Annotated in this window: 111 protein-coding genes, 1 tRNA gene and 2 rRNA genes (1 of these 114 running past the window's edge); 34 read left to right on the top strand and 80 right to left on the bottom strand. The window is 68.9% G+C overall.

Features of this window, described 5'->3' with window-relative positions:
• The 4 genes from DC434_RS18880 to rpsA all read right to left on the bottom strand — a co-directional run.
• Positions 1–275, bottom strand: partial view of an ABC transporter permease gene (locus DC434_RS18880; RefSeq protein ID WP_243409016.1) — the beginning only. The gene continues 517 nt to the left of window position 1, outside the view; the window shows 275 of its 792 coding nt (coding positions 1–275); the start codon lies at positions 273–275; its stop codon lies off the left edge, out of view.
• A 65-nt stretch (positions 276–340) separates the two neighbouring features.
• The gene (locus DC434_RS18875) at positions 341–1,387 is read right to left on the bottom strand and encodes an aliphatic sulfonate ABC transporter substrate-binding protein (protein WP_116636855.1); all 1,047 of its coding nucleotides are present in this window, start codon (positions 1,385–1,387) and stop codon (positions 341–343) included.
• The gene (locus tag DC434_RS18870; RefSeq protein ID WP_116636873.1) at positions 1,384–2,235 is read right to left on the bottom strand and encodes an ABC transporter ATP-binding protein; all 852 of its coding nucleotides are present in this window, start codon (positions 2,233–2,235) and stop codon (positions 1,384–1,386) included. Before DC434_RS18870 ends, DC434_RS18875 begins: the two co-directional genes overlap by 4 nt.
• Positions 2,236–2,380: 145 nt before the next feature.
• Positions 2,381–3,835: a 30S ribosomal protein S1 gene (gene rpsA, locus DC434_RS18865; protein ID WP_116636854.1), complete on the bottom strand. Its 1,455-nt coding sequence runs from the start codon at positions 3,833–3,835 to the stop codon at positions 2,381–2,383.
• Positions 3,836–4,072: 237 nt separating this feature from the next.
• Here rpsA and DC434_RS18860 point away from each other — a divergent pair, with 237 nt between their 5' ends.
• The 3 genes from DC434_RS18860 to DC434_RS18850 all read left to right on the top strand — a co-directional run bounded on the left by DC434_RS18860 (position 4,073) and on the right by DC434_RS18850 (position 6,377).
• The gene (locus tag DC434_RS18860) at positions 4,073–4,603 is read left to right on the top strand and encodes a hypothetical protein (protein WP_133192839.1); all 531 of its coding nucleotides are present in this window, start codon (positions 4,073–4,075) and stop codon (positions 4,601–4,603) included.
• Between the two features lie 104 nt (positions 4,604–4,707).
• A complete protein-coding gene (locus tag DC434_RS18855) occupies positions 4,708–5,403 on the top strand; it encodes a hypothetical protein (protein ID WP_116636852.1) in 696 nt (231 codons plus the stop codon).
• 29 nt (positions 5,404–5,432) lie between these two features.
• Complete coding sequence (locus DC434_RS18850; protein ID WP_116636851.1) at positions 5,433–6,377, top strand: 5'-3' exonuclease; 945 nt, start codon at positions 5,433–5,435, stop codon at positions 6,375–6,377.
• Between the two features lie 13 nt (positions 6,378–6,390).
• On the opposite strand, the gene DC434_RS18845 is transcribed toward DC434_RS18850, so the two are convergent.
• Both DC434_RS18845 and trpD read right to left on the bottom strand, forming a co-directional pair.
• Positions 6,391–7,377: a PHP domain-containing protein gene (locus DC434_RS18845; protein WP_116636850.1), complete on the bottom strand. Its 987-nt coding sequence runs from the start codon at positions 7,375–7,377 to the stop codon at positions 6,391–6,393.
• A gap of 1 nt (position 7,378) precedes the next feature.
• Positions 7,379–8,449 (bottom strand): anthranilate phosphoribosyltransferase, encoded by a 1,071-nt coding sequence (trpD, locus tag DC434_RS18840; protein ID WP_116636849.1) that lies wholly within the window; start codon positions 8,447–8,449, stop codon positions 7,379–7,381.
• 288 nt (positions 8,450–8,737) lie between these two features.
• On the opposite strand from trpD, the gene DC434_RS18835 reads away from it, so the two are divergent.
• The 7 genes from DC434_RS18835 to DC434_RS18805 all read left to right on the top strand — a co-directional run bounded on the left by DC434_RS18835 (position 8,738) and on the right by DC434_RS18805 (position 14,548).
• Complete coding sequence (locus DC434_RS18835) at positions 8,738–9,295, top strand: heme-copper oxidase subunit III (RefSeq protein WP_243409015.1); 558 nt, start codon at positions 8,738–8,740, stop codon at positions 9,293–9,295.
• A 20-nt stretch (positions 9,296–9,315) separates the two neighbouring features.
• The gene (locus DC434_RS18830) at positions 9,316–10,116 is read left to right on the top strand and encodes a c-type cytochrome (RefSeq protein WP_116636847.1); all 801 of its coding nucleotides are present in this window, start codon (positions 9,316–9,318) and stop codon (positions 10,114–10,116) included.
• Between the two features lie 36 nt (positions 10,117–10,152).
• Positions 10,153–11,229 carry a Rieske (2Fe-2S) protein gene (locus DC434_RS18825; protein ID WP_116636846.1) on the top strand — a complete coding sequence of 359 codons (1,077 nt, stop codon included), beginning with the start codon at positions 10,153–10,155 and terminating at the stop codon, positions 11,227–11,229.
• The gene (locus DC434_RS18820) at positions 11,226–13,040 is read left to right on the top strand and encodes a cytochrome bc complex cytochrome b subunit (RefSeq protein ID WP_116636845.1); all 1,815 of its coding nucleotides are present in this window, start codon (positions 11,226–11,228) and stop codon (positions 13,038–13,040) included. Before DC434_RS18825 ends, DC434_RS18820 begins: the two co-directional genes overlap by 4 nt.
• An 81-nt stretch (positions 13,041–13,121) precedes the next feature.
• Positions 13,122–13,535, top strand: coding sequence for a RidA family protein (locus tag DC434_RS18815; protein ID WP_116636844.1), 414 nt, complete (start codon positions 13,122–13,124; stop codon positions 13,533–13,535).
• Entirely contained in the window at positions 13,532–14,044 is a 513-nt protein-coding gene (locus DC434_RS18810; RefSeq protein ID WP_116636843.1) for a GNAT family N-acetyltransferase, read from the top strand. The genes DC434_RS18815 and DC434_RS18810 overlap by 4 nt, the downstream gene beginning before the upstream one ends.
• Positions 14,045–14,128: 84 nt before the next feature.
• Positions 14,129–14,548 carry a rhodanese-like domain-containing protein gene (locus tag DC434_RS18805; RefSeq protein ID WP_116636842.1) on the top strand — a complete coding sequence of 140 codons (420 nt, stop codon included), beginning with the start codon at positions 14,129–14,131 and terminating at the stop codon, positions 14,546–14,548.
• A 64-nt stretch (positions 14,549–14,612) separates the two neighbouring features.
• Here DC434_RS18805 and DC434_RS18800 read toward each other — a convergent pair whose 3' ends face one another.
• The 5 genes from DC434_RS18800 to DC434_RS18780 form a co-directional block, all read right to left on the bottom strand.
• Positions 14,613–15,047, bottom strand: coding sequence for a cytochrome c oxidase subunit 4 (locus tag DC434_RS18800; protein ID WP_116636841.1), 435 nt, complete (start codon positions 15,045–15,047; stop codon positions 14,613–14,615).
• 3 nt (positions 15,048–15,050) lie between these two features.
• Entirely contained in the window at positions 15,051–16,703 is a 1,653-nt protein-coding gene (gene ctaD / locus DC434_RS18795) for a cytochrome c oxidase subunit I (RefSeq protein WP_116636840.1), read from the bottom strand.
• Between the two features lie 84 nt (positions 16,704–16,787).
• A complete protein-coding gene (gene coxB, locus DC434_RS18790) occupies positions 16,788–17,684 on the bottom strand; it encodes a cytochrome c oxidase subunit II (protein ID WP_116636839.1) in 897 nt (298 codons plus the stop codon).
• A 98-nt stretch (positions 17,685–17,782) separates the two neighbouring features.
• Positions 17,783–18,151, bottom strand: a complete 369-nt coding sequence (gene erpA / locus DC434_RS18785; protein WP_116636838.1) for an iron-sulfur cluster insertion protein ErpA — start codon at positions 18,149–18,151, stop codon at positions 17,783–17,785.
• Between the two features lie 71 nt (positions 18,152–18,222).
• Positions 18,223–19,644, bottom strand: a complete 1,422-nt coding sequence (locus DC434_RS18780; protein WP_116636837.1) for a dipeptidase — start codon at positions 19,642–19,644, stop codon at positions 18,223–18,225.
• A gap of 46 nt (positions 19,645–19,690) precedes the next feature.
• On the opposite strand from DC434_RS18780, the gene DC434_RS18775 reads away from it, so the two are divergent.
• The gene (locus DC434_RS18775) at positions 19,691–20,263 is read left to right on the top strand and encodes a DUF3043 domain-containing protein (RefSeq protein ID WP_116636836.1); all 573 of its coding nucleotides are present in this window, start codon (positions 19,691–19,693) and stop codon (positions 20,261–20,263) included.
• Here the strand turns inward: DC434_RS18775 and DC434_RS18770 are convergent.
• The 29 genes from DC434_RS18770 to DC434_RS18630 all read right to left on the bottom strand — a co-directional run bounded on the left by DC434_RS18770 (position 20,238) and on the right by DC434_RS18630 (position 50,492).
• A complete protein-coding gene (locus DC434_RS18770; protein WP_116636835.1) occupies positions 20,238–21,275 on the bottom strand; it encodes a quinone-dependent dihydroorotate dehydrogenase in 1,038 nt (345 codons plus the stop codon). The genes DC434_RS18775 and DC434_RS18770 overlap by 26 nt on opposite strands.
• A 10-nt stretch (positions 21,276–21,285) precedes the next feature.
• The gene (nrdR, locus tag DC434_RS18765) at positions 21,286–21,756 is read right to left on the bottom strand and encodes a transcriptional regulator NrdR (RefSeq protein WP_116636834.1); all 471 of its coding nucleotides are present in this window, start codon (positions 21,754–21,756) and stop codon (positions 21,286–21,288) included.
• A gap of 10 nt (positions 21,757–21,766) precedes the next feature.
• Entirely contained in the window at positions 21,767–23,071 is a 1,305-nt protein-coding gene (gene hisD, locus DC434_RS18760; RefSeq protein ID WP_116636833.1) for a histidinol dehydrogenase, read from the bottom strand.
• Position 23,072: 1 nt separating this feature from the next.
• Positions 23,073–24,293 (bottom strand): hypothetical protein, encoded by a 1,221-nt coding sequence (locus tag DC434_RS18755; protein ID WP_116636832.1) that lies wholly within the window; start codon positions 24,291–24,293, stop codon positions 23,073–23,075.
• Positions 24,294–24,363: 70 nt separating this feature from the next.
• Positions 24,364–27,882: a DNA polymerase III subunit alpha gene (dnaE, locus tag DC434_RS18750; RefSeq protein WP_116636831.1), complete on the bottom strand. Its 3,519-nt coding sequence runs from the start codon at positions 27,880–27,882 to the stop codon at positions 24,364–24,366.
• Between the two features lie 88 nt (positions 27,883–27,970).
• Positions 27,971–29,077 carry a hypothetical protein gene (locus DC434_RS18745; RefSeq protein WP_116636830.1) on the bottom strand — a complete coding sequence of 369 codons (1,107 nt, stop codon included), beginning with the start codon at positions 29,075–29,077 and terminating at the stop codon, positions 27,971–27,973.
• On the bottom strand, positions 29,052–29,657 hold the full coding sequence (locus DC434_RS18740; protein ID WP_207770002.1) for a sigma-70 family RNA polymerase sigma factor: 606 nt from the start codon (positions 29,655–29,657) through the stop codon (positions 29,052–29,054). Before DC434_RS18740 ends, DC434_RS18745 begins: the two co-directional genes overlap by 26 nt.
• Before the next feature lie 41 nt (positions 29,658–29,698).
• Entirely contained in the window at positions 29,699–30,811 is a 1,113-nt protein-coding gene (locus tag DC434_RS18735; RefSeq protein ID WP_116636828.1) for a hypothetical protein, read from the bottom strand.
• Positions 30,808–31,410: a sigma-70 family RNA polymerase sigma factor gene (locus tag DC434_RS18730; protein ID WP_116636827.1), complete on the bottom strand. Its 603-nt coding sequence runs from the start codon at positions 31,408–31,410 to the stop codon at positions 30,808–30,810. The genes DC434_RS18735 and DC434_RS18730 overlap by 4 nt, the downstream gene beginning before the upstream one ends.
• Positions 31,411–31,441: 31 nt before the next feature.
• On the bottom strand, positions 31,442–32,041 hold the full coding sequence (locus DC434_RS18725) for a GNAT family N-acetyltransferase (protein ID WP_116636826.1): 600 nt from the start codon (positions 32,039–32,041) through the stop codon (positions 31,442–31,444).
• 69 nt (positions 32,042–32,110) lie between these two features.
• A complete protein-coding gene (locus DC434_RS18720) occupies positions 32,111–33,031 on the bottom strand; it encodes an RluA family pseudouridine synthase (RefSeq protein WP_116636825.1) in 921 nt (306 codons plus the stop codon).
• A gap of 2 nt (positions 33,032–33,033) precedes the next feature.
• A complete protein-coding gene (gene lspA, locus DC434_RS18715) occupies positions 33,034–33,708 on the bottom strand; it encodes a signal peptidase II (protein WP_116636824.1) in 675 nt (224 codons plus the stop codon).
• A 9-nt stretch (positions 33,709–33,717) separates the two neighbouring features.
• On the bottom strand, positions 33,718–34,323 hold the full coding sequence (locus DC434_RS18710) for a DivIVA domain-containing protein (RefSeq protein ID WP_116636823.1): 606 nt from the start codon (positions 34,321–34,323) through the stop codon (positions 33,718–33,720).
• A 156-nt stretch (positions 34,324–34,479) separates the two neighbouring features.
• A complete protein-coding gene (locus DC434_RS18705; RefSeq protein WP_116636822.1) occupies positions 34,480–34,776 on the bottom strand; it encodes a YggT family protein in 297 nt (98 codons plus the stop codon).
• A gap of 3 nt (positions 34,777–34,779) precedes the next feature.
• Positions 34,780–35,259, bottom strand: a complete 480-nt coding sequence (gene sepF, locus DC434_RS18700; RefSeq protein ID WP_116636821.1) for a cell division protein SepF — start codon at positions 35,257–35,259, stop codon at positions 34,780–34,782.
• A gap of 42 nt (positions 35,260–35,301) precedes the next feature.
• Positions 35,302–36,012: a YggS family pyridoxal phosphate-dependent enzyme gene (locus DC434_RS18695; RefSeq protein ID WP_243409012.1), complete on the bottom strand. Its 711-nt coding sequence runs from the start codon at positions 36,010–36,012 to the stop codon at positions 35,302–35,304.
• Entirely contained in the window at positions 36,009–37,154 is a 1,146-nt protein-coding gene (ftsZ, locus tag DC434_RS18690) for a cell division protein FtsZ (RefSeq protein WP_116636819.1), read from the bottom strand. Before ftsZ ends, DC434_RS18695 begins: the two co-directional genes overlap by 4 nt.
• A gap of 183 nt (positions 37,155–37,337) precedes the next feature.
• Positions 37,338–38,258, bottom strand: a complete 921-nt coding sequence (locus DC434_RS18685) for an FtsQ-type POTRA domain-containing protein (protein WP_116636818.1) — start codon at positions 38,256–38,258, stop codon at positions 37,338–37,340.
• Positions 38,259–38,260: 2 nt separating this feature from the next.
• The gene (gene murC / locus DC434_RS18680; RefSeq protein WP_116636817.1) at positions 38,261–39,661 is read right to left on the bottom strand and encodes a UDP-N-acetylmuramate--L-alanine ligase; all 1,401 of its coding nucleotides are present in this window, start codon (positions 39,659–39,661) and stop codon (positions 38,261–38,263) included.
• 40 nt (positions 39,662–39,701) lie between these two features.
• Positions 39,702–40,778, bottom strand: coding sequence for a UDP-N-acetylglucosamine--N-acetylmuramyl-(pentapeptide) pyrophosphoryl-undecaprenol N-acetylglucosamine transferase (locus DC434_RS18675; protein WP_116636816.1), 1,077 nt, complete (start codon positions 40,776–40,778; stop codon positions 39,702–39,704).
• Complete coding sequence (gene ftsW / locus DC434_RS18670) at positions 40,775–41,980, bottom strand: putative lipid II flippase FtsW (protein ID WP_116636815.1); 1,206 nt, start codon at positions 41,978–41,980, stop codon at positions 40,775–40,777. The genes DC434_RS18675 and ftsW overlap by 4 nt, the downstream gene beginning before the upstream one ends.
• Positions 41,949–43,484: a UDP-N-acetylmuramoyl-L-alanine--D-glutamate ligase gene (gene murD / locus DC434_RS18665; RefSeq protein ID WP_116636814.1), complete on the bottom strand. Its 1,536-nt coding sequence runs from the start codon at positions 43,482–43,484 to the stop codon at positions 41,949–41,951. Before murD ends, ftsW begins: the two co-directional genes overlap by 32 nt.
• Positions 43,474–44,580: a phospho-N-acetylmuramoyl-pentapeptide-transferase gene (gene mraY, locus DC434_RS18660; protein WP_116636813.1), complete on the bottom strand. Its 1,107-nt coding sequence runs from the start codon at positions 44,578–44,580 to the stop codon at positions 43,474–43,476. The genes murD and mraY overlap by 11 nt, the downstream gene beginning before the upstream one ends.
• Positions 44,577–45,989, bottom strand: coding sequence for a UDP-N-acetylmuramoyl-tripeptide--D-alanyl-D-alanine ligase (gene murF / locus DC434_RS18655; RefSeq protein ID WP_116636812.1), 1,413 nt, complete (start codon positions 45,987–45,989; stop codon positions 44,577–44,579). The genes mraY and murF overlap by 4 nt, the downstream gene beginning before the upstream one ends.
• Before the next feature lie 27 nt (positions 45,990–46,016).
• Entirely contained in the window at positions 46,017–47,783 is a 1,767-nt protein-coding gene (locus DC434_RS18650) for a penicillin-binding protein 2 (protein ID WP_116636811.1), read from the bottom strand.
• Positions 47,784–47,820: 37 nt separating this feature from the next.
• The gene (locus DC434_RS18645) at positions 47,821–48,381 is read right to left on the bottom strand and encodes a hypothetical protein (RefSeq protein ID WP_116636810.1); all 561 of its coding nucleotides are present in this window, start codon (positions 48,379–48,381) and stop codon (positions 47,821–47,823) included.
• On the bottom strand, positions 48,378–49,316 hold the full coding sequence (gene rsmH / locus DC434_RS18640; RefSeq protein ID WP_116636809.1) for a 16S rRNA (cytosine(1402)-N(4))-methyltransferase RsmH: 939 nt from the start codon (positions 49,314–49,316) through the stop codon (positions 48,378–48,380). Before rsmH ends, DC434_RS18645 begins: the two co-directional genes overlap by 4 nt.
• A 102-nt stretch (positions 49,317–49,418) precedes the next feature.
• On the bottom strand, positions 49,419–49,850 hold the full coding sequence (gene mraZ / locus DC434_RS18635) for a division/cell wall cluster transcriptional repressor MraZ (protein WP_028501511.1): 432 nt from the start codon (positions 49,848–49,850) through the stop codon (positions 49,419–49,421).
• A gap of 267 nt (positions 49,851–50,117) precedes the next feature.
• Positions 50,118–50,492: a DUF3040 domain-containing protein gene (locus DC434_RS18630; RefSeq protein ID WP_116636808.1), complete on the bottom strand. Its 375-nt coding sequence runs from the start codon at positions 50,490–50,492 to the stop codon at positions 50,118–50,120.
• 85 nt (positions 50,493–50,577) lie between these two features.
• Here DC434_RS18630 and DC434_RS18625 point away from each other — a divergent pair, with 85 nt between their 5' ends.
• Positions 50,578–51,678, top strand: a complete 1,101-nt coding sequence (locus tag DC434_RS18625) for a polyprenyl synthetase family protein (RefSeq protein ID WP_116636807.1) — start codon at positions 50,578–50,580, stop codon at positions 51,676–51,678.
• Between the two features lie 13 nt (positions 51,679–51,691).
• Here DC434_RS18625 and DC434_RS18620 read toward each other — a convergent pair whose 3' ends face one another.
• On the bottom strand, positions 51,692–52,066 hold the full coding sequence (locus tag DC434_RS18620; RefSeq protein ID WP_116636872.1) for an Rv2175c family DNA-binding protein: 375 nt from the start codon (positions 52,064–52,066) through the stop codon (positions 51,692–51,694).
• A 104-nt stretch (positions 52,067–52,170) separates the two neighbouring features.
• On the opposite strand from DC434_RS18620, the gene DC434_RS18615 reads away from it, so the two are divergent.
• A complete protein-coding gene (locus tag DC434_RS18615) occupies positions 52,171–53,334 on the top strand; it encodes a LysM peptidoglycan-binding domain-containing protein (RefSeq protein WP_116636806.1) in 1,164 nt (387 codons plus the stop codon).
• 78 nt (positions 53,335–53,412) lie between these two features.
• Positions 53,413–55,344 (top strand): Stk1 family PASTA domain-containing Ser/Thr kinase, encoded by a 1,932-nt coding sequence (pknB, locus tag DC434_RS18610; RefSeq protein WP_116636805.1) that lies wholly within the window; start codon positions 53,413–53,415, stop codon positions 55,342–55,344.
• Between the two features lie 100 nt (positions 55,345–55,444).
• Here pknB and DC434_RS18605 read toward each other — a convergent pair whose 3' ends face one another.
• Both DC434_RS18605 and DC434_RS18600 read right to left on the bottom strand, forming a co-directional pair.
• Complete coding sequence (locus tag DC434_RS18605; RefSeq protein ID WP_116636804.1) at positions 55,445–56,785, bottom strand: 3-deoxy-7-phosphoheptulonate synthase class II; 1,341 nt, start codon at positions 56,783–56,785, stop codon at positions 55,445–55,447.
• Positions 56,786–56,825: 40 nt separating this feature from the next.
• Positions 56,826–57,521 (bottom strand): lysophospholipid acyltransferase family protein, encoded by a 696-nt coding sequence (locus tag DC434_RS18600; protein ID WP_116636871.1) that lies wholly within the window; start codon positions 57,519–57,521, stop codon positions 56,826–56,828.
• Positions 57,522–57,673: 152 nt separating this feature from the next.
• Between DC434_RS18600 and DC434_RS18595 the strand changes: the two genes are divergently transcribed.
• On the top strand, positions 57,674–59,506 hold the full coding sequence (locus DC434_RS18595) for an AMP-dependent synthetase/ligase (RefSeq protein ID WP_116636803.1): 1,833 nt from the start codon (positions 57,674–57,676) through the stop codon (positions 59,504–59,506).
• A gap of 92 nt (positions 59,507–59,598) precedes the next feature.
• On the opposite strand, the gene def is transcribed toward DC434_RS18595, so the two are convergent.
• The 3 genes from def to DC434_RS18580 all read right to left on the bottom strand — a co-directional run bounded on the left by def (position 59,599) and on the right by DC434_RS18580 (position 65,444).
• Positions 59,599–60,090, bottom strand: coding sequence for a peptide deformylase (gene def, locus DC434_RS18590; protein ID WP_116636802.1), 492 nt, complete (start codon positions 60,088–60,090; stop codon positions 59,599–59,601).
• Positions 60,090–61,970, bottom strand: a complete 1,881-nt coding sequence (locus DC434_RS18585) for a MinD/ParA family protein (RefSeq protein WP_243409011.1) — start codon at positions 61,968–61,970, stop codon at positions 60,090–60,092. Before DC434_RS18585 ends, def begins: the two co-directional genes overlap by 1 nt.
• A gap of 66 nt (positions 61,971–62,036) precedes the next feature.
• Positions 62,037–65,444: a pyruvate carboxylase gene (locus DC434_RS18580; RefSeq protein ID WP_116636801.1), complete on the bottom strand. Its 3,408-nt coding sequence runs from the start codon at positions 65,442–65,444 to the stop codon at positions 62,037–62,039.
• 92 nt (positions 65,445–65,536) lie between these two features.
• Between DC434_RS18580 and DC434_RS18575 the strand changes: the two genes are divergently transcribed.
• Positions 65,537–66,340, top strand: a complete 804-nt coding sequence (locus tag DC434_RS18575; protein WP_116636869.1) for a ParA family protein — start codon at positions 65,537–65,539, stop codon at positions 66,338–66,340.
• 99 nt (positions 66,341–66,439) lie between these two features.
• Here the strand turns inward: DC434_RS18575 and DC434_RS18570 are convergent, their stop codons facing one another.
• The 3 genes from DC434_RS18570 to DC434_RS18560 form a co-directional block, all read right to left on the bottom strand.
• Positions 66,440–66,985 (bottom strand): MerR family transcriptional regulator, encoded by a 546-nt coding sequence (locus DC434_RS18570; RefSeq protein WP_116636800.1) that lies wholly within the window; start codon positions 66,983–66,985, stop codon positions 66,440–66,442.
• 99 nt (positions 66,986–67,084) lie between these two features.
• The gene (locus tag DC434_RS18565) at positions 67,085–67,762 is read right to left on the bottom strand and encodes a MerR family transcriptional regulator (RefSeq protein ID WP_116636799.1); all 678 of its coding nucleotides are present in this window, start codon (positions 67,760–67,762) and stop codon (positions 67,085–67,087) included.
• Complete coding sequence (locus DC434_RS18560; protein WP_116636798.1) at positions 67,762–68,247, bottom strand: FHA domain-containing protein; 486 nt, start codon at positions 68,245–68,247, stop codon at positions 67,762–67,764. Before DC434_RS18560 ends, DC434_RS18565 begins: the two co-directional genes overlap by 1 nt.
• A gap of 101 nt (positions 68,248–68,348) precedes the next feature.
• On the opposite strand from DC434_RS18560, the gene DC434_RS18555 reads away from it, so the two are divergent.
• The gene (locus tag DC434_RS18555; protein WP_116636797.1) at positions 68,349–68,999 is read left to right on the top strand and encodes a copper resistance CopC family protein; all 651 of its coding nucleotides are present in this window, start codon (positions 68,349–68,351) and stop codon (positions 68,997–68,999) included.
• A gap of 9 nt (positions 69,000–69,008) precedes the next feature.
• Positions 69,009–70,406: a dihydrolipoyl dehydrogenase gene (gene lpdA, locus DC434_RS18550; protein WP_116636796.1), complete on the top strand. Its 1,398-nt coding sequence runs from the start codon at positions 69,009–69,011 to the stop codon at positions 70,404–70,406.
• Between the two features lie 99 nt (positions 70,407–70,505).
• Here lpdA and DC434_RS18545 read toward each other — a convergent pair whose 3' ends face one another.
• The 6 genes from DC434_RS18545 to DC434_RS18520 form a co-directional block, all read right to left on the bottom strand.
• Positions 70,506–71,627, bottom strand: coding sequence for an NAD(P)/FAD-dependent oxidoreductase (locus tag DC434_RS18545; protein WP_165808131.1), 1,122 nt, complete (start codon positions 71,625–71,627; stop codon positions 70,506–70,508).
• Positions 71,614–72,336, bottom strand: a complete 723-nt coding sequence (locus tag DC434_RS18540; RefSeq protein WP_116636794.1) for a methyltransferase domain-containing protein — start codon at positions 72,334–72,336, stop codon at positions 71,614–71,616. The genes DC434_RS18545 and DC434_RS18540 overlap by 14 nt, the downstream gene beginning before the upstream one ends.
• Entirely contained in the window at positions 72,333–73,493 is a 1,161-nt protein-coding gene (locus DC434_RS18535) for a type III polyketide synthase (protein WP_243409010.1), read from the bottom strand. Before DC434_RS18535 ends, DC434_RS18540 begins: the two co-directional genes overlap by 4 nt.
• 63 nt (positions 73,494–73,556) lie before the next feature.
• Entirely contained in the window at positions 73,557–74,174 is a 618-nt protein-coding gene (locus DC434_RS18530) for a CYTH domain-containing protein (protein WP_116636792.1), read from the bottom strand.
• A complete protein-coding gene (locus tag DC434_RS18525) occupies positions 74,164–74,379 on the bottom strand; it encodes a response regulator (RefSeq protein WP_116636791.1) in 216 nt (71 codons plus the stop codon). Before DC434_RS18525 ends, DC434_RS18530 begins: the two co-directional genes overlap by 11 nt.
• A gap of 18 nt (positions 74,380–74,397) precedes the next feature.
• The gene (locus DC434_RS18520) at positions 74,398–74,868 is read right to left on the bottom strand and encodes an A24 family peptidase (protein WP_116636790.1); all 471 of its coding nucleotides are present in this window, start codon (positions 74,866–74,868) and stop codon (positions 74,398–74,400) included.
• Positions 74,869–75,012: 144 nt separating this feature from the next.
• Between DC434_RS18520 and DC434_RS18515 the strand changes: the two genes are divergently transcribed.
• The 3 genes from DC434_RS18515 to DC434_RS18505 are packed head-to-tail and all read left to right on the top strand — an operon-like array spanning position 75,013 to position 80,803.
• A complete protein-coding gene (locus tag DC434_RS18515; RefSeq protein ID WP_116636789.1) occupies positions 75,013–75,810 on the top strand; it encodes a hypothetical protein in 798 nt (265 codons plus the stop codon).
• Entirely contained in the window at positions 75,807–77,345 is a 1,539-nt protein-coding gene (locus tag DC434_RS18510) for a DNA polymerase Y family protein (protein ID WP_116636788.1), read from the top strand. The genes DC434_RS18515 and DC434_RS18510 overlap by 4 nt, the downstream gene beginning before the upstream one ends.
• Positions 77,345–80,803 (top strand): error-prone DNA polymerase, encoded by a 3,459-nt coding sequence (locus DC434_RS18505; protein ID WP_116636787.1) that lies wholly within the window; start codon positions 77,345–77,347, stop codon positions 80,801–80,803. The genes DC434_RS18510 and DC434_RS18505 overlap by 1 nt, the downstream gene beginning before the upstream one ends.
• 18 nt (positions 80,804–80,821) lie before the next feature.
• Here DC434_RS18505 and DC434_RS18500 read toward each other — a convergent pair whose 3' ends face one another.
• Entirely contained in the window at positions 80,822–81,202 is a 381-nt protein-coding gene (locus DC434_RS18500) for a hypothetical protein (RefSeq protein ID WP_116636786.1), read from the bottom strand.
• A gap of 460 nt (positions 81,203–81,662) precedes the next feature.
• Here DC434_RS18500 and DC434_RS18495 point away from each other — a divergent pair, with 460 nt between their 5' ends.
• Complete coding sequence (locus tag DC434_RS18495; RefSeq protein WP_116636785.1) at positions 81,663–82,559, top strand: patatin-like phospholipase family protein; 897 nt, start codon at positions 81,663–81,665, stop codon at positions 82,557–82,559.
• Positions 82,560–82,562: 3 nt separating this feature from the next.
• On the opposite strand, the gene DC434_RS18490 is transcribed toward DC434_RS18495, so the two are convergent.
• A complete protein-coding gene (locus DC434_RS18490) occupies positions 82,563–83,582 on the bottom strand; it encodes a Gfo/Idh/MocA family oxidoreductase (protein WP_116636784.1) in 1,020 nt (339 codons plus the stop codon).
• Positions 83,583–83,722: 140 nt separating this feature from the next.
• Here DC434_RS18490 and DC434_RS18485 point away from each other — a divergent pair, with 140 nt between their 5' ends.
• Entirely contained in the window at positions 83,723–84,907 is a 1,185-nt protein-coding gene (locus DC434_RS18485; protein WP_116636783.1) for an adenosylhomocysteinase, read from the top strand.
• A 16-nt stretch (positions 84,908–84,923) separates the two neighbouring features.
• Positions 84,924–85,637, top strand: coding sequence for a helix-turn-helix domain-containing protein (locus DC434_RS18480; protein WP_165808130.1), 714 nt, complete (start codon positions 84,924–84,926; stop codon positions 85,635–85,637).
• A gap of 19 nt (positions 85,638–85,656) precedes the next feature.
• Here DC434_RS18480 and DC434_RS18475 read toward each other — a convergent pair whose 3' ends face one another.
• Positions 85,657–87,273, bottom strand: a complete 1,617-nt coding sequence (locus DC434_RS18475) for an amidohydrolase (RefSeq protein WP_116636781.1) — start codon at positions 87,271–87,273, stop codon at positions 85,657–85,659.
• Positions 87,270–88,700: a cytosine permease gene (locus tag DC434_RS18470; protein ID WP_116636780.1), complete on the bottom strand. Its 1,431-nt coding sequence runs from the start codon at positions 88,698–88,700 to the stop codon at positions 87,270–87,272. The genes DC434_RS18475 and DC434_RS18470 overlap by 4 nt, the downstream gene beginning before the upstream one ends.
• Before the next feature lie 76 nt (positions 88,701–88,776).
• On the opposite strand from DC434_RS18470, the gene DC434_RS18465 reads away from it, so the two are divergent.
• From DC434_RS18465 to DC434_RS18455, 3 genes are read left to right on the top strand one after another with little or no spacing between them, the layout of a single operon-like run.
• The gene (locus DC434_RS18465) at positions 88,777–89,436 is read left to right on the top strand and encodes a TetR/AcrR family transcriptional regulator (protein ID WP_116636779.1); all 660 of its coding nucleotides are present in this window, start codon (positions 88,777–88,779) and stop codon (positions 89,434–89,436) included.
• Positions 89,437–89,471: 35 nt separating this feature from the next.
• Positions 89,472–89,936, top strand: a complete 465-nt coding sequence (locus tag DC434_RS18460) for a VOC family protein (protein WP_116636868.1) — start codon at positions 89,472–89,474, stop codon at positions 89,934–89,936.
• Positions 89,917–90,501: a hypothetical protein gene (locus tag DC434_RS18455; RefSeq protein ID WP_116636778.1), complete on the top strand. Its 585-nt coding sequence runs from the start codon at positions 89,917–89,919 to the stop codon at positions 90,499–90,501. Before DC434_RS18460 ends, DC434_RS18455 begins: the two co-directional genes overlap by 20 nt.
• 42 nt (positions 90,502–90,543) lie before the next feature.
• Here DC434_RS18455 and DC434_RS18450 read toward each other — a convergent pair whose 3' ends face one another.
• The gene (locus tag DC434_RS18450) at positions 90,544–90,987 is read right to left on the bottom strand and encodes a DUF6389 family protein (protein WP_207770001.1); all 444 of its coding nucleotides are present in this window, start codon (positions 90,985–90,987) and stop codon (positions 90,544–90,546) included.
• A gap of 122 nt (positions 90,988–91,109) precedes the next feature.
• On the opposite strand from DC434_RS18450, the gene DC434_RS18445 reads away from it, so the two are divergent.
• Positions 91,110–91,625, top strand: a complete 516-nt coding sequence (locus DC434_RS18445) for a GNAT family N-acetyltransferase (RefSeq protein WP_116636777.1) — start codon at positions 91,110–91,112, stop codon at positions 91,623–91,625.
• 157 nt (positions 91,626–91,782) lie between these two features.
• Here DC434_RS18445 and DC434_RS18440 read toward each other — a convergent pair.
• Positions 91,783–91,859: transfer RNA gene (locus tag DC434_RS18440), tRNA-Pro, on the bottom strand.
• 107 nt (positions 91,860–91,966) lie between these two features.
• On the opposite strand from DC434_RS18440, the gene DC434_RS18435 reads away from it, so the two are divergent.
• From DC434_RS18435 to DC434_RS18410, 6 genes are read left to right on the top strand one after another with little or no spacing between them, the layout of a single operon-like run.
• Positions 91,967–92,551 carry a GNAT family N-acetyltransferase gene (locus DC434_RS18435; protein ID WP_116636776.1) on the top strand — a complete coding sequence of 195 codons (585 nt, stop codon included), beginning with the start codon at positions 91,967–91,969 and terminating at the stop codon, positions 92,549–92,551.
• Positions 92,548–92,745, top strand: a complete 198-nt coding sequence (locus tag DC434_RS18430; RefSeq protein WP_116636775.1) for a hypothetical protein — start codon at positions 92,548–92,550, stop codon at positions 92,743–92,745. Before DC434_RS18435 ends, DC434_RS18430 begins: the two co-directional genes overlap by 4 nt.
• A 20-nt stretch (positions 92,746–92,765) precedes the next feature.
• Positions 92,766–93,221 (top strand): hypothetical protein, encoded by a 456-nt coding sequence (locus DC434_RS18425; protein ID WP_116636774.1) that lies wholly within the window; start codon positions 92,766–92,768, stop codon positions 93,219–93,221.
• A gap of 40 nt (positions 93,222–93,261) precedes the next feature.
• Positions 93,262–93,930 (top strand): lysoplasmalogenase family protein, encoded by a 669-nt coding sequence (locus tag DC434_RS18420; protein WP_116636773.1) that lies wholly within the window; start codon positions 93,262–93,264, stop codon positions 93,928–93,930.
• Entirely contained in the window at positions 93,930–94,304 is a 375-nt protein-coding gene (locus DC434_RS18415) for an RNA-binding S4 domain-containing protein (protein ID WP_116636772.1), read from the top strand. The genes DC434_RS18420 and DC434_RS18415 overlap by 1 nt, the downstream gene beginning before the upstream one ends.
• 39 nt (positions 94,305–94,343) lie before the next feature.
• Positions 94,344–95,822: an HNH endonuclease signature motif containing protein gene (locus DC434_RS18410; RefSeq protein WP_116636866.1), complete on the top strand. Its 1,479-nt coding sequence runs from the start codon at positions 94,344–94,346 to the stop codon at positions 95,820–95,822.
• 40 nt (positions 95,823–95,862) lie between these two features.
• On the opposite strand, the gene DC434_RS18405 is transcribed toward DC434_RS18410, so the two are convergent.
• From DC434_RS18405 to DC434_RS18315, 19 genes are all read right to left on the bottom strand, one after another.
• Positions 95,863–96,786 (bottom strand): NUDIX hydrolase, encoded by a 924-nt coding sequence (locus DC434_RS18405; protein ID WP_116636771.1) that lies wholly within the window; start codon positions 96,784–96,786, stop codon positions 95,863–95,865.
• Positions 96,787–96,847: 61 nt separating this feature from the next.
• Positions 96,848–98,320: a ribosome biogenesis GTPase Der gene (der, locus tag DC434_RS18400; protein WP_243409014.1), complete on the bottom strand. Its 1,473-nt coding sequence runs from the start codon at positions 98,318–98,320 to the stop codon at positions 96,848–96,850.
• Positions 98,321–98,360: 40 nt separating this feature from the next.
• Complete coding sequence (gene cmk, locus DC434_RS18395) at positions 98,361–99,065, bottom strand: (d)CMP kinase (RefSeq protein ID WP_116636769.1); 705 nt, start codon at positions 99,063–99,065, stop codon at positions 98,361–98,363.
• Positions 99,058–100,194: a prephenate dehydrogenase gene (locus tag DC434_RS18390; protein ID WP_116636768.1), complete on the bottom strand. Its 1,137-nt coding sequence runs from the start codon at positions 100,192–100,194 to the stop codon at positions 99,058–99,060. The genes cmk and DC434_RS18390 overlap by 8 nt, the downstream gene beginning before the upstream one ends.
• Complete coding sequence (locus DC434_RS18385; protein WP_116636767.1) at positions 100,191–100,988, bottom strand: pseudouridine synthase; 798 nt, start codon at positions 100,986–100,988, stop codon at positions 100,191–100,193. The genes DC434_RS18390 and DC434_RS18385 overlap by 4 nt, the downstream gene beginning before the upstream one ends.
• Positions 100,985–101,593, bottom strand: a complete 609-nt coding sequence (gene scpB / locus DC434_RS18380) for an SMC-Scp complex subunit ScpB (RefSeq protein ID WP_116636766.1) — start codon at positions 101,591–101,593, stop codon at positions 100,985–100,987. The genes DC434_RS18385 and scpB overlap by 4 nt, the downstream gene beginning before the upstream one ends.
• Positions 101,583–102,419, bottom strand: coding sequence for a ScpA family protein (locus DC434_RS18375; RefSeq protein ID WP_116636765.1), 837 nt, complete (start codon positions 102,417–102,419; stop codon positions 101,583–101,585). Before DC434_RS18375 ends, scpB begins: the two co-directional genes overlap by 11 nt.
• Entirely contained in the window at positions 102,403–103,236 is an 834-nt protein-coding gene (locus tag DC434_RS18370; protein WP_116636764.1) for a ParA family protein, read from the bottom strand. Before DC434_RS18370 ends, DC434_RS18375 begins: the two co-directional genes overlap by 17 nt.
• 136 nt (positions 103,237–103,372) lie before the next feature.
• Positions 103,373–104,275 carry a site-specific tyrosine recombinase XerD gene (gene xerD, locus DC434_RS18365; protein ID WP_116636763.1) on the bottom strand — a complete coding sequence of 301 codons (903 nt, stop codon included), beginning with the start codon at positions 104,273–104,275 and terminating at the stop codon, positions 103,373–103,375.
• A gap of 2 nt (positions 104,276–104,277) precedes the next feature.
• The gene (locus DC434_RS18360; RefSeq protein ID WP_116636762.1) at positions 104,278–104,859 is read right to left on the bottom strand and encodes an NUDIX hydrolase; all 582 of its coding nucleotides are present in this window, start codon (positions 104,857–104,859) and stop codon (positions 104,278–104,280) included.
• Positions 104,852–106,549 carry a CTP synthase gene (locus DC434_RS18355; RefSeq protein ID WP_116636761.1) on the bottom strand — a complete coding sequence of 566 codons (1,698 nt, stop codon included), beginning with the start codon at positions 106,547–106,549 and terminating at the stop codon, positions 104,852–104,854. Before DC434_RS18355 ends, DC434_RS18360 begins: the two co-directional genes overlap by 8 nt.
• Before the next feature lie 17 nt (positions 106,550–106,566).
• Entirely contained in the window at positions 106,567–108,258 is a 1,692-nt protein-coding gene (recN, locus tag DC434_RS18350) for a DNA repair protein RecN (protein WP_116636760.1), read from the bottom strand.
• The gene (locus tag DC434_RS18345; RefSeq protein WP_116636759.1) at positions 108,255–109,175 is read right to left on the bottom strand and encodes an NAD kinase; all 921 of its coding nucleotides are present in this window, start codon (positions 109,173–109,175) and stop codon (positions 108,255–108,257) included. Before DC434_RS18345 ends, recN begins: the two co-directional genes overlap by 4 nt.
• Positions 109,172–109,969: a TlyA family RNA methyltransferase gene (locus tag DC434_RS18340; protein ID WP_116636758.1), complete on the bottom strand. Its 798-nt coding sequence runs from the start codon at positions 109,967–109,969 to the stop codon at positions 109,172–109,174. The genes DC434_RS18345 and DC434_RS18340 overlap by 4 nt, the downstream gene beginning before the upstream one ends.
• Positions 109,966–110,142, bottom strand: a complete 177-nt coding sequence (locus DC434_RS20205; protein WP_165808129.1) for a hypothetical protein — start codon at positions 110,140–110,142, stop codon at positions 109,966–109,968. Before DC434_RS20205 ends, DC434_RS18340 begins: the two co-directional genes overlap by 4 nt.
• A 54-nt stretch (positions 110,143–110,196) precedes the next feature.
• Entirely contained in the window at positions 110,197–111,237 is a 1,041-nt protein-coding gene (locus DC434_RS18335; protein ID WP_116636757.1) for an HAD-IIA family hydrolase, read from the bottom strand.
• On the bottom strand, positions 111,237–113,123 hold the full coding sequence (locus tag DC434_RS20395; RefSeq protein ID WP_243409009.1) for a primosomal protein: 1,887 nt from the start codon (positions 113,121–113,123) through the stop codon (positions 111,237–111,239). Before DC434_RS20395 ends, DC434_RS18335 begins: the two co-directional genes overlap by 1 nt.
• A gap of 69 nt (positions 113,124–113,192) precedes the next feature.
• Positions 113,193–113,309: ribosomal RNA gene (rrf, locus tag DC434_RS18320) — 5S ribosomal RNA — on the bottom strand.
• A 108-nt stretch (positions 113,310–113,417) separates the two neighbouring features.
• Positions 113,418–113,882 (bottom strand): 23S ribosomal RNA (locus DC434_RS18315); the annotation flags it as partial.

Genomic DNA, 113,882 nt, shown 5'->3' with positions numbered 1-113,882 from the left:
ACGGCGAGGCCGATCACGGATCCGATCGCGAAACCGAGCACGACGCGCTGCACCGAGATCGCGATGTGGGTCCAGAGCTGACCGGTCTCCGCGAGCTCGACCCCGGCGAGGAAGACGGATGCCGGTGCGGGAAGGCGGTACGGCTCGATGAGGCCTGCTGACGTGACGGCCTGCCAGGCGATCAGGATGACGGCGGGCAGGACGAGCCCCGCGAGAATCCGCACGACCGGTCGATCCCATGCGCGACGCGCACCGGCATCCGGGCGCCGCCGCACCCCCTTCGCGAAATCGAGAGCCTCTCTCGAATCCGCCGGGACGTTGACCTGCTGGTCGGGAACGGTCACTCGCCGCCGACCGCCTTCTCGGCGAAGGTCGCGTTCACAATGGACGAGAGCGCCTTGTCGACGGAGTCCTTGCCGCCCTGGACGTCGCCGGACTCGACGAGCACCGGGGCGATCTTCTCGAGCACCGCGATCTGGTCGTCACCGGGGATGCCGCTCACGTCGAGGTTCGAGCGCTCCTCGATGACGGTCGTCGCGACGGCGATGTCGATGCCGGCGACCTCGGCGAGCAGCGCCGCGGTCTCCTCCGGGTTCTCGAGAGCCCACTCGCGTGCCTTCTCGTAGGCGTCGACGACGGCCTGCGCCAGGTCGGGGTGGTTCGTGATGAAGTCCTCGGTGGCGTTGAGGAAGCCGTAGGTGTTGAAGTCGACGTTGCGGTAGATGAGCTTGTCGCCCGACTCCGACTCGGCTGCGGCCATGATCGGGTCGAGTCCCGCCCACGCGGCGACGGATCCGCCGTCGAGCGCGGCGCGGCCGTCGGCGTGCTGCAGGTTCTGCACCTCGACGTCGGAGAGGGAGAGACCGCCCTCCTCGAGCGCCTGGAGCAGGAAGAAGTACGGGTCGGTGCCCTTCGTCGCGGCGACCGACTTGCCCTTGAGGTCTTCGACGGAGGTGATGTCGCTGTCGGGTCCGACGACGATGGCCGACCACTCGGGCTGCGAGAAGATGTCGATCACCTGGATCGGCGAGCCGTTGGCCCGGGCGAGCAGCGCGGCTGAGCCGGCGGTGGAACCGACATCGACTGAGCCGGAGCGCAGCAGCTCGTTCGCCTTGTTGGAGCCGGCGGACTGGATCCACTCGACCGCGACGTCGTCGCCGAGGATCTCCTCGAGGATGCCCTGGTCCTTGATGACGAGGCTGAGCGGGTTGTAGGTGGCGAAGTCGATGGACAGCGTGTCCGCCGACCACTCGCCTGCTTCCGCGGTGCTCTCGCTCTCGGGAGCATCGGCCGTGGCGTTCTCACCGGCGACGCAGCCGGTCGCGACGAGCATCATCGTTCCGGCGATCGCGATCGCAGGGATGATTCGGCGGGTGATGGTGCTCATCGGTTCTCCTCGGTGATGCGGTGATGGGTGTCGACGCCGAGTCCTTCGAGGAGCTCGGCGCGCAGGTCGGCGAGGCCGCGATCCGCGCGGTCTCGGGGGCGGATCCCGGGCACGGCGACCGTTCGGGCGATCGACGGCTCGGCATCGCCGGTGTCTCCGGTCAGCGTGCGCAGCAGGAGCACGCGATCGGCGAGGTAGAGGGCCTCTTCGACGTCATGCGTGACGAGGAGGATGGTGGTGGGCTCCGCCGCGTGGATCTTCAGCAGGAGGTCGTGCATGCGCAGACGGGTGAGCGCGTCGAGAGCACCGAACGGCTCGTCGAGGAGGAGCACACCGGGGTTGCGCGCCAGGGCCCTGGCGAGGGAGGCGCGCTGCGCCATGCCGCCGGAGACCTCGCGCGGACGCTGATCGGCCGCGTGCTCGAGCCCGACGAGGTGCAGCAACTCACGCACACGCTCGCGCCCTGGGCGGCGAGCGGTGCCGCGGGGAAGACCGAGTTCGACGTTCTGCGCGAGCGTGCGCCACGGCAGCAGGCGCGGCTCCTGGAAGGCGATCGCGGTGCGCTCGTCGACGTCCGCGACGCCGGTGCCGTCGAGGCGGATGCTCCCGCGCGTGGGGGTGTCCAGTCCGCCGACCAGACGGAGGAGCGTCGACTTGCCGCATCCGGACGGGCCGACGACGGCGACGATCTCACCCGGGGCGACATCGAGGTCGACCCCGCGGAGGACCTCGCGCCGTCCCTGCGGAAGCGGGAACGCGCGCTCGATGCCATCGAGCCGCACGGCCTGTGCCAGCCCCGCCGATCGCGGGGCGTCGGCAGCGCGCGACGCAGGCAGGAGGGCAGTCATGATCCCCATGCTGGCGGAGCCCGGCGATTGTTACGAATGCCGTCGTAATGTTCCGTCACGCAGGGAATCCCGGGCCCCGGGCATGCGAAACGGGCCGCCACGCCCTCCCGAAGGAGAGGTGACGGCCCGTCTCAGAGCGTGATGCTTACGCGTTGCCGCCCGACAGCTTCTCGCGGAGAGCCGCGAGTGCCTCGTCGTCGGCGAGGGTGCCTGCGCCGGTCGCCTCGCTGGAGAAGACCTGGCCGCCGAAGTCGGCGCCGGCCTCTGCCTCGGCCTCGGCCGCCTTGGTGACCTGAGCCTTGTGAGCCTCCCAGCGAGCCTGAGCCGCTGCGTACTCCTGCTCCCATGCCTCGCGCTGCGTGTCGAAGCCTTCCTTCCACGCACCGGTCTCGGCGTCGAAGCCCTCCGGGTACTTGTACTCGCCGTTCTCGTCGTACTCGGCGAGCATGCCGTACAGGGCCGGGTCGAACTCGGTGCCGTTGGGGTCGACCGACTCGTTGGCCTGCTTCAGCGACAGCGAGATGCGGCGACGCTCGAGGTCGATGTCGATGACCTTGACGAAGACCTCTTCGCCGACCGACACGACCTGCTCGGCCAGCTCGACGTGCTTGCTGGAGAGCTCGGAGATGTGGACGAGGCCCTCGATGCCGTCTGCGACGCGCACGAACGCACCGAACGGAACGAGCTTGGTGACCTTACCCGGCGTGACCTGACCGATCGCGTGGGTGCGGGCGAAGACCTGCCACGGGTCCTCCTGCGTCGCCTTCAGCGACAGGGAGACGCGCTCGCGGTCGAGGTCGACCTCGAGGATCTCGACGGTGACCTCCTGGCCCACCTCGACGACCTCGGAGGCGTGCTCGATGTGCTTCCAGGACAGCTCGGAGACGTGCACGAGGCCGTCCACGCCACCCAGGTCGACGAACGCACCGAAGTTGACGATCGACGAGACGACACCCTTGCGGACCTGACCCTTGTGCAGGTTGTTCAGGAACGTGGTGCGCGACTCCGACTGCGTCTGCTCGAGCAGCGCACGGCGGCTGAGGACGACGTTGTTGCGGTTCTTGTCGAGCTCGAGGATCTTGGCCTCGATCTCCTGGCCGAGGTACGGCGTGAGGTCGCGGACGCGGCGCAGCTCGATGAGCGAAGCCGGCAGGAAGCCGCGGAGGCCGATGTCGACGATGAGCCCACCCTTGACGACCTCGATGACCGTACCGGTGACGACGCCGTCGTTCTCCTTGATCTTCTCGACGTCTCCCCAGGCACGCTCGTACTGAGCGCGCTTCTTGGAGAGGATCAGGCGGCCTTCCTTGTCCTCCTTCTGGAGAACGAGTGCCTCGACCTCGTCGCCGACCTTGACGACCTCGTTGGGGTCGACGTCGTGCTTGATGGAGAGCTCGCGCGAGGGGATGACGCCCTCGGTCTTGTATCCGACGTCGAGCAGAACCTCATCGCGGTCGATCTTGACGATCGTGCCTTCGATGATGTCGCCGTCGTTGAAGAACTTCAGGGTCTTCTCGACCGCGGCCAGGAAGTCCTCAGCAGATCCGATGTCGTTGATGGCGACCTGCTTGGTGGCCGGGGCGGTCGTTGCGGTAGTCATGTAGTGGGTTGTCCTTGTTGGATGGAGTCTCAGGCTGAGACGCAAAGGCCGCGCACGGCCGACTGCATGCTTCCCAGCGGTTGGATTTTGGTGTGCATGACACGAGGGCATGCGTAGGCACGCCACGAGTGACATCTCAGGTTATCAGAAGTCCGGATGCCGGTGGGATTCGGTTTCGCCCCCGTGGCCTGTGGAAAACTCGAGCGGCGTTCTGCCCCCTCGGGCTACCGTGTGCGGGTGAATCACCACCGCCATGTTCTCACCCCGGTCATCGCGCTCGCACTGCTGTCGACGCTGGTCGTGGGTTGCTCCCCCTCGCCTACGCCCACGCCGACCCCGACAGCTGCGTTCGCGACGGAGGAGGAGGCCTTCGCCGCGGCGGAGGAAACCTACCGGGCCTATGTGGACGCAACCAACTCCACGGATCTAGCCGTGCCCGCGACTTTTGAGCCGGTATTCGAGTGGCTCCAAGACGACGCAGCCGCCGCGGCTCGAGAGAACTACAGCGAGTTTCACGCGAAAGGGCTCACTCGCACTGGTCGATCGACCTTCGATACGTTCACCCCGGAGTCGTTCGCGGGTAGGACGGTCGTAGCTCGGCTATGTCTAGATGTCTCCGAAGTCGAGATCTTTGATTCGTCGGGTGAGTCGGTGGTGCCTGATGATCGCCCACCTCGTCAACCACTCGAAGCCGAGTTCACCGCTGCTGCCACTGAGACCGGGCTCGCTATCGTCTCCATGATCCCGGCCGAAGGATTCGAGTGTTAGTCGCAAAGCTGCTCGCTGCGCTTGTGATCCTGTCCTCGACAGGCGCCGGTGCTGCTGAAACCCCGGAGAACCCACCACCCCAGACCGGCATAGAGGGCGCGTGGGTGTCGAACAACACGGATTCGCTCACCGCAGTCGGCAGTCGAACGCGAGAACAGGACGGCGGCGACTCCCCGATCTACGACGACGCCGAGGGAGGCCCCTGGTACCCGCCCAAGGAGTTCAGCCTCGACTCGTGCATCACCGATTGGGACAGCTACAACCGCTGCTTCCGCGCGCGGGAAGATGCAGAAGAGGTCACTGAGGAGCCCGCGATCCCTGCGGTCACGCTCACGGATCTCGCACAGTTCGCACCGGAACCCGTCGTGACGGTGGGCGAGCCCGACAACCTCGGCGTCGCCGGAATGCCGACGAACTTCGTGGCCGCGGCATCCGTCCACACGCGGACCGGCGCGCTCTTCGGGCTCCCGCTGACCGTGCGCTTCACGCCGGTCGGCTTCGACTTCCGGTATGGAGACGGCGACGCCGCCTCCTCAGCCACCGGCGGTCAGACCTGGACGGCGCTGGGTCAGGCGTCGTTCACCCCGACGGCGACCAGTCACACCTACCGCGAGCGTGGCACCTACGAGGCCGGTGTCACGGTCCGCTACACGGCCGAGGTCGATCTGGGTGTCGGATGGTTCCCCGTCGCGGGCCAGCTCACCATAGACGGCCCGACGCAGCAGATCCGCATCTTCGAGGCGCACACCGCCCTCGTCGCCCGCACCTGCGCCGAGCAACCCGCAGCACCCGGGTGCTGAACGTCGACGGTCGTCGTTACTCTGAGTCCATGCCCCGCGCCGACCGCCTCATGCTGCTCGACACCGCCAGCCTTTACTTCCGCGCCTTCTACGGCGTCCCCGACAAGGTGAAGGCACCCGACGGCTCCCCCATCAACGCGGCCCGCGGTCTGCTCGACATCGTCGCGAAGCTCGTCACCCTGTACGAGCCCACGCACGTGATCGCCTGCTGGGACGACGACTGGCGTCCACAGTGGCGCGTCGACCTGATCCCGAGCTACAAGGCGCACCGCGTCGTCGAGGTCGTGCCGGCCGGCCCCGACGTCGAAGAGGTCCCCGATCCGCTCGAGGCGCAGATCCCGCTCATCCGCGAGACGCTCGGAGCCATCGGCATCCCGATCATCGGTGTCGCAGAACACGAAGCCGATGACGTCATCGGAACACTCGCCTCGAACTCCGCCATCCCGGTCGACATCGTCACCGGTGACCGCGACCTCTTCCAGTTGGTCGACGACGCGCGCGACGTGCGGGTCATCTATACGGCCAAGGGCATGAGCAATCTCGAGATCGTCACCGACGCGACCGTCGTCGCGAAGTACGGCGTGCTGCCCTCGCAGTACGCGGACTTCGCCACGATGCGCGGCGATGCCTCCGACGGACTGCCCGGCGTCGCCGGCGTCGGCGACAAGACCGCCGCCACCCTGCTGCAGACTCATGCCGACCTCGAAGGCATCCGAGCCGCCGCCGAAGCCGGCGAAGGGATGAGCGCCGGCGTGCGGGCGAAGATCCTCGCCTCGACCGCCTACCTCGACGTCGCGCCGACCGTCGTCGCCGTCGCCAGATCTCTGCCCATCAACGATCCGAGCATCCCGCTGCACGCGCTGGATCCCGCCGAGGCCGACGCTGCGACAGTCCTCGCCGACAAGTGGAACCTCGGCGGGTCGATGACTCGCGCCGTGGCAGCCGTCTCGAACGCGGCCCTCGCAGCCGGCTGATCACCGGCTCGCGTCACTCGGCCCAGGACAGCAGTCTCTCGAGGCCCCACGTCGTGACGATGCGCGACGCGGGGACCCCGGCGCGCTCGGCCCTCTCGGCACCGTGATCGAGAAGCGACAGCTGCCCCGGCGCATGGGCATCGGAGTCGATCGAGAACAGGCATCCGGCTTCCAGCGCGATCGCGATCAACTCGTCCGGCGGATCCTGCCGCTCGGGCCGGGAGTTGATCTCCACCGCGACGCCGTTCTCCGCGCAGGCGGCGAACACCGCGGCGGCGTCGAACTCCGACTGCGGACGCGTCCCCCGGTCGCCCTGCACCAGGCGTCCCGTGCAGTGCCCGAGCACGTTGACCCTCGGGTGCGACACCGCCGCGATCATCCGCGCTGTCATCGGCCGCCGATCCATGCGCAGTTTGGAATGCACCGAGGCCACGACGATGTCGAGCTCAGCGAGAAGCGAGTCCTCCTGGTCCAGCCCACCGTCGTCGAGGATGTCGACCTCGATCCCGGCGAGCAGCGTGAAGCCGTCTCCGGACTCCGCTCTCACCAACGGCATCTGCTCACGAAGTCGCTCGGCAGACAGCCCACGCGCCACGCGCAACCGCGGCGAATGATCGGTGATCGCCTGATACTCGTGCCCCTGCGCCCGCGCGGCCGCCGCCATCACCGGGATCGAGGTCGTGCCGTCGGACCAGTCGGTGTGGGCGTGCAGATCTCCTCGCAGCTTCGCGCGCAGCTCGGAGACGATCTCCGGCTCGACATCGCCGCGCAGCTCCACGAGATAGTCCGGCACCTGGCCCGACTGCGCCTGTCGGATGACCGCGAAGGTGGATTCGCCGATACCGCGAGCTGCTCGGAGCCGGGTCGGATCCGCCTGGACGTCGTCCGGCAGGTCCTGCAGGGTCTGCGCCGCCTGGCGGAACGCCTTGGCCCGATACCGCGACGCCCGCTCGCGCTCCAGCAGAGAGGCGATCTCGAGCAGTGCGTCGACGGGATCCATGTCAGCCCTCGGCAGCAGCCAGTTCGCGGCTCACGCCGATCCACTGATCGAGCTTCGCCAGGGCGCGGCCATCGTCCACGGCCGCGGTCGCCCGCTCGTACCCTTCGCGGAGCCGCTCGAGGATCGGGCGCTGCACCTGCGTCGCGTCCTGCGAGAGCTCGAACGCCACGATGCCGGCCGCCGCATTGAGCAGGACGATGTCCCGCACCGCCCCGGTCTCGCCCGCGAGCGTGCGGCGGAGCACCTCGGCGTTGTGCTGCGGCGACCCGCCGATCAGATCTGCGAGATCGGCCAGCGGGATGCCGAGATCACGGGGATCGAGGTCATGCTCGTGGATATCTCCGCGCGTGACCTCCCAGATCCGGCTGTGCCCGGTGGTGGTGAGCTCGTCGAGCCCGTCGTCGCCCCGGAACACGAGCGCGGTCGCGCCACGGGTACGGAAGACGCCGGTGATCAGGGGGACGCGTTCGATCTGCGCGACGCCGACCGCGTTCGCCTCGGCGCGCGCGGGGTTGCAGAGCGGGCCGAGCATGTTGAACACGGTCGGCACGCCGAGTTCGGCGCGCACCGGACCCGCGTGCTTGAAGCCGGGGTGGAACGCTCCCGCCCACGCGAACGTGATGCCGGTGCGGTCGAGGATGGATGCCACGGCCGCGGGGTCGAGCGAGAGCTCCAGCCCGAGCGCCCCGAGGACGTCGGAGGAACCGGATGCCGAGCTCGCGGCCCGGTTGCCGTGCTTGACGACGGGGACTCCCGTGGCGCCGATGACGATCGCTGCCGTCGTCGACACGTTCACGGTGCCGACGCGGTCGCCGCCCGTGCCGACGATGTCGAGCACGTTCGGTGAGACGGGGAGCGGAACCGCGGCCTCGAGGATCGCATCGCGGAAGCCGACGATCTCATCGATCGTCTCGCCCTTCGCGCGCAGCGCGATGAGGAACCCGGCGAGCTGAGCCTCCGTCACGCTCCCCTGCATGATCTGCCGCATCGCCCACGTGGACTCCCAGACCGTGAGGTCGCGGCGCTCCAGCAGAGAGGTGAGCACATCGGACCAGGTCAGGGAATCAGCCATGTGTGCGATCCTATCGGCGCCGAGAAAACGTGCAGACGGTTCCGGGCGCGCACCCATCGCGTGGGCATCCGCCGTTTCCCGCGTATTCACCGGGTATTCGCAGTGTTTTCTTAGGGTCCCCTAAGTCCCTGAAGGGCAAAACGAGGCCCTCCGGTGCGAGAATCACCCCCGAGGATCGGCCATAATGGAAGGGTGACGACCTCAGCGACGTATGCCCCGGCGGCGAGAACGATCAAGCGGCCCAACCCGGTAGCTGTCGGCACCATTGTGTGGCTCGGCAGCGAGGTGATGTTCTTCGCGGGACTCTTCGCGATCTACTTCACTCTCCGCAGCACCTCCCCCGAGCTCTGGGCCGAGCGCAGCGACCTGCTGAACGTCCCCTTCGCCGCAGTGAACACCGCGATCCTCGTGCTCTCCTCGTTCACCTGCCAGATGGGTGTGTTCGCGGCCGAGGACCTGCAGCCCTACAGGCTCGACAAGGGACAGAAGAACGGCGCCGGTCGTCGTCGACTGTTCGGCTGGGGCATGGTCGAGTGGTTCTTCCTCACCTTCGCTCTCGGCGCGATCTTCGTCTCGGGCCAGGTGTGGGAGTACGCGCAGCTCGTCGCTGAAGGCATGCCGATCAATGCCGACTCGTACGCTTCCGCGTTCTACCTGACGACCGGCTTCCACGCCCTGCACGTCACCGGCGGACTCGTCGCGTTCCTGCTCGTGATCGGCCGTGCGTACGCCGTCAAGAACTTCCGGCACAAGGAGGCGACCTCCTCGATCGTGGTGTCCTACTACTGGCACTTCGTCGACGTCGTCTGGATCGTGCTGTTCCTCGTTATCTACTTCCTGAAATAAGAGCGGAGCTGATCCCCGAGATGGCACGAGAGAAGAAGCGCCGTTCTGGCGGTCGTCGCAGCCCTTTGGCGGCGGCCGCGCTCATCGGAGCAGGCCTCATGATCACCGGCGCCGTGTACGCCGGCGCGTCAGCCGCGTTCGCGGCGACCGATACGCCGACAGCGGCGACGCAGCTGACCGTCGAGGACGGCGAGAAGCTGTTCACGGCGAACTGCGCCACCTGCCACGGACTCGACCTCCAGGGCACCGCGAACGGACCGAGCCTCTACGGCGTCGGCGAGCTCGCGGCAGAGTTCCAGCTCTCCACCGGCCGCATGCCGCTGCAGATGCAGGGACCGCAGGCGCCGCAGAAGGAGCCGCAGTTCACCGAGGACCAGATCCTCGCGATGGCGTCGTACATCCAGTCGGTCGCTCCCGGCCCCACCTACCCCAGCGAGCACACGCTCGACGGCAAGGGCGACGTCGCCAACGGCGCCGAGCTCTTCCGCGTGAACTGCGCGATGTGCCACAACGTCTCGGCTGCCGGCGGTGCCCTCACCGAGGGCAAGTACGCTCCGGCGCTGACCGAGACCAGCGCGCTGCACATGTACGCCGCGATGGTCACCGGACCGCAGAACATGCCGGTCTTCGGCGACATGAACCTGTCCGACGAGGACAAGCGCGACATCATCTCGGCGCTGCTCTTCCAGCAGCAGGCCGTGCCGGTGGGCGGCTTCTCGCTCGGCAACCTCGGACCGGTCTCCGAGGGTCTCTTCGTGTGGATCTTCGGTATCGGCGCGCTCGTCGCCGTCACCGTGTGGATCACGGCGAAGTCCAACTGACGCTTATTCATCGAAGAGGAACGTACGAGGAGCACCATGGCACACGACGACGACTCGCAGGCTCTTGACAGGGCCTACCAGCCCTCTCCGGGGCTGGGTGTCGCAGTCAGCGATCCCGTGCAGAACCCGGGACTGCCGCCGCACCGCGAGCGGATGACCGACAAGGACCCGCGCGCCGAGAAGAACGCGGCCCGCACGGTCTACACCCTGTTCTACCTCTCGCTCGCCGGCAGCATCTGGGCGGTCGCCGCCTACATGCTGTTCCCGATCGAGAGCGGCGCGCTCATCGACATCCGGCAGAACAACCTCTTCATCGGACTCGGCATCGCTCTCGCGCTGCTGGCCCTCGGCATCGGTGCGATCCACTGGTCCAAGGCGCTCATGTCCGACAAGGAGCACATCGAGTACCGCCACCCCACGCGGGGCAAGGACTCGACGCGCGAAGCGGCCATCAAGGCGTTCTCCGACGCGAACGAGGAGTCCGGTTTCGGGCGCCGCTCCATGATCCGCAACTCGCTGTTCGCCGCGGTCGTCGCCTCCATCATCCCCGGCGTCACGCTCTTCCGCGGACTGGCTCCGCACTCCACGCCGGACGACCCCACCGCGGGCGACCCGGTGGCCCTGCTCAAGCACACGATGTGGGAAGAGGGCTCGCGCCTCGTCCGTGACCCCGACGGCACGCCGATCCGGGCCGCCGACGTGACCCTCGGCTCCGCGTTCCACGTGATCCCCGAGGAGCTCGCAGAGCTCAGCCACCATGACGGCTACCTCGAGGAGAAGGCCAAGGCTATCGTCCTGATGATGCGCCTCCGCCCCGAGCAGCTCATCGAGGCCGAGGACCGCAAGGACTGGTCCTACGACGGCATCGTCGCCTATTCCAAGGTCTGCACGCACGTCGGATGCCCTGTGGCACTGTACGAGCAGCAGACGCACCACCTGCTGTGCCCGTGCCACCAGTCGCAGTTCGACGTCACGGACCACGCAAAGGTCATCTTCGGCCCGGCGGCCCGCCCGCTGCCGCAGCTGCCCATCACCGTCGATGACGAGGGCTACCTGGTCGCACGCAGCGACTTCACGGAACCCGTCGGCCCGAGCTTCTGGGAGCGCCATTGAGCACCGCAACGCTGTCCAAGGACGACAAGGACACGAAGGCGCCCCTCGGCGGCCGCTTCGTGGGAGCCGCGTCGAACTACATCGATGAGCGCACCAGCCTCTCGGGCTTCGTCAAGGAGCTCGGTCGCAAGATCTTCCCCGACCACTGGTCGTTCATGCTCGGCGAGATCGCGCTGTGGAGCTTCGTGGTCGTGTTCCTCTCCGGAACCTTCCTGACGTTCTTCTTCCAGGCCTCGATGGTCGAGACCCACTACACCGGCGCATACGCCCCGATGCGTGGCATCGAGATGTCTGCGGCCCTCGAGTCGTCGCTGCACATCTCGTTCGACCTGCGCGGTGGCCTCCTGGTCCGCCAGATCCACCACTGGGCTGCGCTCGTGTTCATCGCCGGCATCGGCGTGCACATGCTCCGCATCTTCTTCACGGGTGCGTTCCGCAAGCCGCGCGAGCTCAACTGGGTCATCGGCTTCGTGCTGTTCATCCTGGCGCTGGCCGAGGGCTTCACGGGCTACTCGCTCCCCGACGACCTGCTGTCGGGCAACGGCCTCCGCATCATCGACGGCATGGTCAAGGGCATCCCGCTGATCGGCACCTGGACGTCGTTCATCGTGTTCGGCGGCGAGTTCCCCGGCACCGACATCGTCGGCCGCCTGTACACGCTGCACATCCTGCTGCTGCCGCTGCTCGTGATCGGGCTGATCGTGGTGCACCTGATGCTCATGATCGTGAACAAGCACACGCAGTTCGCCGGCCCCGGTCGCACGAACGAGAACGTCGTCGGCTACCCGATGATGCCGGTCTACATGTCGAAGATGGGCGGATACCTGTTCATCGTGTTCGGCACGATCGTGCTGATCGCGACGTTCTTCCAGATCAACCCGATCTGGGCGTACGGTCCCTACGACCCGTCCCCCGTCTCGGCTGGAACGCAGCCGGACTGGTACATCGGTTTCGCCGACGGCGCCCTCCGACTCGCACCGTCGAACCTCGACCTCGTGCTCTTCGATCGGACCTGGTCGTTCGGCATCCTGCTCCCGGTCGCGGTCCTGGGTCTGTTCATCGTCGTCGTGGCGATCTACCCGTTCCTCGAGGCGTGGCTGACGGGCGACAAGCGCGAGCACCACATCGCTCAGCGTCCCCGCAACGCGGCGACCCGCACCGCCATCGGCGTCGCCGGCGTCATCTTCTACGCCGTGCTGTGGGCTGCAGCCTCCTCCGACCTCATCGCGACGCACTTCATGCTCACGATGGAAGGGGTCATCCACACCCTCCAGGCGCTGCTCTTCGTCGGCCCCGTCCTCGGCTACTTCGTCACCAAGCGCATCTGCATCGCGCTGCAGAAGAAGGACCGCGAGATCGTGCTGCACGGTTACGAGTCCGGACGCATCGTCCGCCTCCCCGGTGGCGAGTTCATCGAGGTGCACCAGCCGGTCGACGAGTACGACCGCTGGAAGCTCATCGACGTCGACGGCTATGAGCCGCTGGTCGTCCGTCCGAACGCCAAGGGCCGCATCCCCTGGACCGAGAACCTCCGTTCGTCGATCTCGCGGTGGTTCTTCGAAGACCGTCTCGCCCCGCTCACGCAGGCAGAGGTCGACGAGGCGGACTCGCACCAGCACCACGTCACGGCTCACAACGAGGAGACCGAGGCAGCCGAGATCCAGGGCGCTCATGAGCGTGCGGGAGCACCGGATGCACCGCTCGTCGCCAGCGAGACGCACGTCGAGGAGACGGCGAACACGCCCAGCACCGTGATCGCGACGGAGCCGGTGAAGAAGCCGCGCAAGAAGAAGTCGGAGGAGGGCGAGTAGTCGCCACTCCCCCATCGATGAAGGCCTCGTCCGATCCGGACGGGGCCTTCATCGTTCTCGCTGCTGTGAAAGGATCGACGAGTGTCCTCCGTCGTACAGCTGATCCGTGCCGCCTCTCTCGCGGACGCCCCCTATGCGTACGCGGCCACCGCGCCGGCCGGCTCTCGCTTCATCTTCCTCGCAGGCTCCTGCCCTCTGAACGAAGACGGTACGACCGCCGCGCCCGGCGACTACGCCGCGCAGGCTGCGAAGTGCGTGCAGACCCTGAACGAGGCGCTGAAAGCCGCCGGTGCTGGCCTCACGGATGTCATCAGCACACGCGTGCTCGTGGCGTCGTCTGATCAGGCCGATCTCGTCGACGCCTGGGATGTCGTGCACGCCGCATTCGGTGAGCACGATGTTCCGAGCACGCTGCTCGGAGTGACGGTGCTCGGCTACCGCGACCAGCTGGTGGAGATCGAGGCCGTCGCCGTTGTCCGGGGCGAGCAGCCGTGACGACGTCGGTGCGCCACAGTCGGCCGGCGGACGCCGCAACGATCTCGGAGATCGAAGCCGCCGCCGACAGTCTCCTCATCCAGCGCTTCGACGCGGCCGACTGGCCTCCTCCGGCTACGGACGCAGAGCGGTCGGCTCTTCCCGGCTTCCTCCTCGTCGCGGAGGTCGTGGAGGATGCCGCGCCTCCCGTCGCCGTCGGCTTCGTGCACGTCCTCGAGATCGACGGGCACGCGCACCTGGAGCAGCTCTCCGTGCACCCGGCACACGGACGACGCGGAATCGGCCGGCGACTCGTGCGCGCAGCGCTGGACGAAGCTCGGGAGCGCGGCCACGAGCGCGTGACTCTGCGGACCTATGCCGACGTCCCGTGGAACGCTCCGTTCTACGCCTCCTGCGGCTTCGTGGAGAGCGAGCCCGACTCCGCGTTCCACCGGCGGCTGATCGCCACGGAGGAAGCCCTGCAGCTCTCCGCGCATGGCCGACGCGTGCAGATGACCATCGCGTTCTGATCGCTCCGGAGCGTGGCGCGATTCCGGCGGCAGACGGCGGTAATGCGCTGCTGCGTGGCGACGCCGCCCGCCTAGGCTGAGGGCATGATCGATCGCGCCGACTTCTTCGCAGCCAAGCTCTCCTACGAGACCGACGCCAGTGATGTGCATGCCGCCCTCAAGGCCGGAGACGAACTCGTCGTGATCGACGTGCGCTCCGACGAGGCGTGGGCGCAGGGGCGCGTCGCGGGCGCAGTGCACATGCACTACAGCGAGATCGCCACGAGAGCTCCGAAGGAGATCCCCGAGGATGCCGAGGTCGTCGTGTACTGCTGGAGCCCGGGCTGCAACGCCGGCGCGAAAGGCGCCCTCGAGTTCGCGAAGCTCGGCTATCGCGTCCGCGAGATGATCGGCGGCTTCGAGTACTGGGTACGCGAGGGCTATCCCGTAGAGGATGCCGACGGCGTGCACCACCGCCCCGTCGATCCACTCACCGGTATCGCTCGCATCCGCACCCGCGCCTGACCGTCCACCGCTCGACGCACGAAGAAGGCCCCCGGAGCGATCCGGGGGCCTTCTTGGATGTGTGTCAGCGTGCGAAGTGCCCGCGATAGTACTCGTACACCCAGCCGACGATCGCGACCACGAAGATCGCGAGTCCGATCGGGAGCAGGAAATGTCCGACGGCGAGCCCGACGACGAAGACGCCGGCGGAAGCCGCGAGCACGATCGGCCACCACGACCACGGGCTGAACTCGCCGAGCTCAGGATCGCCGTCGTCGATGTCTGCCGTCAGGATGTCCTCCGGAAGCTCACCGCCCTGGGCGCTGTGCGTACGGTCGAGGTAGAACGCGATCATCGCGCCCATGAAGGCGGCGAAGAACAGCGCGACCGTGCCGACCCACTCGATCCGGAGCGCGAAGTTGTCGTTCGGTGTCGCCAGGATGTGCCAGCCGGTGTAGACGACGCCGACGAGGGCGAAGAAGGCGGTCAGGATCCACCAGAGAATGACGTTGTCGCGCATGACTTAGTGGGCCTCTCGCTCGCCGGGCGCGGTGGTCGCGAACTCGGCCGCCTCGGGGTGGTTCAGATCGAAGGCCGGACGCTCGCTGCGGATGCGCGGGATCGACGTGAAGTTGTGACGCGGCGGCGGGCAGGACGTCGCCCACTCGAGCGAAGCGCCATATCCCCACGGGTCGTTGACCGTGACCTTCGGCGCCTTGCGCGCCGTGATCCAGACGTTCAGGAAGAACGGCAGCATCGAAGCGCCGAGGATGATCGCACCGATCGTCGAGACCTGGTTCTGCCAGGTCCATCCGTCGGCCGCCGAGTAGTCCGCGTAGCGACGCACCATGCCGTCGACACCCAGCCAGTGCTGGATGAGGAAGGTCATGTGGAAGCCGATGAACAGCATCCAGAAGTGCACGTAGCCGAGACGCTCGTTCAGCATCCGCCCGGTCCACTTGGGCCACCAGAAGTAGAAGCCGGCGAACATGGCGAACACCACGGTGCCGAACACGACGTAGTGGAAGTGCGCGACGACGAAGTACGAGTCCGAGAGCGCGAAGTCCAGCGGCGGCGCCGCGAGGATGACACCGGTCAGTCCGCCGAAGACGAACGAGACCAGGAAGCCGAGCGCGAAGACCATCGGCGTCTCGAAGGTCACGGAGCCCCGCCACAGCGTGCCGATCCAGTTGAAGATCTTCACACCCGTCGGTACTGCGATGAGCATCGTCATCAGGGCGAAGAACGGCAGCAGCACGGATCCCGTGACGTACATGTGGTGCGCCCACACGGCGACGGAGAGGGCTGCGATGGCGATCGTCGCGTAGACGAGCGTCTTGTACCCGAAGATCGGCTTGCGGCTGAACACCGGGAAGATCTCCGACACGATGCCGAAGAACGGCAGCGCGATGATGTACACCTCAGGGTGCCCGAAGAACCAGAACAGGTGCTGCCAGAGCAGGACGCCGCCGTTGGCCGGGTCGTAGATGTGCGCGCCCAGGATGCGGTCCGCGGCTGCCGCGAAGATCGCCGCAGCGAGCACCGGGAAGGCCATCAGGACGAGGAGGCTCGTGATGAGCGTGTTCCACGAGAAGATCGGCATGCGCCACATCGTCATGCCGGGGGCGCGCATCGTGATGATCGTGGTGATGAAGTTCACGGCACCGAGGATCGTTCCGAAACCGGAGATCCCGAGTCCGACCATCCAGAGGTTTCCACCGGCGCCGGGCGTGAACGACGCTCCGGCGAGCGGCTGATATGCGAACCAGCCGAAGGATGCCGCGCCCTGCGGGGTGAGGAAGCCGGCGACAGCGATCGTGGAGCCGAACAGGAACAGCCAGAACGCGAAGGCGTTCAGACGCGGGAACGCGACGTCGGGGGCACCAAGCTGCAGCGGCAGGATCGCGTTCGCGAAGCCCGCGAACAGCGGGGTCGCGAACATGAGCAGCATGATCGTGCCGTGCATCGTGAAGAGCTGGTTGTACTGCTCCTTCGTCGGGATGATCTGCATTCCCGGAGCGAACAGCTCGGCGCGGATGACGAGGGCCATCACACCGCCGAGGAGGAAGAACAGCACCGACGCGATCAGGTACATGTACCCGATGGTCTTGTGGTCGGTGGAGGTGATCCACTTGACGACGATGTTGCCCTTCTGCTCCACGCGCGAGGAACTCATCAGAGCGGCCTGGCGGGCGGGCAGAGCGGTGGGTCGAGAGCGAGGGGCCTCATCGGTACGGGGGGCTTCAGTGGTCGACATGGCTTACTCCTCTCCTTCCTCGGAGTCGTTCTTCGGCGTGGTTCCGGGGAGGTTCGAGAGACGGTCGTACTCGTCCGTGATGTCTCCCGTGTTGCCCTTCTCCTTGAGCGACTCGAGGTAGGCGTCGTACTCGTCCTGCTCGACGACCTTCACGTTGAAGAGCATCATCGAGTGGTACTCGCCGCAGAGCTCGGCGCACTTGCCGGCGTACTCGCCGACACGCGTCGGGATGAAGGACCAGGAGTTGTCCGCCCCGATGAACATGTCCTTCTTGTAGAGGAAGTCGATGATCCAGAACGAGTGGATGACGTCGCGCGACCGCAGGTCGATCGTGACCTTCTTGTCGACCGGCAGCACCAGCGTGGGCAGCTGCGCCTGGTCGATGTTGCCCTCGGCGTCGGGCTGGGCCTGGATGCCCATCGTCCAGACGGTGTCGTCGTCGGACTCGGCGTCGTACTGGAAGTCCCACGCCCACTGCTTGGCGATCGCGGTGATCTCGACGTCGGGGTCGTCCCACTTCGCCTCGATCTCCGTCTGATCGCGCGCCGTGAAGAAGAACATTCCCAGCACCAGGATGAGCGGCACGATCGTGTAGAAGATCTCGATCGGCATGTTGTAGCGCATCTGCACCGGCAGGCCGGTCTGGCCCTTGCGGCGGCGGTACGCGATCGCGGCCCAGGCCATCAGGCCCCAGGTGATGATGCCGACGGCGAGCAGGACGATCCAGGAGTTCACCCAGAGGGAGGAGACCCGCTCGGTCTGGTTGGTGGCCGCAGCCTCACCCTCGATGAAGCCGGGGAGGTAGCCGTTCAACTCGGTGGTGGTACATCCCGCCAGGACCACGGCTGCCGCCACTCCCAAGGGGAGAGCGACCCAACGAAGGCGGTGTTTCGAGGGCACGATGCACCTTTCAGATTGCGGACAGGGCACACCCCAAGTCTAGGGCAACCTCACACCTGATTCATGCCAACCACGCAGGTTGGCGGGGGTCGTTCGGATCAGTGGAAGCTGTCGCCGCACGCGCAGCTGCCCGCCGCGTTGGGGTTGTCGATCGTGAATCCCTGCTCGGAGATCGTGTCCTTGAAATCGATGGATGCACCGTCGAGATACGGGACGCTCATGTTGTCCACGATGACCTCGACGCCGTCGAAGTCGACGGTCTCGTCGCCCTCGAGGTAGCGCTCGTCGAAGTAGAGCTGGTAGATCAGACCCGAGCATCCGCCGGGCTGCACGGCGACGCGCAGACGCAGGTCGTCGCGACCCTCCTGCTCGAGGAGGTTCTTGACCTTGACCGCGGCGGCGTCGGTGAGGCTGATGCCGTGCGCGCGGGTGGTGGTCTCAGCGGAAGTCAGTGTGGTGTCGCTCATGTCGCTCCTTGTCACGGGGCCGCAGGGGCACGGCGTTCCCGGTAATTCTACCGCCGGTCGGACCGGAAGGCTCAGAGGTCGCGCGCGTTCATCCGCGCGAGCAGCAGCGCCTCGGTCGCGACGGCGTGCCGGAACGTGTCGAGGTGCAGGGACTCGTTCGGGCTGTGCGCCCGCGAGTGGGGGTCCTCGACCCCCGTGACCAGGATCTGCGCGGTCGGGAACTCCCGCACCAGGTCGGCGATGAACGGGATCGATCCGCCGACGCCGAGGTCGACCGGAGGGACGCCGTAGCCGTCCCGCATCGCGTCGCGCGTGAGGGCGACGGCCCATCCGCTGGTGTCCACCAGGAACCCGTTGCCGAGATCGACGTCCGAGAACTCGAGCTCCGCTCCGAACGGCGCGTGGGCGCGCAGGTGACGCTCGAGCGCCGCGTAGGCCTCCTCCCCCGTCTGCCCGGGGGCGACGCGTGCGCTGATCACGACAGTGACCTCGGGGAGCAGCGTGTTGGACGCCTCCGCGACGCTCGTGGCATCGATGCCGATGATCGTGACCGACGGCTTGTTCCAGATGCGACTGAGGATCGTGCCGTTCCCGATCGGTGTCGTGCCGGGGAGCAGCCCCGCCTCGTCGCGGAGCGTCTCCTCGCTGTAGTCGGGCGTCGGCGCATCGCGCTCGGTCATCCCCTCGACGGCGACGGAGCCGTCGTCGTTCCACAGCGTCGACAGCATCCGGACGGTCGTCATCATCGCATCGGGCGCTGCGCCGCCGAACATCCCGGAGTGCGATGCGTGGTCGAGCGTGCGCACGCGCACCGTGAAGCGGGCGTTGCCGCGCAGCGAGACAGTGAGTCCCGGGGTGACGGAGTCCCAGTTCCCCGAGTCGGCGACGACGATGGCGTCGGCGCGCAGCGCGTCCTTGTTGTCGGAGAGGAACTGCGCGAAGGAGCGGGAGCCGTACTCCTCCTCCCCCTCGATGAACATCGCGATGCCCAGGTCGAGATCGTCGCCCAGCACCTCGCTGACCGCCCGGATCGACGCGATGTGCGCCATGATCCCCGCCTTGTCGTCCGCGGCGCCGCGTCCGTAGAGACGACCGTCGCGCACCGTCGGCTCGAACGGCGGGGTCTCCCACAGCGCATCGTCTCCCGGTGGCTGCACGTCGTGGTGCGCGTAGAGCAGGATCGTGGGCTTGCCGTTGCGCGCCGCGCGCGTGGCCAGCACGGCGGGCTGCCCGTGCTCGTCGGTGCCGGGTATCGCCGCCCGCAGCACGCGCACCTCGTCGAAGACGCCCGTGTCCTTCGCCAGGGCTGCCACGGCATCCGCACTCCGCTCCAGCTGCGTCTGGTCGAAGGCCGGCCAGGCCATCCCGGGGATGCGGACCAGGTGTCCCAGATCCGACAGGGCCGACGGGATGCCCGTCGCGACCGCTTCGAGGACGGCCGCCTCGGATTCGCTGGGCGGTGTCGACGGAGCGGGATGAGCAGAAGAGGTCATGCGAGTAATCTTAAGGTGATCTCTTTTCAGCGAACCGAGGAATCTCGTGGCCACTACCCCTGTCTCCCCTTCGACGAACGACGACGCCTCCGAGACGCCAGCCGTCGGCAAGGGTCGTGCGACGCCGACCCGCGCGGAGCAGGAGGCGGCCCGTCGCCGTCCCCTGGTCGCCAACACCAAGGAGGCCAAGGCCGCCGCCCGCGCCGAGCTCAACGAGCGTCGCGCACGCGCCCAGGCCGGCATGGCCGCGGGTGAGGAGAAGTTCCTCCCGGCGCGCGACAAGGGTCCGCAGCGCCGCTGGGTGCGGGACTACGTGGATGCCGGCTGGCACCCCGCCGAGTTCGTCATGGCGGTCATGGTGCTCGTCATCCTCGCGTCTCTCATCCCCGCCAACCTCGCGATCTCCTTCTACGCCTACATCGTGATGATGGGCTACCTGGTGATCGCGATCGGCGGCATGATCCTGCTCGGCTTCCGGGTGAAGCGCAAGGTCGCGGCGAAGTTCGGCGCCGAGCGGATGGAGCGCGGTCTCGGCTGGTACGCCGCGATGCGCGCCCTGCAGATGCGCTTCATGCGTCTGCCGAAGCCGCAGGTCAAGCGCGGACAGTACCCCGACTGACCAGTCCCCTGTTGAGCTCGCGGCCCCAGAACGGGCCGCGGTAGAGGAACGCCGTGTAGCCCTGCACCAGGGTCGCTCCGGCATCCAGTCGCTCCTGGACATCGGAGGGCGTCTCGACGCCGCCGACGGCGATGACGCAGAAGTCGGCGGGCACGGAGCCGCGCACGACGCGGAGCACCTCGAGCGAGCGCTGCTTGAGAGGTGCCCCCGAGAGACCACCCGCGCCCGCGGCCTCGACGGTCGCGTCATCCGTGAGCAGGCCGTCGCGGCTGATCGTGGTGTTGTGCGCGATGATGCCGGCGAGCCCCTCGTCGACGGCCATCCGCGAGATCGCGGCGATCTCCTCATCGGGGAGGTCGGGCGCGATCTTCACGAGCAGCGGCGTGGAGCCGGATGCCTCGCGCACCGCACGGAGCAGGGGCGCGAGGGTCTCGACGGCCTGCAGACCGCGCAGACCCGGGGTGTTCGGGGACGACACGTTGACGGCCAGGTAGTCGGCGAGCGGGGCCAGCCTCGTGGCGGAGGCGACGTAGTCGGCGGTCGCGTCCTCGACCTCGACGACCCGGCTCTTGCCGATGTTGACGCCGATCACCGTATCGGGCGCGCCGCGGCGGAGCTTCGCGAGACGGCGCGCAACGGCATCCGCGCCCTGGTTGTTGAAGCCCATCCGGTTGATCACGGCGCGATCCGCGATGAGGCGGAAGAGTCGCGGCTTGGGGTTCCCGTCCTGCGGGATCGCCGTCACGGTGCCCACCTCGACGTGCCCGAAGCCGAGCGCTGCGAGACCGCGCACGCCGACGGCGTTCTTGTCGAAGCCCGCCGCGATGCCGAAGGGCGACGGGAAGGTCAGCCCGAGAGCCTCGACGCGGAGCGACGGCTCGGGGCGGGTCATCGCGCGGGTCGCCGCGGAGAACGGCGGCGTCCCGAGGACGCGGATCACCGCCATGCCGGCGTGATGGGCGAACTCGGGATCGAAGCGCGAGAGGACAGCGCGGAAGAGCAGCGGATACATCCCTGCCAGATTACCGGTCCGCGCGCTCCTGCTCCGCGTGGTCGGCGCGCAGATCGGTGATCGCGGATTCGAAGTCCTCGAGGGAGTCGAACGCCTGGTAGACGCTGGCGAAGCGCAGGAAGGCGACCTCGTCGAGCTCGCGCAGGGGTCCGAGGATCGCGAGGCCGATCTCGTTCGTGTCGAGCTGCGACACACCGGTCTGCCGGACCGCCTCCTCCACGCGCTGCGCGAGGACCGCGAGGTCCGCCTCGGTGACGGGGCGGCCCTGGCAGGCCTTGCGCACGCCCGAGATGACCTTCTCGCGGCTGAACGGCTCCATGACTCCGGAGCGCTTGATCACGTTGAGACTCGCGGTCTCGGTGGTCGTGAAACGGCCTCCGCACTCCGGGCACTGACGGCGCCGTCGGATGGAGAGCCCGTCGTCGCTGGTACGCGAATCGATGACGCGCGAATCGGAGTGACGGCAGAAGGGGCAGTGCATCTGACCGATCCTACGCCGTGAAGCGCGCCTCGATCGCCTCGCCGTGCGCGGGCAGGACCTCGGCGTTCGCCAGGGCGACGACGCCCTCCCGCACGGAGGCGAGTGCCGCCCGGTCATAGGAGATGACCTGCTGCGGACGCAGGAACGTGTACGCGCCGAGGCCGGGAGTGTAGCGCGCCTGTCCCCCGGTGGGCAGCACGTGGTTGCTGCCGGCCATGTAGTCGCCCAGGCTGACCGGCGTCTGGTCTCCGACGAAGACCGCGCCCGCGCTGGTGAAGGCGGATGCCGCGTCCTCGGCGTCGGCGAGGTGGAGCTCGAGGTGCTCGGGGGCGTACGCGTTGCTGAACGCGGTCGCCATGGCCCGGTCGTCGACGAGCACGATCGCGGACTGGGGACCGTCGAGCGCGACACGCACCCGTTCGCTGTGGCGCGTCGCGGCGGCCTGCCGGTCGATCTCGACCGCGACCTGCTCGGCGAGCTCGACCGCGTCGGTGACCAGCACAGCGGATGCCTGCTCGTCGTGCTCGGCCTGGCTGATCAGGTCGGCGGCGACGAGCCGCGGGTCGGCGCTCTCGTCGGCGACGATGAGGATCTCGGTGGCACCGGCCTCGGAATCCGTGCCGACCACGCCCGCGACCGCCCGCTTGGCGGAAGCCACGAAGTTGTTGCCCGGACCGGAGACCACGTCGACCGGGTCGAGCCCGATCGTCTGGACTCCCCATGCGAGCGCGCCGATCGCTCCGGCGCCGCCCATCGCGTAGACCTCGCTGACGCCGAGCAGTGCGGCCGCGGCGAGGATCGTCGGGTGGATGCGACCGTCGTGGTCGGCCTGCGGCGGTGAGGCGAGGGCGATCTGCGAGACTCCGGCGACCTGCGCGGGAACGACGTTCATGATCACACTCGACGGGTACACCGCCTTGCCACCCGGGATGTAGACGCCGGCGCGCGCGACCGGCTGCCAGCGCTGCAGGATCCGGGCGCCGGGGCCGATCTCGGTGACCTGCGGGGCGGGCACCTGCGCTGCGGAGCCCTGGCGCACCCGGATGATCGCCTCCTCAAGCGCCGCACGCACGGTCGGATCGACCGATGCGAGCGCCGCGGTGATCTGGTCGGCGGGAACCCGGATGGCGTGACCCGTCACCCGGTCGAACTGCTCCGCCTGCTCCCGCAGGGCGGCCTCGCCACGGTCGCGCACGTCGTCGACGATGCGCGTGGCCGTGTCGAGCGCTTCCGCGCGCGCCTGCGTGGCACGCGGGACGGCGGCGAGCATGTCAGCCGGCGAGAGCTCGCGCCCTCGCAGATCGATCGTTCGCATGTCAGCCCTTCGTGATGTCGGAGATCTCGTGGAGGTAGCCGATCCGGCCGTCGTCATGGCGGATGACGTACGCGCCTCCACGATCTTCGATCACCAGGGCCCAGGCGGTCGGCCCGATGCGGAACAGCGGTTCGCCGCGCTCGTCGTGCACATCGCGCTCCGAGGGCGCGAGGATCCAGAACGGCTGCGCGACGGGAGCGGACTCACGCGGGTTGGTCGCGTCGAGGTCGGCGTCGACGATGTCGTCGCTCTCGACGTAGGGTTCCTCGCCCTCCACGCGCGCCGCGGTCTCGAGCAGCGATTCGATGCTGCCGGTGTCCGACACGATCTCCTGCTCCTGTCCGCGGGACCGTCGGGAGTACGTGGGGACGTACTCGTCATCCGAGGTGACCTGCTCGGTACCGGTGTCACCGCCCGAGGCGTGGGCCACGAGCGGCACCTGCGCCGCGAGGTCGAGGCGCGCGACCTCGTCGGTCGCCTGCTGCCCGGAGAGCTCCCGGTCGAAGTCGGCCGGGAACGCGGTGGTCTCGGTGAAGTCTGCGTTGTTCTCGGGCGCCGGGGCATCCGCTTCCGGACCAGCCACGGCCTCCGGAGCGTCAACCGTCTCGCGAGCGGCCACCGTCTCGGGAGCGGCGACGACCTCGGGGCGCGGACGCGCGATGACCGGGCGGGCCGGGTTGGCGTTGCGGTGCGCCAGGGTCACGAGGCGACCGTGGAAGTCCTCCTTCAGCCCGGGGATGATCGGGGCGAAGACCGTGAGGACGACGAGGGCGAGCGAGGTCACCAGCAGCAGGATCCCGTTCCACGGGAGGCTCCAGAAGCCTCCCTCGATCAGCGTGGAGACCGCGAGCCACAGCGTCCCGACCCACACGGTCGCCGACACCGAGAACGCGACGGAGGCGAACTGATCGATGCCCAGCGAGCCGACGCGACGGATGCCGTCCGGCGAGAAGCGCCGGAGCACGAGGAGGAACACGGCGGCGGTGGGCACGCCGATCGGTAGGATCCACTGGACGCCGACGCCCCAGAGCGACAGCCCGCCGCCCAGAGGGAAGAAGGAGACGACGAAGGACACCAGCCACACGCCCACGATCAGGAGCTCGCGCAGCGTGAAGCCGAGGATGCCGAACTCCGGCGTGACGTCCTCGTCGTAGAGGACGCCGTCGTCGTCGGTGAAGGTCTCGTCCTCGATGTCCGACTGCTCGGGCAGATCCGTGCTCATGGTCGTCCTTTCGTCACGGTGCTCGTCCGGGGCGCGTTGATCGCCCCCGACGGCTCACGATCCTACCCGCTCACCCCAGACAGGCGGGGCCGAGCAGCGACTTGAGGTCACCGAAGAGGTCGGCGGAGACCTTGACCGGCATCGGCACCTCGAAGACCTTCGCGCTTCCGCCGCGGTGCACCCGCAGCAGGACCTCGGTGTCGCCGTTGTGCCGGCGCAGGATCTCGGCGAGCTCGTTCATGACGCGTTCGGTCGCGCGCTGCTCGGCCAGCACGAGCGACAGCGGACCGGCCGCATCGAACGAGCCGACGTCGGGCGCGAACGCGGACTGGGCATGGAGGTTCAACCCGTCGTCGCGACGCGACACGCGCCCGCGCACGGCCAGGATGGAGTCCTGCTGCAGGATGTGCTGGAACTCGATGTACGTCTTGCCCATGAACATCACGGTGACCTCGCCGTTGAAGTCCTCGACGGTGATCATGCCGTAGGGGTTGCCGCTGGCCTTGGCGACACGATGCTGCACGCTGGTCACCAGCCCCGCGACGGTGACCTGGTCTCCGTCCTGCATGTCCTCGGAGTTGTTCAGGTCATGGATCGAGATCGACGCATGCTTGGCGAGCGGCACCTCGAGACCGGCGAGCGGATGATCGGACACATAGAGACCGAGCATCTCGCGCTCGAACGCGAGCTTGTCCTTCTTGATCCACTCCGGCCGCGCGGGGACCTTGGCCGGCGCCACCTCTTCGGTGCCGTCGTAGAGGCTGTCGAAGTCGAATCCGATCGCCCCCTGCGCCTCGTTCCGCTTGCGATCGACGGCGGCCTCGACCGCGTCTTCGTGCACCTCCATGAGGGCGCGTCGCGAGTCGCCCATCGAGTCGAAGGCCCCGGCCTTGATCAGGGACTCGACGGTGCGCTTGTTCGAGACGTGCAGCGGGACCTTGTCGAGGAAGTGATGGAACGAGTCGAAGCGCTCGTCCTTGCGGGACTGCACGATGCCGTCGACGACGTTGCTGCCGACGTTGCGGACGGCGCCGAGACCGAAGCGGATGTCGTCTCCGATGGCCGCGAAGAAGTTGATGGACTCCGAGACGTCGGGCGGGAGCACCTTGATCCCCATGCGGCGGCACTCGTTCAGGTAGAGCGCCATCTTGTCCTTGGAGTCACCGACGCTGGTGAGGAGTGCGGCCATGTACTCGGCGGGATAGTGCGCCTTGAGGTACGCGGTCCAGTACGAGACGACGCCGTAGGCCGCCGAGTGCGCTTTGTTGAACGCGTAGTCGGAGAACGGCAGCAGGATCTCCCAGAGCGCGTTGACGGCCCCGTCGGAGTAGCCGTTCGCGTGCATTCCGGCTTGGAAGCCCTCGAACTGCTTGTCCAGCTCGGATTTCTTCTTCTTGCCCATCGCGCGACGGAGGATGTCGGCCTGACCGAGCGAGAACCCGGCCACGCGCTGCGCGATGGCCATGACCTGCTCCTGATAGATGATCAGACCGTAGGACTCCTCGAGGATGTCGGCGAGCGACTCGGTGAACTCGGGGTGGATCGGCGTGATCGGCTGGGCGCCGTTCTTGCGGAGCGCGTAGTTCGTGTGGGAGTTCGCGCCCATGGGGCCCGGACGGTACAGCGCGATGAGGGCCGAGATGTCGCCGAAGTTGTCGGGCTTCATCAGGCGCATCAGCGAGCGCATCGGCCCGCCGTCGAGCTGGAAGACGCCGAGCGATTCACCGCGGCCCAGAAGGTCGTAGGCGCCGCGGTCGTCGAGGGGAAGATGCTCGAGATCGAGTTCCTCGCCGCGGTTCATGCGGATGTTGTCGAGCGCGTCGGAGATGATCGTGAGGTTGCGCAGCCCCAGGAAGTCCATCTTGATCAGGCCGAGGGACTCGCAGGACGGGTAGTCGAACTGCGTGACGATCTGGCCGTCCTGCTCGCGGCGCATGATGGGGATGATGTCGAGCAGCGGCTCGGACGACATGATGACGCCGGCCGCGTGCACGCCCCACTGGCGCTTCAGTCCCTCCAGCCCGAGCGCGCGGTCGAACACCGTCTTCGCCTCGGGGTCGGTCTCGATGAGGACCCGGAACTCGCTGGCTTCCTTGTAGCGCGGGTGCGCCGAGTCGAACATGCCGTCAAGGGGCATGTCCTTTCCCATGACGGGCGGCGGCATCGCCTTCGTGAGACGCTCTCCCATGCTGAACGGGAAGCCGAGCACGCGCCCGGCATCCTTCAGCGCCTGCTTGGACTTGATGGTGCCGTACGTGACGATCTGCGCGACGCGCTCGGAACCGTACTTCTGGGTCACGTACTCGATGACCTCGCCACGGCGCCGGTCATCGAAGTCGACGTCGAAGTCGGGCATCGAGACGCGGTCGGGGTTGAGGAAGCGCTCGAAGATGAGGCCGTGCTCGAGCGGGTCGAGGTCGGTGATCCGCATGGCGTAGGCGACCATCGAGCCGGCACCGGAACCACGACCGGGACCGACGCGGATGCCGTTGTCCTTGGCCCAGTTGATGAAGTCGGCGACGACGAGGAAGTAGCCGGGGAACCCCATCTGCAGGATGATGCCGGTCTCGTACTCGGCCTGCTTGCGCACCTTGTCGGGGATGCCGTTGGGGTACCGGTAGTGGAGGCCGACCTCGACCTCTTTGATGAGCCAGCTGTCTTCGGTCTCGCCGTCGGGGACGGGGAAACGCGGCATGTAGTTCGCCGCGGTGTTGAACTCGACCTCGCAGCGCTCGGCGATCAGCAGCGTGTTGTCGCACGCCTCGGGGTGGTCGCGGAACAGCTGGCGCATCTCGGCGGCGGTCTTGATGTAGTAGCCGTCGCCGTCGAACTTGAAGCGGTTCGGGTCGTCGAGCGTCGAGCCGGACTGGACGCAGAGCAGCGCCTCGTGCGCGTCGGCCTCGTGCTGGTGGGTGTAGTGCGAGTCGTTGGTGCCGACCAGCGGGATGTTCAGGTCCTTCGCCAGACGCAGGAGATCGGTCATCACGCGCCGCTCGATGGAGAGGCCGTGGTCCATGATCTCGGCGAAGTAGTTCTCCTTGCCGAAGAGGTCCTGGAACTCCGCGGCTGCCGCGCGCGCGGCGTCGTACTGACCGAGACGCAGGCGCGTCTGGATCTCGCCGGAGGGGCAGCCGGTCGTCGCGATCAGGCCCTTGGAATAGGTCTGGAGAAGCTCACGGTCCATGCGCGGCTTGAAGTAGTAGCCCTCCATGCTCGAGCGGGAGCTGAGCCGGAAGAGGTTGTGCATGCCCTCGGTCGTCTCGCTCCACATCGTCATGTGGGTGTACGCACCGGAACCGGAGACGTCGTCGCTCTTCTGATCGGGCGAGCCCCACTGCACGCGCGACTTGTCGCTGCGATGCGTTCCCGGGGTCACATAGGCCTCGAGCCCGATGATCGGCTTGACGCCTGCGGCGTTCGCCGCCTTGTAGAACTCGAACGCGGCGAAGGTGTTGCCGTGATCGGTCACCGCGATGGCCGGCATGCCGTAATCGGCGGCCGCCTGGGTCATCGCCGCGATCTTCGCCGCACCGTCGAGCATCGAGTATTCGCTGTGCACATGGAGGTGGGCGAAGGAGTCGGATGCCATGCCTTCGAGTCTACTTTCGGCATCCGACGTCGGATGCCGAAGAGCCCCGGCACCGCAGAGAGGTGCCGGGGCTCTTCGTGTCGCTCGTCTACGGGATCGCGTCCACGATCGAGACCGTGAAGGTGCGCCGGATGTCGGGCACGTCGCTCGGCGCCATGTCGCCCTCGGCTCCATCCGCGCGATCGAAGCGCACCGTGGACTCGGTCACCCATCCCGTGCTCGTGTCGATCGACACGGTCGTGGTGCTCGGCCCCTGCCAGCCGTCCACGTGCATCCGGTAGGTGACGATGCCGTTGTCAGCGGACACCACCTCGGCGCGCGGACTCAGCTCCAGCGCCTCGAGGAAGATGGCCCGCGTCGCAGCCGGCGCATAGTTCGAGATCAGCACTCCCGCGACGTTGAGCACCGCGCTCCCCTCGACATCCGGCATCTGCGGATCGCCCTGCGCGAGGTCGCGGAAGTACTGCAACAGTGCCGCGGGATCCTGCGGATACTGCGCGTACGACTCGAGAGAGCCGGTGAGGGGAAGCGTCTCTCCGCCGATCCCCCCGGTGTACGTCCACTGATCGATGTCCGGCCGAACCGGCAGCAGGGTGTCCCAGGCCGCTTCACCCCCTGGTCCCTGATCCTCCGGGTAGAAGCGGATGCGCTCGTTCGACGGCCCGTAGCTGCCGACCCACTCCCCGGACCGATCCGCGGGCACCGTCAGCGACGAGAAGGATCGCAGGAGAGCTGCGGAGATGGGTGGATACTGAGTCGGCCGATAGAACCACTGGTAGGTCGACACCTCCGGCCCCCGGTACAGCAGTGACTCGAAGACCGTATCGATTCTCAGGTACTGCCCCGCCTGCGGTGTGGTGCCGGGGAAGGGCTCCGTGATCCCGGTCCCTCCGGTCGGCGCGGGATGCGGGAGCACCTCCCCCGGCTGTCGAGGATCCGCGGTCGGCGCCGGGACGGCCTCCACCTGCGGAGAGGGGGCCGTGAGCTGGGTGATCACGACGACGCCTGCCGTCGCCGCGGCCACTCCCGCCACTGCTCCGGCGATCAGGAACATCGGGCGCCGGGTGAGCTGCTTCCGCTCGGCCGCCCGGCCTGCGTCGATTCCTTCCAGCAGCCGGGCACGAGCACCGATGATCCGGTCCTCCGTCAGGCTCATTCCTGCGTTCACATCACGCACGCGCTCGAAAACGTCCATCGACCGCTCCTTCCTTGTCATTGACGACTCGTTCTCGGGTGATCGCCCTGGCCGGATCCAACCGCGTCCGAACGCGGTTCATGCGGGACCGGACAGTCCCGACGGGGACGCCCAGGGCGACGGCGACCTCTTCATAGGTCAGGTCTCCCCAGGCGTAGAGCAGGAGGGTCTCCCGGTCCTTGGCCGAGAGGGCCGCGATCCGCGGCGCCAGCTCGCGGGTGGATATCTCGGCGTCGAGACGCGCGATCGTCGTCTCGAGGTCTCCGTGGGAGATGTGCTCCTCGCGCTGCGCGGACTCGACGCTCGACCGGAAGTGCTTGGCCTCTCGTGCCCGATGCTTCCTGATCAGTCGCGAAGCTATCCCGTACAACCAGGGAAGCGCCGAGTCCCAGGATGTGTCGAACGACTTCCGTCGTGCGAACGCGACCAGGAACGTCTCACTGAGGATGTCCTCGCCCGCATCGGCGCCGAGACGGCGGGCGGCGTAGCCGCCCACCGTCCTGGCGTGCCGATCGAACAGTTCGGCGAAGGCTCGGGGCTGCCCGAGCGACCGCTGAATGATCTCGCTGTCTGTGCTCACACTATGTATTGCCCCGGAGAGCGCAGACGGTTCGAAAGTCATCACGGCAGCGCGTCGACGACGCTCACGGTGTACGTGTACCGCTCGTCCGGGAGGTCCGCGGGGACCAGGGGCGACGCGACATCGAGCGTCACCGTCTTCTCGAGGACGAGCCCCGACGAGATGTCGATGGTCACTGTCCGACGTCGGATGCCGTCAGCACCGGACAGCGCCTGCTCAGCAGCGGAGAAGCTCAGCGTGACGATGTTCCCCTGGGTCTCGACGATCTCCGAGCCGCTGAGCATGCTCAGCGCACCGTACATCGCCGATCGGACGTCGGGTGACCCGACGTTCTTCGCGAGCAGGTCCACCAGCACCCAACCCACCTTGTAGTCCTGGTCACCCGTCACGGGACCCTGATTCTGCCTGATCCACGCGATCAGCTGGGCCGGATCGCGAGGCATGTCCTGCCAGAAGGATTGCATCGAGAAACCGCTCGAGGTCTCCCAGGGCGGAATCCCGCCGGCGAACGTGTTCGGCCCACTCGGCCCGCCGATCTCCTGCACATGTTGTTCCGCGAGCGCGGCGGCATCGGGACCGAACTCCTGCAGGATCTCGACCTGGCCCCCCACGGAGTACCAGTCGGACGATGTGTCCGCGGGGACGTAGTTGTCCCAGGAGACGGCATCCATCCAGGCGTTCGCCGCGGTCGATCGATCAGTCTGGAATTCTCCCACCCCGGTGTCCGGGTGCTGGTAGACCATCTGTTCGGAGTCGGTGTGCACCCTCAGATACTGCCCCGGTGCGACCGTCAATCCGGTGAACGTGCTCGCGGATGCTCCTGCCGCGCTGAACGCTCCGGCGGCCGTCAACGGCTCCACCGTCGGCTCCGGTGTGGGCTCCACCGACGGCTTCGGCACGATGGTCGGAATGGCCTCGACCCCTCCGGTCGTCGGCGTCGTGAGGTTGCCGACCACGAGAACACCGGCGGTCACCGCCGCGGCGGCGCCGACCAGGCCGGCCGTGATGATCCACGGGCGTCGTGCCGCGCGCGACCGCGCAGGCCGCTGTTCGGCGTGGATCTCGCTCAGGAGTCGCACCCGCGCCGCCGAGATGTTCTCCTCGGCCCCGTCGATCTCCGGTCGGGTCTCCTGCACCTTCTCGAAAACGTTCATCGGATGCTCCCTGCTGCTCGGTCTGTCTGCGTCTGTGTCTCTGTCTGTCGCCTCGCATGCGCCCTGCGAACGGGGTCCAGGCGCTTCCGCACGCGGTTCAACCGCGAACGGACTGTCCCGACCGGGACGCCGAGCGCCGTCGCCACCTCGTCGTAGGACAGCCCCTGCCATGCGTAGAGCAGGAGCGTCTCCCGATCCCTCGGCGCGAGGGCGGCGATACGTGCTCTGAGCCCTGCAACCTCGCGCTCCGCGTCGATCCGCGTCATCGCGTCGTCGACTCCTCCCTCGGAGGAATGCTCCTCACCCGAGACGGACGCCGCGAACGAACGCCAGTGCTTGGCCTCCACTGCGCGGTGTCGGCGGATGAGGCGGGAGGCGATGCCGAGCAGCCAGGGGACGGCCGACTCGACGTCACGATCGAAGTCCGCGCGACGTCGGAACGCCACGAGGAACGTCTCGCTCAGGACGTCCTCCGCCGCATGCCGGCCGATCCGGTACGTCGCGAAGGCGTTGACCACGCGCGCATGTCGATCGAACAGCTGGGCGAAGGCTGATGGTTGGTCCAGAGACCGTTGGATGATCTCGCTGTCTGTGCTCACGCTGTGTATTGTCCGTGCGCCCCTGATGGGTTCACGTTTTCTTCGACGACTTCTTCGATGCCGTCAGATCGAGGCGCATGAGCACGCGCGGGAAGCCGTCGAGGACCGAGTCCGTGTCGGCCGCCTTCGTGAATCCGGCGTCTTCGAACAGGCTCCTCGTGCCGACGTACGCCATCGTGAGGTTCACCTTCTCGCCGCGGTTGTCGACGGGATATCCCTCGATCGCAGGGGCCCCGCGCTGCTTCGCGTAGGCGACGGCGCCCTCGATCAGCGCGTGCGAGATGCCCTGTCTGCGGTGCCCAGGCCGAACTCGGAAGCACCACAGCGACCACACGTCGAGGTCGTCGACGTGCGGGATGAGCCGATTGCGCGCGAAGCTCGTCTCACTCCGCGGATGCAGGGCCGCCCAGCCGACCGGCTCGTCGTCGAGGTAGGCGATCACGCCCGGCGGCGGATCCTGATGGCACAGCTCCCGCACCCGGTCGGCGCGCGCATTTCCTTTCAGCGCGACGTTCTCCTTGCTGCCGATGCGATAGCTCAGACAGAAGCAGACGTTCGACGTCGGCTTCTTCGGCCCCACCAGCGTCGCGACGTCGTCGAACACGGTCGCCGGACGCACCTCGATGCTCATGCGCCCAGTGTGGCGCACCCCGGCGACATCGCACGCTTCGACGGGCTCAGCGGCCCAGATCGGCGCGGACTACTCTCCGCGGAGCACATCGAGCGCGTGCTGGAAGTCCGCGGGATACGGCGACGCGAACTGCACCCACTCCCCCGTCGCCGGGTGGGTGAAGGCCAGCTGGTGCGCGTGCAGCCACTGCCGCGTCAGGCCGAGCCTGGCGGACAGCGTCGGGTCGGCGCCGTAGAGCGGGTCGCCGACGCACGGATGCCGGTGCGCCGCCATGTGCACGCGGATCTGATGGGTGCGCCCGGTCTCCAGATGGATCTCGAGGAGCGAGGCCCCCGGGAACGCCTCCAGGGTCTCGTAGTGCGTCACGGAGGGCTTCCCGTCCGGGACGACGGCGAACTTCCACGAGTGGTTCGGATGGCGACCGATCGGAGCGTCGATCGTGCCGGCGAGCGGATCCGGATGCCCCTGCACGACGGCGTGGTAGATCTTCTCGACGGTGCGCTCCTTGAACGCGTGCTTGAGAGCCGTGTACGCGGCCTCGGTCTTGGCGACCACCATCAGGCCGCTGGTTCCCACGTCGAGACGGTGCACGACCCCCTGACGCTCGGCCGCACCGCTGGTCGCGATGCGGAATCCCGCCGCGGCGAGGGCGCCGATGACCGTGGGGCCCTCCCACCCGACCGACGGGTGAGCTGCGACGCCCGAGGGCTTGTCGACCACGACGATGTCGTCATCGTCGTAGACGATGCCCAACTCGGGGACGGCGATCGGGATGATCCGCGGCGCCTCCTTGGGCTGCCACTCGACCTCGAGCCAGGCGCCGCCTCGCAGACGATCCGACTTGTCCAGGACGACGCCGTCGAGCTGCACTCCCCCCGCGGACGCTACATCGGCGGCGAAGGTGCGGGAGAAGCCGAGCATGCGTGCGAGCGCCGCGTCGACGCGCTCGCCGTCCATGCCGTCGGGGACGGGAAGGGACCGCGACTCCACGGTCAGCGACCGTCCGACGGCGACGAATCCTCGGCGGACGCGACCTCGCCGGCGACCGATGCGGAATCCGCGTCGGCGACGGCATCCGCGTCGTCGAGCATCTCCTGGTCCTCGGCGGCGACAGCGGCGGCCTCGGCCTCCTCTTCTGTCTCGACCGGCGCGTGGTCCCGTTCCCGGGTGCCGTCGAAACGCAGACCGAGCACGACGAGCAGCGCGACCGAGATCATCCCGGTCACGATGAAGATGTCCGCGACGTTGAAGATCGCGGGCATCATCCACGGCATCGAGATCATGTCGACCACGTGACCGTTGCCGAATCCCGGCTCGCGGAAGAGACGGTCGGTGAGGTTGCCGAGCACGCCGCCGAGCAGCGCGCCGAGGACGACTGCCCACCAACGGGAGCGGACGTCGAACGCCTTCCAGATGATGACCACGGCGACCACGCTCAGAGCGATGGTGAAGATCCAGGTCACTCCGCTGCCGAGCGAGAAGGCCGCGCCCGAATTGCGGATGTAATACAGCTGAAGGAACTCCGCGAGCACGGGCACGACCTCATGGAGAGGGAGGTGCTCGATGGTGAGGTACTTCACAAACTGATCGGCGGCCAGCACGACCGCTGCGAGAATCGCAACGATCGCACCGGCCGCCGACCGACGAAGGGGACGACGTCCTGACAAGAGGGCGCCTTACAGGCCGATCGCGGAGACCGGCGTGGAGTCCGTGGAGGCCGACTTCTCGTCGAGGTCGCGGAGCTGACCCTCGATGTAGCCGCGCAGCTGCGACCGGTAGTCGCGCTCGAAGTTGCGGAGCTCGGTGATCCGGGCCTCGAGCGTGTTGCGCTCGCGCTCCAGACGTGCGGCCTCTTCGCGCTGCTTGGCCTCGGCCTCGCTGCGGATGCGGCCGACCTCGGCCTCGGCGTCGGCGATCAGCTGGTTGCGCTTCGCCTCACCCTCGGCGACGTGCTCGTCGTGCAGGCGCTGGGCCAGCTCGATGATGCCGGCCGTCGCGGTGGCGGAACCCGACGGAGCAGGCTCGGCCGGGACCTCGGCGACGGGAGCGGCAGGCGCCTCGGCGACCACGGGGGCGGCAGCGGCGGGCTCAGCGGCCGCGGGGGCTGCGCCCGACTCGTAGGCGGCCAGCTTGGCCTTCAGCTCGACGTTCTCCTCGAGAGCCTTGCGCCACTCGATGACGATCTCGTCGAGGAAGTCGTCCACCTCGTCCGGGTCGAAGCCGTCCTTGAAGCGGACGTGCTGGAACTGCTTGGTGACGACGTCATCCGGGGTAAGTGCCATGATGGCTCCTCTTTCGATGAGTTCGGTTGCCAGTAACGATTATGGCGCGGTCTTTATGTGGCGCGAACCCGGGGCGCGCACCTGGGTGCCAGCATAGTCCCCGAGCCTCGGCGTCGCGATGTCACGACACCCAGGGCGCGAGAACTCGCCGGTCGATCAGATGAACAATCCCACGATGTTCATGAGCACCAGGACGATGAGCATCGTCAGTGCGAACCCGAAGTCCAGCGACAGCGAGCCGATCCGCAACGGGGGGATGATCCGCCGGAAGAACCGGATGGGCGGATCGGTCACCGTGTAGGCGGCCTCTGCGACGACGAGCCCGAATCCCTTCGGACGCCACTCCCGATTGAACATCGGGATGTAGTCCAGGATCAGCCTCGCGAAGAGCACGAAGATGTAGAGCAGCAGCACCAGATGGACGATCCTGGCGACGACGGAGACCAGCTCCACGGGCTACGACTGGTCGAAGCCCGCGGACTCGGCGTCCGCGTGCGCGATTCCCCCTTGGCCCGAGACCGCGATGTTCTCCGGCGAGAGCAGGAAGACCTTCGAGGTCACGCGCTCGATGCGGCCGTAGAGCCCGAGCGAGAGGCCGCTGGCGAAATCGATCAGACGACGCGCGTCGGCGTCGCTCATCTGCGAGAGGTTGATGATGACCGGGACGCCCTCACGGAAGCTCTCCGCGATCAGCTGAGCGTCGCGGTACTGCTTCGGGTGCACCGTGAGGATCTCGTTCACCGTGCCGGCAGCAGGCTGACGGACGGCGACCGGGCGGCGCAGCGGCGTGACGGGAGCCGGAGCCGACTCCTCGCGGTCACGATCGCGGTCGCGGTCACGGTGGGCGCGGGCCGGAGCCTGCGTCTCCTCCTCGTAGACCTCTTCCTCGTCGGCGAGGCCGAGATACACCATGGTCTTCTTCAGCGGGTTACCCATCGTGTCCTCCGGTTCGAACGTTTGGGGTGGTCTGTTCACAGGTTAACCCCGGTCGGGGCGGGGTCCGGTGATTGCGGAGCCGATCCGCAGGTGTGTCGCGCCCGCGTCGATCGCTTCGACGAAGTCACCCGTCATTCCGGCGGAGATCCAGGTGGCCGAGGGCTCGACCTCGCGGATCGCATCGGCGATGCCGCGAAGACGGGTGAACGCCGAGGCAGGCTCCTCGTCGAGGGGCGCCACCGCCATCACCCCGCGCAGACGCAGGGACGGCAGAGTCAGCACGTGCTCGGCCAGAGCGCGGGACTCGGCCGGGGCGACACCGCCTCGCCCAGCGTCGTCCGTCAGGTTGACCTGCACGAGGACGTCGAGCACATCGTCGTCCTCCGCGGCGCGGTGCAGCGCATCGGCGAGTCGACCGCGGTCGACCGAGTGCACGACATCCGCGCTCCGTCGGATCGCCGCCGCCTTGTTCGTCTGCCCCTGGCCGATGAAGTGCCAGCGCAGATCCAGTGCCGAGAGCTCGGCCTGCTTGGCGGAGAGCTCCTGCTGCCGGTTCTCACCGACCTCGCGCACGCCCAGCGCCTGCAGATCCGTCACTAGCGAGGCGGGGTGGAACTTCGTGACGACGATCCGAGTGATCTCCGCGGGATCGCGGTCGGCCCGGCGCGCGGCGTCGGCGATGCGCTCGTCGATCGCCGACAGCCGCGCGGCCAGGTCCGGCTGCTGACTGTCCTCGGCCGTCACTCCTGTCACTTCAGGAATTCGGGGATGTCGATGTCGTCATCCGCGAACGCCGGCTCGATGCTCGTGGCCGGCACACGCTGCTGCACGGGAGCAGGCTCAGCGGTCTCGGCCTTCGCCGGCTCCTCGGTCTCGGTGAGCGCGACCTCGGGCAGCGTCGTGGTGGCGGGACGGGACACGACCATCGGGTCGAGCCGCAGCGACGGCTCTCCTCCGTCGAACCCGGCGGCGATCACCGTCACGCGCACCTCGTCGCCGAGCGTGTCGTCGATGACCGTACCGAAGATGATGTTGGCCTCGGGGTGCGCGGCCTCCTTGACGAGGTCCGCGGCGTCATGGATCTCGAAGATGCCCAGGTTCGATCCACCCTGGATCGAGAGGAGCACGCCGTGCGCGCCCTCGATGCTCGCCTCGAGCAGCGGCGACTCGACCGCCAGCTCGGCGGCCTTGATCGCCCGGTCGGCGCCGCGCGCGGATCCGATGCCCATGAGGGCGGATCCCGCACCCTGCATGACCGACTTCACGTCGGCGAAGTCGAGGTTGATGAGTCCGGGGGTCGTGATCAGGTCGGTGATCCCCTGCACACCGGCGAGGAGCACCTGGTCGGCGGTCGCGAAGGCCTCGATCATCGAGATGCCGCGGTCGCTGATCTCGAGAAGACGGTCGTTCGGCACCACGATGAGGGTGTCGACCTCTTCCTTGAGCTTCGCGACGCCGGCCTCGGCCTGGCTCTGCCGACGGCGGCCCTCGAACGAGAACGGCTTGGTGACGACACCGATCGTGAGGGCGCCGATCGACTTCGCGATGCGCGCGACGACGGGAGCGCCACCGGTTCCGGTGCCACCGCCCTCGCCGGCGGTGACGAAGACCATGTCGGCCCCGGTCAGCGCCTGCTCGATCTCCTCGGCGTGGTCCTCGGCGGCACGACGACCCACCTCGGGGTCTGCTCCGGCCCCGAGTCCGCGGGTGAGCTCGCGGCCCACGTCGAGCTTGACGTCGGCGTCGCTCATCAGCAGCGCCTGGGCGTCGGTGTTCACGGCGATGAACTCGACTCCGCGAAGGCCGAGGTCGATCATGCGGTTCACGGCGTTGACGCCGCCACCGCCGACGCCGACGACCTTGATCACGGCGAGGTAGTTCTGGTTCTGGCTCATGGCCGGCCTCCGATTAGTCGAGCCTTGCGTTCGTTGTCGAGAGAGTGCGGGGCTGAACCTTAAACCTCAACTAGAGGTGTAAAGTATTTCCCGGTATTGCGTTCCCTGAGATCGAAGGTAAGCGCCGCGTGCCCGCGGAAGCGCAGCGACACGGGCGTGTCGCGCCATTCCCGTCGAAAGCCGTCAGCCGACGACCGCGACCTTCGGCGAAGTGACGTCGATCGACGTCGCGCCGGGGTTCGCGTTCAGCGCGGCAGAGAGCGTGAGCGCCTTCAGCCCGGACTCCTCCGCGCTCCCCCACACGACAGTCAGGCCGGTGCTGAGGGTCAGCGTCACGTCGTCGGCCGTCGAGGCGCTCACGCCGGTGAGCGCGCCCCTGATGCCTGCCGGAAGCGATCGGACGACCAGCCCGGCGCTCTCGAACGCCGTCGAGTCGACACCGCCCTCGACCTCGATGATCGGCTGCCCCGCGGGCTGATCCGACGTGGTGGCGAGTGCGACGCCGGCGGCATCCACGAGCGTGTATCCCGCATCCGAGCGGATGACGCCCACCGGTGTGCGCTCCACGATGCGCACGGTCAGATCATGCGGCGGCTTCGCCTCGAGTGCGTAGGTCTCGATGAGCGGGAACGCGAGCAGCGCCGCCTTCACCTCGCTCGTGTCGACCAGCGCCAGCGGGGTGCCGATCTGGTCGGCGAGGGCCGCCTCGATCACCGCGGGGTCGAGCGTCGTGGCCCCGGCCACCGTGATCTTCTCGACGGCGAAGAGCGGACTGTACGCCGCGGCGACGCTCCCCCCGATCAGCAGGAGGACGGCGCCGATGCTGCTGAGCCAGATGATCCTCCGCCGGCGAGAGCGCTGGGTGAACCGGCGGATCTCCGCGCGGAGCGCCTTGCGCCGCGCCCGCGCGGCACGCCACACGTCCCCGGTCGAGGTCGGCTGCGGCGCCTCGTCGGCGGGCGCCGCCGGCTGTCCCGACTCGATGTCGACGACGGATGCCGCCTCGGCACGCTCACGGCGGCGCGGGCGGGTCTCCACTTCCGACGCGGCATCCTTCTGCCCCTTGCCCTCCGGGGCGGTCGGAAGCGGTGCGGGCCGGCGCATGGCTACGCCTCGTCGGTCCGGCGGAGCGACTCCAGCACCTGCGGGATGATCTGGTAGACGTTCCCGCACCCGAGCGTGATGACGAAATCCCCGTCCCGAGCGACGGTGGCCGTGTAGTCCGCGGCCTGCTGCCAGTCGGCGACGTAGTGCACGTGCCCCTGGTCGCGGAACGCGTCGCTGACCAGCGCACCGGTGACCCCGGGAACCGGATCCTCACGGGCTCCGTAGACGTCGAGCATCACGGTGTGGTCCGCGAACTCCTCGAGGACGTCGGCGAACTCCTGATACATGTGCTGCGTGCGCGAATAGGTGTGCGGCTGCTGGATCGCGATGATCCGGCCGGAGCCCGAGATGCTCCGCATGGCCTCGAGCGCCGCGCGGACCTCGGTCGGATGGTGCGAGTAGTCGTCGTACACGGTGACCCCGCGCTCGACGCCGTGCTGCTCGAGTCGGCGCACGGTGCCGGCGAAGCCCTCGACGGCGCGCACCGCGTCGGCCAGCGGGTGGCCCAGCGCACGCAGCACCGCGACGGCTCCTGCCGCGTTGATCGCGTTGTGCACGCCGGGGACCGCGAGCTGCATGCGCGCGCTCTCCCCCTCGTGCGTCAGCGTCGCGGCGACGGGACCTGCGGCGACGATGTCGGTGACGCGGAGATCGGCTCCCTCGGCCTGGCCGAAGGTGATGACGTTGTCGTGCGAGAGCCCCGCGCTGACGCGCAGCGCCCCCGGGTCGTCGCTCGAGATCACGACTGCCTCGGAGGCGGCATCCGCGAATCGCACGAACGCGTCGTGGAACGCCTCGTCCGAGCCGTAGTGGTCCAGGTGGTCGGGATCGACGTTGGTGATCAGCGCGACCGCCGTGTCGTACAGCAGGAAGGTGCCGTCCGACTCGTCGGCCTCGATCACGAACAGGTCGCCCGTGCCGGTCGCGCTCGATGCGCCGAGCTGCTCGATCACGCCGCCGTTCACGAAGTGCGGGTCGGCGCCGAGCTCGCGCAGAGCCGTGACGATCATGCCGGTCGACGTGGTCTTGCCGTGGGCTCCGGCGACCGAGACGAGGCGGCGGGATCCGATCAGCCAGTGCAGCGCCTGCGAGCGGTGGATGACGTGCAGCCCGCGCTCCTTGGCCGTGACGAACTCGGGGTTCTCGGGCCAGATCGCACCGGTGTGCACGACCGTGTCGGCGTCGCCGAGGTACGCCGCGTCGTGGCCGACGTGCACGGTGGCGCCGGCAGCCGCGAGGGCGCGCAGGTTGTCGCTGTCGGCGCGGTCGGTGCCGGAGACGCGGATGCCGGCGTCGAGGAACATCCTCGCGAGGCCGCTCATGCCGGAGCCGCCGATGCCGATGAAGTGCGCGGAGGTGATCGTCTCGGGGATCGGGAGGGAGAGGTCGGGTCTGATCATGTCGTGTTCAGTCTACTTTTCCTCGGTCGTCTCGACCGTCTCAGGCGGCGCCGAGCGCACGATCGACCAGGGCGATCACGTTCTCGGTCCCGTTGCGGGTGCCGACCTTCTCCGCGGCCGCGGCCATCCGGCCGATACGCTCGCGGTCGCCGAGCAGCGGGACGACGATGCGACGCACCGCGTCGCCGTCGAAGGTCGCGTCATCGAGCAGCTGCGCGGCGCCGGCGGCCACGGCCGATGCGGCATTGAGGCGCTGCTCGCCGTTGCCGACCGAGTAGGGCACGTACAGCGCGGGGATGCCGAGGGCACTCACCTCGCTCACGGTCGCCGATCCGGACCGCGACACGATCAGGTCGGCGAGGGCGAAGGCGAGGTCCATGCGATCGACGTAGCGCCGCAGGGCGTAGCCGGGCACCTCAGGATCGACCATCTCGCTGCGCTCACCGGTGACGTGGAGCAGCTGCCATCCCGCCGCGAGCACGTCGCCCCAGGAGTCGGCCATCGCCTCGTTCAGTCGCTGGGCGCCGAGTGAGCCTCCGAAGACGAGGAGGACGGGACGTTCGGCATCGAGTCCGAAGTGCGCCGCAGCCTCGCCGCGAGTCGCCGTGCGGTCGAGGGCGATGACCTCACGACGCAGCGGCATCCCGACGACCTCGCTGCCGCGGAGCGGAGTCCCGGCGAAGGCCACGCCGACGCCGGCCGCTCGACGGGCCCCGAGGACGTTCGCGAGCCCCGGCTTCGCGTTGGCCTCGTGCACGACGAAGGGCACCCCCTCCCTCCGCGCGGCGACGTAGGCGGGAGCCGACGCGTACCCGCCGAAGCCGACGACGACATCGATACCGTGCGTGCGGATGTGGGAGCGCACCTGGGCGATCGCGCGGCGGAACCGGGAGGGGAACGCCGCCGCCTGGCGGTTCGGTCGACGCGGGAAGGGGACCTTGTCGACGATGAGCAGCTCGTAGCCGCGCTCGGGGACGAGCCGTGACTCCAGCCCCTCGGATGTTCCGAGGACGAGGACCGATGCGTCGGCGTCCCGTTCCCGCAGCGCATCGGCGACGGCGAGCAGGGGGTTCACATGGCCGGCGGTGCCACCGCCGGCGAGGAGGTACGAAGTCACCTCGTGACCCTACCCGCTGCGGCTGAGGGCTTCTCCTCCGCGGGGAGGGTGCGCGCGAACGCGAGCAGCACGCCGCACGCGATCAGCACGGCGAGCAGGGCCGTGCCGCCCTGCGACATGAACGGGAGCGGGACTCCCATGACGGGGAAGACGCCGATGACGACGCCGATGTTCAGCACGGCCTGTCCGACGATCCACACCGTGATGCCGCCCGCCGCGACGCGGATGAACGGATCGTCGGTCTTGCGGATGATGTGGAACGCGCCGACCGTGAAGAACGTGAAGAGGGCCAGCACGACGATGCATCCGATGAGGCCCAGCTCCTCGCCGACGATCGCGAAGATGAAGTCGTTGCCGGCCGCCGGAAGCCAGCCGTACTTCTCCTGCGAGTTGCCGAGCCCGAGCCCGAAGATGCCGCCGGACGCCATTCCCCAGATTCCGTGGATGGACTGGTAGCAGTCGGTGTAGTACAGCGACATGTCGTCGCACGTGGCCGTGATGCGACGCATCCGGTCCTCGCTGGAGAGGGCGTACGCCAGCACGGCGACCACGCCGAGGACCACCGGGATGATGAACAGCCGGAGCTTCACCCCGGAGAAGAACAGGCAGCCGAGCAGGATGAGCACGAGCACCATCGCGGTCCCGAGGTCCTTGCCGGCGAGGACGGTGCCGATCGCGAGAGCGCCGACCGGGATGACCGGGATGAACACGTGGTGCCAGGTGCCGAGCATCGTGCGCTTGCGCAGCAGCACGGCGGCGATCCACAGCGCGAGAGCGAGCTTGAGGAACTCCGACGGCTGGAGCGTGAAGCCGGCGATCATGATCCAGTTCCGGTTTCCGCCGTCGGCGATGCCGAGGGGCGTGAACACGAGCATCTGGAGGGCGACGGCGCCGAAGAGCGCGGGCCAGGCCATCTTCTTCAGGAAGGCGATCGGCAGGCGGCTGATCAGGAACATCAACGGGATGCCGAGCAGGGCGAACACGCCCTGGCGCAGCGCGCCGTCCATCGGGTTCGCACCGTCCGCGACCGCGGTCGCACTGGTGGCGGACAGCACCATCACCAGTCCGAAGAGGGTCAGCAGCAGCGCGGTCGAGGCGATGAGCAGGAACTCGGTCGACACCGGTGTGAACCGGCGCCCGAGGGAGACCCGGGCCGCGAGTCCGCCGGACTCAGAACGCGGAGGGCGGGATACCTGCGTCATCGGCGCTCCCCCGGTCGATCCAGTCCCGCACCGCCTCGGCGAAGCGGTGGCCACGGTCCGCGTAGCTGGAGAACTGGTCGAAGGACGCCGCCGCCGGGGCCAGCAGAACCGTGCCCTCGTCGCCGACGATCCCCGCCGCGATCTCCACGACACGGTTCATGACCTGACCAGTCTCGCGAGCATCGACCTCGAACACCGGGACCACGGGCGCGTGTCGTCGGAATGCCGCGACGACGTCGGTGCGCTCGACCCCGATCACGACCGCCGCGCGAGCCGTGGAACCCACGTCCGCGACGAGTTCGGCGATGTCGACGCCCTTCAGATCTCCGCCGACGATCCAGACCGCACCGGGGTACGCCCGCAGGGAGGATGCCGCCGCATGCGGGTTCGTGGCCTTCGAGTCGTCGACCCACACCACGCCCCTGTGCCGGGCGACGACCTGGATCCGATGCGCGTCGAGCTCGAAGCGCTGCAGGGCCGCGTGGATCGCCTCGGGCTCCGTTCCCAGGGACCGCGCGAGGGCGCTCGCGGCGAGGATGTTCTGCACGATGTGCGGGGCGGCGAGGCCCGCGTTGTCGAGGGCGGCGATCGTCGTCAGCTCGAGCGCGCTGCGGGCACGGTCGTCGAGGAACGCACGATCGACGATCAGTCCCTCCACCACGCCCAGGTCGCTCGGACCGGGGATGCCGAGGTCGAAGCCGATCGCACGGGCGCCCTCGACCACCTCCGCCTCCTCGACCATGCGGCGGGTGGCGGCATCCGCCTTGTTGTAGACGCAGGCCACGCGGGTGTTGCGGTAGACGACGGCCTTCGCATCCCGGTACGCCGCCGCGCTCCCGTGCCAGACGAGATGGTCGTCGGCGAGGTTGAGGCAGACCGCGGCGTAGGGATACAGCTCGCCCTCGGGCTGCGACTGGCCGAGGTACCAGAGCTGGTGGCTGGACAGCTCGACGACCAGCACGTCGAAGCCACCGGGGTCGCGCACGGCGTCGAGCACGGGGACACCGATGTTGCCGCACGGCGCGGCACGGAGTCCTCCCTCGACGAGCAGCGACGCGGTGAGCTGCGTCGTCGTCGTCTTGCCGTTCGTCCCCGTGATCAGCACCCAGTCGGCCGGAGTGCCGTCGTCGCGGAGGACCTTGTCGCGCACCCGCCAGGCGAGCTCCACGTCGCCCCAGATCGCGATGCCGGCATCCTGGGCCCACCGGATCACCGGGTGCGACGGCGCGAACCCCGGCGAGGCGATCACGACGTCAGGGCGGAAGTCGACGAGCGCGGCCGGCACCTGGGCGAGGGAACCCAGCTCGAGTCCCGCGCCGATCACAGGGAGCAGCCGCTCGTACTCCTCCTCGGCGGACTCGCTGAGCACGAGAACCTCGGCACCGAGCTCGGCGAGCGTGTCCGCCACCGAGAACCCGGTCATGGACAGGCCGAGGACCGCCGCACGGAGCCCGGTCCACTCGGCGTTCCAGCTCGTGAGGGCGCTGAGCCGATCAGCCGACACGCGTCAGCCATTCGACGTAGAACAGGCCGACAGCAGACACGGCGAGCAGACCCGCGATGATCCACATGCGCACGACGATCGTGATCTCCGACCAGCCGCGCATCTCGAGGTGGTGATGGAAGGGACTCATCAGGAACAGCCGCTTGCCGCGCGTGATCTTGAAGTAGGTCCGCTGCAGGATGACGGAGCCGGAGGCGAGGACGAACACGCCCGCGATCACGAGGAGCAGGAGCTCCGTGCGGGTCAGGATCGCCATCGCCGTGATCACGCCGCCGATCGCCATCGACCCGACGTCGCCCATGAAGACCTTGGCCTTCGGGGCGTTCCACCACAGGAAGCCGATCAGTCCGGCAGCGAACGACGCGGAGATGATCGCGAGGTTGAACGGATCGCGCACCTCGTAGCACCCGCCCAGGGCGTCGGGGTCCCCGCCGATGCAGGGCTGCTTGAACTGCCAGAATGCGATCAGGCTGTAGGCGCCGACCACGATCACGCCCGCACCCGCGGCCAGACCGTCGAGGCCGTCCGTCAGGTTGACGCTGTTCGACGTCGCGACGCCGATGATCGAGATCCAGGCGAGGTACAGGATCCAGCCGAGGATGACCCCGAAGGCGAAGAGATCCAGCCACGTGAAGTCGCGGAACAGCGAGATCGCTCCGCTGGCCGGCGTCTGCCCGAACCGGTTCGGGAAGTTCAGGGCCACGATGCCGAACGGGATGATGACCAGCAGCTGGCCGATGATCTTGCGCCATCCGGACAGGCCGAGGCTGCGCTGACTGCGCACCTTCATGTAGTCGTCGATGAAGCCGACGACGCCGAAGCCGACCATGAGCCAGATCACCAGGAGCGCGGAGAGCGCCGGGACCTCTCCGCTGACGAAGACACCGGTGAAGTATCCGACGATCGAGCCGGCGATGAAGATGACGCCGCCCATCGTCGGGGTACCGCGCTTCGCCTCGTGGCTCGGGTTCTCGGCCTCTTCGGGGGTGCGGATGACCTGCCCCCACCCCCACTTCCGGAAGAGCCGGAGGAACACGGGAGTCAGGAACAGGGTGAAGGCGAGCGAGATCGCCGCCGCCATGATGAGAGACCTCACGAGAACAATTCTCCCAGACGATCGCCGAGATGCCGGAGGCCCACGGAATTGGATGACTTCACGAGCACGCGGTCTCCGTCACGGAGTTCGGTGCGCAGATATTCGAACGCCGCGTCCTGGTCGGGCAGATGCACGGCCTCGCTGTTCCAGGAGCCCTCGCCGACGGCGGCGAGATAGAGCCTCCTGGCCTCGGGTCCGACGACGACGATCCGCTGGATGTTCAGCCGCACGGCGAGGAGCCCGATCCGATCGTGCTCCTCCCCCGCGCTCTCGCCGAGTTCGCTCATGGCGCCGAGCACCGCGACGGTGCGTTCGTCGGGTCCGGTGATCTGCGCGAGAGTGCGCAGCGCGGCGGACATCGAGTCGGGGCTGGCGTTGTAGGCGTCGTTGATGATGCGCACGCGGTCCCCGCCCAGGGGCTGCATCCGCCAGCGCTCCGCGATCTCCACCGTCTCGAGGCGCGCGACGGCGTCGGCGAGGGGGACGCCGAGCACGCCCGCCGCGGCGATCGCGGCCAGCGCGTTCGTGATGTGGTGCGCTCCGAGGACCTGCAGGCGCAGCGGCATCCGCTCGCCGGCCGACTCGATCTCGCACGAGGTGCCGGATGCCGTCACCTGGATGCCGTGCGCACGCACGTCGGCCGCCGCGCCCTGTCCGAATCCGACCACGCGCATGCCGCGCGATCGCGCGAGCTCCTGCATGGCCGCGACGCGGGAATCGTCGACGTTCAGCACGGCGGTGCCGGAGGCCCTGGCCGCAGCCACCAGTTCGGACTTCGCCTTCGCGGTCGCCTCGATGCCGCCGAATCCGCCGGCGTGCGCCATGCCCACCATCAGGACGACGGCGATGTCCGGCTCGACCAGCCCTGCGAGGTGGGCGATGCTGCCCGGGGCGGCGGCTCCGAACTCGCTCACCAGGAAACGGGTGCCGTGCGTCACGCGCAGCATCGTCACGGGGGCGCCGACCTCGTTGTTGAACGACTTGACGGGCGCGACGGTCTCGCCCTCGTCCTCGAGGATGCGCGCGAGGAAGTTCTTGGTCGTCGTCTTGCCGTTGGAGCCGGTGATGCCCACGATGCGGAGATCGCCGCCGGCGCGCACGCGGGCGACCACCTCCCTCGCGAGGTCGCCGAGTGCGGCGACGGCGTCGGGGACCACGATCTGGGACACCGGAGCGTCGACCACGTGCTCGACGATCGCCAGCGCGGCTCCGGCCGCCACGGCGGCGCCCACGAAGCGATGGCCGTCGGTCTCGGCGCCGGGCTTGGCCACGAAGATCGAGCCGGGTTCCATCGTGCGCGAGTCGGTGTCGACGATGCCGTCGACGACCGTCTCCGCCGTGTCGTCTCCGGCGACGCGCAGATCACCGCCGACAGCGGCAGCGATCTCAGCGAGCGTCAGGGCGATCATGTCATCTCCAGGCGCGGCTCTCGCCGGCTATCCGAATTTGGGAAGCAGCTCGTCCATGGGAACAGTGGACGGCATCACGCGATAGGTCTTCATCACCTGGGTCATCGCCTTCTGGAAGGCGGATGCGGTGGCCGCGGACGATACAACCTTAGTCGGCTCGTCGAGGGTCACCACGACGACGTACTGCGGGTCATCGACGGGCGCGAACCCCACCATGCTGGTGTAGTACACGCCCTCCTTGTAGCCGCCGCTGCCGTCGGAGACCTGCGCCGTACCGGTCTTGCTGGTCACCCGGTAGCCGGGAACCTGGATCCGATCGGCGTTGCCGCCCTGCACGGCGACGTTCTCGAGCATCTGGGTCAGCTGCGCCGCCGTCTGCTCGGTCACGACCTGCTCATGCCCCGGTGCGTCGGGCGTGACGACGCTGCCGTCCACCGCGGTGCACGACTCGATCAGCGAGAGGTCGATCTTCTCGCCGCCATTCGCGATCGCCTGGTAGGCCCCGGCGAGCTGCGGCGCGGTGACGGAGAAGTACTGGCCGAAGGTGGTCGTGTACAGCGACTGGTTGTCCCACTCGCTGACCGGGTGCAGCAGACCGGCGACCTCGGAGGGGAATCCGAGCGTCTTCTCGCCGACGCCGAAGCGCTGCAGGTAGTCGTAGCGCACCTCGGGGCTGACCGTGGTGCCGAACTTCGACAGCGCCACGTTCGAGGAGTCGATGAGGGCACCCGCGAGCGTGTAGTTGAACTCCGGGTGCGTGAACGAGTCGTTGATCACGGCGCCGTTGGGGAACGTCTCGCGTGACGAGGCGGGCGCCGTGCTGAACGGGGTGAGACCCGCTCCCTCGATCGCGGCCGCCGCGGTGATGGCCTTGAACGTGGAGCCGGGCTCGAAGTCCTTGTGGAAGATCTGGCTGTACCGGGTCTCCGGGGTCGAGGAGTCCAGATCGTTGGGGTCCATCGCCGGCCATTCGGCCGCGGCGCGGATCTTGCCGGTCTTCACCTCGACGACGGTCACCGTGCCGCCCTTGGCGCCCTGGTCCTGCGCCTCCTCGGCGATCATCTGCTGCAGGTACCAGTTGAGGTCGCTGTTGATGGTCAGCTGCACGGTCCCGCCGTTCACCGCATCCACGGTGCGCTCGCTGCCCGGGATGACGATGCCGTCCTTGCCGGTGCGGTAGGACTCCTCGCCGTCGACGGGCGCGAGGCAGCTCTCCTCCATCTCCTCGATCCCGGCCTGTGCGGTGCCGGTGTTGTCGAGGAAGCCGAGGATGTTCCCCGCCACGGCCCCGTTCGGGTAGACCCTGGTCTCCCTGGCCTCGAAGTGCAGATACTTGAGCTTCAGGTCGCGGAGCTCGATGTACTGCTCGGTCGTCAGCGACTTCTTGAGCGGTGCGTACTGGCTCTCGGCGTCGACGGCGAGGGCGTCGGAGACGATCGTCCGGACCTCGTCGCCGGTCTGCCCCGTCACCGCGGCGATCTTCTCGGATGCCTCGGCCCACGGCAGCTCCGGATCGTCGTCCTCGAGGAGCATGATCACCTGGGGGCTGAGCTGCGCGTCGTAGACCAGAACGCTGGAGGCCAGCACCGTTCCCCCCGCGTCGACGATCGAGCCGCGCTGGCCCGGGATCGTCGAGCCGGCGCCGATGTGCGTGAGCGAGTCGGCGACGTGCTCGTCGGCGCTCACGACCTGGATGTCGACGAGGCGCACGACGAAGGTCGCCAGCACCGTCAGGATGACGGCGAGGGCGACGACCGTGCGTCGCCGCGGTCCGCGCGTGGCTCTGGTCGTCATGCGATCTCTCCGTCGGATCAGGGGCGGTCGGGGGAAGTCAATGCGTGGTGGGGCTCGGGAGCCCGTCGGTGATCGCGGGAGGGAGCTCCTGCGTCGTCTGATCGGCTGTCGTGTCCTCCGTGACCGGGGTGTCGACGGGAGGCGAGGTGACCAGCACGTTGCCGACGGCGCCGGCCCCCTGCGGGTCGACGGTCGAGTTCCAATCGGCGCCGGTGCCCGTGCCGAAGACGGCGCCGTCGCTCAGACGGAGATACGACGGCGATCCGGCGACCACCATCCCCAGACCGGCGGCACCGCTCGCGAGCACCTGCGGGGAGCTCAGACCGGTCAGCTCCTCCTGCAGAGCATGGGTCCGCAGATTCAGCTCGTTCTGCTGCGAGGAGAGTGCGGCCAGCGAGAAGGAGTCCTGCGTGATCGCCAGGGACAGAGCGATCTGCGCGGCGCCGATGGCCAGAGCGCCGCCGAGGGCGATCAGTGCGTAGGCGAGCTTGGGCTTGCGGCGGGTGGCCGGACGGGTGACGGGCTGCAGGCGCCGCTGCGGTGCGCGTGTCGGCTCGATCGGCAGCGCCGGCTGGCGGACCGTGGCATTCAGGCTCATGCGCTCTCCCGCAGCTTCTCGGCGGCGCGGAGCCGCACCGGGATCGCGCGCGGATTGCGCGCGCGCTCGTCGTCGTCGGCGAGTTCTGCGCCCTTGGTGAGGATGCGGAACCGCGGGGCGTGCTCGGGGAGCTCCACCGGGAGCCCGGCGGGTGCGGTCGAGGCGGATGCTGCCGCGAACGCCTGCTTCACAAGGCGGTCCTCCAGGGACTGGTAGGACATCACCACGATGCGGCCGCCGACGCTCAGCGCGTCCATGGCGGACGGGATCGCGTCGGCGAGCACGTTCAGCTCGGTGTTGACCTCGATCCGCAGCGCCTGGAAGACGCGCTTCGCCGGGTGCCCGGCGCGCTGAGCGGCCGCCGGGGTCGCGGCGATGAGGATCTCGACGAGCTCCGCCGAACGCGTGATCGGCTGCTTCTGCCGCGCCTCGATGATGAAGCGCGCGTAACGACCGGCGAGCTTCTCCTCGCCGTAGCGCTCGAAGATGCGGCGGAGGTTGCCTTCGCTGTACGTCGCGATGACATCGGCGGCGGTGATGCCGCTGGTCTGGTCCATCCGCATGTCGAGCGGCGCATCCTTGGAGTAGGCGAAGCCGCGCTCGGCCTCGTCGAGCTGGAGCGAGGAGACGCCGAGGTCGAAGAGGATGCCGGCGGCGCCCTGAGCGTGGAGCCCGATCTCGTCGTACACCGTGTGCACGAGGGTCACGCGATCGCGGAAGCGGGCCAGCCGCTCCCCCGCGATGCGGAGCGCATCCGTGTCGCGATCGAGTCCGACGAGCCGGATGCGGGGGAAGCGCTCGAGCAGGGCCTCGGAATGCCCGCCCATCCCGAGCGTGGCGTCGACGAGGACGGCTCCGTCGGCCTGGAGGGCGGGAGCCAGCAGCTCGACGCAGCGGTCGAGGAGCACGGGGGTGTGTATGTCGCGGAGGTTCATGATCTTTCTCGGGGTGACCTTCGGCTCTGATCCCCCTCCGCTTCGCGACCCGGCACCGGGGAAGTGTGTCGGGGCGGGAGCGGCGGGGCATCACAGCCGTGGTCAGAAGAGTCCCGGAATCACCTCCTGCTCGAGATCGGAGTAGGTCTCCTCACCGGCGGCGAGGTAGGCGTTCCAGCTCTCGGCATCCCAGATCTCGGCGTGGGCGCCGACTCCGGTGACGATGAGTTCCTTCTGCAGGCCTGCGTACTGGCGCAGGTGGACGGGGATGGTGATGCGGTTCTGACTGTCGGGCATCTCCGCACTCGCACCGGAGAGGAACAGACGCATGAAGTCACGCGCCTGCTTGTTGGCGAGCGGCGCCTGACGGATCCGCTCGTGCATCGCCTCGAACTCGGCCGTGCTGAAGACGTAGAGGCAGCGTTCCTGGCCACGCGTGACGACGATGCCGCCGCCAAGATCTTCGCGGAACTTCGCAGGAAGGATGACCCGTCCCTTGTCGTCCAGCTTCGGAGAATGCGTTCCCAGCAACATCGGCCATCACCCCCTCTGCGTCCGGCCAACTCGAGGTGCGCCCCACTTTACTCCACTTTCCTCCACAAACCTACGGCGAATACGCCGATGCGCCGGTTCGATACGAGCGGGGTCGCCCTAGAACCGCGGAATTACGCGGTGAAGGACGGTGGAGGGCAGGTGGAGGGCCAGTGGAGGGCAGGCCTACCCCTGATACCCCGCGGGCGGCTCCGGACGCAGAAAAGCCCGGATGCTCAGCATCCGGGCTTTCGAGAGAGGGAGGAGAGGTCAGCGTCCGTCTTGGCGGCGATCCCAACGATCGTTCATGCGATCCATGAAGGAGGCCGAACTCGGCTGCTTCGAGGCCGATCGCTCACGAGGGGCGGCTGGGGTCGTCCGGCGCACGGGCGTCACGGCGATCATGACTCCGGCCAGCATCGCTGCGAAGCCGATGACACCCACGACGATGCCCCAGACGTCACCGATGATGACTCCGGCGACGAGGCCGCCGACGCCTGCCAGCAGCAGAAGGGCGCCGTACACGAGGTTGCGATAGCTCAGTGTGCGATCGCCTGATGGCGCGCTCACGACGTCGGCGTCGTTGTGAAGGAGATGGCGTTCCATCTCATCGAGCAGACGCTGCTCCTGTTCGGAGAGTGGCATTTCGTCCCCCTCGGGTATCGTGCCTTCCATTCTACGCGCGAGGAGGCGTCCGAGGCTAGCCGATCGCCCCCTCCTTGCTTTACGTATGCTGGGAGTCGTGCCGTCCCCCTCCTCCGTACCCGACGCCGTCGCCGCTCGCCTGGACCGCTTCCTCGCGCTGATGCGCACCGAATCCCTCGAGTACGGCTCGGAGGCGGCGGGGTTCCTCGACGCAGCCGCCGCGACCCTCGTCGGAGGCAAGCGGCTCCGCGCCCGTTTCTGCCATGCCGGCTGGCGAGCCGTCGCCCGATTCCGGGACCGCGACGCCACGGAGTCCGACGTGCTCTGGGACACGTGCGCCGCCCTGGAGATCTTCCAGTCGGCCGCGCTCGTCCACGACGACCTGATCGACAACTCCGACACGCGCCGTGGCCGGCCGGCCGCGCACAGGGCCCTGGAGGCGTCGCACCGTGACGCGGGATGGTCGGGTGACGCGGAGGCCTTCGGCCATGCCTCCGCCGTGCTGCTCGGGGACCTCCTCGTGGCGTGGAGCGACGACCTGCTGGAGTCCGCTCTGGACGGTCACGCCCACGCTCGCGCCGTGCGGGGCGAGTACGCGCGCATGCGCCGCGATGTGACGACCGGGCAGTTCCTCGACATCGCGGAGGAATCGGCCTGGAGCGTCAACGACGGCGGGCTGCACGCCGAGCGCGCGCTGCGCGTGGTCTCGCTCAAGTCCGCCCGCTACAGCATCGAGCAGCCCCTCGTGCTCGGCGGAGCCCTCGCCGGCGCGGAGGACGATCAGATGGCGGCGCTGCGGAGCTTCGGACACCCGATCGGCATGGCCTTCCAGCTGCGCGACGACATCCTCGGCGTCTTCGGCGATTCCTCCGTGACAGGCAAGCCCGCCGGCGACGATCTGCGCGAGGGCAAGCGGACGGTCCTCGTCGCGCTCACGAGGCAGGCGCTGGACGCCTCGGCGAGGAACCTCCTCGACGAGATGCTCGGCGACCCGGAGCTCACCGCGCAGCAGGTGTCGTTCCTGCAGGCGACGATCGCGGAATCCGGAGCGCTCGAACGCGTCGAGACGATGATCTCCGACTACGCCCGTGAAGCCGACCGCGCCCTCTCGGGTGCGCGCCTGGACAACGCGGCGGTCGGCGAGCTGCGCGATCTCGCCCGCGCGGCGACCGTGCGGTCGGCCTGAAGCCGATCGTCCGTCAGGCGAGCGTGCGAGCGAGTCGACGGACCGCGCTCTTGTGACCCGCGAGGAGGGCGGCGATCGGCGACCGGCCGAGGCTCTCCTCGTCCTCGAGCAGCCAGTCGATCAGCTCGTCGTCGGTGAAGCCCGCGTCCTGCAGCACGATGATGGTCCCGCGCAGGGAGCTCAGCGGATGCCCGTCGACGATGAAGATCGAGGGCACCGCGAACACGCCGCCGCGTCGCGAGCCGACGAGGTAGTGCTCGTCGATCAGGCGACGGACGCGGCCGAGCGGCTCATCCAGCACCTCGACGAGGTCGGGCATGGTCAGCCACTCGACAGCAGGGTTCTCCACAACGTTCTCAGACACGTTGCCCACTATCTCACCTCCCATCGGATGCCGCATGTCGGCACTCCAGTCACATCTTTCACTTGCGTCACTTCTGTTGACTTCTGTTTACATCCGTGTCAGCGTGAAGTGCTCGAAAAGGGGGACCCTTGAGACAGAACACCGCCACGCGTCGCACGCGATATCTTCAGCTCGGCATGCCGGCCGCCGTCATCGGCGCCCTGGCCGGAACCCTCGTCGCGGCGCCGGCGGAGTCCGCCCCGTCGCCCAGTGTCGAGCGACAGCGCTCCGCACCGCTCGGGTTGGTCCCCGCCGAGGCCCCTCCGGCCGCCTACGTCGTGCAGCCCGGTGACACCGTCTCCGCGGTCGCGGGCCGATTCGGGCTCGCGACGGTCGACGTCCTGACCTGGAACGGCCTCTCCTGGCGTTCGGTGATCTACCCCGGGCAGACGCTGACACTGCAGGCTCCGGCCGTGGTGGTCGCCGCCCCGGCGGTCGTGGAGGCCGTCGGACCCGCATCGACCGCCCACACCGTCGTCTCCGGCGACACCGTGTACGCGATCGCGGCGCAGTACGGCACCACCGTCGACGCCGTGCTGGGTGCGAACGGCCTGACCCGCGACTCCGTCATCTATCCGGGTCAGGCTCTCGTCGTGTCCGGTGCCGCTGCACCTGCTGCGGCGCCCGCAGCAGCACCCGCGACCTCGGTCGCACCGGCCGCGACGCACGTCGTCGTCGCCGGCGACACCGTCTTCGGCATCGCACAGGCCTACGGCACGACCACCCAGACGCTGTTCGCGCTGAACGGGCTCGATTCATCCTCGATCATCTACCCGGGGCAGACGCTCGCCGTGCAGGGTGCACCGGCCCCCGCGGCGGCGGCTGCCGTCACTCCGGAAGCGACGGCCCTCACGGCCGAGCAGGCCGCGAACGCGGCGCTCATCATCCGTATCGGACGAGAGCTCGGCGTCTCGGACCGGGCGGTCGCGATCGCCCTCGCGACCGGGATGGTCGAGTCGGGGCTGCGCAATCTCGACTGGGGCGACCGCGACTCTCTCGGCATCTTCCAGCAGCGCCCGAGCACGGGGTGGGGTTCGCCCGAGCAGATCATGGACGCGGATCGCAGCACCCGGGTGTTCTACGGAGGCCCGAGCGACCCCAACGGCCTCACGACCCGCGGCCTGCTCGACATCCCCGGATGGGAGGGCATGGCCTTCACGGATGCGGCCCAGGCCGTGCAGATCTCGGCCTATCCGGACAAGTACGGCCAGTGGGAAGCGCAGGCATACACCTGGCTCGCCCTGCATGGCTGAGCGCCGTTCGGAAAACCCACAGCCCTCAGGGGTGAGCCGCTCCCCTGTCTTTCAGGCAGTTCTCCATAGAATTCTGACGTGACGACCAATCATCAGGCCGACCCCCTCATCGGGCGGCTTGTCGACGGCCGCTACCGTGTACGGGCGCGCATCGCCCGCGGTGGGATGGCCACGGTCTACGTCGCGACGGACCTCCGCCTCGAGCGCCGCATCGCCCTCAAGGTCATGCACGCGCACCTCAGCGATGACTCCGCCTTCCAGAGCCGGTTCATCCAGGAGGCGCGAGCCGCCGCCCGGCTCGCCGATCCGCACGTGGTCAACGTGTTCGACCAGGGCCAGGACGGCGAGCTCGCCTACCTCGTGATGGAGTACCTTCCCGGTATCACCCTCCGCGAGCTGCTGCGCGAGCAGAAGCGCCTCACGATCCCCCAGACGATCACGATCATGGACGCGATCCTCGCCGGTCTCTCCGCCGCGCACCGTGCCGGGATCGTGCATCGCGACGTGAAGCCGGAGAACGTGCTCCTCGCGGAGGACGGCCGTATCAAGATCGGTGACTTCGGCCTCGCCAGGGCCACGACGGCGAACACGGCGACCGGGCAGCAGCTGCTCGGCACGATCGCCTACCTGGCCCCCGAGCTCGTGACCCGCGGCACCGCCGACGCGCGGAGCGACATCTACGCGCTCGGAATCATGCTCTACGAGATGCTGGTCGGCGAGCAGCCCTACAAGGGCGAGCAGCCGATGCAGATCGCGTTCCAGCACGCCACCGAGTCGGTCCCCCGTCCGAGCGTGCGCAATCCGGCCGTACCCGAGCCCCTCGACGAGCTCGTCCTCTGGGCGACCGAGAAGTCCCCGGACGAACGACCGGATGACGCCCAGCAGATGCTCGACCGTCTGCGGGAGATCGAGCGCGAGCTGGGCATCGCTCCGGCGGTCGCCGCCGCGACGATGTCGCAGCGCAGCCAGGGCGACTCGGGCGACCTCACCAAGGTGCTGCCCGGCACGATGGTGATCGCCGACCCGACGGCACCGGCGCCCGCGCCGATCGACAACGCGACGGTCCTTCGCCGTCGCGCGTCGCGTCGACGCGCACGTGGCGCGTTCCTGCTCACGCTCGTCCTGCTCCTCGCCGTTCTCGCCGGTGGAGTCGGCTGGTGGTTCGGCTCGGGGCCCGGGTCGCTGATCGCCGTGCCGGATGTCGCCGGCTCGACCTACGAGCAGGCCGCCGAGGCGCTCACCGCGGAAGGGCTCACCCCCTTGCGGGGCGAGGAGTACTCGGTCGACGTCGAGAAGGATCTGGCGATCCGCACCGATCCGCAGGCCGGCGACCGACTGGAGAAGAACGGCGAGGTGACCGTGCTGATCTCGCTCGGGCCTGAGCCGCACTCGATCGAGACCCTCAACGGCAAGACCGAGGACGAGGCGCGCGCCTATCTGGACGCGCTGAACGTCACGGTCCCCGACGAGACCCTGGAACTGTTCTCGGATGCCGACGAGGGGATCGTCATCAACGCGTACGTGACGCCGCGTGCCGGCGGCGACGCCTACGAGTGCGGCGAGGGATGCGACCTCTTCGAAGCCGACACCGTCGACCTCTTCGTCTCGCTGGGATCGCTGCCCGACGTCTCCGACACCTCCGTGCAGCAGGCGACCCAGGCGCTCACCGACAAGGGTTTGAACGTGCTCGACGAACGCGTCGAGCAGTACAGCGACACGATCGCCGAGGGCCGGGTCATCGGCTACGCCGACCGCTCCGAGTCGGGCAACTGGCGTCCCGGTGACGACATGCGGCTGATCGTCTCCCTGGGGCCCGAGCCCATCGAGATCCCCGACGTGTCCGGCATCTCGATCCGCGATGCCGTCAAGCAGCTGCAGGACGCCGGATTCAAGCCGGTCACTGCGGCGCCGGAACTCGTCTGGGACATCTTCACCGCGACGCGCACCGACCCGAAGGCCGGAGAGTCCCGCGTACGCGGGACGGAGGTGCGCGTCTTCGCCGCGGGGTGATGTCGCCGACGCCCCTCGCCCGAAAGACGACAGACGCAGAGAACCCGCCCTCCCGATCATCCGGGGGGCGGGTTCTCTGCGTTCGACGAAAGCCGTCGACTCAGCGCTTCTCGAGCTCCTCCGCGACGAGGAACGCCAGCTCGAGCGACTGCATGTGGTTCAGGCGCGGGTCGCACAGGCTCTCGTAGCGCGTGGCGAGTGCTGCCTCGTCGATCTGCTCGGATCCGCCGAGGCACTCGGTGACATCGTCTCCCGTGAGCTCGACGTGGATGCCGCCGGGGAACGTGCCCACCGCGCGATGCGCCTCGAAGAAGCCGCGCACCTCGTCGACGACGTCGTCGAAGCGACGGGTCTTGTAGCCGGTCGGGGTCGTGATGCCGTTGCCGTGCATCGGATCCGTCACCCACAGCGGCTGCGCGCCGGAGTCGCGCACGGCCTCCAGCAGCGGGGGCAGGGCGTCGCGGATCTTCCCCGCACCCATGCGCGTGATGAAGGTCAGTCGGCCGGGCTCGCGCTCGGGGTCGAGCTTGTCGATCAGCGCGAGCGCGGTCTCCGGCGTGGTCGTCGGGCCGAGCTTCACACCGATGGGGTTGCGGATCTTCGAGAAGTAGTCGACGTGCGCGCCGTCGAGCTCGCGGGTGCGCTCACCGATCCACAGGAAGTGCGCCGAGGTGTTGTACGGCGTGTCCGTGCGCGAGTCGATGCGCGTCATCGGGCGCTCGTAGTCCATCAGCAGACCCTCGTGGCCGGTGAAGAACTCGACGCGCTTCAGCTCGTCGAAGTCGGCGCCCGCGGCCTCCATGAACTTGATGGCGCGGTCGATCTCGGCGGCCATGCGCTCGTAGCGCTGGTTGGCGGGGTTCTGCGCGAAGCCCTTGTTCCACGAGTGCACCTCGCGGAGGTCGGCGAAGCCGCCCTGGGTGAAGGCGCGGATGAGGTTCAGGGTGGAGACAGCCGTGTGGTACCCCTGCAGCAGGCGACCGGGATCGGCCTGACGGGAGCCCTCGGTGAAGTCGTAGCCGTTGACGATGTCGCCGCGGTACGCCGGAAGCGTGACGTCACCGCGGGTCTCGCTGTCGCTCGAGCGGGGCTTGGCGAACTGTCCGGCCATGCGCCCCATCTTGACGATGGGCATCGAGGCGCCGTAGGTGAGCACGACGGCCATCTGCAGCACCGTCTTGATGCGGTTGCGGATCTGCTCGGCGGTCGCGCCGGCGAAGGTCTCGGCGCAGTCGCCGCCCTGGAGCAGGAAGGCCTTTCCGGATGCTGCGCGCGCGAGGCGATCACGGAGGTTGTCGACCTCACCCGCGAAGACCAGCGGCGGGAGAGCGGCGATCTGGCGGGAGACGTCGGCGACGCGGTCCGCGTCGGGCCACTGCGGCTGCTGCTTGATGGGAAGCGAGCGCCATGCATCAAGGGCGTCGATGTGGTGCGGGAGCATGCCTCAAGCCTAGTGGTCGGCGTGCACCCTGGACGCTCCGCTAGCGCCGTGTGACACGGGAGGGAAGACGGTCCTTCACGGTCGAGGCGTAGACGTCCTCGTACTCCTGCTGACCGAGACGATGCAGGGCCACCATGATCTCGTCGGTGACGGAGCGCAGGATGTACCTGTCGTTCTCCATCCCGGCGTAGCGGGAGAAGTCGAGCGGCTCTCCGATGACGATCCCGACGCGCATGATGCGGGGAAGCCGCTGGCCGATCGGCATGGCCGTGTCGGTGTCGACCATGATCACGGGGACGACGGGGACCTTGGCCTCGAGCGCCATCCGTGCGATGCCGGTGCGTCCGCGGTACAGCTTGCCGTCGGGGCTTCGCGTGCCCTCCGGGTAGATGCCGAGCAGGTCGCCGCCGCCGAGCACCTGCAGACCGGTGTTCAGAGAAGCCTCCGAGGCCTTGCCTCCGGATCGGTCGATCGGGATCTGCCCCGTGGCCTTCATGAAGAACTTGGTCGCGAAGCCCTTCAGGCCGCGGCCCGTGAAGTAGTCGCTCTTGGCGAGGAAGGACATCGGGCGATCGATCACCAGCGGCAGGAAGATGGAGTCCGCGAATGAGAGATGGTTGCTGGCGAGGATCGCCGCCCCGTTCGCGGGCACGTTCTTGCGGCCCACGATCCAGGGACGGAAGATCGCCTTGACCACGGGGCCGATCACGACGTACTTCATCAGCCAGTAGAACATCGAGGTGAAGTCTAGCGCCGCGTCCGGCATCCGCTTCGGCGATCTTCGATCGGGATGCACGATCGCGACTCAGTTCCACACGAGGTGCGACGGGGTGTCATGCCCTAGACTCAAGACCACACACGTGCCCGACCGGTACCGAAGGAGCTGCCGTGGTCCAGTTTGAAGTCCCCGCGATCGTCCCCGCCGACCCCGACGCAAACGTCTCGGACCTCTTGTTCCAGCGCGTCAAGGCCACCCCCGACCGCGCGCTGTTCTCGGTGCCCGAGGGCGAAGGCTGGCGCGACATCTCCGCCGCCGACTTCCAGACGGCCGTGATCGCCCTGGCGAAGGGATTCGCCGCCGCAGGCATCCAGCCGGGCGAGAAGGTCGGCTTCCTCGCGCGCACGACGTACGAGTGGACGCTGGTCGATTTCGCGCTCTTCTACGCCGGCGCCGTGATGGTCCCGATCTACGAGACCAGCTCCCCCTCTCAGATCCAGTGGATCCTCGAGGACTCCGGGGCGATCGCCCTCGTGGTCGAATCTCCGGAGCACTTCGCCCGCGTCGACGAGGTGCGCGGCGACCTTCCCCTGATCCGCGAGGTCTGGCAGCTGCACCTCGGCGCCATCGACACGCTCACGGCGCAGGGCGCAGCGGTCACCGACGAGGAGATCGAGCGTCGCCGCAACCTCGCCGTCGGCTCCGACATCGCCACCCTCATCTACACCTCGGGCTCCACCGGTCGCCCGAAGGGCTGCGTGCTCACGCACAGCAACTTCGTCGAGCTCACCCGCAACTCCGCGAAGGCCCTCGACGCGGTCGTGCAGACGCCAGGCGCCTCGACCCTCCTGTTCATCACGACGGCTCACGTCTTCGCGCGCTTCATCTCGATCCTCGACATCCACGCGGGCGTCCGCACCGGTCACCAGCCCGACACGCGACAGCTCCTGCCCGCCCTGGGCTCGTTCAAGCCGACCTTCCTCCTCGCCGTCCCTCGCGTGTTCGAGAAGGTGTACAACTCCGCCGAGCAGAAGGCGGAGGCCGGTGGGAAGGGCAAGATCTTCCGCGCCGCGGCGGATGTCGCCATCGAGCACTCGAAGCTGCTCGAAGAAGGCAAGAAGATCCCCTTCGGGATGAAGCTGAAGTTCGCCCTCTTCAACAAGCTCGTCTACAGCAAGCTCCGCGCCGCGATGGGCGGGAACGTGGTCTACGCCGTGTCCGGCTCCGCTCCCCTGGGCCCGCGACTCGGTCACTTCTTCCACAGCCTCGGCGTCGTGATCCTCGAGGGCTACGGATTGACCGAGACGACGGCTCCCGCCACGGTGAACCTGGCCGACAAGTCGAAGATCGGCACGGTCGGTCCCGCGCTCCCAGGCGTCGGCGTGCGCCTCGGCGAGGATGGCGAGATCGAGGTGCGCGGCATCAACGTCTTCAAGGAGTACTGGAACAACCCCGAGGCCACGGCCGAGGCGTTCAGCGACGGCGGCTGGTTCCGCACCGGCGACATCGGCAGCTTCGACTCCGAGGGCTTCCTCACGATCACCGGTCGCAAGAAGGAGATCATCGTCACAGCCGGAGGCAAGAACGTCGCCCCCGCAGCGCTCGAGGACCCGATCCGGGCGAACCCGATCATCGGCCAGGTCGTCGTGGTCGGCGATCAGCGCCCGTTCATCTCGGCCCTGGTGACGCTCGACCCCGAGATGCTGCCGACGTGGCTCGCGAACAACGGCCTCGACGCCAAGATGACGCTGGTGGAGGCTTCCCGCAACGACGCCGTCCGGGCCGAGGTCCAGCGCGCCGTCGACGGCGCGAACGCCCGCGTGTCGCGCGCCGAGTCGATCCGCAAGTTCACGATCCTCGATTCGGAGTGGACCGAGGCATCGGGCCACCTGACGCCGAAGCTCTCCATCAAGCGCAACGTCATCATGAACGACTTCGCCGACGAGATCTCCGCGATCTACGACGAGCCGGTCTCGACGACCAACGTCGCGATCGGCGGCTGACCCGGCAGGTCGACCCACCCCCTTCCCGACGAACGGCCCCCTCGCGCACACGCGCAAGGGGGCCGTTCGGTGAGAAAGGGAACGCTCGGCGGCTAGAACCAGGCGCTCTCGCGCACCTCGCGCATCGCCTGCTTGCGGGTCTCCGGATCGAGACGCGACAGGAACAGCTTCCCGTCGAGGTGATCCGTCTCGTGCTGAAGCGCCTGGGCGAGGAGACCGTCGCCCTCGAGCACCACAGGATTCCCGTCGAGGTCGATCCCCTCGACGCGCGCCCACGGGTGCCGCTGCGCGTCGTGCCAGAGCCCGGGAACGGACAGGCAGCCCTCTCCGGTCGGCTCGGGTTCGCCCCGCACCTCCACGAGCACCGGGTTGAGCACGTAGCCGATGTCACCGTCGATGTTGTAGCTGAAGGCGCGCAACGCCACGCCGATCTGCGGGGCGGCCACTCCGGCTCGGCCAGGCAGCTCGACCGTCTCGACGAGGTCGGCCACCAGTGCGCGGACGCCGTCGTCGATGTCATCGATCGGGGCGCACACGGTACGCAGGACGGGGTCGCCGAAGATGCGGATCTCGCGGACGGCCATCAGGCGCCCTTCGCCCGCAGGCCCTCGACCAGGAGCGCGGCGAGTCGACGCGCGGCGACACGTGTCTCTGGCAGCAGGTTCGCGAACACGATGGTCCCTCCCCCGGCGATCTGCGGATCGTACGGCATCCGGATCACGCTCTTCGCGCGCGTGGCGAAGTGACTCTGCAGCTCGTTCAGGCGCACGAGGGGCGCGCCCGGTGTCGACTGGTTCAGCACGACGATCGCCTCTCGAGCCTGCTCGGCGTACCCGTTCGTCTCGAGCCAGGTGAGAGTCTCCGAGGCCAGTCGCGCTTCGTCGACGCTCAGCCCCGACACGATGATGATCTGGTCGGCCAGGTCGAGGGTCGCCGACATCACGGAGTGCACGATGCCCGTCCCCGTGTCCGTCAGCACGAGCGAGTAGTAGTGCGCGGCGACACCGGCGACGTCCCTGTAGTCGCTGTCGCTGAAGGCCTCGGCGATGCGGGGATCGGAATCGGAGGCGAGAACGTCGAGGCGGGTGGCATCGCGCGCCACGATGGCGGAGATGTCGTGATAACCCCGGACGTCGTCGTGGATGCGGACCAGATCGCGCACCGACTTGTTGTGAGCCGGACGGACGATGCGTTCCGCGAGGGTTCCTCGATCCGGATTGGCATCGACGGCGATCACGCGGTCGTCACGCGCGTCGGCCAGCGCCATGCCGAGCAGGGCGGTGATCGTCGTCTTGCCGACGCCGCCCTTGCGGGAGAGCACGGGCACGAACCGCGCCCCTCCGGGGAGAGGTGCGGCGATGCGAGCGCTGAGCGCCTTCCGCTCCCGGGCCCGCCGACCGTCGCCGATGTTGATTCGGCGTCCCGACACGGTGTAGAGGAAATGACTCCACGCGCCTTCGGGCTCGGGCTTCGTGAGGCGATGCGGGTCGAGCAGGCGATCGGCGGTGAGCAGATCGGCCGACTCCCGCGAGGAATCGCCCAGATCGTCCAGGCGCTTCGAGGTGAGCGTCACGTCGGCGCGGGCGGCCGCGCGCGTTGGCTGCGGAACGACGGACTTCTCGTCGGGAGTGGACACGGCGGCGGTCTCCTTCACGGCGGGCACTCCCGCGGCGGTGGCTGCGACGGGAGCCGCAGCCGAATCGACGGTCGCCCTCGCCAGGAATCGGGCTGCGACGGCCGCCTCTTCGGCGTGCGTCGCCGCGGCGGCCGGCTCGTTCGCGACGGGGACCGGCTCGGGGTCGGGTTCCGGCTCGGGTACGGGCTCAGGCTCCGGCTCCGGCTCCGGCTCCGGCTCCGGCTCAGGCTCCGGCTCCGGCTCCGGCTCCGGCTCCAGCTCAGGCTCAGGCTCAGGCTCAGGCTCAGGCTCAGGCTCAGGCTCAGGCTCCTCGACGATCGTCGCCGATTTTGGCTCCTCGACATCCGGCTCCTGGTCGATCGGCTCCTCGACGTCCGGCTCCAGTTCCGCTTCGTGGATGGTCTCCTCGGGCGCGGCCTCTTCCGCCGAGGGGGCGGCGGCCACCGGTTCGTCGATCACGATGGGCCCGATGATGATGCCCGGAACCTCCTTCGGCGACGGGTCGGCCTTGGCGGCCTCGGCAACCTTGTCGTCTCCCGGAGACCGGGACTTCAGCACCGCCGGAGTCACGGCGGCGGGCACGGCCTTCGCCGCGGATGCCACCTGCGAAGCCGTGACGATGGGCAGTTCGTCGACGATGAGGTCGCCGACGACTTCTCCCTCGACGACGCCCTCGTCATCGAGGTCGTCGTCATCGTCCTTCGGCAGCGACACGCTCACCTGCGCCGTTCCGCCGAGGATGCCGATGACGGCCGTGTCCACGGACGCGGCGTCATCGAGCACCCCCAGCGGGTTCTCCTCGGGTTCTGCGGTGTTCTTCGGGGTCACGATGTCACTCCAAGCCTGCGCGGGCCTCGGGTGCGCACACGGTGCGCGGCCCTCGCCCGCACAAGATTAGTGCGCGGGACGGATGACGACCAAAAGATCTCCGGCATCCACCTGCTGCGTCTCGGCGATCGCGTGACGCTCGATCACGCCGTCGACGGGCGCGGTGATGGCCGCTTCCATCTTCATCGCCTCGATCGAGGCGATCGGCTCGCCGGCCCGGACGGCAGCGCCGACCTCGGCCTTGAGCGTGACGACACCGGAGAACGGAGCGGCGACCTGGCCGGGGACGTTGGTGTCCGCCCGCTCGGCCTCGTGCGCGTCCACCGCGACGGACCTGTCTCGCACGAAGACAGGTCGGAGCTGCCCGTTCAGAGTCGTCATCACGGTCCGCATGCCCTTGTCGTCGGCGTCGCCGATGGCCTCCAGACCGATGAACAGCTGCACGCCGCGGTCGATCTCGATGCGATGCTCCTGTCCCTGCACGAGTCCGAAGAGGTAGTCGCTCGTGTCGAGGACGGAGAGGTCGCCGAAGAGCTCGCGCCGCTCGGTGTACTCCGCGGTGGGCGCAGGGAACAGCAGGGAGTTGAGCCGCGCACGCCGCTCGGCGCTGGAACCGGCGAGAGCGGCCTCGTCCTCCGCGCTGATCTGCGTGAGCCCGGTGCGCACCGAGCGTCCGGCGAGGACCTTGGTGCGGAACGGCTCCGGCCATCCTCCGGGGAGGTCGCCCAGCTCGCCCGCCATGAATCCGACGACCGAGTCCGGCACGTCGTACTTCTCCGGGTTCGCCTCGAAGTCCGCAGGATCCGCCTTCACGGCGGCGAGATGCAGCGCGAGGTCGCCGACGACCTTCGATGACGGCGTCACCTTCGGAACGCGCCCGAGGATGCGGTCGGCCGCGGCGTACATGTCCTCGATGAGCTCGAAGTCATCCGCGAGACCGAGGGCCTTCGCCTGCTGGCGGAGGTTCGACAGCTGCCCGCCGGGGATCTCGTGGTGGTACACGCGGCCCGTGGGTCCGGGAAGCCCCGACTCGAACGGCGCGTACTGCCGGCGCACCGCCTCCCAGTACGGCTCGAGATCGGACACCGCGTCGAGGGAGATGCCGCTGTCCCGATCGGTGTGCGCGAGCGCCGCGACGAGCGAGGACAGCGACGGCTGGCTGGTGGTTCCGGAGAGCGGTGCCGACGCGGCATCCACGGCATCCACTCCGACCGCGCTGGCTGCGAGGAGCGTAGCCAGCTGGCCGCCCGGCGTGTCGTGCGTGTGCAGGTGGACAGGGAGGTCGAAGCGCTCGCGCAGCGCTGCGACGAGCTTCGCTGCAGCCGCGGGCCTCAGGAGCCCCGCCATGTCCTTGATCGCGATGATGTGCGCCCCGGCCGCGACGATCTGGTCGGCGAGACCGAGGTAGTAGTCGAGCGTGTAGAGGTTCTCGGCCGGGTCGAGGAGGTCGCCGGTGTAGCAGAGGGCCACCTCGGCGACCGCGGTGCCGGTGTTGCGCACGGCCTCGATGGCGGGGCGCATCTGCTCCACGTCGTTGAGGGCGTCGAAGATCCGGAAGATGTCGACCCCGCTCGCGGCTGCCTCGGCGACGAACGCCTCGGTGACCCCCGTCGGGTACGGCGTGTAGCCGACTGTGTTGCGTCCGCGCAGCAGCATCTGGATCGCGACGTTCGGCAGCGCGGCGCGCAGCTTGTCGAGTCGCTCCCAGGGGTCCTCGCCGAGGAAGCGCAGCGCGACGTCGTACGTCGCACCGCCCCAGGCCTCGACGGACAGCAGGCCCGGCGTGAGCCGCGCCAGGTACGGAGCAGCCGCGACGAGGTCCTTGGTGCGCACGCGCGTGGCCAGCAGCGACTGGTGCGCGTCGCGGAAGGTGGTGTCGGTGATCGCGAGTGCCGTCTGCTCGCGGAGGCTCCGGGCGAAGCCCTCCGGACCGAGCTCGAGCAGCCGCTGACGCGACCCGGCGATCGGCTCGGTCGAGAGATCGACGACGGGGAGCTTCGCGACCGGGTCGATGACACCGGGGTGCGCGCCGTGGGGCTTGTTGACGGTGACGTCGACCAGCCAGTTCAGGAGCTTCGTGCCGCGGTCCTTCGAGACCCGACCGCGCAGGAGCTCCGGCCGCTCGTCGATGAAGGAGGTGCTCACGTCGCCCGCGATGAAGGCGTCGTCGTCGAGCAGGGCCTGGAGGAAGGGGATGTTCGTCGAGACGCCGCGGATGCGGAACTCCGCCAGCGCGCGCCGGGCACGCGCGACGGCCGCGGGGAAGTCGCGACCGCGGCAGGTCAGCTTCGCCAGCATCGAGTCGAAGTGCGGGCTGATCTGCGCCCCCTGATGCACCGTGCCTCCGTCGAGGCGGATGCCGGCGCCGCCGGGTGAGCGGTAGGTCGTGATCTTGCCGGTGTCGGGGCGGAAGCCCTGCGTCGGGTCCTCGGTGGTGATGCGGCACTGCAGCGCAGCCCCCCGCAGGTGCAGGTTCTGCTGCTGCAGTCCCAGCTCCGCGAGAGTCTGGCCCGCGGCGATCCGCATCTGACTCTGCACGAGGTCGACGTCGGTGACCTCCTCGGTCACGGTGTGCTCGACCTGGATGCGCGGGTTCATCTCGATGAAGACGACCTCGCCCGTGCGCTCGCCCGCCGTCTCCAGCAGGAACTCGACGGTACCGGCGTTCTCGTAGCCGATCGAGCGGGCGAAGGCGACCGCGTAGCCGTGGAGTGCGGTGCGGATGCTGTCGTCCAGATTCGGCGCCGGAGCGATCTCGACGACCTTCTGGTGGCGCCGCTGCACCGAGCAGTCGCGCTCGAACAGGTGCACGGTCTCGCCGGTCTTGTCGGCGAGGATCTGCACCTCGATGTGCCGGGGGCGCACCACGGCCTGCTCCAGGAACATCCGGGCGTCGCCGAAGGCGCTCGCAGCCTCCCGCATCGCCTCGGCCAGAGCGGGTGCGAGATCACCCGCGGTCTCGACGCGACGCATGCCGCGGCCGCCGCCGCCCGCCACCGCCTTGGCGAAGAGCGGGAAGCCGATGTCCTCCGCCTGGGCGACGAGCGCCTCGACGTCGTCGGATGCCTCGGTCGAACGCAGCACCGGCACTCCGGCCTCGATCGCGTGCCGCTTCGCCTCGACCTTGTTGCCCGCCATCTCGAGCACCTTCGCCGGCGGGCCGATGAAGACGATGCCGTTGGCCGCCGCCTTCTCCGCGAGCTCCGGGTTCTCCGACAGGAAGCCGTATCCGGGGTAGATCGCATCCGCTCCCGCCTCCAGCGCGACGCGGATGATCTCGTCGACGTTCAGGTACGCGCGGACGGGGTGACCGCGTTCGCCGATCTCGTAGGCCTCATCGGCCTTGAGTCGATGGACGGACCCGCGGTCCTCATGGGGGAAGACCGCGACGGTGCGCGCCCCCACCTCGTACGCCGCTCGGAAGGCCCGGATCGCGATCTCGCCGCGGTTGGCCACAAGGATCTTCTGGAACATGCACACCTCTGAGAGCTCGATGCACGGCGTTTTCGGCGTGCAGGGGCGGGGCTGAGTGTTCCCTCAGCCTAGGGGAAGGTAACGTGGTGTTCGTGCACGTACTCAGCGTCAGCTCTCTCAAGGGGGGCGTCGGCAAGACGACCGTGACACTCGGGCTGGCCTCAGCGGCTTTCGCCCGAGGAGTCCGGACTCTCGTCGTCGACCTCGACCCGCAGTCCGACGTCTCCACCGGGATGGACATCCAGGTGGCCGGACGACTCAACATCGCCGATGTCCTGGCGAACCCGAAGGAGAAGGTCGTCCGTCAGGCGATCACCTCCAGCGGATGGGCGAAAGTGCACCCCGGCACGATCGACGTGCTCATCGGGAGCCCCTCCGCCATCAACTTCGACGGGCCGCACCCGAGCGTCCGCGACGTCTGGAAGCTCGAAGAGGCACTCGCGGCCGTCGAAGCCGACTACGACCTCGTGCTCATCGACTGCGCGCCGTCGCTGAACGCGCTCACCCGCACGGCCTGGGCCGCCAGCGACCGCGTCATGGTGGTCACCGAGCCCGGCCTGTTCTCGGTCGCCGCCGCGGACCGCGCCCTCCGCGCGATCGAGGAGATCCGCCGCGGCCTCTCCCCTCGTCTTCAGCCGCTCGGCATCGTCGTGAACCGCGTGCGCCCGCAGTCGATCGAGCACCAGTTCCGCATCAAGGAGCTCCGCGACATGTTCGGGCCCCTCGTGCTCGCTCCGCAGCTGCCCGAGCGCACCTCGCTGCAGCAGGCGCAGGGCGCGGCGAAGCCGCTGCACATCTGGCCGGGAGACTCCGCGCAGGAGCTCGCCGCCGACTTCGATCAGCTGCTCGACCGGATCATCCGCACCGGGCGCATCGCGCTTCCCGAGAACGCCTGACGCTTCGGCAAGCTCTGCGACCCGACAAGGAGCGCAGAGCTCCCCCTCAGGCCCCTGAGCCTGTCGAAGGGTGGGTCCCTGAGCCTGTCGAAGGGTGGATCAGGCGGAGCGCTTCGAGCGGCGCGCGGAGAGCTCGTCGACCGGGTCCGGTGCGGTCGGGTCGAAGGCGACGAGCGTCGACTCGACCTCGCGGAGCACCTTGCCCACGGCGATGCCGAACACGCCCTGGCCGCGGCTGACGAGGTCGATGACCTCGTCGTTCGACGTGCACAGGTAGACGGAGGCGCCATCGCTCATCAGCGTGGTGCCGGCGAGATCGCGGATGCCGGCACGGCGCAGCTCTTCGACAGCGGTACGGATCTGCTGCAGCGAGATGCCGGTGTCGAGGAGGCTCTTGACGAGCTTCAGGACCAGGATGTCGCGGAAGCCGTAGAGACGCTGCGAGCCGGAGCCGCTCGCGCCGCGGACGGTGGGCTCGACCAGCTCGGTGCGGGCCCAGTAATCCAGCTGACGGTAGGTGATGCCGGCGGCACGAGCGGCGACGGCACCGCGGTAGCCGACCTCGTCGTCCATGGCGGGGAGACCGTCCGTGAAGAGGAGTTCGGGTACGAACCGCGGGTCGCCTGTGAGCTCATCCGCATTCATCTGAAATCCTCCCTGGAACGGTTATCTCCACGGTAGAGCAGTGCTCGGGCACCGGCAATGACATCCGTGGGACGTCGAAGGTGTGTCGCAATCAGTTCGTTACGAAAGCACACGCGACAGCGCGTCCTTGACGAAGAGCGAGCGCACTTCGTCGATCTTCGTCGCCAGCTCGGGAGCGAGTTCGCTGGCCTTCGCGCGGGAGGCGGCATCCGTCCGTCGCAACAGCGACGACATCGCCGACTCGATGAGAGCGACCTCGCGCTCGGCCCCCTGACGGAGGGAGCGCAGGTGCCGGGGCTCGATCCCGTGGCGATCCAGCGCGACGAGTCCGCGCAGGAGCGTCACCGTCGCCTCGGGGTAGTTCTCCTGGGCGGTGATGACACCGGTGCTGATCGCGTCGTTCAGCAGCTGGGGTCCTGCTCCTGCCGCCGCGAGGAGCTCTGCCCGACGATAGCGACGCGGCGCCGGCGTGATCGACGGAGGCGGCGCGAGCGAGGCCTCCCCCGCAGAGCTGTCCAGCTGCTCGCGGATCACGCTCAGCGGCAGGTAGTGATCCCGCTGGAGGGTGAGTCCGAGACGGAGCCGCTCGATGTCGGCCGTCGAGAACTTGCGGTAGCCGGACTCGGTGCGCGAGGGGCTGACGATGCCCTGCACCTCGAGGAAACGCAGCTTGCTGGAGGTCAGATCGGGGAACTCCGGAGTGAGACGCGCGAGCACCTGACCGATACTCAGCAGGCCCGCGGACGCAGAGCGTTCGCGGGCGGGAGTGGCCGCCATCAGGCGTTCGCCGCCTGGCGGTCGTGCGGAGAGGCGAAGAAGTTCAGTCGGAACTTGCCGACGCGCAGCTCGGAGCCGTCGACCAGCGCACTGCGGTCGACCCGCTCGCCGTTGACGTACGTCCCGTTGAGCGAGCGCTGGTCGATGATCTCGAACGTCGTGCCGGTGCGCGTGATCTCCGCGTGACGGCGAGAGACGGTCACGTCATCGAAGAAGATGTCGGCCTCGGGGTGGCGTCCGACCGTCGTCACATCGGTGTCGAGGAGGTAGCGGGCACCGGCGAGGGCGCCCGAGCGCACCAGCAACAGGGCCGATCCCGACGGCAACGCCGCGATGGCGGTCTGCTCGACGTCGGTGAGCTCCACGCCGAACGGCACGAAGGACAGGTCCGAATCGTGTCCGAACGTCTGCGTCACGTCATGCTTCTGTTCACCAGAGCGGTGGATCGCGGCTTCTCCGGCCGGTCGGCTGTCGCTGTCAGTCACTGTGCCCTCCTAGGCTGTCCAGACTAACGGATGCCGAGGGGCTCGCGGGAGGCCGCATGCATACTCAGCCGTCACATACCGGCTCTTCATAGGGTGGACCTGTGAAGACCAAAGCCCTGCGCCTCTCCGCCGCCCCCGTCGCTCTCGCCGCGACGCTCCTCGCCGCCTTCCTCGTGCTCGCGTCCCCGCTCTCGGCATCCGCGCACGACGCGCTCACGTCGTCGAACCCGGCAGCCGACAGCGAAGTCGAGACGCTCCCCGCCGAGCTGACGCTCACCTTCAGCGCCAAGCTGATCGACGGCGAGGGCGCCACCGAGGTCGTCGTCACGGACTCCGCGGGCAACGCGGTCACGGATGGACCCGCGACGGTCGACGGCGCCGTGGTGACGCAGCCGCTGGTGTCCTCCGCCCCGGCAGGCGAATACCACGTGATCTGGAAGGTCGTCTCGAGCGACGGGCACCCGACCTCCGACGAGTTCTTCTTCACCGTGACGACCGGTTCCTCCCCGACGCCGACCGAGCAGCCCAGCGCCGCGCCGACGACCGCGGCCCCGAGCGAAGCGGCATCCGCAACGCCGGAGGCGACGCTCACTCCGGCACCCGACGCAGACGACGGTTCGGGTTCGACCGTGTGGATCTGGGTGATCTCGATCGTCGGCATCCTGGTCGCCGTCGGAGTCGCCGTCTGGCTGTCCGTGCGCGGCCGCCGAGGAGGCGCCGAGCCCGGTTCCGAGCCCTCTTCGGAGCGATAGGCTTAACGCATGCCCCATTACGATGTCGTCATCCTCGGTGCCGGTCCTGGTGGATACGTCGCCGCCGTCCGCAGCGCACAGCTCGGCCTCTCCACGGCCATCATCGAAGAGAAGTACTGGGGCGGTGTCTGCCTCAACGTGGGCTGCATCCCCTCCAAGGCACTGCTCAAGAACGCGGAGCTCGCGCACACCCTGAACCACAAGGCCGACTTCTTCGGCATCTCGGGTGAGTTCACGATCGACTACGGCAAGGCGTTCGACCGCAGCCGCGTGGTCGCCGACGGCCGCGTCAAGGGCATCCACTTCCTGATGAAGAAGAACAAGGTGACCGAGTACGACGGTCGCGGCACCTTCACCGGCCCGAAGGCGATCTCGGTCGCCAAGGCCGACGGCTCCACCGAAGAGGTGACCTTCGACAACGCGATCATCGCCACCGGCTCGAAGGTGCGCCTGCTCCCCGGCGTCCAGCTGAGCGACAACGTCGTGACCTACGAGGAGCAGATCCTCAGCCGCGAGCTGCCGAAGTCGATCGTCATCGTAGGCGCCGGCGCCATCGGCATGGAGTTCGCCTACGTCATGACGAACTACGGCGTGAAGGTCACCATCATCGAGTTCCTCGACCGCGCCCTCCCCAACGAGGACGCCGACGTGTCGAAGGAGATCACGAAGCAGTACAAGAACTACGGCGTCGACATCCTCACCTCGACCAAGGTCGAGACGGTCGTCGACAACGGCTCCTCCGTCACCGTGACCTACACGGCCAAGGACGGCCAGCAGTCGTCGATCGAGGCCGACAAGGTGCTCATGTCGGTCGGCTTCGCCCCGAACACCGAGGGCTTCGGCCTCGAGGCGACCGGTGTGAAGCTCACCGAGCGCGGTGCGATCGACATCGACGACCACATGCGCACGAACGTCGAGGGCATCTACGCGATCGGCGACGTGACCGCCAAGCTGCAGCTCGCCCACGTGGCCGAGGCGCAGGGCGTCGTCGCGGCCGAGACCATCGGCAAGGCCGAGACCATGACGCTCGGCGACTACCGCATGATGCCGCGTGCGACGTTCTGCTCCCCCCAGGTCGCCTCGTTCGGCCTCACCGAGCAGCAGGCGAAGGACGAGGGGCGCGACATCAAGGTCGTCAGCTTCCCGTTCATGGCCAACGGCAAGGCGCACGGCCTCGGCGAGCCCGTCGGCTTCGTCAAGCTCATCGCCGACGCCGAGCACCTCGAGCTCATCGGCGCGCACATGATCGGCCCGGACGTCGCCGAGCTCCTGCCCGAGCTGACCCTCGCGCAGAAGTGGGACCTCACCGCGCTCGAGCTGGCCCGCAACGTGCACACCCACCCGACGCTGTCGGAGGCGCTGCAGGAGGGCTTCCACGGCCTCGCAGGGCACATGATCAACTTCTGACGCGACGCGTCAAGGTTGAGTGAGCGAAGCGAGTCGAAACCCCGCACGCGAAGCGCGAAGGCCCCGGTCCCCTCTCGAGGGAACCGGGGCCTTCGTGCGTCAGAGCCCCTGCATCGTGATGAGCCCGGCGGACCAGCGGCGCAGCGGCCGCGTCCCCAGCGTGCGGATGACGAGTTCCCGCGGAACCGCCACGCCGATCGGCGCCGGAGCACCCATCGCCATGTAGAACGCCGACCGGCTCTGGACGATGCGCGTCCTGCGTCGCAGGTCGCGCTCGTAGCCGGCGAGGTCCGGCATCCGCTCGGGGAGCGCGCGCACGAGCACCCGCGCCAGTCGCACGGCGTCCGTCCAGCCCAGATTCATCCCCTGGCCGCCGATCGGGCTGATCTCGTGCGCCGCGTCGCCGAGCAGGACCACGCGGCCGCGCACGATACGCCGGGCGATGTGCTGCGCGGCCTCGAAGACGGTCGGCTGCACGTCATCCGCGAGATCCAGACGGATGCCGGTCCGCGCCTCGACCGCGCCCCGGAAGGCGTCCGCGGCGCCCAGCTGCTCGCCTGCCCCCTGGCGCGCCACCCACCGGCGCCGTCCGCCGGGCAGCGGGAACGACTCGACGAGGCCGGACGGCTCGCAGTGCAGCACGGCGCGGGCGTCTGCCTCCGCGTCGGCGACATCGACCATCGCGTAGGTCGCGCGCCCGCTCCGGCGGCTCCACCCGAGTCCGAGATCCGCGCGCAGACTGCTCCGCACCCCGTCGGCCACCACGACGCAACGGGCGGTCAGCTCGCGGGCGATGTCCGGAGTATCGACCGAGACGCGCACGACGTCGTCCGCCGGATCGACCGAGCGCACGGTCCATCCGTCGCGCAGGGCATCGGGAGCGAGCGACCGCAGTCGCGCTCTGAGCAGCGCATCGGTGCGCGGCTGCGGAAGGATCAGGACGGGGCGCTCGGGCGGGAACGCGAGCGACGCCAGAGTCCTCCGGCGGCTGCGCACCTCTCCCCCGTCGAGGCGCAGCGCCTCGGCCAGGACCTCGTCTCCGAGACCGGCAGCCTCCAGCGCCTCGAGCCCCGGCCGGTGGATGCCGATCGCGCGGGTGCGCGTGTCGGCATCCGTCCGACGTTCGCAGACAGCCACCCGCAGTCCGTCCTGCGTCAGCAGGCACGCCAGCAGCAGCCCCACCAGGCCCGCCCCGACGACGAGCACGTCATGGTCGGGCACGATCGTCCTCCCACCGCACCTCCAGCCGGGACGGCACGCCTCCGCGGACCCGCCAGCCGTGCGGGACCATCGCCCGGAGCTCCGCCACCGTGTGGGAGCGGCGGATGCTGAGGAGTCCGTCCTCGCGGATGAACGAATCGGCGAGGAGGTTCCCGGAGAGCGGCCAGGTGGCCGTCGCGAAGAGCGCATAGGCGGCGCGGCCGCGGGCGATGTCGTGGTGCGCGGCCAGCCCGCCGGGCGCGAGGAGCCGCCGGGAGTCCTCGAGCACGGTCTGCAGCTCTGCATCGTCGAGGTGATGCAGCACGTGGTTGGAGAGCACGACGTCGAATGCCTCCCCCTCGTCGACCAGCTCGGTCGACAGCGCACGGCGGTAGCGCACCCCGGCTCCGCGATCGTGCGCGGAAGCCCATCGGATCGCGCGCTCATCGGTGTCGAGGGCGGTGATCTCCGCGGCGAGCCCGTCGTGGCGCAGCCGTCCGGCGAGGAACCGGCACAGATCGCCGCCGCCGGCCCCGATGTCGAGGATCCGCAGCGGCGCACCGCCGGCTCTCGGGCGGATGTCGCGCCGATAGAGCAGACCGGGCCGGGAGACGACCGCGTTCACGAAGCCGAATCGCCCGTACGTGCGCGCCAGCATCCGCTCGTCCGCCTGCGGATCGTCCATCAGCTCCCGGATGCCGACGTCCCTGGTCGAGAGACCCGCGCTCATGCGTCCGCGGCGGCGGTCACGGTCATCAGGGCGCTCTCGGCCGTGAGGCCCGGCCCGAACGCCATCGCCGAGACGCGATCGCCGACCCGTGCGCCCTCCTGCTCGAGGATGCGCTTGAGCACGAACAGCACGGTCGCGCTCGACATGTTGCCGTTCTCGCGCAGGACCTCCCTGGCCGGGTGCAGCTGCTCGTCGCTGAGGTGCAGCTTCTCCTGGATGCGATCCAGGATGCTGCGCCCGCCGGGATGGATCGCCCAGTGCGCGACCTCTCCGCCGACGGCATCCCCGTCGAAGGCGGCGACCAGGTCGTCCTCCGGCGCGTACAGCGGCCGCAGGGCGCCGATGATCGTCTCGCCGATGATCTGCGGCACGGTCGTGGCCAGGATCATCTCGAACCCGGTGTCGCCGATCGTCCAGGCCATCGCCTTCTCGCCCTCGGGCGCGATCGCGGTGTGGAAGCGGTCGAGACGGAGGCCGGTGACCCCCGACGGGAGAGCCCGTGCCGTCACGATCCCGGCCGCCGCACCGTCGGCGAACAGCGAGGACGCCACGATCGTGTCGGGATCCTCGGAGGACCGCAGGTGCAGGGTGCACAGCTCGACGCTGACCACCAGGACCACGGCGTTCTCGTCCGCGGCGCAGAACTGACTCGCCGCGCGGAGCGCCGGCATCGACGCATAGCAGCCCATGAACCCGAGGTGATAGCGCTGCACGCTGTCGGACAGGCCGAGTGCCCGCACGATCTCGTACTCCGGTCCGGGCGCATGGAAGCCCGTGCACGAGACGGTGATGACGTGCGTCACATCGGCCGGCTCGATGTCGGGGTCGGCATCGAGCGCCCGCCGCGCCACATCGACGAAGAGTCTGGCCGCTTCACGCGTGTAGACCTCGTTGCGTGTCTTCGTGCCCGGCGCGAGCAGCGCTCCCGAGCGGCGGTCGAAGAAGATCGGGTCCACCGCGTCGGAGTCGAGGGACAGCTCGTCGATCACGGTGTGACGGGTGTCGATGCCCGACACTGTGAACGACGTCGACACGATCCGCTGCGCCAGTCGTCCGAGGTCGGGCTGCGCGGCGAACACGTCGCGCACCTCATCCTGGTGGAGGACGGTGTCGGGGACGATCGTCTGCAGCGATCGAAGCACAGGCGGTCGGCTCATGCTGTCACTCAAGCACGCGCCGGGCGCTCCCGGGAAGGGGTTGCGGGCGCCGCCGTCATCGGGCTAGAACCCCAGCGCGCGGGCGAGCTTGGACCCGGATGCGGAATCACGCCCTCCGGCGGCACGGACGGCACGCTCGACCGCGGCGAAGAAAGCCGCTCTCCCGGCCTCGTCGGCGGGTGCCGCCGGTCCGAGCTCCATCTCCCACTCCCGCCATTCGCGCTGCACGCCTCCGCGGAGATCGGTGGCGCGGACCCGGTCGTCGACGAACTCCGCCACGACCCCGTCGGGTCCGGTGAGCAGGTACGCGGTGCGGTCGTTCTCGATCCGGGCGAGCGGCGCGAGCGGCGCGGTGGTCCAGGTGGAGACGGTCGCGGCGACGTCGTAGGGCAGCGCGTCGCCCTCGCCGAGCGGCCAGCCGAGCTCGAGCCGTCCGTCGCCCTGCCTCGGCCCCTTCACGTGCCAGCCCTCGTCCGGACCGCCGGTGCGCCGCCGGAGCGCGACTCCGGAGCGCGCGAGGGTTCCGTCTGCGGTGTCGAAGTAGCGGGCGTCCAGCGCCCGCGCCTCTCCCGCTGTGACGGCGTCGACGCCGGGGATGTCACTCCAGCGGGGCAGCGGTGTGTCGATGTCGACGTCGTACTTGCGCTCGACCTCGACCGTGCGGGACGGCTCAGTCGTCATCGTTGAGAGTGAGATCCTCGAGGGCTTCGTCGAACCAGTAGTCGATCTCGGTGGGACCGTCTTCGGGTCCGGTGTTCTGCGGCTCGCCACGGCGGTTGTAGACCACCTGCGTCTCGCTGTAGGGGACGATCAGCTTGTCGTCCGCGTCGCCGAGGGGGATGATCTGCCCGTCGAGCGGGCCGCCGTGAAGTCGTGCGAGTGCCATGACCTCAGAGTAGACCCTTCATCCGACGAGGACGCCGAGGAGCGCGCCCGCGATCATCCACGGGCCGAACGCGATGCGGGTGGTGCCGTCCGCCCGACGCAGGAGGATCAGCGCGAGGGCGAAGAGCGCGCCCAGCACGAAGGCGGATGCCGCGCCGATCGCGAGCTGCTGCCAGCCGTGCCATCCCAGGACGAGTCCGATGACCGCGGCGAGCTTGACATCGCCTCCGCCCATCCCTGACCGGCTGATCAGTCGCAGCAGGGCGTAGAACCCGCCGAGGACGAGCATGCCGAGGAGAGCGCGGATCGTCGGAGCGCTCTGCCCCGCGACCGCGGCATCGATCACGACGAGGAGGATCAGCGACGCGAGGGTCGGCAGCACGATCCGATCCGGCAGCCGATGCGTGCGCACGTCGATCATGATCAGCCACCCGCCGATGCCCAGCAGGGCGCCGTGCACGAGGGCGACGAGTGCGAGCCGGGGGTCCATCCCGGCAGGTTAGGAGATCGGGCGGATGTCGCGCTCCGTCGGTGTGGATAACCGATTCCCGGCGTCGATTCCGGATGTCCGATGTACGAACTAGCGTCGTCAGTGCCACTTGCTTTATTCGTACATATCTTCGAGGATGGATGCATGGGGATCGGGCTCGATGCGGTGACCGCGCTCTCTCCGACCAGCGATTCTCGCGCCGGAGAGGTGCTGCGTCTGCGCCGCGAGATCAGCAGGATGCAGCGGCGGCGCAGCGAGCACGCGCTGCTCCCGCTCGACCCCTCGCTCGCCGCTCTGCTGCCGGAGGAGGGGCTGCAGACCGGCACCGCCTACAGCGTCTCCCCGTCGCCGAGCCTCGTGCTCGCCCTGCTCAGCGCGGCGTCGCGGAAGGGGCATTGGTGCGCGGTGGTCGGCATGCCGACGCTCGGCGTCGAGGCTGCTGCCGCGTTCGGCATCGACCTCACGCGGTTGATCCTCGTCCCCGAACCCGGCGAGCGCTGGCTCGCGGCGACGTCGGCGCTGGCCGAAGTCGTCCCCCTCATCGTGGTGAATCCGCAGTCGCGGGCACGGGACGCCGACGTGTCCCGTCTCAGCGCGCGGCTCCGTGATCGCGGATGCACGCTCCTGGTCACGGAGTCCCCCGCCGTGGAGCGATGGCCGCAGAGCGAGGGGACGATCCGCCTGCACGACCCGCACTGGCACGGTCTCGGCGCGGGCTGGGGGCTGCTCTCCGACCGCACCGTGACGGTGACGGCCCTGACCCGGCACAGCCCCCGGCCCTCGAGCGTGCGCGTGCAGCTGCCCGGCGGACACGGCGCCGTCGAGGCGGCCGCGGCAGAGCTCACCGCGCTGCCGTCGCTCGCCGCCGAGACGGCGTCCGGCAGGAGCTCGGTCGACGACGCGGCTCCGACCGAGCTCCTGCACTGGGCGGAGGCCGGATGAACGCCCCGCTCCGCGTCCTCGTGCTGTGGTTCCCGGACTGGCCGCTGCGCGCCGCTCTGGGCGGTCCGCCTCCCCATCCGCCCACCGCGCTGGTGCAGGCGAACACGATCGTCGCCTGCACGGCCTCGGCCAGGGAGCACGGCGTGCGCACCGGTCAGCGCCGCCGCGTCGCGCAGGGGCATCTCTCCTCGCTGCGGGTGCTTCCGCACGACCCGGCACGAGACGAGCGCGCCTTCCTCCCCGTGCTGCACCTCATCGAGAAGCACGCCCCCGGTGTGACCCTGCTGCGTCCGGGGCTCGCGATCCTGCGCGCCAGGGGCATCTCCCGCTATCACGGCGGCGAGGCCGAGGCGGCCGGGGCTCTCACGTCCGTGCTCGCGGAAGCGGGGCTGCCCGAGGTGCGCATCGGCGTGGCCGACGGCCCCTTCACCGCCGAGATCGCCGCCCGGGGCCGCGACGCCTGCACCGTCGTCCCGCCGGGGCGCTCGCAGGAGTTCCTCGCGCCCTACCCCGTGCAGGTGCTGCGGGACGAGCAGATCGCCGGCCTCCTCGTCCGTCTCGGTGTGCGCACTCTCGGCGAGTTCACCGCCCTCGCCCCGCTCGACGTGCGCGACCGCTTCGGAGAGCACGGCGCCCGCCTGCATGCCCTCGCCGCCGGCGCCGATTCCCGACCGCTGACCCCTCGCCCTCCCGACCCCGAGCTGGTGCGGGGCATCGAGTTCGAATCCCCGCTGGGCGGAACCGATCAGGTGGCCTTCGCCGTGCGGCAGACGGCGGATGCCGTGCTGCTCGCGCTCGGAGACGCCTCTGTCGTCTGCACGGAGGTGCGGATCGACATGACGGACGACAACGGGACGGTCTTCTCCCGCACCTGGCTGCATCCGACCTGCTTCGACGCCTCCGACCTCGTCGACCGCGTGCGGTGGCAGCTGGAGGCGCTGGCCGCGCAGTCGGCGAAGGAGCCCGTCGACGAGGCACGGGGGTTCGGCGGCATCGTGGCGGTGCGGATCGTCCCGGTCGCCGTGGACGACGCCGCCCACCACCAGCCCGGGCTCTTCGGCTCCGGCACCGATGAGCGGCTGCACCACGCGGTCTCCCGTGTGCAGACCATGCTGGGCCATCAGGGCGTGGTCACGGCCGCCCTCGCGGGAGGCCGCTGGCTCGCCGATCGTCAGGTCCTCACACCCTGGGGCGAGCGGCCGGTCCCGCCGCGCGATCCCGGCTCCCCCTGGCCGGGAAGCCTGCCCGACCCTCTCCCCGCCGAGGTCTTCCTGCCGCCGCGTCCCATCGGCGTGCTCGCCGCCGACGGCGCCGCGATCAGCATCGACGACCGGGGAGCCCTCTCCCAGGACCCCGCGCGCATCGACGGCGTCGCCGTGCAGGCCTGGGCCGGCCCCTGGCCCGTGCACGAGCGCCGCTGGGCATCCGACGGAGGCAGGCGAGGACACCGGCTCCAGATCGTCGACGACCACGACCACGCCTGGCTCGTCTTCCGCACCGGTGAACGCTGGTGGGTCGAGGGGAGGTATCGCTGATGGGCTGGCACAATCCCCCGCAGACCTGGAGCGAGCTCGAGCGCACCCTCAGCGGCGAGGAGCCGCCCCCGCGGCAGAGTGTCGAGCCGCCCGCCTCGCGACCCGACCCCGGGCCGGTGAGCAGACGGCGGCAGCGCACGCCGGTCACCGGCATATCGCGGCCGGCCGATGCGGTGCCCTACGCCGAGCTGCATGCGCACTCCTCGTACTCGTTCCTCGACGGCGCCTCCGCCCCGGAAGACCTCCTCGCCGAGGCCGAGCGCCTCGGTCTCACCGCATTCGCCCTCACCGACCACGACGGCTTCTACGGCGCCGCGCGCTTCGCCGATCAGGCCGAGCTCATGAAGACGCCGCTGCAGACGGTGTACGGCGCGGAGCTGTCACTCGACCTTCCCGCCCCGCAGCGGGGCAGCCCCGATCCGGCGGGCGAGCATCTGCTGGTCCTCGCCCGGGGGATGGAGGGCTATCACCGTCTCTCGGGCGCGATCACCGCCGCCCAGCTGCGCGGGGGCGAGAAGGGGCGCCCGGTGTACGACATCGACGAGCTCGCGGCGAGCGCGGGCGGGCACTGGACGATCCTGACCGGATGCCGCAAGGGCGCGGTGCGCCGAGGACTCGAGGCAGGCGATGCCGCGACCCCGCTCCGGAGCCTCGTCGACCTGTTCGGCGCCGAGCACGTCGCCGTCGAGCTCTTCGACCATGGAGACCCGCAGGACACCCGCCGCAACGACGCTCTCGCCGACCTCGCCCGGCGGATGCGCCTGCCCGTGGTGGCGACGAACAACGTGCACTACGCCAGCCCCGCACAGGCGCCGCTCGCCGAGGCCGTGGCCGCCGTCCGCGCCGTTCGCAGCATGGACGAGCTCGACGGATGGCTGCCCGCACACGGTGGCGCGCATCTGCGCAGCGGTGCGGAGATGTCGGCCCGCTTCCAGCGCTACCCGGGGGCGATCTCGTACGGCTTGGAGCTGGCCTCGGCATCCGCCTTCCCGCTGCGGCTCGCCCGGCCGGCGCTGCCGAAGCAGAAGGTGCCGGAGGGGCACACGCCGATGAGCTGGCTGCGACAGCTCGTGTGGGATGCCGTGCCGTCGAAGTACCCCCGGCTGAAGGACGAGGAGCATCGCCGGATCGAGCGGGAGCTCGACGTCATCGAGGAGAAGGACTTCCCCGGGTACTTTCTCATCGTGCACGGCATCGTCGCCGAGGCTCGTCGGCGCGGCATCCTCTGCCAGGGGCGAGGATCGGCTGCGGCGAGCGCGGTCTGCTACCTGTTGGGCATCACCGCCGTCGACCCGATCCTCTACGGACTCCCCTTCGAGAGGTTCCTCGCCACCACCCGCACCGAAGAGCCCGACATCGACGTGGACTTCGACTCCCGCCGCCGCGAGGAGATCATCCAGTGGGTGTACGGGGAGTACGGCAGGGAGCGCGCGGCCCAGGTGGCGAACGTCATCCAGTACCGACCGAAGAACGCGGTGCGCGACATGGCGAGGGCACTCGGCCACTCGCCGGGGCAGCAGGATGCCTGGTCCCGCCAGGTCGACGGCTGGAGCACGGGGTTGGAGCCCTCCGAGGGGCACGACATCCCCGAGAACGTGCTCGCCTACGCGGGCGAGCTGCTGAAGGCTCCGCGTCACCTCGGCATCCACTCCGGCGGCATGGTGCTCACGGCACGACCCGTCGGCGAGGTCGTGCCGGTCGAGCATGCCCGCATGGAGGACCGTACCGTGATCCAGTGGGACAAGGACGACGCCGCCTTCATGGGGCTGGTGAAGTTCGACCTGCTGGGTCTCGGGATGCTCGCCGCGCTCCAGCACTGCTTCGACATGATCCTCGAGGCCACCGGCGAGCGGTGGACGCTGGAGACGCTCCCCAAGGAGGAGCCGGCGGTCTACGACATGCTGTGCCGAGCGGATTCGATCGGGGTGTTCCAGGTCGAGTCGCGTGCCCAGATCGGGCTGCTCCCCCGCCTGCAGCCGCGGAGCTTCTACGACCTCACCATCCAGATCGCCCTCATCCGTCCCGGCCCCATCCAGGGCGGCGCCGTGCATCCGTTCGTCCGGCGCAAGATGGCGAAGGACCGCCTCGACGAGGAGAACCGGGAGCGGACCGCCCGCGGCGAGGAGCCGGTGGACCTCGAGATCCCCTACCCGCACAGCGATCTCGAACCGATCCTGAAACGCACCCTGGGGATCCCGATCTTCCAGGAGCAGCTCATCCAGATGGCCACCGCGGTCGGCGACTGCACGGCCGACGAGGCCGATCTGCTGCGTCGGGCCATGGGGTCCAAGCGCGGCCTGGAGAAGATCGAGCGAGTGCGCGAGAAGCTCTACGCGGGAATGGCGAGGAGAGGGCTCGACATCGACGCCTCCGATCGCATCTACGCGCAGATCCAGGCGTTCTCGAACTTCGGCTTCGCGGAGTCCCATTCGCTGTCGTTCGCGCTGCTCGTGTATGCCAGCTCCTGGCTGAAGCTGCACTATCCCGCCGCCTTCCTCGCCGGGCTGCTGCGTTCGCAGCCCATGGGCTTCTACTCCGGGGCGACCCTGACCGCCGATGCGCGACGGCACGGCGTGGAGGTCCGTCGCCCCGATCTGCACCTCTCGGGTGCCACCGAGACCCTGGAGCCGCTCGCCGAGCCCATCCGGCGCCCGACCGGCAGGGACGACTGCCTCGCCGTCCCGCAGCCCCCGACGCTCCGCTTCGACAGAGACGCCCCCGACGAGTCGGCCTCCCATCGCCGAGACGGTGGTCACGCCGTGCGACTGGGGCTCAGCGGCATCCGTGGGATCGGCGTGCCCCTGGCCGAGAAGATCGTCGCCGAGCGCGAGGCGAACGGGCTCTACCGCGACCTGCACGACCTGGTGCGGCGCACAGACGCCACAGCTGCACAGCTGGAGGCTCTCGCCACCGCCGGCGCGTTCGCCTGCCTCGGCCTGGAGCGGCGCGAGGCGATCTGGCTCGCGGGTGCGGCGGCCGACGACCGGTCGCGGTTCCTTCCCGGCACCTCCGTCGCCGTGCAGCCGCCCCTGTTCGCCGACCAGACCAGCTATGAGCGGCTCTCCGCCGACCTCTGGGCGACCGGGGTGTCGACCGACGACCACCCGATGGCCCACTTCCGCGACGCGCTGCACGACAGAGGCGTCCTGACCGCCGCCGATCTGCGCGCACACGAGTCCGGCCGTCGCATCGAGGTCGCCGGGCTCGTCACGCACCGCCAGCGACCGGCCACGGCCTCAGGCATCACGTTCATGAACCTCGAGGACGAGAGCGGACTGGTGAACGTCGTCTGCTCGACCGGCGTGTGGAACCGCTATCGGCGTGTGGCCCGCGACTCTCCGGCGCTCATCATCCGCGGCATCCTGGAGCGCTCGGAAGAGGGGGTCGTGAACGTGCTCGCCGATGCCTTCGAAGATCTCCGCACCGGGCTCACGCACCGGTCCAGGGACTTCCGCTGATGCGAAGCGGCGAGAAGCTCACCAGAAGCGTTCCGGCTCCTCCATGGGCGGACGGTCCGTGCCACCCCAGCGGTCGGCCTCGGCCTTCGCAGCATCCGCGGCTGCATCGGCACCGTGCAGCGCCCGCTTCGCCCCGGTCGCCCCCGGTCCGATCGGGTCGACGCGCAGCACCGTGCGCCCCGCACCGCCGATCGTCACCGTGCACTCGAGCACCCGCCCGATCCAGCGGGAGAACTCGCCGCGCACGTCGTCCGCGCGTCGGTAGCGGATGCCGGTGTCGAGGTCGACGACAGCCTGGACGACGGGCTCCTCGGTGAGGGGATCGATCTGCTCGATCACCTCGACCCGGTGGCCGTGGGCGATGGCGACCTGCGCGGTGATGACGAGCAATCTGTCCATGATTACACCCTACGAAACCCCTGCAGGAAGACAACCGGGTCATCGTCCAGAGAACTTTCGTAACTTTCTTTGTCCCCCAAATGGTGGACAAGACAGAATCGATGTACTCTGCTATATGTAGCGGGGGCTACGAGGCTGAGGACTGGGGAATCAGCCGATGAGTGCAGCGATATCTTCGCCGCCTCCCCAACCGTCCGGGTAGGGCGGTGGCCCTCTCGACGAGATCGTCTGGGGACGGGTCAGTCGGGAGGGCAAACCTCCCCCGCGCTTCGCTCGGCCGCCGCCTTCTTGCCCGCCGTCCTCGCCTCGTGCTACCGTTCGGCGATCGTGTTCCGATGAGAGGAGGTGTGACCCATGTACGCAAGAACCACCGTGGGCGCTCCCTCCGTCAGTCCACGATCGCGCGACTGACACCGTCGCCCGAGGGAGCGCCCGCTCGCACATCGCGAAGGGCACTCCCATGCACACCTCTCCCTCTTCTCCCCGCCCTGTCTCTCGGGCTCTCGTCCTGGCCGGTGCCGGAGCAGCCGGCAACGCCTGGCAGCTCGGGCTCATCGCCGGTCTCTCCGAAGCCGGCATCGAGCTCGACGATGCCGATCTGATCGTCGGAACCTCGGCCGGATCGACCGTCGCCGCGCAGATCACCAGCGGCATCCGACCGGCTGACCTCCACGCCGCCATCGTCGCCGAGCCTCCACGCCCCGCGGCAGGTGCGGCACGACGTCCGATGATCTCGGGCCCGGCCTACATGCACTGGTCGGACGAGATCATCGCGTCTTCGGCGGATGCCGCCGACATGCGCCGCCGGATCGGTGCCGCCGCTCTCGCGCGTGACACGTCCGACGGCGCGGATGCCGCGCGTTGGCGGGACATCGTGGCGCAGCGGCTCCCCCGCCACGAATGGCCGGAGCAGCGCGTGCTCATCCCCGCCGTCGACGCGCTGACCGGCGAGCCCGTGGTGTTCGACCGGGACAGCGACGTCGGCCTGGTGGATGCCGTCGCCGCCAGCACCTCGGCGATGACGCCCTACCGGGTCGGAGAGAGCCGGTACCTGAACGGCGGATACCGGCGCAGCTCGAACGCCGACCTCGCCACAGGGTACGACCGGGTCCTGATCCTCGAGCCGTTCGGCGGGAGGTCGCGTCAGCCGCTCACCTGGGGAATGGACCTCGCCGCACAGGTCGACGAGCTGCGATCCGGCGGAAGCATCGTCGAGACCGTCTTCCCGGATGCCGGCTCGGGCGACGTCTTCGATGCCAACGCCCTGGATCCTTCGACACGTCTTCCCGCCGCGCGCGGCGGCCACGCGCAGGGACGCGGTCTGGCGGCACGGCTCGCCGACTTCTGGAGCGTCTGACGGTCAGGCAGCGCCCGCTGTCGCGCCGGCCGTGCGGTCCGAGGGCAGCTGCCTGATGATCGCGTCGACCAGCTCCATCGTGCGCACGTTCTCCTGCGCACTCGGGTCCTCGCCGTTCAGGTCATCGGCGGCGAAGGACTCGATCTCATCGACGAAACCGCGCAGCACCAGATCCTGCGCGCCGCCCGACATCGTGCTCACGGCCGGCTCCATCACCGTGCGCTGTTCGAGCGGACGACGCCAGTCGGTGCCGCCGGCTGCTCCACGATGCACGACCAGCTCTCGCGTGTCGGTCATCGTCACCGTGCCGCGCTCACAGGTGATCGTCGTGACGTCGAGCTCGCTCGTGTGCCCCGGGCCGTCGGACAGGTGGAGGGTGCCGACGGCACCGGACCGCATGCGCAGGGTCACGAGCACCGTGCAGGCCACGGCGGTTCCGGAGAACGCGACGTCGACGCGCTCGACGTCGCCGAAGAGGTGGCGCACGAGGTCGACGTGATGGATCGCCGCGAGTCGGATGAAGTCCGCAGGGGTCGGTGCGAACCCGCCGGCATCCGCACCGAAGCGCACCTCGAAGGAGAGCAGCTCTCCCAGCTCTGCGGCGGTCAGCAGCTCGTCGAGGGCGCGCACCGCAGGGGCGTAGCGCTTCATGAACGCCACTCGGAGCGCGACCCCTCGGCTCGCCGCGTGATCGGCGAGCGCCTTCGCCTCGCCGGCATCGAGGCCGAGCGGCTTCTCGGCGAGCACGTGCATGCCCGCCTCGATCAGCTGATCGACGATCCCAGGCTGATCGGACGGCTGGGCGCAGACGATCACCCGATCGAGGTGAGGAAGGTCGGCCACCAGGTCGCGGACGCTGCCGTACGGGCGCGCGGCCTCGAAGCCGGCATGCGCGAGGGTCACCGCGGAACGCTCGGCGTCCCGGCTCGCCAGACCGATGATCGCGACCCCCGCGAGCGACGCCGCGGGCAGGAGGTTCGTCCGCGCATGGAAGCCCGTCCCGACGAAACCGACAGGGTGCATGACTGTGGCCTTTCCGTAGGGGCCCGGATCTCGCGACGGATGCCGGATCGCGCTCGCCCTTGCTGGTGCGGGATCAGCCTAGGTCAGGAGACCAAGGATTTGTATATGCATTCTTATTTCACATCTGTAAACTGGAGCGCATGACCGCTTCCGAGATCGCGACACAGGACAACTCCCGGGTCGAGTGGATCCGCTCCCGCATGGCACTGCTGGCCGACGTGCGACAGGAGCTCGCGCGCACGCGACCATTCGCCGGCCACCGCATCGGCATGTCCCTGCACGTGGAGCCGAAGACCGCGGTCCTGGTCGAGACGCTCGCGGCCGGCGGCGCCGAGCTCATCGGCACCGGCAACTTCGGATCGACGCAGGACGACGTCGTCGAGTATCTGAACTCCCTGCCCGGCATCACGATCCACGGCCGTCGCGATGACACTCTGGCGCAGCACGAGGCCAACATCGCCGCCGTGCTCGACGGCGCCCCCGACATCATCCTCGACAACGGTGCCGATCTCGTCGCCGGACTCGTCGCACGCGGCACGACCGACACGGTGATCGGCGGGACCGAGGAGACCACCAGCGGCGGCGACCGCCTTCGCGGCGAGCTCGCCGGCGCGGTGCCGTTCCCAGTCATCGTGATCAACGACAGCCTCCTGAAGGCCATCGGCGAGAACAAGCACGCGGTCGGACAGTCGGCGGTCGAGAGCTTCATGCGCATCACGAACGCGATGGTCCCAGGGCGCCGCTTCGTGGTCTTCGGCTACGGCTGGTGCGGCCGCGGCGTCGCGCAGTACCTCCGGGCCCTCGGCGGTCGTGTCGCCGTGGTCGACACCGACGAGCTGAAGGCCTTCGAGGCAGCCCTCGACGGCTTCCGCGTCGGAGGCGCAGCCGACTTCGCCGCCTGGGGAGACGTGTTCATCACGGCGACAGGCCGCCCCGGCGTGCTCCCCTACGAGATCATCGAGCAGATGCACGACGGCGCCATCATCGGCAACGTCGGCCACTTCCCCTGGGAGATCGACGTCGAGACACTGCGTGCCAGAGCGACGTCGACCACCTCGCTCGGCTCCGCTCTCGACCGCATCGACCTCCCGCACGGCGGGCATGTCATCCTGCTGGCGAACGGGCGCATGTTCAACCTCGCAGGCACCGCGCCCAAGGGGAACTCGATCGAGTCGATGGATCTGGGATTCCTCCTGCAGACCCTGTCGCTCGTGCGCGTCGTCACCGACCGTTCTGCTCTCTCCCCAGGCCCCCAGCCCGTACCCGACGACATCGATCGCACGATCGCCCGACGTATCCTGGCAGTCCTCGATTCCTCATCCTGACGACGGAGAGACGCCCTTGGTCGAACAGCAGCCCGACTATGCGGCGCCCGCCGTGGACAAGGCTCTCGACATCCTCGAGACGCTCGCCGCCGCGGCGGACGGACTCAGCCAGCTCGACATCGCGAAGGCGGTCGACCGCTCGCCCGGCCAGATCTTCCGAGTGCTGCTGCGGCTCGAGAAGCGCGGGTATCTCCATCGCGACCCGCAGAGCGGTCTGTACCAGTTGTCGATGCGCCTGTTCGATCTCGCGCATCGCCACGAGCCGACCCGGTCGCTCATCGCCGCCGCGATGCCGGCCATGCGGCGGGTCGCCGACGCGACACGGCAGTCCTGCAACCTCGGCGTGATCGACGAGGGCCGCGTGCGGATCATCGCGCAGGTCGAGAGCCCCGATGACTTCGGCTTCCATGTGCGGATCGGGGCGCTGTTCCCCCTCGACGGCACCGCCAGCGGGAACGTGCTCGCCGCGTTCAGCTCGGTCGTACACACGGATGTCCCCGAGAGCGTGCTCGCGGACATCCGCCGCGACCGCCTGCTCGTCCGCCCCGACTCCGCCCAGCCGGGCATCACCGACATCGTGCACCCGATCCTGCGCAGCGGCCTCGACGAGGCGGTCGCCGCCCTGACCGTGCCGTACATCGCCACCAGCTACAGCAGGGTTCCCGCGGAAGACGTGTCTGCGGCCGCAGCCCGCGGCGCCCGCGAGATCGAACACGCTCTCGGCATCTGAACGGGGGCGTGATCTCGCGTCAGCCCTGGGACCGGTAACGCGACCGCCCGGCGACGATGGTCTCGATCACCCGCGCATCGAGCAGCGATGCCGGTCCGTCGACGAACGGATCGGTGTCGAGGACGATGACGTCCGCGGCGAACCCCGGCGCGATGCGGCCCCGCCAGTCGCCGTCGCCGACGGATGCCGCGGCGTCGCGCGTCGCGTGACCGATCGCCGCCGCGAGAGGCAGGGCGTACTGCGGATGCGCGGCGGCGACCGAGCGGTCGAGCGCGGATGCGCGGGTCGACGCGACGTACATGTTCGCCAGCGCCTCGTGCGGGGCGGTCGGCGCATCCGTCGAGAACGCGAGCAGGGCTCCCGCGCCCTCGTACTCCGGCCACGGGAACGCACGGTCGACACGTTCGTCGCCCAGCATCTCGGCCCAGTTGGCGAAGATGGCCGGGTCGCTGTGCACCGGTTGCATCGAGGCGGTGACCCCGAGCCGCGCCATCCGCTCCGCCGTGCCGGGGGCCGCGTACTCGAGGTGCTCGATGCGGTGGCGACGCGGCCGGTCGCCGTTGACGGCGATCGCGTGCTCGATGGCATCGAGGGCGATCTCGCTCGCGTAGTCGCCGATCGCGTGCTGTGCGACCTGCAGGCCCGCGGCATCCGCCGCAGCGACGACCGGGTTCAGCTGCGCGACCGGCCAGATGGGCGCGGCATTCGTGCCGTCGGCGTACGGATGCCGCATCGCCGCGGTGCACGCGTCGATCACGCCGTCGAGGATCAGCTTGATGCCGACGACGCGGAACCACGGCGAGGATGCGTCGCGGGCGAGCTCGGCCGCACGCGCGACCTGCGCGAGGTTCTCGCTGTCGTCGCCCGTGTTGGTGATGAGCCAGTGCGCGGCGACGCGGATCGGCAGCTCTCCCCCGTGGCGCTCCTGCGCGCGCCGGAGGGCGGCGAGCCCGAACTCGTCGAACGCCATGTCGACCGCGCCTGTCACCCCGGCGGCGAGGTAGGCGTCGATCACCCGGTCCGCGTCGGCATCCCGGTCGGCGTCGGTGGTGGTCGCGTCCCGCTGCGCCCAGGCGTACTGCGTCGCTGCGGTCTCGTACAGCAGCCCGGTCGGCTCCCCCGAGGCGTCCCGTGCGAAGTGGCCGCCGATCGGATCCGGGGTCTCACGGGTGATCCCGAGCTCGGCGAGGGCCGCGGTGTTGACCCAGCAGGAGTGGTAGTCGTTGGCATCGAGGTACACGGGGATGTCGGCGACGACGTCGTCGATCATCGCGGCCGTCGGCGCGCCGCCCGGGATCGAGTCGAAGAGCCAGCCCCGCCCGCGCAGCACGGTGGCACCCGGATCCGACGCCCTCGCATCGCGCAGCAGCGCCTGGATGTCGTCGAGTGAGCGGGCGGCGGTGAGCGGCACCTGGCCGAGCGCCGCACCGGCCATCAGCAGGTGGGTGTGCGCATCCGTGAAGCCGGGCAGGACGAGCCGGCCCTCCAGGTCGACGGTCTCGTCCGCGTCGGGGGCACCGTCGGTGGATCCGACATATGTGATCGCGTCGCCATCGACCGTGAAGGCCTCGGCCCAGGCCTTCTTGGGGTCGGGATCGGCAGTGAAGATGCGTCCGTTGAGATAGCGAGTGGTCATGGTCGGCCGTCCTTTCCGAGGGGCGTGCGCAGCAGTCCGGCGTAGATCACCGCGGCGACGAGCATCCCGACCGGCACGGAGAGGTCGATGTAGCCGGTGAGCTCGGCGACGGGACCGCTCCAGACGCTCGTCGACAGGCACAGCGCGGTGGCGATGCCGCCCAGGAACAGCGCGGTGATTCCAGGGATGCTCCATCCTGCCGAGTACCAGAACCGGCCGCCGGGTCGGTCGTGGAAGAGATCGATGCCGTCGTAGGCGTAGCGGCGCAGCACGACGTCGACGACGAAGATCGCCATGGCCGGTCCCGAGACGATGACGAGGAACTGGAGCATGAGGTTCGCGGCTTCCAGCAGGCTCGACGACAGGACGAGGTAGATCGTCAGCGCCGTGCCGACGACACCGACGATGATCGCCGCGGGGATGCGGCGAAGGCGGAAGCCGATCGCCTGCAGCGCCATGCTCGAGGTGTATGCCGTCATGGCGTTCAGCGCGATCGTGTTGATGACGACGCCGAGCACGAGGACCGGCCCGAGCCAGGAGGGAAGGAGGTCGATCAGCGCGACATCGATGCCGGTCGCGAAGGCGGCCTCGCTCAGACCTGTCGCGAGCAGCACGCCGACGCTCGTGAAGACGATGAACGGGATGGCACCGCCGAGGGCGGTGGCGGCCGCGATGTGCGACGGCTTCGTCTCGCGCGGGAGGTAGCGGGCGATGTCGGGGCTGTTCATGAACGACAGCGGTGTCGACGCGAGGATCGTGAAGCCGATCGAGATCGCCGACCACAGGGCGGGGCCGCTGAGCGTCTCGGGCGCCGAGTACTGCCAGTCGACGGTCGGCAGGATGAAGCCGGCGACGGCCAGGAAGATCACCAAGAGCGCTCCGGCCATGTACGGGTAGGCGCGCAGGATCAGTCCGTGACCGAAGATCGCGACCAGGATCGTGACGGCGGAGACCACGAGGGTCACGCCGATCGGCACCCAGATCGGGTCGTCGATCCCGATGCGGCGCAGCAGGTCGGCGCCGAGGAACGACGAGGCGAGCCAGGTCAGCGAGAGGAAGACCGCGCCGATGAACCATCCGACCACCGCGACGAAGAGCCGGTTGCCGAGGACGCCGTACATCGCCCTCGTGACGACCGAACCCGACGTGCCGGATGCCGGGCCGCTGCCGGCGATGACGCCCGGCAGGATCCAGAGCAGCGACGCGGCGACGATCACGGCGATCGCCTGCCAGATCTCGAGGCCGAGCAGGATGAGCGAGGCGCCGATCGTGAGGTTCAGGATGCTGACGCTGGGGGCCGCCCAGATCAGGAAGAGATCGCGCGCCCTGCCGTGCCGTTCGGCGTCGTCGATGAGCTCGATGCCGCGGGTCTCGGGGCGGGAGGCCGCGTCGAGGCCGTCGGTCTCGACGGTGGGTATCCGGGTCATGGAGTTCCTTTCGGGAGGAGAGCGCCATTGCTATTGGTCACATGCCCAATGGACTATTGGTCACTCATTCAATAGCATGGGTGGGGTGACGTCAAGCACTTCTTCTCCCACCGCCGCTCCGCGCACCCGCAAGCTCCCCGAGGAGCGGCGGGAGGACATCCTCGCCTGCGCCGCCGCGATCGCGATCGAGGAGGGACTCGAACGCATCACGCTGCGTGCGGTCGCCGCGCGGCTGGGCGTGCGCCCGGGCCTGATCACGCACTATTTCCCCGTCGCGGAAGACCTCGTGGTCGCCGCCTTCGCGCGCGCCGCGGTGATCGAGCGCGAGCAGTTCTTCACCACCGGCGGCACTCCCCTGCAGCGCCTGGCGCGCTTCGTGGATCACGTCGAGCGTGGCCGCTCGCTTCCCCTCGCCAGACTCTGGCTCAACGCCCGGCACCTCTCGCGATTCAGCCCGACGCTCGACGCCGAGCTGCAGATCCAGGACGCGCTCGACCGCGAGCGCCTCACGGCGATGCTCGACGACGGCGTGGCCTCGGGCGACTTCCCCGGCGCGAATGCCGAGGCCGCCTGCATCCGCATCCTCATCGCCCTCGACGGCGGCGGCTCGTACGTGAACTCGTCGGCGCCGATCGAGCATCCGGCGCACACGCGGGTGGTCGCGGATGTCGCGGAATGGGCGCTGGGCCTGAAGGCCGGGGCGCTGCGCGTGGCGATTGCGGCGTTGCCGACCTGAGGCGCTGCCGCCGATGTGCGTGCAAGATGTACGGCATGACATCGACCACACCTTCCCCCACGCAGCTGCGTCTGATCATCGAGACCGACGACTTCGACACCGCCCTGCGGTTCTATCGGGACGTGCTCGGGATGCCGGAGCAGCTGGCCTACGCGACCGAAGACGATGATCGCGTGGCGATCCTGCACGTCGGCGTCGCGACGATCGAGCTGGCCACGCCGACGCACGCCCGGAACATCGACGACGTCGAAGGTGCACCGCGCACACCGGGCGCCCTGCGGATCGCGCTGGAGGTCGAAGACACCGAGGAGGCCGTCGCCGCGGCACGAGCCGGCGGCGCCGAGCTGATCTCCCCGCCGGTGAAGACGCCGTTCCAGAGCCTCAACGCCCGCGTGCAGGGACCAGCCGGCTGGCAGGTGACGTTCTTCCAGGAACTGGAGACGCTCGACCAGCGCGCGGCACATGAGGGCTTCACGACCGATGACGCGCGCGAACGCTGACGCGGCCGGTCACGGGCAACCGCTTCAGCGCTCGACGGAACTCTTCCAGCGTGCGGCCGAATCCCTGCAGGAAGCCGGGTGGACGCGCGAGCCTCCCACGCGCGCGGAACAGGACGTTCCTTCCGCGCTGCACACGGCATCCGAACCGGTGATCCGGTGGGTGTCCTCGTTCTCACTCCTGTCGAACTCAGACGAGACGGTGTGGTTCTTATCCCGCGACGACTACTCGACCGGTGCGGAGGGTGCGTTCGCCTGGAACGAGTGGGAACAGTTGAGCATCCAGGCTGCGATAACGGATGCTGAGGCGGAAGCGGTCTCCCGTTTCTGGAAGCACCACTTGCCCATCCTGCTTTCCGTGCGCAACGGCTACGAGTACCTCGCGGTGCGAGACGATGGAGCAGTCGTCCACGGAACGGAGCCGGAGTTCGAAGAGGCGGATGTCGTTTTCTCGCACTTCGAGGATCTGCTGGGGCACATCATCGCGCGGCCAGCCCGACTCGATCACGTCGTCGACAGATTGCTGTTCGATGCCACCAGCTTCCCCGGTGCGACGCCAGACCACTAGCTCGCGGGGGTAGCCTCTTCGTCGATGAGGAACGCGATGGGATCAGTCATCCTGACGCCCCACCTGGATCGGGTCTGTGGCGCCGTCTGGCGTCACGACCTCCCAACGCAGATCCGGCGTTCCGAGCGGGATGAGCGGGTCGATCCATTCGGCCACGACTTCGACGATGGCGTCTTCGAGTTGTGCTCGAGACCATTCCCGGGGTCGGCTCGGAACCGCGGGCTCCCAGCCTTCCTCACCCCAGATCACGCCGAACAGCTCCCGTTCATCGCCGAGTTGCCGGTCGAGGCCGAACGAGTCGGCACCCTCGAAACGCGCCCACACGCCGAACGGCCCCTCGGCATCCTGGTCGACGAACACGTCGATCAGCACCCCATCCACGCCAGCGGTCGCTGCGCGATGGAGAACGGAGAGTCGAGCCGCGGTGGACTTGGATGCCTGGTCGAGCACGGCACTCAGCGCATCACGGTATTCGACGGTTCCCACCGGAGCAGTTTATCGACGGCGCTTCGGGAGCCTACGTGGTGCACGCTCACACGCAACTCCCCCGTGCCCCGGTCGGACACCGGGAGCGCTCGGCGGAGCGGTCTTCCGGTTACGATCCTGGTGTGATCGATACATCCCGACTCCATCTGCGGCGGCCGCGCGAGGCCGACGTCGATGCGGTCTTCGCCTATCGGTCGAGCCCTGATGTGGCCCGGTACCTGCGCGCCGGCCCGTGGACGCGCGAACACACTGAGAGTGAACTGGCTTCATACACAACAGCCCGATTCGCTGGCCCTGGTGACGAACTGGTACTGGTCGTCGAGATTCTCGAGACCGGCGAAGTGGTCGGAGAAGTGGGACTGGTCTGGCTCCACGACGAGAACGCCGAGATCGGGTACGTCTTCAATCCACGCTTCGGCGGGAAGGGCCTCGCGACAGAGGCCGTGGGTGCTGTCCTGACGGCGGCTCGCAACGACTGGGGTTTCGCGAGAGTGATTGCGAAGACCGACGCCCTCAACGCGTCCTCACGTGCGCTGTGCGAGCGCTTGGGCATGACTCTGGTCGCGACGGCGATGACAACGGACGGGCGCAACGTCGAGGAAACCACCTACGCCGTGCCCGCATCCACTACGCCATGACGAGAAACGTGCAACAGTCTCTGGCGGACCCGTCGAGCAGCCGATGGCTCGAGGACAGTGAGCCCTCGAAAACCAATCGCCGCCGTGTCTTGGTCTGAGCCTGGAACGAGAAAAAGCCCCGGAGACCCGCGTTTTTCTGCGGTTCTCCGGGGCTTAATGGTCGGGCTGACAGGATTTGAACCTGCGACCCCTTGACCCCCAGTCAAGTGCGCTACCAAGCTGCGCCACAGCCCGTTGTTCCGCACTTCCGCGCGGGCAACTCCCCTATCTTAGCCTGACCGGACGGCGCTCCGCGAACCGGTGCGTTGCGGGTGTCGGATGCTCGGCGTAGCGTGCGGTCCATGGCGACGATCACGACCGAGGTGGCGACCACCGCCCGCTGGGATGACGTTCAGCACGCACTCACCGGAGGTGGAGACGGCGCGAGCTGTCAGTGCATCTGGCCGGTGCTGAGCAACAAGGACTGGAACGAGACGACCACTCCGCAGCGCACCGAGATGTTCCGCGCCGAGATCGATGACGGGCCTCCGCCCGGGATCATCGCCTACGTCGACGGCGAGGCGGCGGGGTGGATCCGCATCGGTCCGCGAACGAAGCAGGCGCGTGTCCCGCGCACACGCATCATTGCCGCCGCATCGACCGAGCCATTCGACGACGAGTCAGTCTGGGCCGTGACGTGCTTCGTCGTGCGGCGAGAGCATCGCGGCACAGGTCTCAACCTCGAGTTGCTGCACGCCGCGGTCGACTACGCGCGGAAATCGGGCGCTCGGCTGATCGAGGGCTACCCCGTCGACACACGGGGCGAGAAACAGCGCGCGAACGACCTGTTCCACGGCACGCTCGGCACTTTCCTCACCGCCGGCTTCACCGAGACCGCCGAACTCAGGCCGGGGCGCACGCTCGTGACGTTGGATCTCCGCTCATGAGCGACGAATCAGAGCTCCCCGCCGCGATGGGCAAAGTGGCGCGCCGTGAGCTCGCGCTGCACGGGTTGACACGTCTCGATCAGTTCGACGCCGCGTCAGAGAAAGAGCTGCTCGCGATCCATGGCGTGGGGCCGAAGGCGATCCGCATCCTCCGGGAGCACCTGGCCGCGGAAGGTCGGCAGCTGGCACCTTGACCGGGCGCTAGCGTGAAGTCATGAGCGACGAGCATCCGACCATCGACGATCCCGAACTCGGCCCCCTCACTCGCGCGACCACCGAGCTGACAGACGGCAGCGTGCTCACCCACGACTGGTACAGCGGCACCGTCGTCATCGACGGCGCGGAGCTCGAACTCATGCTCGAGGGCACGAATCCGCAGGACGTCACTCCCCTGCTCCCCCGCGTGCGCGAGATGATCGCCGACCTCACGTCGCTCAGGCGGATCGCGTCGGATGCCGTGGTCACGAACTTCAGCAACGGCGAACCCGAACCCCACGAACTCGAAGATGCGGCATCCGACCTCACGCTCGAGACGATCGAGGCCGCGTCCGACGGCACGATCATTCTGCACCTGATCGACAGCTGCGGTGAGCACTTTCCCGAGGGGTACTGGCCTGCCGTTCATCTCGGCAAGAGCGGCGATGTCGAACAGGTCACCGTCGAGTCCTGATCCGGCGGGATCGGTGAAGCGTCGAGAATACGATGGGGGGATGCAGCGCCGCACTCTGAGCCCGACGATCATGTGGGCATTCGTCCCCTTCGTCGCGGTCTCGGTCCTTCACGTCGTGCTCCTGTCCGTCGAGAGCCCGGCCGCCGGACCGACGAAGCTGCTGCTGATGCCACTCCTGGCCGTGCCGGTGCTGCTCTCCGCCCGAGACGTCGCACCGCGTTCCGCACTGATCCTGCTCCTGACCGCTCTGCTGTTCTCTTGGCTCGGAGACAGCGTCGGCGCATTCTTCCCGACCGCGCCCGAGCTGCCGTTGATGCTGCTCTTCTTCGGCATCGCGCATCTGGCATACATCGCCCTGTTCGTCCGCCATCTGGGAAGCAGACGGATGCCGCGGTGGGCACTCATCTATGCGGTGTGGTGGGTCGCGATGCTCGCCTTCCTCGGTCCGCATACCGGCAGCCTGCTCATCGCTGTGGCCGTGTATGGACTCGTGCTGGGCGGCACGGCGGCTTTCTCGGCACGATGCCACCCGCTCGTCGCTGTCGGGGGCGCGTTCTTCCTCGCGAGCGACACGATCCTCGCACTCCGGCTGTTCCTCCCCGGCGCCCTCCCGGCCTGGAGCAGCCCGGCCATCATGCTCACCTACACGATCGGTCAGGGACTCATCGTGGCCGGCGCCCTGGTCGCCCTGCGGAAGAGGAGCTCATGATGGTGGATGCCGCGCGGGTCGACAGCTGGCTCTGGGCCGTCCGCGTCTACAAGACGCGCTCCGCGGCGACGACCGCATGCCGCGCCGGGCATGTACGCGTCAACGGCGAGAAGGTGAAGGCTGCTCAGGCCGTGCGCATCGGCGACGAGATCCGCATCCGGATCTCCGGCTTCGACCGGATCCTCGCCGTGCGACAGATCCTCGTCAAGCGCGTCGGTGCTCCTGTCGCCGCCCTGGCATACGAGGATCGCACGCCGGAGCGCGAGCCGCAGGCGGCGCTCGGACTCCGTGATCGCGGCGCCGGAAGGCCGACCAAGCGCGAACGTCGAGACATCGACAAGCTCCGCGGACGGGACGAGTTCTTCCTCGACTAGTATGCTGCCATATTCGAACATATGTTCTACTCTGGGGGTATGGCACAGCAGCGGACGGACTTCCACCTCGATCTCGAGGGGCGTCGTCGTGTGCTGGATGCGTGGGTGGAGAAGAAGCGGCAGATCGCGGTACTCGAGTGCGAGGCGCTGGAACTGATGGTCGAGCAGATCGGGTTCCACGATGCGGATGTCGCGGGGAACGGGTTCCATCGGGATGCGGTCTACCGGTCGATGATCGCGGAGTTCTCCGCCGCGGGCCGGGTCCCTCAGGGGTCGATCGAGTTCGCGTTCACCGACGCCCGCACGGTGAGTGGCGAGTTGCCCGCGGTATGGGAGGCCTTCGCGGCGGGACGGATCAGCAGCGGGCATGTGCGGGAGATCTGCCGGGCGAGTGCGATCGTGTCGGAGGCGATCCGCAACAAGCGGGTGGACGCCGGCGTGATGGGTTTGTATGAGGCGGCGGTGCTGGTGTTCGCGGAGCGGGAGACCGCGGCACGGACGGGCGCGCACGCGAAAGAGGTCGCGGCGACTCTGGTCGGTGAGACGGTCACGGACCGGCATAAGCGAGCGGCCTCGGAGCGGTGCGTGAAGGTGCGCTCCGTCGGTGACGGACTCGCGTTGCTGACGGCTGTGTTGCCGGAGTGGCTCGCTGTCGCGATCGCGGACCGGTTGGCGCAGATGACCCGACAGGTCATCCGGAACCGGGCTGGCCGTGCCTCCGCTCCCACGCCCGACGAAGAGCCCCGCACCGACACCGATAGCGATACTGACCTCGTCGCCAACTCCGACGTTGACCTCGGCGATAGCTGCGACGTCTGCCCTGATGATGAGGGCAAGATCTTCAGCGACGACACGTTCGCCACCGACCCCGACACGGACGCAGACACCGACACCGACACTGACGCGGACGCGGACGCCGAGAATGTCGCTGCGGATTCGCGCACCTGGGATCAGGTACAGGCGGATCTGCTCGCCGATCTCCTGCTCACCGCCGACCCCAGTGCCGCCCATGGCGACGGGCTCGACAACATCCAGGGGCGGGTGCAGGTCACCGTCGCCGCGAGCACTCTCGCCGGAGCTGATGGCCGGCCCGCAGACCTCGACGGGCACGGCCCCTTGCACCCCGACATCGCCCGAGACCTCGCGGCACGGAACACGGGCTGGTCACGCCTGTTCCTCGACCCGCACGGGTTGGTCACCCAGACCGACACATACACCCCGACGGAGGGGATGCGGCGGTTCCTGCGCGCCCGGGACCAGCACTGCCGATTCCCCGGCTGCCGCACGCCCGTGCACCGATGCGACATCGACCACACCCACGACCACGCCCGAGGCGGCAAGACCAGGCTCGACAACCTCGCCCACCTCTGCCGCACCCACCACACCCTCAAACACCCCGACATCCCCGACACACACCGGTGGACAGCCCGACAAGAACGCGACGGCACCATCACCTGGCACAGCCCCCTCGACCGCGACTACACCGACCGACCCACCCGCCGCGTCATGTTCGTCTGAGAATCGAGCGGATGATCATGCCACCGCTGCGACCCGCGAACTACTTCCTCGCGCGGTCTGCCTGTGCCAGCAGATCCACAAGCCAACCTGCCGAAAGCACCCTGACGGCACCCGCGTGCTCGACGCGTTCGCGGAGCGCTCGGTCGCTGGTCACCGCCAGCACCGTCTCGCCTGCCGCGACTCGCCGCTCGACCTCGGCGACGATCGCGTCGTCACCCGAGGCATCTGCGTTCACGACCGACACCGAGCCGGCATCCAGACCCGAGGCGATTCCGCGTGCCTGGCCTTCCACGACCAATGACACCTCGGGGAACCACAGGTCGCCCTCCACGCCGAGATCCGACGCGGGGACAGCCAGCCCCTCCAGCCGCGACCGCAGCCGGGACGCCGCGCCGGCGCGATCCTTCCACCATCCGTTCGGCACAGAACCGACAACGTTCGCGCCGTCCACGACGACGGCAGGACGAACCTCGAGCAGCGCCCGCAGTGCCGGCCACGCGGCACCGAATCCGGGATGCAGCGGTCGCGTCGCAACCTCATCGACCGGCACCCACTCGAGAGCCACACTCTCCGGGTCGCTGATCACCGGATCGAAGGGCACCTGCACATCCGCGATGACCGTGGTGTACGACCAGATCTCCAGATCGAGCACGCTGATGAATCGGGCCCTGACCGCGCCATCAGGCACGCCCGCTTCCTCCTGCGCCTCGCGGATCGCGCCGACGATCGCCGTCTCACCCTCGTGCAGCGCCCCGCCGGGCAGACCCCACGTGCCGCCGAAGTGGCTCCACGAGACACGATGCTGCAGCAGGATGCCGCGGGCGGGATCGAAGGCGAGCAGCCCGGCAGCTCCGAACCGCCCCCAGTACTTCTCCCCCGACTCCGCGATCACCCAGGCATCGCCCGGGTTCCGCGGCCCGTCGGGGCGACGCGGCTCACCGGTGGCAGGAGGTACGACAGTCACCCCCTCAGCCTTTCACAGCATCCGGGCATCGGCACCACCTGGCGCAACAGGCGGGAACAGCTCAGCGCTGACGCTTCTCGCGCACGCGCATGTTGACGACGATCGGCGTTCCCTCGAACGAGTACAGCTCGCGCAGGCGACGCTGGATGAACCGGCGGTAGCCCGGGTCGAGGAAGCCCGTGGTGAACAGCACGAACGTCGGCGGACGCGTCGATGCCTGCGTGCCGAACAGGATGCGCGGCTGCTTGCCACCACGCAGCGGGTGCGGGTGCTCGGCGACGAGCTCGGCCAGGAAGGCGTTGAACTTGCCGGTCGGGATGCGACGATCCCAGTTCTCGAGCGCCGTCTCCAGCGCGGGGACGAGCTTGTCGAGGTGACGGCCCGTCTTCGCCGAGATGTTCACGCGCGGTGCCCAAGCGACATGCGCCAGGTCCTGCTCGATCTCGCGCTCGAGATAGCGACGGCGGTCGGCGTTCTCGAGATCGTCGTCGTTCAGGCGATCCCACTTGTTGAAGGCGAGCACCAGCGCACGGCCCGACTCCAGCACGAGGTCGATGATGCGCACGTCCTGCTCGCTGATCGTCTCCGACACGTCGAGCACGACGACCGCGACCTCCGCCTTCTCCAGCGCGGCAGAGGTGCGCAGCGACGCGTAGAAGTCCGCGCCCTGCGCCATGTGCACGCGACGACGGATGCCGGCGGTGTCGACCAGGCGCCACATCTTGCCGCCGAGCTCGACGACCTCGTCGACGGGGTCGCGCGTCGTTCCGGCCAGCTCGTTCACGACGACGCGCTCTTCACCGGCCGCCTTGTTCAGCAGCGACGACTTCCCGACGTTCGGTCGACCGAGGATCGCGACGCGGCGCGGTCCTCCGATCTCCTGCTTCGCGACGGCCGAGATCTCGGGGAGCTTCTTCAGCACGGCGTCGAGAAGGTCCGCGACGCCACGGCCGTGGATGGCCGACACCGGGTAGGGCTCGCCGAGACCCAGCGCCCAGAGTGCGGCCGCTTCCGGCTCCTGGCGGGTGTCGTCGATCTTGTTCGCCACCAGGAACACGGGCTTGCCGCTCTTGCGGAGCAGCTTCACCACGTGCTCGTCGGTCGACGTCGCACCGACCATCGCGTCGACCACGAACAGCACCATGTCGGCGAGGTCGATCGCGACCTCGGCCTGCATGGCCACCGAGCGGTCGATGCCGCGGGCATCCGGCTCCCATCCGCCCGTGTCGACGAGCGAGAACCGGCGGTCGGCCCATTCGGCCTTGTAGGTCACGCGGTCGCGGGTGACACCGGGGGTGTCCTCCACGACAGCCTCGCGACGGCCGAGGATGCGGTTGACGAGCGCGGACTTGCCCACGTTCGGTCGACCGACGATCGCCACCACCGGCAGAGCCGGGCTGAACATGATCCCGTCCTCGCCCATGGTGATGCCGGCGAGGAGCGCGGCATCCTCGTCGTCGAGCTCGTAGTCCGCCAGACCTGCGCGGAGCGTCTCGGCGCGCTGCTCGGCGAGCTCCTCGTCGATCAGCTCCATCTTCTCGGCGAGCTGGTCGGGGCCGCCTTCGTATTCGTCGTCAGCCACGGTGTGCTCCTCGGTGTTGCTCGATCACCGAGAGAACGGCGTCGATGGTCTGGGAAAAATCAAGGTCCGTCGAGTCGACGACCTCGACGCCGTCTGCGGCGTTCAGGAAGTCGACGACGGCGCTGTCGGATGCGTCGCGCTTGTGCAGCGCTGCGGCGACGGCATCCGCGTTCTCGCCGGCGAGTTCGCCGGCACGTCGGGCGGCCCGCACTTCGGGGGCCGCGGTCAGGAGGATCCGCACGGGGGCGTCGGGGGCGACGACGGTCGTGATGTCGCGCCCCTCCACGACGACCGCGGGATACGCGGCGTCTGCGACGAGGGAACGGAACAGCTCGTTCACCTGGGCGCGCACCTCGGCGACCCTGGCCACACCGCTGACGGCGCCGGAGACCCGCGGATCGCGGATCGCCTCGGTCACCTCGACGTCGCCGACCCGCACGGTCCGGTCGTCGGGGTCGAGCCCGAGCACGACCGGGAAATCGGATGCCGCGGCTCGCACCGCGTCGGCATCCGAGGTGTCCGCTCCGCGGTCGAGCACGTGCCAGGCGAGTGCACGGTAGGCGGACCCCGTGTCGAGGTAGCCGAAGCCGAGCCTGCGCGCGACAGCCTTCGACACGCTGGACTTGCCGGACCCCGCGGGGCCGTCGATCGCGATGAACTTGGTGGCGTCCGTGGAGGAGAACGAGGTGTCAGTCATTCGTATTCCCTGCAATCCGCCATCCGCGTTCCTCGAGTCCCGTGATCGCCCCGTGCAGGGTCGCCGGCTCGACGCTGATCTCCGCCAGGCCGAACTGTGCGCCCGGCGAGTGCTCGAGACGCAGGTCCTCGACGTTGACACCGAGTTCCCCGAGCTCGCCGAAGAGGCGTCCGAGCTGACCGGGGGTGTCGTCGATCATCACGATGAGCGACTCGAAACGCCGGTTCTGACCGTGCTTGCCGGGGAGCCGGTCGACGCCGTCGTTGCCCTGGCGGATCGTCTCCGCGACGACGCGGCGAGCACCCGGCGCACCGGGCTCACGCAGGGCATCGGAGATCTCACCGAGGTCGGCGGCCAGCGCATCGAGGATCTCGACCACCGGTCCGGCGTTCGCGCCGAGGATCTGCACCCAGAGCTCGGGAGCGGATGCCGCGATGCGGGTCGTGTCGCGGACGCCCTGGCCTGCAAGGCGCAGAGCTCCCTCCTCGGCACCGGCGAGGCGGGCGGCGAGAAGACTGGCGACGACCTGGGGCACGTGCGAGGTCAGCGCGACCGAGCGGTCATGCTCCTCCGGTGTCATCTCCAGCGGCATCGCGCCGACGTCCAGCGCGAGCGCCTCGACGAGCGCGAGATCGGCGGCCTTCGTGTCCTCATCGCGGCAGACGACCCAGGGACGTCCGATGAAGAGGTCGGCACGGGCGGAGATCGCTCCGCCGCGCTCGCGACCGGCGAGCGGATGCGAGCCGATGTAGCGGGTGAGGTCGACACCGCGAGCCTGGAGCGTGCGGAACGGCTCGAGCTTCACGCTCGCGACGTCTGTCACGACGGCATCGGGGTATCGAGCGAGCTCGGCCTCGATCACGTCGGCGGTGACGTCCGGCGGCACGGCCACGACGATGAGGGAAGGCGCGTCGTCATCGGCGGCGAGACGACCGGCGCCATAGTCGACCGCGAGACGCAGCTGCGCCGGTGAGGCGTCGGTGAGGACGACGTCGATCCCCTTCGCCCGGAGGGCGTGCCCGACGCTCGCGCCGAGCAGACCGGCACCGACGATGCGGACGGTGCCGGAGAGCCGAGGCGCGACGACGCCGGCCTTCCGCGCCGTGGGCGCACTCGTCGTATCGGTCACTCGTTCTCCTGCTGCTCGCCTGGCGCCTCGGCGACACCGGAATCCTGGCGCGACAAGGTCAGAAGCGCGCCGAGTTCGATTTTACTCAGTTCCCGCGTCTTCCCCGCCGGGAGGGTTCCCAGGTGGAGCGGCCCGAACTGGCGGCGGACGAGCTCGGTGACCGGGTGACCGACCGCGGCCAGCATCCGACGCACGATGCGGTTGCGTCCGGAGTGGAGGGTCAGCTCGACCAGGCTCGAACCGCGCGACGTGTCGAGCAGGCGCGCCTTGTCGGCCGCGATCGGACCGTCGTCGAGCTCGATCCCCTTCGTGAGCTTCGAGATCGTCTGCGGCAGGACCGTCCCCTCGACCTTGGCGATGTACACCTTCGTCACGCCGAACGACGGGTGGGCCAGCACATGCGCCAGCCCGCCGTCGTTGGTGAGAATGAGCAGACCGCTCGTCTCGGCGTCGAGCCGGCCGACGTTGTACAGGCGCTCCTCGTAGTCGGCGGTGAAACGACGGAGGTCGGGACGGCCGTTCTCGTCCTTCATGCTGCTCACGACGCCGGTCGGCTTGTTGAGCATGACGTACCGTTTGGAGACGTCGAGCTGGATCGCGGTGCCGTCGACGTCGACCAGATCGTGCTCCGGGTCGATCCTCCGGCCGAGCTCTTCGACGACCACGCCGTTGACGCGGATGCGCCCCTCGACGATGTAGTTCTCGACGACACGGCGCGAGGCCACCCCGGCGGCGGCGAGCACCTTCTGCAGGCGGACGCCCTCGGGTGCGCCCTCGTTGGTGATGTCCGTCATCGGATGGTCCCTTCGTCGAAGCCGTCAGCGCCGTCGTCGAGCAGCGGAGAGATCGGGGGCAGCTCGTCGAGCGAGTTGATGCCCAGGTGCTGCAGAAGCGCGTCGGAGGTGCCGTAGTTGATCGCTCCGGTCTCGGAGTCGGCGAACAGCTCGGTGATGAGACCGCGGGCGAGCAGGGTGCGCACCACGGAGTCCACGTTCACCGCGCGGATCGAGGCGACCTGGCTGCGCGTCACGGGCTGCTTGTAGGCGATCACGGCGAGGGTCTCGAGCGCCGCCTGCGACAGACGGGCCGGCGCCTGCCCGCCGATGAACTCGGCGACGAGGCCGTCATGGTCCTCGCGCACGTAGAGCCGCCAGCCTCCGCCGACCTCGCGCAGCTCGAATCCGCGGCGCGGGCCGTGCCCTCGCCCGTCGTAGTCGTCGACGAGCGTCTCGAGCGTCTGCCGGACGGCGGGCACCGGTGATCCGACGGCGGCGGCCAGCGCCATCAGGCCGATCGGCTCGTCCACGATCAGCAGGATCGCCTCGATGCGCTCGGAGAGCGGGGTGTCGCGGACGGTCTCCTCGACCGCGGAGTCCGTCGTGGAGGTGTCATCGGTCATAGTCGGCTCCCAGGGTCGCCAGCGTCTCATCCGACCAGGCGTCGGCTGCCCAGCGGAGCGTGAGCTCGCCGAGCGGTTCCAGTTGTTCGAAGGACAGAGCCGCATGGCGGTACAGCTCCAGCACGGAGATGAAGCGCGCGACGACGATGCCCGGCTCGGTGACTCCGGCGACGAGCTCGCGGAAGCTGACCGACTCCGTGCCGCGCAGCAGCGTCACGACGATCGCCGCCTGCTCGCGGATGCTGATCAGCGGCGCGTGCAGATGATCGAGTCCGACGTGCGGGATCTCCTTCGGCGCGAAGGCCAGGAGCGCGAGGGCGGCGAAGTCGTCGACCGTGAGCGACCACACGAGCTCGGGTGTCTGACGGCGGTGCTTCTCGTCGAGGCGCACCGCGCGCACATGCCGGCGGTCCTCGCGCTGCAGGCAGCGGGAGAACCACGTCGAGACCTCCTTGAAGGCCCGGTACTGCAGCAGGCGGGCGAACAGCAGGTCGCGCGCCTCGAGCAGCGCCACCGCCTCGGCATCGACCAGTTCGCCCTGCGGCAGGAGGCCGGCGACCTTCATGTCGAGCAGCGTGGCGGCGACCACCAGGAACTCGGATGCCTGATCGAGCTCCTCGTCGTCGTCGAGCTGGCTCAGGTAGGCGATGAACTCGTTGGTGACCGCGCTCAGCGACACCTCGGTGATGTCCATCTCGTGCTTGGAGATGAGGTTCAGCAGCAGATCGAAGGGGCCGTCGAAGTTCGACAGCGAGACACGGAATCCCTCGGCGGGATCCGCGATCTCGTCCGCCCGGTCAGCGCTCTCGTCAGGCGACGGCGCCACGGGCGACCAGCTCCCGGGCCAGCCGCAGGTACGCCTGGGCGGCGGCGTGCTCCGGAGCGAACTCGGTGATGGGCACACCTGAGACCGAGGCATCCGGGAACTTCACGGTGCGGCCGATCACGGTCTCCAGCACGTCGTCGCCGAACGTCTCCACGACGCGCTCGAGCACCTCGCGGGAGTGCAGCGTGCGGGCGTCGTACATCGTCGCCAGGAGCCCGTCCATCGTGATCGACGGGTTCAGGCGGTCACGGACCTTGTCGATGGTCTCGATCAGCAGCGCGACCCCGCGCAGGGCGAAGAACTCGCACTCGAGCGGGATGATCACACCGTGCGCCGCCGTGAGCGCGTTCACGGTGAGCAGTCCGAGAGACGGCTGGCAGTCGATGAGGATGACGTCGTACTCCCCCGCCACCTGGCGGAGCACTCGGGCGAGGATCGTCTCGCGAGCCACCTCGTTGACGAGATGCACCTCGGCAGCGGAGAGGTCGATGTTCGCCGGCATGACGTCGAGACCCTCGACGCTCGAGTGGACGATCGCGTCGTGCGCGTCGCGCTTCGTGTCGAGCAGCAGGTCGTAGATCGTGGGGACGTCGTGCGTCTGGATGCCGAGACCGGCCGAGAGCGCGCCCTGCGGATCGAAGTCGACCGCGAGCACCTTGCGACCGTACTCGGCGAGGGCCGCGGCGAGGTTGATGGTGGTCGTCGTCTTGCCGACGCCGCCCTTCTGGTTGCACAGCGCGATGATGCGCGCCGGACCGTGCGACTTCAGCGGCTCGGGCGTGGCGAACCCGTGATACGGACGGCCGGTGGGTCCCATGGGGGTCTCGTCGGCCTTCTGTGCCTTCGCCCTGGACTTCGCCGCTTTCTCAACCACCGGTTCTCCTGCTCCTTCGTGCTTGGTCGATTCTAGCGGCCGCCCTGTTCTGTGGCCTCCCGGCACGCGGCACAGCGCCTCAGCGGGCCCGGGGATGAGAGGTCGCGTAGATGTCGCGCAGCGTGTCGACCGACACGTGGGTGTAGATCTGCGTCGTCGCGACCGACGCGTGCCCGAGGAGCTCCTGCACCACGCGCACGTCGGCGCCGCCCTGCAGCAGGTGCGTCGCGAAGGAGTGCCGCAGCGTGTGCGGTGAGACCTCGCTCGTGATCTGGGCGGCCTCGGCGGCGGCACGGATGATCAGCCACGCGCTCTGTCGGGACAGGGGCGCCCCTCGCGCACCGAGGAACAGGCGCGACGACGCCCGTCCCTTGGCGGCGAGCCCCGGGCGCACCCTGGTCAGGTAGGCGTCCACAGCGTCGCGCGCGAACGACCCGATCGGCACGATCCGCTCCTTCGACCCCTTGCCGCGCAGCCGCAGCACATCGCCGTGGGCGAGGTCGTCGACGTCGAGCCCGATCGCCTCCGACACGCGGGCGCCGGTCGCGTACAGGAGCTCGAGAAGGGCGCGGTCCCGGATGCCGACGGGGGCCTCCGGCGACGGCGCGGCGAGCAGGCGCTCGACCTGGTCGATCGTCAGCGCCTTCGGAAGCCGACGCGGAGCCTTCGGAGGACGGAGCCTCCCGCTCGGGTCATCGGCCTCGATGCCCTCCCTCGCGAGGAACCGATGCCAGCCCCGCACCGACGACTGCAGCCGGGCGAGGCTGGTCGACGCCGGGGGCGGCTCAGCCGACGATCGCTCCGTGATGAAGCGGCCGATCACGGCCGGGGTGATGTCGGCGGTGTCGCCGATGCCGTCGGCCTCCAGCCATTCCCGGTACCCGTCCAGGTCTCGTCGGTAGGCCGCGATGGTGTGCGCACTCAGACCGCGCTCGATCGTGACGTGTCGCAGGTAGAGGTCGAGAGCGCGAGGAAGCAGCATCCTCAGAGCCGATCGCGCAGCCTCTGCGCCGCCGCGAGCACTCCGATCGAGAGGATGCCGTTGCGCATGCGCCCGGCGAGGACGGCGTCGACCGCGTCCGAGAGGGGTACCCACTCGACGCGGATGTCGGCCTCTTCGTCCTCGCGGTCGTGCGCGGACTCGGCGGCCGAGATACCCGTCGCGAGGAAGATGTGGATCATCTCGTCGTTGCCGCCCGGCGTGGTCCACGACGACACGAGCGGTTCCCAGTGCGCCGCGACCAGGTCGGCCTCCTCGGCGAGCTCGCGCTTCGCGGCCTCGAGCGGCTCCTCGCCGGCGACGTCGAGAAGGCCGGCCGGCAGCTCCCAGTCACGGTGACGGATCGGATGCCGGTACTGCTGGATCAGCAGGACGCGGCCCTCGTCGTCCAGCGCGAGGATCGCCACGGCACCCGTGTGCGCGACGTACTGCCGCACCATCTCGCCGTCGCCGTACCGCACGCGGTCGGAGCGCACGTCCCAGACCCTGCCCTCGTAGACGAGGTCGCTCGTGAGCACCTCCGGAGAGAACGGCTCGTCGCGGAGCTCTCCGGTCGCGTCAGTCATCGGCGCTGACGTCGAACAGCTCGCTGGCGCGGTGACGCTCGATCGCGGCGCCCACCAGTCCGCGGAACAGCGGGTGCGGGTCGGTCGGACGCGAGCGCAGCTCGGGGTGCGCCTGCGTCGCGATGTAGTACGGGTGCACGTCGCGCGGCAGCTCGACGTACTCGACGAGGTCGAGTTCCGGGTTGAGGCCGGAGAACACCAGACCCGCGTCGGAGAGACGGTCGCGGTACGCGTTGTTCACCTCGTAGCGGTGACGGTGCCGCTCCGAGGCCTCAGGGGCACCGTAGAGCTCACGGGCGAGTGAACCATCGGCGAGGGCCGCCTGGTACAGGCCGAGGCGCATCGTGCCGCCCAGGTCGCCGCCGTCGAGGATCTCGATCTGCTCGGCCATCGTCGCGATCACGGGCTCCGTGGTCTCCGGGTCGAACTCGCTCGACGATGCTCCGGCGATGCCGGCCACGTCGCGTGCGTACTCGATCACCATGCACTGCAGGCCGAGGCAGAGGCCGAGCGTCGGGATGCCCTGTTCGCGGGCGAACTTCAGCGCCCCCAGCTTGCCTTCGATACCGCGGATGCCGAAGCCGCCGGGCACGCAGATGCCGTCGACCTGGGCCAGCTGCTCCTGGGCGCCCTCGGGCGTCTCGCAGAGGTCCGAGGGGATCCAGCGGATGTTGACCTTGGTCTCCTGCGCGAATCCACCCGCCTTGAGGGCTTCGGTGACCGAGAGGTAGGCGTCAGGCAGGTCGATGTACTTGCCGACGAGGCCGATCGTGACCTCGTGCTTGGGGTTGTGCACAGCGTGCAGCACCTTGCTCCAGCGCGTCCAGTCGACCTCTTCCGCGGCCTTCTGGTCGAGACCGAGACGACGCACGATGTACGAGTCCAGCCCCTGGTCGTTGAGCGTCGACGGGATGTCGTAGATGCTCGGCAGGTCGACGGTGTTGATGACGCCCTCGACGTCGACGTCGCACATGAGCGCGATCTTGTTGCGGTTGCTCGCGCTGACCGGACGGTCGCTGCGGAGCACCAGGGCGTCCGGCTGGATGCCGACCTGGCGGAGGGCCGCGACCGAGTGCTGGGTGGGCTTGGTCTTCTGCTCCCCCGACGCCCCCATGAAGGGCACCAGCGAGACGTGCACGAAGAACACGCTGTCGCGGCCGAGCTCGTGACGGAGCTGGCGGGCGGCCTCGAGGAACGGCTGCGACTCGATGTCGCCGACCGTGCCGCCGACCTCGGTGATGATCACGTCAGGACGCGGCTCCTCGTGAGCCTGCAGGCGCATGCGGCGCTTGATCTCGTCGGTGATGTGCGGGATGACCTGCACGGTGTCGCCGAGGTACTCGCCCCGGCGCTCGCGCGCGATGACCTGCGAGTAGATCTGGCCCGTCGTCACGTTGGCTGCCTGCGACAGGTTGATGTCGAGGAACCGCTCGTAGTGGCCGATGTCGAGGTCGGTCTCGGCGCCGTCGTCGGTCACGAAGACCTCGCCGTGCTGGAAGGGGTTCATCGTGCCCGGATCGACGTTCAGGTACGGGTCGAGCTTCTGCATCACGACGCGCAGTCCGCGAGCGGTGAGGAGGTTGCCCAGGCTGGCAGCCGTGAGCCCCTTGCCCAAAGACGAAACGACACCACCTGTCACAAAGATGTGCTTGGTCGTGTCGTTCTTGGGCCCCGCAGAAGAAGAGTTCATCACGGGCTTCGATCCTATCAGGCAGCAGGGGCGCCGAGGCTGAGAAGTTCTCGGGCGTGGGTCAGAGCGGCGTCCGAATCGGCGAGTCCCGACAGCAGGCGGGCCATCTCGGCCTCCCGCTCCTCGCCCTCCAGAAGCCGCACGCTGGAGGCGGTGACGGCTCCGTCGTTGGACTTCACGACGGACAGGTGATTGTTCGCGAAGGCCGCGACCTGCGCGAGATGCGTGACCGCGATGACCTGCGACTTCTCTGCAAGCCGGGCGAGTCGTCGACCCACCTCGATCGCGGCTGCGCCACCGATGCCCGCGTCGACCTCGTCGAACACGAAGGTCGGCACCGGGTCGGTCCCGGCGATGACGACCTCGATCGCCAGCATCACGCGGGAGAGCTCTCCCCCGGAGGCGCCCTTTCCCACGGAGCGGGGTTCGGCACCCGGATGCGGCGCGAGCAGGATCGCGACGTCGTCGCGGCCGTGCGTGCTCTCTGCACCTTCCGTGACGGCCACCTCGAGACGAGCATCCGGCATCGCGAGGGCATGCAGCTCCTCCGTGACCGCGGCGCCCAGACGCGTCGCGGCAGACGCACGCTCCGTGGTCAGCGCGGCGGCATGCGCATCGAGCTCGGCACGCACCGCATCCCGTTCCTCGGTGAGCCGCTCGATCCGCTCGCCGTCGTCGTCGAGCTCGGCGAGACGCGCGGACCCGGTCCGCCACACCTCGAGGGCCTCGTCGAGCGAGCCGTGCGCGCGGACCAGCGTTCCCAGGGCGGCACGACGTTCCTCGACCGCGGCGAGTTCGTGCGGACCCGACTCGTCGAGATCCGCGAGGTACGCGGAGAGCTGGCCGGCCGCATCCGCGATCCGATAGCCGATGTCGGCGATGCCCTCGGCGATCTCGGTGAGCTTCGAGTCGGAGACGCGCTCGAGCAGCCGGCGAGCCTCGGCGACGAGGCCGGAGGCATCCGGCTCACCCTCCTCGCTCGACAGCGCGCCGTGCGCGAGGGATGCCGCCAGGCGCAGCTCCTCGGAGTTGGCGAGGCGTTCGGCGCGTTCGCTCAGCTCCTGGTCCTCCCCCGGCTCCGGGGCCGTGGCCTCGATGAGGGCGAGGGCCTCGCGGAGGCGCGCGGCCTCCTCGGCGCGGCGATCGCGGTTCTCGGAGATCTCGGTGATCTCGGCGTCGAGAGTCCGCCAGCGGGAGAAGGATGCCGAGTACGCCGCGAGAGCCGTCGCGACGGGGGCGCCACCGAAGCGGTCGAGGGCGTCGCGCTGCGCGGCGGCCGAGCGCAGGCGGAGCTGCTCGGACTGTCCGTGAACGACCACGAGCTCTTCGGCGAGAGCCGACAGCACTCCCGCGGGGGCCGCACGACCACCGACGCTGGCGCGGCTGCGACCCTCGGCGCTCAGGGTGCGGGACACGTAGAGTTCCGCGAGGTCGGCGCCGGCAGGTTCGAGCTCGCCTCCGGCATCCGTCACGATGTCGGCGACGTCGCCCTTCTCGGGAACGATCCAGACTCCGGCGACCGAGGCCTGCGCGGCGCCGGCGCGCACGGCACCGGAATCGGCACGCTGACCGAGCAGCAGTCCGAGGCCGGTGACCACCATCGTCTTGCCCGCGCCCGTCTCGCCCGTGATGGCTGTGAAGCCGGGGCCGAGGGGCAGTACGGCATCGGCGATCACGCCGAGGCCCTGCATCCGCATCTCCTCGATCATGGCGTCTTCCCCGGCTCCTGCCCGCGCCATCCTTCGACGGGCAGACGGAACTTGCGCACGAGCCGATCGGTGAAGGCTGCGTGGTGCAGGCGTGCCAGACGAACCGGACGCGAAGACCGGCGGACGACGACGCGAGCACCCGGAGGCAGATCGTGCGAACGCCGGCCGTCGCACCACAGGATGCCGGAGCCGTCGGTGCGCTCCAGCATCTCGATCGCGACAGCGGCGTCGGGGCTGACGACCAGCGGCTTGGCGAACAGCGCGTGCGCCGACAGGGGCACCACGGCGATCGCCTCGACGCTCGGCCAGATCACCGGCCCGCCGGCGGAGAAGTTGTAGGCGGTGGATCCGGTCGGCGTCGAGACCACCATGCCGTCGCACGCGAAGCTCGACAGCGGGCGACCGTCGATCTCGAGCACGACCTCGATCATCCGCTCTCGGCTGGCCTTCTCGACCGTCGCCTCGTTCAGCGCCCAGGTGTCGTAGACGACGGCGCCCGCCGCGTCCTTCACCCGCACCGACAGGGCGAGGCGCTCCTCGACCTCGTAGTCGCGGTCGATCACGCGGCGCACCGCGTCATCCATGTCATCGCGATCGATCTCGGCGAGGAAGCCGACGTGGCCCATGTTGATGCCGAGCACCGGCGCACCGCTGTCGCGGACGAGCTCAGCTGCCCGCAGGATCGTTCCGTCGCCGCCCAACACGATCGCGAGCTCGAGGTCTGCGGACTCCGACGACGCGTCGAGCACGTCGACGTCGGCGAAGAACCCGTCGACCGCGGTCAGCGCGGCGTGATCGTCAGCCGCGAGGAACGGTCGGGCTCCTGCCCCTCGCAGCGCGTCGATCACGCGACGGGCGGCCTCCACGGTCTCGACGCGGCCGGCATGGGCGACGACCAGGATCCTGCGCTCGTTCATCGTCCCCCTGCCAGTCGATTGATGCTGTCCAACCATTCTGTCGGATTGCTGCCGCGTCCCGGCGCGAGGTGCGCGAGATATTCCGCATTGCCGTGCGTGCCGAGGATCGGGGAGGGAAGGATGCCGAGCATGCCGAGACCGACGTCCCAGGCACTCCATACGGTGCGTGCGACGGCATCCGCGCGGGTGGCGGGGTCGGTCACCAGACCGCCGCGCACGGCGGTGCGGCCGACCTCGAACTGCGGCTTCACGAGGAGCAGGATGTCGGACCCCGGTGCGGCCACGCCGGCGACCGCCGGCAGCACGAGCTCGAGGGAGATGAAGGAGAGGTCGCCGACGAGGAGCTCCGGGAGATCGCGTTCGCCCGTCGTCTCGGCGAGGTTCTCGGGCGTCATGTGGCGAACGTTGTATCCCTCGACCGCCACCACGCCGTCGTCGGCCGCGATCGACGGCGCCAGCTGGCCGTGCCCCACGTCGACCGCGAGCACTCGTCGGGCGCCGCGCTCACGCAGCACCTGGGTGAATCCGCCGGTCGAGGCGCCCATGTCGAGCGCCAGCCTCCCCTCGACGGGGACCGCGAAGCCGTCGAGGCCGGCGATGAGCTTGTGCGCGGCGCGACCCACGTAGTGGTCCGAGCCCGCGATCGTGATCTCGGCGGTGTCCGGCACCGGCGTCGAGGACTTCACGACCGGTCGGCCATCGACGCTCACGAGCCCCTCGGAGATGAGTGTGGCGGCGTGGCTGCGCGAACGGGCGAGTCCTCGGGCGGCGAGGGCGGCGTCGAGTCGCGTCATCGGGATCCCGGGGTCTCCCGTTGGTCGAGCTTCGCGCCGGTCTCGAGACGGCGTGACAGCTCGTCGTGCAGGGCCGAATAGGCATCCGCACGCGCGGGCAGCGGCTGCCCCTCGATCAGGCGCAGGCGACTCCACAGACCGTCGGTCGGCGCGCTCGTCGTCTCATCGCTCACGGTCCTACTGTACGCGGCACGGCGGACGGACGACGGAGCCACGGCGTCCGTCGATCAGGGTCGGTGGAACGGATCGTCGTAGAGGCGCTCCGGCACGCGGAGGACGAACACCGGTGTACCGGATGCCCAGATCGCTGCGGCACCTGCGCGGAGCAGGTCGATCTGCACGCCCGAGTCGGCGACGATCTCGACGTCGGCTCCCGAGACCCGCACAGCGGCTCCGTTCACCTGGAAGACGCCGTCCTTCTCGATCGCCTCGGGGTACGGCTCATGCAGCTCCCGCAGGTCGCCGAGGATGTAGGTGGGACGCGAGCCTTCGGGCGCTGCCAGCACGTGCTTCGGACGATCGATGCCGGTGAGCACCAGCACCGAGTCGATGCCGACACGGCTCGCTCCCATGATGTCGGTGTCGAGGCGGTCGCCGATGAACAGCGCCTTCTGCGCGCCGAAACGCGCGAGGGCCTCTTCGAAGATCGGAGCCTCCGGCTTGCCCGCGACGGTCGCCAGGCGTCCGATCGCGGTGTGCACGGCGGACACCAGGGTGCCGTTACCGGGGGCGACACCGCGCTCTCGCGGAATCGTCCAGTCGGTGTTCGTGGCGATCCAGGGGATACCGCCCTCTTCTTCCGGAAGCTTGAGGGCGAACGCGGCCTCTGCAAGGTCCGTCCAGGCGACCTCGGGAGCGAAGCCCTGAACGACAGCGGCAGGCGAGTCCTCGGCGCTGCGGGTGACCGTGTATCCGGCCTTCGTGACCTCGTCGACCAGACCATCGCCACCGACCACGAGGATCGTGGCGGGTGCCGGGAGGATACCCGCGAGCAGGCGCATCGCAGCCTGCGGACTCGTCACGACGTCGGATGCCGCCACCTCGAGGCCGAGGCTGCTCAGGTGGGCCGCGACGGACGCATCGGTGCGGGCGGCGTTGTTGGTGATGTAGCCGAGTCGTGCGGACTCCCCCGCCCGGTTCAGGCTGTCGACCGCGAACGGCAGCGCGCCCGGGCCGGCGTAGACCACGCCGTCCAGATCGGCCAGCACGGTGTCGACGCCGTCGAGCGGAGTGGACGCGACCGGTCGCTTCCGGGAGAACAGCGCCACTACGCCTCCTGCTCCGAGCCCTGAGCCTTGTGGTCGTCAGGGGCGGCGTCGTCGTCAGAAGCGGCGTCGTCGTCCTCGCCGAGGAGTTCGCGGACCTCGTCCTCGACCGTGAGCTCTTCGATCACGGACTCGTCGGCCGCGATCTCATCGACGACAGAGTCATCTGCAGAGTCTTCGGCAAGGGGCTCGTCAGCGGCGAGCTCCACGGCATCAGCGTCCGTGGCGGACTCATCATCGTCGAAGTCGCCTTCGATGAGGCCGTCCTCGACGATCAGCTCTTCATCACCCGCTTCGTCGACGCCGAGGGCCTCGGCAGCGACGTCGGCGCGGTGCGCCCAGAAAGCAGCTTCCTCGTCGCGTCCGAGATCCTCCAGCACAGCGGCGCGAGCGGCGAACAGCGCCGGGCTCCACTCGAAGGCGCGATCGGGATCGAGTTCGGGGATCTCGAGCTCACCCAGCGCGAGCTCGAGATCGCCCTGGTCGAGGCGAGCTCCGGACATCGCGATCGCGAGAGCGACGCGTACCGGGGTCGTGAGCGCGCTGCGGTCGACGGCGCGACCCGTCTCGAGCGCACGGTCCGGTCGTCCGATGCCGCGCTCGCTGTCGACCATGAGGGCGATCTGATCGTCCTTGCCGGAGATGCGGCGGTAGGTGCGCAGTTCGCGAAGCGCGAGGGCGAAGTCCTCGGTCGCGTAGGCCGTGATGCCGAGGGTTTCGCGAACGATCGCGATCCGTCCGGCACGACGTGACGCCGCCAGGGCGTGCTCGTGCGCCAGCGCAGGATCCTCGTCGATGAGCTGCGACGCCATCGCGAGGTGACGGGCCACGAGGTCGGCGTTCTCCTTGCTCAGCGTCTTGAGCTCATTGCGAGCAGACGTGTGCAGATCGCGGGCCGTGATCTCGTCCGGAATGTGCGGGTCGTTGAAACGCGGACGCTCATCGGCCGCTTGGACCGGACGCTCGCGCCCCGAGCCCCCGCGCTGCGGATAGGACCGGGAGCGATCACGGTCGGAACCGGAGTCACGGCGCGGTGCGGAGTCACGGTTGTAGCTGCCCTCGCGACGCGGAGCGCGGTCGCCGGAGCGGTTGTCACCGTCACGACGCGGTGCGGAGTCACGGTTGTACCCGCCCTCGCGACGCGGTGCGGAATCGCGGTTGTAACCGCCTTCACGACGCGGAGCCGAATCCCGGTTATAGCCGCCTTCACGACGCGGAGCCGAATCCCGGTTATAGCCGCCTTCACGACGCGGAGCCGAATCCCGGTTATAGCCGCCGCCCTCGCGACGAGGAGCCGAATCCCGGTTATAGCCGCCGCCCTCGCGACGAGGAGCGGAGTCACGGTTGTACCCGCCCTCACGGCGCGGCGCGGAATCACGGTTGTACCCGCCCTCACGGCGCGGCGCGGAATCACGGTTGTACCCGCCCTCACGGCGCGGTGAAGAGTCACGGTTGTACCCGCCCTCACGGCGCGGAGCAGAATCACGGTTGTAACCGCCGCCCTCACGACGCGGAGCAGAATCACGGTTGTACCCGCTGCCCTCACGACGCGGAGCAGAGTCACGGTTGTAACCGCCCTCACGACTGTAACCGCCCTCACGACGCGGTGCGCGGTTGTCACCGTCGCGACGAGGAGCAGAGTCACGGTTATAGCCGCCCTCACGACGAGGAGCGGAATCACGGTTGTACCCGCCACCCTCACGACGAGGAGCAGAGTCGCGGTTGTACCCGCCACCCTCACGACGCGGAGCGCGGTCACCGGAGCGGTTGTCTCCGTCACGGCGGGGTGCGGCGTCTCGATCGCGTGCGGGGCGGCCGCCGGAAGGACGCTGGTTGCGCGATCCGCTGTCGTTGTCGCGACGCGGACGGCGCTCTTCGTCTTCCGGCATGATGCTCCCTGTTTTCGTTGTAAACGCAAAATGGCCACCCATCGATGGGTGGCCATTTGCTTAAAAGAAGTCCGGCGGTGTCCTACTCTCCCACAGGGTCCCCCCTGCAGTACCATCGGCGCTGTGAGGCTTAGCTTCCGGGTTCGGAATGTAACCGGGCGTTTCCCTCACGCTATGGCCGCCGAAACACTATTGATGTTTCAATCAAACACATAACAAAGTCATTGTTGTTATGCGGTTCTCGACCGTACATCGAGAACCACTCAGTGGACGCGTAGCACCAACAAACGGTGTGTTATCAAGTCATCGGCTTATTAGTACCAGTCAGCTGCATGCATTGCTGCACTTCCACATCTGGCCTATCAACCCAGTAGTCTGGCTGGGAGCCTCTCACCCGAAGGTATGGAAATCTCATCTTGAGGCCGGCTTCCCGCTTAGATGCTTTCAGCGGTTATCCATCCCGAACGTAGCTAATCAGCGGTGCTCCTGGCGGAACAACTGACACACCAGAGGTTCGTCCAACCCGGTCCTCTCGTACTAGGGTCAGATCCTCTCAAATTTCCTACGCGCGCAGCGGATAGGGACCGAACTGTCTCACGACGTTCTAAACCCAGCTCGCGTACCGCTTTAATGGGCGAACAGCCCAACCCTTGGGACCTACTCCAGCCCCAGGATGCGACGAGCCGACATCGAGGTGCCAAACCATGCCGTCGATATGGACTCTTGGGCAAGATCAGCCTGTTATCCCCGAGGTACCTT

It is taken from the genome of Microbacterium sp. TPD7012, from assembly GCF_003075395.1.
In the GTDB taxonomy this organism is placed as follows: domain Bacteria; phylum Actinomycetota; class Actinomycetes; order Actinomycetales; family Microbacteriaceae; genus Microbacterium.
The sequence above is the reverse complement of the archived record's forward strand: the minus strand, read 5'-3'. Positions and strand labels throughout refer to the sequence as shown.

Coding starts and splice junctions, on each gene's coding strand:
- DC434_RS18630 (WP_116636808.1), bottom strand. CDS start 50,492: ATGCCACTCTCCGAACAGGAGCAGCGTCTGCTCGATGAGATGGAACGC.
- DC434_RS18605 (WP_116636804.1), bottom strand. CDS start 56,785: ATGCTCCCGCACCACATCGACGCCCTTGATGCATGGCGCTCGCTTCCC.
- DC434_RS18745 (WP_116636830.1), bottom strand. CDS start 29,077: ATGGACGTTTTCGAGCGCGTGCGTGATGTGAACGCAGGAATGAGCCTG.
- cmk (WP_116636769.1), bottom strand. CDS start 99,065: ATGACTGACACCTCGTTCTCCTCCACGGACGCCACCAAGTTCATCGCG.
- ftsZ (WP_116636819.1), bottom strand. CDS start 37,154: ATGAGCCAGAACCAGAACTACCTCGCCGTGATCAAGGTCGTCGGCGTC.
- DC434_RS18345 (WP_116636759.1), bottom strand. CDS start 109,175: ATGAACGAGCGCAGGATCCTGGTCGTCGCCCATGCCGGCCGCGTCGAG.
- DC434_RS18430 (WP_116636775.1), top strand. CDS start 92,548: ATGAGCGACGAATCAGAGCTCCCCGCCGCGATGGGCAAAGTGGCGCGC.
- DC434_RS18410 (WP_116636866.1), top strand. CDS start 94,344: ATGGCACAGCAGCGGACGGACTTCCACCTCGATCTCGAGGGGCGTCGT.
- DC434_RS18460 (WP_116636868.1), top strand. CDS start 89,472: ATGACATCGACCACACCTTCCCCCACGCAGCTGCGTCTGATCATCGAG.
- murC (WP_116636817.1), bottom strand. CDS start 39,661: ATGATCAGACCCGACCTCTCCCTCCCGATCCCCGAGACGATCACCTCC.
- DC434_RS18370 (WP_116636764.1), bottom strand. CDS start 103,236: ATGGGACCCACCGGCCGTCCGTATCACGGGTTCGCCACGCCCGAGCCG.
- DC434_RS18565 (WP_116636799.1), bottom strand. CDS start 67,762: ATGGCGGCCACTCCCGCCCGCGAACGCTCTGCGTCCGCGGGCCTGCTG.
- rsmH (WP_116636809.1), bottom strand. CDS start 49,316: ATGAACCTCCGCGACATACACACCCCCGTGCTCCTCGACCGCTGCGTC.
- ctaD (WP_116636840.1), bottom strand. CDS start 16,703: ATGAGTTCCTCGCGCGTGGAGCAGAAGGGCAACATCGTCGTCAAGTGG.
- DC434_RS18780 (WP_116636837.1), bottom strand. CDS start 19,644: ATGACCTCTTCTGCTCATCCCGCTCCGTCGACACCGCCCAGCGAATCC.
- der (WP_243409014.1), bottom strand. CDS start 98,320: ATGGAGCTGATCGACGAGGAGCTCGCCGAGCAGCGCGCCGAGACGCTC.
- DC434_RS18845 (WP_116636850.1), bottom strand. CDS start 7,377: ATGGATCCCGTCGACGCACTGCTCGAGATCGCCTCTCTGCTGGAGCGC.
- lpdA (WP_116636796.1), top strand. CDS start 69,009: ATGCCCCATTACGATGTCGTCATCCTCGGTGCCGGTCCTGGTGGATAC.
- DC434_RS18870 (WP_116636873.1), bottom strand. CDS start 2,235: ATGACTGCCCTCCTGCCTGCGTCGCGCGCTGCCGACGCCCCGCGATCG.
- DC434_RS18875 (WP_116636855.1), bottom strand. CDS start 1,387: ATGAGCACCATCACCCGCCGAATCATCCCTGCGATCGCGATCGCCGGA.
- DC434_RS18570 (WP_116636800.1), bottom strand. CDS start 66,985: ATGAATGCGGATGAGCTCACAGGCGACCCGCGGTTCGTACCCGAACTC.
- DC434_RS18495 (WP_116636785.1), top strand. CDS start 81,663: ATGCACACCTCTCCCTCTTCTCCCCGCCCTGTCTCTCGGGCTCTCGTC.
- DC434_RS18540 (WP_116636794.1), bottom strand. CDS start 72,336: ATGAGCGCGGGTCTCTCGACCAGGGACGTCGGCATCCGGGAGCTGATG.
- DC434_RS18830 (WP_116636847.1), top strand. CDS start 9,316: ATGGCACGAGAGAAGAAGCGCCGTTCTGGCGGTCGTCGCAGCCCTTTG.
- DC434_RS18535 (WP_243409010.1), bottom strand. CDS start 73,493: ATGAGCCGACCGCCTGTGCTTCGATCGCTGCAGACGATCGTCCCCGAC.
- recN (WP_116636760.1), bottom strand. CDS start 108,258: ATGATCGAGGAGATGCGGATGCAGGGCCTCGGCGTGATCGCCGATGCC.
- DC434_RS18470 (WP_116636780.1), bottom strand. CDS start 88,700: ATGACCCGGATACCCACCGTCGAGACCGACGGCCTCGACGCGGCCTCC.
- ftsW (WP_116636815.1), bottom strand. CDS start 41,980: ATGACGCAGGTATCCCGCCCTCCGCGTTCTGAGTCCGGCGGACTCGCG.
- xerD (WP_116636763.1), bottom strand. CDS start 104,275: ATGCTGCTTCCTCGCGCTCTCGACCTCTACCTGCGACACGTCACGATC.
- DC434_RS18625 (WP_116636807.1), top strand. CDS start 50,578: ATGCTGGGAGTCGTGCCGTCCCCCTCCTCCGTACCCGACGCCGTCGCC.
- DC434_RS20395 (WP_243409009.1), bottom strand. CDS start 113,123: ATGCCGGAAGACGAAGAGCGCCGTCCGCGTCGCGACAACGACAGCGGA.
- def (WP_116636802.1), bottom strand. CDS start 60,090: ATGGCCGTCCGCGAGATCCGCATCTTCGGCGACCCCGTCCTGCGTACC.
- DC434_RS18755 (WP_116636832.1), bottom strand. CDS start 24,293: ATGAGCACGGATCTGCCCGAGCAGTCGGACATCGAGGACGAGACCTTC.
- DC434_RS18435 (WP_116636776.1), top strand. CDS start 91,967: ATGGCGACGATCACGACCGAGGTGGCGACCACCGCCCGCTGGGATGAC.
- DC434_RS18520 (WP_116636790.1), bottom strand. CDS start 74,868: ATGGACCCCCGGCTCGCACTCGTCGCCCTCGTGCACGGCGCCCTGCTG.
- sepF (WP_116636821.1), bottom strand. CDS start 35,259: ATGGGTAACCCGCTGAAGAAGACCATGGTGTATCTCGGCCTCGCCGAC.
- DC434_RS18415 (WP_116636772.1), top strand. CDS start 93,930: ATGGTGGATGCCGCGCGGGTCGACAGCTGGCTCTGGGCCGTCCGCGTC.
- DC434_RS18385 (WP_116636767.1), bottom strand. CDS start 100,988: ATGACGGACATCACCAACGAGGGCGCACCCGAGGGCGTCCGCCTGCAG.
- DC434_RS18475 (WP_116636781.1), bottom strand. CDS start 87,273: ATGACCACTCGCTATCTCAACGGACGCATCTTCACTGCCGATCCCGAC.
- nrdR (WP_116636834.1), bottom strand. CDS start 21,756: ATGCACTGCCCCTTCTGCCGTCACTCCGATTCGCGCGTCATCGATTCG.
- DC434_RS18340 (WP_116636758.1), bottom strand. CDS start 109,969: ATGACGCGACTCGACGCCGCCCTCGCCGCCCGAGGACTCGCCCGTTCG.
- DC434_RS18685 (WP_116636818.1), bottom strand. CDS start 38,258: ATGCGCCGGCCCGCACCGCTTCCGACCGCCCCGGAGGGCAAGGGGCAG.
- hisD (WP_116636833.1), bottom strand. CDS start 23,071: ATGCGAACGATCGATCTGCGAGGGCGCGAGCTCTCGCCGGCTGACATG.
- DC434_RS18525 (WP_116636791.1), bottom strand. CDS start 74,379: ATGGCACTCGCACGACTTCACGGCGGCCCGCTCGACGGGCAGATCATC.
- DC434_RS18505 (WP_116636787.1), top strand. CDS start 77,345: ATGGGCTGGCACAATCCCCCGCAGACCTGGAGCGAGCTCGAGCGCACC.
- trpD (WP_116636849.1), bottom strand. CDS start 8,449: ATGGCTGATTCCCTGACCTGGTCCGATGTGCTCACCTCTCTGCTGGAG.
- dnaE (WP_116636831.1), bottom strand. CDS start 27,882: ATGGCATCCGACTCCTTCGCCCACCTCCATGTGCACAGCGAATACTCG.
- DC434_RS18805 (WP_116636842.1), top strand. CDS start 14,129: ATGATCGATCGCGCCGACTTCTTCGCAGCCAAGCTCTCCTACGAGACC.
- DC434_RS18735 (WP_116636828.1), bottom strand. CDS start 30,811: ATGAACGTTTTCGAGAAGGTGCAGGAGACCCGACCGGAGATCGACGGG.
- DC434_RS18600 (WP_116636871.1), bottom strand. CDS start 57,521: ATGTTCTACTGGCTGATGAAGTACGTCGTGATCGGCCCCGTGGTCAAG.
- DC434_RS18530 (WP_116636792.1), bottom strand. CDS start 74,174: ATGACGACTGAGCCGTCCCGCACGGTCGAGGTCGAGCGCAAGTACGAC.
- DC434_RS18770 (WP_116636835.1), bottom strand. CDS start 21,275: ATGTATCCGCTGCTCTTCCGCGCTGTCCTCTCGCGCTTCGATCCCGAG.
- DC434_RS18850 (WP_116636851.1), top strand. CDS start 5,433: ATGCCCCGCGCCGACCGCCTCATGCTGCTCGACACCGCCAGCCTTTAC.
- mraZ (WP_028501511.1), bottom strand. CDS start 49,850: ATGTTGCTGGGAACGCATTCTCCGAAGCTGGACGACAAGGGACGGGTC.
- DC434_RS18510 (WP_116636788.1), top strand. CDS start 75,807: ATGAACGCCCCGCTCCGCGTCCTCGTGCTGTGGTTCCCGGACTGGCCG.
- DC434_RS18465 (WP_116636779.1), top strand. CDS start 88,777: ATGGGTGGGGTGACGTCAAGCACTTCTTCTCCCACCGCCGCTCCGCGC.
- DC434_RS18355 (WP_116636761.1), bottom strand. CDS start 106,549: ATGAACTCTTCTTCTGCGGGGCCCAAGAACGACACGACCAAGCACATC.
- DC434_RS18485 (WP_116636783.1), top strand. CDS start 83,723: ATGACCGCTTCCGAGATCGCGACACAGGACAACTCCCGGGTCGAGTGG.
- DC434_RS18835 (WP_243409015.1), top strand. CDS start 8,738: ATGTTCTTCGCGGGACTCTTCGCGATCTACTTCACTCTCCGCAGCACC.
- DC434_RS18425 (WP_116636774.1), top strand. CDS start 92,766: ATGAGCGACGAGCATCCGACCATCGACGATCCCGAACTCGGCCCCCTC.
- DC434_RS18725 (WP_116636826.1), bottom strand. CDS start 32,041: ATGAGCATCGAGGTGCGTCCGGCGACCGTGTTCGACGACGTCGCGACG.
- scpB (WP_116636766.1), bottom strand. CDS start 101,593: ATGACCGATGACACCTCCACGACGGACTCCGCGGTCGAGGAGACCGTC.
- DC434_RS18825 (WP_116636846.1), top strand. CDS start 10,153: ATGGCACACGACGACGACTCGCAGGCTCTTGACAGGGCCTACCAGCCC.
- DC434_RS18645 (WP_116636810.1), bottom strand. CDS start 48,381: ATGAGCCTGAATGCCACGGTCCGCCAGCCGGCGCTGCCGATCGAGCCG.
- murF (WP_116636812.1), bottom strand. CDS start 45,989: ATGATCGCCCTGACGCTCGCTGAGATCGCTGCCGCTGTCGGCGGTGAT.
- DC434_RS18620 (WP_116636872.1), bottom strand. CDS start 52,066: ATGGGAGGTGAGATAGTGGGCAACGTGTCTGAGAACGTTGTGGAGAAC.
- DC434_RS18500 (WP_116636786.1), bottom strand. CDS start 81,202: ATGGACAGATTGCTCGTCATCACCGCGCAGGTCGCCATCGCCCACGGC.
- DC434_RS18580 (WP_116636801.1), bottom strand. CDS start 65,444: ATGTTCCAGAAGATCCTTGTGGCCAACCGCGGCGAGATCGCGATCCGG.
- rpsA (WP_116636854.1), bottom strand. CDS start 3,835: ATGACTACCGCAACGACCGCCCCGGCCACCAAGCAGGTCGCCATCAAC.
- DC434_RS18650 (WP_116636811.1), bottom strand. CDS start 47,783: ATGACGACCAGAGCCACGCGCGGACCGCGGCGACGCACGGTCGTCGCC.
- DC434_RS18360 (WP_116636762.1), bottom strand. CDS start 104,859: ATGACTGACGCGACCGGAGAGCTCCGCGACGAGCCGTTCTCTCCGGAG.
- DC434_RS18800 (WP_116636841.1), bottom strand. CDS start 15,047: ATGCGCGACAACGTCATTCTCTGGTGGATCCTGACCGCCTTCTTCGCC.
- DC434_RS18710 (WP_116636823.1), bottom strand. CDS start 34,323: ATGGCACTTACCCCGGATGACGTCGTCACCAAGCAGTTCCAGCACGTC.
- DC434_RS18420 (WP_116636773.1), top strand. CDS start 93,262: ATGCAGCGCCGCACTCTGAGCCCGACGATCATGTGGGCATTCGTCCCC.
- erpA (WP_116636838.1), bottom strand. CDS start 18,151: ATGAGCGACACCACACTGACTTCCGCTGAGACCACCACCCGCGCGCAC.
- DC434_RS18515 (WP_116636789.1), top strand. CDS start 75,013: ATGGGGATCGGGCTCGATGCGGTGACCGCGCTCTCTCCGACCAGCGAT.
- DC434_RS18455 (WP_116636778.1), top strand. CDS start 89,917: ATGACGCGCGCGAACGCTGACGCGGCCGGTCACGGGCAACCGCTTCAG.
- DC434_RS18490 (WP_116636784.1), bottom strand. CDS start 83,582: ATGCACCCTGTCGGTTTCGTCGGGACGGGCTTCCATGCGCGGACGAAC.